This is a genomic window from Streptomyces sp. HB132 (genome assembly GCF_016909575.1).
GTDB lineage: Bacteria > Actinomycetota > Actinomycetes > Streptomycetales > Streptomycetaceae > Streptomyces.
The window spans coordinates 1-111,997 of record NZ_JAFBGA010000009.1 but is presented as its reverse complement, the minus strand read 5'-3'; the positions used below and the strand labels follow the sequence as shown (position 1 = coordinate 111,997).

Sequence of the window (111,997 nt, the reverse complement as noted above, 5' to 3'; positions counted from 1 at the left end):
CGGTGCTCCCCAGGCGGGCGCGCCCTGGGGCGGGATCTCGCCCAGCTGCGGGCCCGGCAGCATGGCCGCGTCCTCCGCCGGGACGTCGAAGTACTCAGGGCCGGTGGTCGGCGGTCCCGGGTGCCGGACGGGCATCGGGTTCTGCGGGCCGGCCGGTCCCCTGTCGGCGAGCGACCGGACCACTCCGCCGGTGGGCGAGCCTCCGTAGGAGGGCGCCTCGGTGGACGCGGGGCCGCGGTGGAGCGGGCGCCGGGCGGGCGCGGCGGCCACCGGGACCTGCACCGGCGTGTGTGCCGGGATCCGTACGCCGTTGACGTCGGCCACCCCGCGCCCGTGCGTGCCGTTCACGGCCTGGGCATGCGCGGGGAACTGCTCGGGCAGGCCCGTGGGCGCTGCCGGAGCGTCGCTCCACGCGCCCTGGGCCGCGGGCATCAGAAGGAGGTCGTCGTCCTCGGCGGTGTGCTCGGAGGGTTCGAGGTAGGTGTAGGCGTCCGGGGCGGGGACGCCCGGCTGCTCCACCATGCCTGCGTTCTCCGGCAGTCCCTCGCCCGGGATCTGGCCGGTGTCAGTCATGCGTACCCCTCGCCCATCGTCAGTGCTCCTTCGCCCTTCGCCCGGTATGCCCGAACCACGGGACGCCGGTGCTCGTCAACAAGAACGAGCGGGCTCCCCGCGCGGCACGAAACGCGCGCGGAGGTATACATTCTCGCGGCCGTTCGCCGCCGCGGCAGACAGTTCTGCCCCGGCTCGCTGTGGACTGCGCCACGTTGCGCGTCCCCCGGTTGTGCCGTACCACATCGCGGACCAAAACGGTCCACTTTTCCGGACATTGACGAACGAACCGCCGAACAGCCGGGCGCGGTACAACAATCGGTCAGCTTACCTCGCGCCCCCCGCGAAGGGTTCAGGGGGCGAGGTCCGAACGCACCGCGGAGAGCAGGAACACGACGGAGCGCTCGCGCTCCGCCCAGACCGCGGTGTCCAGTTCCACGGACTGGAGCAGCGCGCACTCGACCTTGTATCCGTTCTCCAGGAGCGCCGCGCCCAGCGCCTCCGCCTCGTCACGGTTCGAGGCATGGGTGACGATGCGTTCCGGCCGCCGGTCGGCGACCGCCGTGACCACGCGGACCCCGCCCCCGCCGATCCGCACGACATCGGGCTCGGGCAGGCGTTCCAGAACGTGCGGCGCCGTACCCCTGACGACCTGGACGCCCACCTGGAAGGTGCGGGCGGCGGCCGTCGTGCGCGCGCAGGCGTCGGGGTCGCTGTCCACGGCGAGCACCGCGGCACCGAAGCGGGCCGCCTCCACTGCGAGTGCGCCGCTGCCGCAGCCGATGTCCCAGACCAGGTCACCGGTACGGGGCCCCAGCCGGGCCAGTTGCGCGGCGCGCAGGCCGGGCGACTCCCCTTCGCCGCCCTCACCCGCGCCGCCGTACGACCCGGCGGGCAGGGCCCAGCCGCGGACGCCTTCGGGGTGAGCGGGGCGGCGGCCCGAGATCCAGGCACCGTTGCCGGAGGTCTCGGGGCCTCCGCCGATGACGATGACGACATTGGGGTCGCGCCAGGTGTGGTCGGCCGTCTTGTCGGAGGTGAGGACGGTGACCCGCTCGCGTACGGTGCCGAGCTCCTCGCAGATCACGAAGGTGCGGTGGACGCCTTCGAGCAGCAGGGCGAGCTCGGCGGGGCCCGCTCCGGGGGAGGTGAGTACGGCCACCTTGTGGTGGGCGCGGATGGCGTTGACGGCGCGGCGCAGGGTGCGTGGCTGGGCAACGACGACCTGCGCGTCGTCCCACGGCATCCCGGCGCGCGCGAAGGCGGTGGCGACGGACGAAACAGCGGGTACGACCTCGACCTCGAGACCGTGTTCGGGCTTGTGCAGGGTGCGCACGACGCCGAAGAAGCCGGGGTCGCCGTCCGCGAGGACGACGGCGCTCCCGCGGTGGCCGGCGATCCTGCGGGCGGCCAGGTCGACGCTGCCGAGGCGGATGCGCTCGGCGCGCTCGGGCACTTCGGGGAGCTCGAGGTGGTGTGCGGCACCGGCGACGAGCGTGGCGGCCGAGAGCGCGGCCGTGGCCGCCCTGGTCAGTGGCGAGCCGTCCCAGCCGATCACCGTGACCCGGTCGGCCATCTCGTCAGTCTCCTGGTGTGTGAGCAGGCGGGGCCTCCGCGCGAGGGGGCGGAGCAAGGGTGAGCGTATCCGGTCCGTACCAACGCACCGCCGGGGGCTCCCGCAGCGTGGCGTGGAGGGTCAGTTCCAGTCGTTGTACGTGCCGTAGCCGCCCGCGTCGGCCAGTTGCTCGGCGACGCCCTCCAGGTCCTCGGGAAGGAGCCCCCACACGATGAGGTCGGTCCGGATGTCGGTCCAGCCTCCGTCCTCGGTGGCGGTCCTGGCTATGCGGGCGTTGCGCAGGACCCCTTCACTGATGCAGCCCAGCTTCTGGGCGACCTGCTGCGAGGCGGTGTTCCCCGCGGGGGTGCGCAGTTCGATCCGCTCGAAGCCCTGGTCCCGGAAGAGCCACTCGGCGAGTGCCAGCACGCACTCGGTGGCGTATCCCTCCCCCCGTGCCCAGGGCGCGGTGATGTAGCGGACCTCGGTGGCCAGGGTGCGCCGGTCGGTGTTGAGGAGCCGCACCGAACCGACGAGGCGCTGGGTGAGGAACTCGGTGACGGCGAAGACGATGCCGTTGCCCTGGGAGCGTTCGGCGGGCGCGATCCTGCGGACCCACCGTTCGGCGTCGACCTGGGTGTAGGGATGTGGCGCGTCGGTCCAGGCGGTGACCAGCTCGTCGTTCATCATCTCGATGTACGCCGGTACGTCCGCCATGTCGAAGGGGCGCAGCACCAACCTGTCCGTGCTGATGGAGATGGACGGGAAGGTGGTAGTCATGCGCAGCTCCATGCCGAAGACCGTGTAAAGCCACCAGCATGCAGCATCGGACGGTGGACGCGCATGGCCGGGTCCGCACGGCGGAGCCCCGCACACCCTGGTGCGGGTGTGCGGGGCTCGTGCGGCAACTGGTGCGCGGGGGTCAGGACTTGGCGGGCTCCCCGAAGGCGGGGATGATCGAGCCCTTGTAGGTGTCCTCGATGAACTTCTTGACCTCGTCGGAGTTCAGGAGCTTCGCGAGCTTCTGGACCCGGGGGTCGTCCTCGTTGCCGTCCTTGACGGCCAGGAAGTTGGCGTACGGGTTGCCGTCGGCCTTCTCCAGCACCAGGGAGTCCTGGCCCGGCTTCAGGTCGGCCTCGATGGCGTAGTTGCCGTTGATGACCGCGGCGTCGACGTCGTCCAGGGCGCGGGGCACGGTGGCGGCCTCGATCTCCTTGAACTCCAGGCCCTTCTTGTCCGTGATGTCGCTGAGCTTGGCGTTGGTGCCGACGCCGTCCTTGACGGTGATCAGCCCGTTCTCGGCGAGCAGCTGGAGCGCACGGCCCTCGTTGGTGGTGTCGTTCGGGACGGCGACCGTCTGGCCGGCCTTGATGTCCTTGACGTCCTTGATCTTCTTGGAGTAGAGGCCGAGGGGCTCGAGGTGTACGTCGACCACCGGGACGATGTGGGTCTTGTTCTTCTTGTTGAAGTCGTCCAGGTAGGGCTTGTGCTGGAAGAAGTTGGCGTCGACCTGGCCGTTCTCGGTGGCGGTGTTCGGCAGGACGTAGTCCGTGAACTCCTTGACCTCCAGCTTGAGGCCGGCCTTCTCCGCCAGGTTCTTCTTGACGAAGTTCAGGATGTCGGCGTGCGGCGTCGGGGACGCGGCGACGACGAGCGCCTTGGAGGTGTCCGCCTCGGCGCCGGTCTCACCCTTGGAGGCCGGGTCGGAGTCCGTACCGCAGGCGCTGAGCCCGATGGCGAGCGCGGCGGTGGCTGCGGCGACGGCGGTGATCTTGATGTTCCTACGCACGAAGAGTGCCTCTTTCCGGTGGTGAAGGTGGTGCGCCCGGACAAGGAGTTCGGGCTTCGGGGGGAGGGAAGGTCAGGAGGTGGTGCGGCCCCGGCGGGCGAGCAGGCGCACGGCCCCGTCACCTATCAGCTGGACCACGGTCACGATGACGATGAGCAGCACGACGGTGATGAGCATGAACTGGTTGTCGAAGCGCTGGAATCCGTAGGTGACGGCCTTGGAGCCGAGCCCTTCGCCGCCGACCGCGCCGGCCATCGCGGAGTAGCCGATGAGCACGATGACGGTGGTGGTCACGCCGGAGACGAGCGAGGGAAGCGCCTGCGGCAGCAGGACCTTGCGGACGATCGTCGGGATCGATCCGCCCATGGACTGGACGGCCTCGACGAGCCCGTGGTCGACCTCGCGCACCGCTGTCTCGACGAGCCGCGCGAAGAAGGGGATGGCACCGATGGCGAGCGGGACGATCATCGCGGACGGGCCGATGAAGGTGCCGACGACCCAGGTGGTGAAGGGGATCAGGGCGATCAGCAGGATGATGAACGGCAGGGAGCGGCCGATGTTCACGATGACGCCGATGACCTTGTTCACCACCGTGTTCTGCAGCAGTCCGCCCTTGTCGGTGAGGACGAGCAGAATGCCGAGCGGCAGCCCGCCGACGACGGTGACGAGGGTGGACCAGAGCACCATGTAGAGGGTGTCGATGGTTCCCTGCGAGAGCAGTGGCTGCATTTCGGACCAGGTCACTTCGCCACCTCCTTGGTGATCGTGGCGGGGGTCTGGGAGGGGATGCCGGCGGTGCTGTCGGTGCTGTCGGTGCTGTCGGTGCTGTCGGTGCTGTCGGTCACGGTCTCGGCCTGGAGTCCCTGCTCGCGCAGGAAGCCGATCGGTACGACGTTCTCCTCGAAGCCGCCGGGCAGCTCGATGCGCATGCGGCCGATCTGCTTGCCGCCGACGGTGTCCATCGCGGCACCGAGGATCGAGATGTCGATGTTGTACGTCCGGGAGAGCTGCGAGATCACCGGCTGGGCCGCGGCCTCGCCGTGGAACGTGACGTCGACGACGGTGGAGCCGGGGCCGGAGGCGGTCCCGCCGACCGGGAACAGTTCGTGGGCGAGTTCGGAGCCGGGTGTGGCCAGCAGCGAGCCGACGGTGCCCGACTCGACGATGCGCCCCTTCTTCATCAGCGCCGCGGAGTCGCAGACGGTCTTGACGACGTCCATCTCGTGCGTGATGAGCAGGACGGTGAGGCCGAGCTCCTGGTTGAGGTCGCGCAGCAGTTGCAGGATGGAGCGGGTGGTCTCGGGGTCGAGCGCGGAGGTCGCCTCGTCGGAGAGGAGCACCTCCGGGTCGCCGGCAAGGGCGCGGGCGATGCCGACGCGCTGCTTCTGGCCTCCGGACAGCTGACCCGGGTACGCCTTCGCCTTGTCGGAGAGACCCACGAGGTCGAGGAGTTCGAGCGCCTTGCGGGTGCGCGCCTGTCCGGAGAGCCCGAGGATCTCCAGGGGAAGTTCGACGTTGTCCCGTACGGTGCGCGAGTCCAGCAGGTTGAAGTGCTGGAAGACCATGCCGATACGGCTGCGCGCCCGGCGGAGGTCCTTGCCGGCGCGGCGGCCCCGGCCGGCGAGGGCCGTGAGGTCCTGGCCGGCCACCGTCACGGTGCCCGAGGTGGGGCGTTCGAGGAGGTTGACGCAGCGGATGAGGGAGGACTTGCCGGCGCCGCTCTGTCCGACGACGCCGTAGACCTCGCCCTCGCGGACGTGCAGGTCCACGCCGTCCAGGGCGGTGACCTCACGGCCGCGTGACTGGTAGACCTTCGTGAGGCCCGAAGTGGTGATCACAGGGTTTCCGTCACTGTCGAGTGCACGGCGCGGTGTCCGCCGGGCACGGGGCATTCGGCTGGTGAGACTTCTGCCGGTGGCTGACCGGTGGGAGTCTCGGCATGGACCGGCCCTCGGCGGAACCGTTGGGCGGGGCATGGCCGGGGCCGGCTCGGTCCGCCGGGTGCGGACGGCGCGGGCTCGGTCTCGCTTCGGGGCGCGAGGCTCGGGCGGGGCCCTCAGAAGGCGCGCATTCGACACATACAACGAGCACCGGGCGTCGTGATCGCCTCGGTCGCAGGGCTGCGGTAGCTCGTCGTGGTCATGGGCCAAGTAAAACAGACGTAACGTTCCCGCGACCCACCGCGTCCGTATAGCGGACAGTCGTGGACGCGCCTTGCCGGGAGTCCCCGCCCCTACGCACACCACTTTGACCTGCGAAGACGCGACCCGGTCCGAGCACCGCACCACCGGCGGCCCGATCATGCTGTGCTCGCCCTGTGGCAAAGGCCACGATCCCTGGCCGCCCTCCCGCGCCCACCCGTCGCCCGGGGCCGCACGCGGCGGAGCCGCCGGCCCGTAATACCCTCGCCTCATGCTTGATGCCCTGACGATCGCGGTCGCCGTGACCGCGCTCGCCCTCGCCGCCTGGTGCGGAATCGCCGCCTACCGGGACCAGCCCACCAAGGACTGGCACTTCATCGGCATGGCGGTCGTCTCCGTGCTGGCCCTGGCGCAGCTGCTCGTGGGAATCGTTCAGCTGGCGCGCGGCGAACGGCCCGACCAGGGCATGACGATCTTCATCGCCTATCTGATCGGCGCCTTCGCGTCGGTGCCCGCGGCGGGCTTCCTGTCACTGTCGGAGCGGACCCGCTGGGGTTCGGTGACGGTGTCGGCCGGCGCGGTCGTGCTCGCCGTGCTCGAAGTGCGGCTCTACGACATCTGGGGAGACTGACCTTGAGCGACACCGACCGCACGGAGACCCACGCCTCCCCGGCCCCCGAGCACGACGCCCCGCGACAGACCCGGCGGTTCGAACTCGGCACCGGGCCGGGCCGGGTACTGGTCTGGTTCTACGGGGTGTTCACCGTGGCCGCCGCGTCCCGCTCGATCGTCGAGATGGTCATGGACTTCGGCAAGGCGCCACTGGCGTACGTCCTCTCGGCCGTCGCCGCCGTCGTGTACGGCTTCATCACGTACTCGCTGGTGCGGGGCGGGGAGAAGGCGCGCAGGGCGGCTCTGGTGTGCTGTGCCGCCGAGCTCGCGGGGGTGCTGGTCGTCGGCACCTGGACGCGACTGGAGCCGTCCGCCTTCCCGGACAGCACGGTGTGGTCGGGGTTCGGCATGGGCTACCTGTTCATCCCGGTGATCCTTCCGGTCACCGGGATGATCTGGCTGCGCCGCGCACGGAACGCCTGACACCGGGCGTCGCGGGAGTCGTTCAGGCGCTCGCCGCGTAGGCCGACGCGGTGGCGTCCTTCTCGAGCAGGACCAGCCGCACACCGTCGTCTCCGGTGGCGTCGCCCACCCGGGCGTAGCCGGCCTTGCGGTAGAGCCGCAGATTGCCTTCGCTGCGCTCCCCCGTGTGCAGCCGGAATCGGGTGGCCGAACGCCCGTCCGCCAGCCCGGATTCCGCGGCGCGCAGGAGACGCGTGCCCAGGCCGTGGTTGCGGAGCCGGGGGTGGACGCAGAGCTTGCCGATCCGGCCGGTGCCGTCCGTGTCGGTGAAGCCGCGTACCGAGCCGACGACTTCGTCGCCGAGCCGCGCCACGAACACCAGGTCCGTGCCGACTTCGTCCCGTACGGAGTCGAGGGTCTGGACGAGCGGGCCGATCCGGTAGTTGCCGTAGAGCTCCGCCTCACTCTGGAAACAGAGGTACTGGAGTCTGAAGATCTGCTCGACGTCCTGTGCCGTCGCCGCCGAGATGGTCACACTCATGCCCATGTGTGCATGCCTCCCGCTCACCTGATCCGCCGGTTGTCTACCGCTCCATTCCCCACGGTTCAGGAGCTACAACCTCCGCCGCGAGCATTCTGCGCAGACATCCGAGGCATCGGGAACGCATGGGGCCCAAACTGCCCTGTGACATACCCAACTCCCCCGCGATCTCACGGTATGTCGGATCGTGGGCGGCCAGCATCGCCTCGAGTAACCGTGGGCATCTCCCGGGCAGCCGGCCCACCGCGGCCCGCAGCGCCCGGCGTTCGTCGGCTCCCACCGTGATCCGTTCGGGGCAGCCGGCCCAGTCCCCCGGGGGCTCACCGCCGGCGTAGGCACGCTCGCGCCGGGTCCTCCGGCGGGCCACGCGCGCCTCCGCCCGCACGGCCGCGCGGACCCAGCGGGCAGGATCAGGGGGCGTCTCCGGGCCGGTCCGGCGCTCCAGCAGCCGCAGCCACACCGCTTGTTCGAGGTCCGCGGCTTCGACCCCGGCTGCCTGTGCCTCGGCCGCCGCCTCCGCGCGCACCAGCGCGTACAGGGCGTGGACGATCTCGCGTCCCCTGCCGCCCTCCCCGTCGGCCCGGGCCGCGGGGACATGATCAAGAAGAGTCATGCCCCGTCAACGCTCCCTGCGTGCGGCGGGTTGCCGCACACAGGGAGCTCCACCCGACCGGGGCATGCGGACCGGAACGCTGACGCTCCCGGTCCGGGGCGAGCCCCCGGCCTCGCCCGCGTGAGGGGACCTCGGCCCCGGAGAGCCGGTCCCTATGCCTCAGCTCCTGGCGAAGTCGGCGGCGGCGAGCAGCGCGGTGTCGGGGTTGTCGGAGAAGATCCCGTCGATGCCCGCCTCGAAGTACACCCGGAGAGCGCCGAACACGTCGCCGTACGCGTTGGGGTCCGTGCCGCGCCGGAAGTCCGCGGGCAGGAAGGTGTTCTCGTTGCGCATCGTGTAGGGGTGCAGGACCAGGCCCCGTGCGTGCGCGTCCGCGACCAGGGCCGTCGGGGTGGTCAGCCGGCCGGCGCCGTCCCTGGGGATGACCAGGTCCAGCGTGGGGCCGATGCCCTGGGCGAAGGACGCGATCCACTTCAGCCCTGCGGGCTCGACCAGGTCGGCGACGGTGCGGGGGTCACCGGACTCCACGAAGTCCCAGGGCCGTTCCTTCGGTCCGGACAGCAGGACGACACGGGGGGTGGCGACGAGTTTCGACAGTCGCTGCATCGAGGTCGGCTCGAAGGACTGGAGGATGAGCGCGGAGTCCGCCCGGTGCCGGCCGTGGCGGCGCAGCAGCTTGGCGAGCGGCTCCTCCAGGCCGAGTCCGAGGCCCCTGAAGTAGGAGGGGTGCTTGGTCTCGACGTACAGCCATACGGGCCTGCCGCGCCTGCGGCCCTCCTTCTCCGCCCAGCGCAGGACCTCCTCGAAGGTGGGGATCTCCCAGCGGCCGTCGTACAGCGTGTTCTCCTGGCGGTTGCCGGGGATGCGCTCCTTCGCCCGGAGGGTCTTCAGCTCGGCGAGGGTGAAGTCCTCGGTGAACCAGCCCGTGAGCGAGACCCCGTCCACCTTCTTCGTGGTCCGGCGGCTCGCGAACTCGGGGTGCTCGGCGACGTCGGTGGTGCCGGTGATGTCGTTCTCGTGACGGCAGACCAGGTGGCCGTCCTTGGTGGGCACGAGGTCCTGCTCGACGATGTGCGCACCCATGTCCAGGGCGAGCTGGTAGGAGCCGAGGGTGTGCTCGGGGCGGTAACCGCTGGCGCCCCGGTGGCCGATGACGGTGGGCACGGGCAGGTCCCGGTACGAGCCGTGCCCGCCGCTGCGCGCGTCGGGCGCGCCACGCCCGGCGGCTTCGGCCGTGCCGGACAGTCCGAGGGCGGCCGTGCCGAGGACGGCCGCCCCCAGGAGGGTCCGCCGACCGGGTGCAGTCTGCGCGCGCTCTGTCATGAATGCTCCTCGCATGTGATGTCCGGCACCTTCGGGGGAGGCTTGATCGTAGGCAGCTACGCCATCGGTGGGGCAGCCCGTGGACGAACATGGCGGAAACACACGTCAACACTGCGTATCCGCTCGGTGAACCCGATGTGCGCGGAGGCGGTACCCGCGAGTATCGTCCTCACCTGCACAGACCCTCGCGATTTCCCGCCACGGCCGCCCGGCCACGACACCGGAGGATGCGTTGTCCCGACTCACGGTCATCAAGGCAGTGCTCGGACCGATCCTGCGCCTGCTCTTCCGGCCCCAGGTGGAAGGCGTCGAGAACATCCCGGGGACCGGTCCGGTGATCCTCGCGGGCAACCACCTGACGTTCATCGACTCGATGATCATGCCGATCTGCTGCGACCGGCCCGTCTTCTACATCGGCAAGGACGAGTACGTCACCGGCAAGGGCCTCAAGGGCCGGCTGATGGCCTGGTTCTTCACCGGCTGCGGGATGATCCCGGTGGACCGGGACGGTGGCCGCGGCGGCGTCGCGGCGCTGATGACGGGCCGTCGGGTGCTGGAGGAGGGCAACGCCTTCGCCATCTACCCCGAGGGCACCCGCTCCCCCGACGGCCGCCTCTACCGCGGGCGGACGGGTATCGCGCGGCTCACCCTGATGACCGGCGCTCCGGTCGTGCCCTTCGCGATGATCGGCACGGACAAGCTGCAGCCGGGTGGCGCCGGCCTGCCCCGCCCGGGCAAGGTCACGGTCCGCTTCGGCGAGCCGATGGAGTTCTCCCGCTACGAGGGCATGGACCGCGACCGCTACGTCCTGCGGGCGGTGACGGACTCCGTCATGGCCGAGGTGATGCGGCTCTCCGGCCAGGAGTACGTCGACATGTACGCCACGAAGGCGAAGGCGGCCTGAGCCCGGACGGGTGGAGCCGGGTGCGGCGCGCCCTTCGCCGCACCACTCACTCGTCGGGGATGATCCCCTCCTCCAGCTTCTGGTCACGCAGCAGGAACCACGCGGCGAACGCGGTCGCGAGCAGCACGACGGCGCCGACCGCGGCCGAGACCCGCAGCCCGTTGACGAATGCCTCCTGGGCGGCGGTGACCAGTTCGTCCGCCTGCTGCGCCGGGAGGTGCGCGGCCGTCTCCACGGCTCCCCCCAGCGACTCGTGGGCAGCCGTCTCGGCCGCGGCCGGGATGCCCTCGGGGGTCCCGAAGCCCTTGTAGACACCGGTGACGATGGACCCGAGCAGCGCGATGCCGAGGGCGGCGCCGAGCTCGTACGCCGTCTCGGACACCGCTGACGCCGAGCCCGCCTGTTCCTTCGGGACGCTGGAGAGGATGACGTCGGAGGTGACGGTGAAGGCGAATCCCGCGCCGACGCCCACCACCAGGAGCAGCACCCCGATCAGCGGGTAGGCGGTCTCCTTGTGGATCACCGTGACCACGGCGAGCGACACACCGATGGCTCCGAGCCCGACGGCGACCACGGAGCGCACGGAGTAGCGGCGCGCCACCCTTCCCGCCAGGAGCCCGGCCGTCACCGCGCCGACGGCCGCGGGCAGTTCGGCGAGGCCGGCCTCGAGCGGGCCACGCCCCTGGACCAGTTGCAGGAACTGGGAGAGGAAGAAGACGATCCCGGACAGGCCGAGGATGGTCAGCAGGTCGGCGAGGACCGCGCCGGAGAAGCCCCGGTGGTGGAAGAGCCGCATGTCCAGCAGTGGTGCGGGAAGCTTCAGCTGACGGCGCACGAACCAGGTGAGCGCCAGCACGCCGCCTAGGGCAGCCGCACCGTTCTCCCAGCTCAGGCCATGTGAGGCCGCCTCCTTGATCGCGTACACGATGCCGATCATGCCGATCAGCGAGAGCCCCACACTGAGCAGGTCCCAGGGGCCCGGTGCCGGGTTCTTCGATTCCGGGATCATCTTGATCCCCACGACGACGAGGACCGCCATCACGGGCAGGTTGATCAGGAAGACCGAGCCCCACCAGAAGTGCTCCAGCAGGAGCCCGCCGACGACCGGGCCGACGGCGGCTCCCGCCGCTGCCATCGCGCCCCAGATGCCGACGGCGAGGCTGCGTTCACGCGGGTCGTGGAAGAGGTTGCGGATCAGGGCGAGCGTGGACGGCATCAGGGTGGCACCGGCGACACCGAGCAGGGCCCGGGCCACGATCATCATCTCGGGGCTCGACGCGTAGGCGTTCAGCACGGAGACCGCCCCGAAGGCCGAGGCGCCGGTGAGCAGCAGCTTCTTGCGTCCGATGCGGTCGCCGAGGCTGCCCATGGAGACCAGGAGGCCGGCGATGACGAACGAGTAGACGTCGCCGATCCAGAGCAGCTGGGTGCCGGTCGGTTCGAGATCCTCACTGAGGAACGGGGTGGCCAGGCCGAGGACGGTGGCGTCCACGGCGACCAGCAGCACGGCCAGGACAAGGACGGTGAGGGCGACCCACCGGCCCGGATGGTGCTGTTCGCCCGTGACGCCCGCCCTCGAAAAGGTGCTACTCATTTCTCCACGCTCCGGCGTGCTCCGCCCAGGAGCAACTCGACGATCATGTACGGGAAGTCCTGCGAAGCGACCCGGCCCGCCTGCACGGACCAGGCGCAGCTGCCGATCAGGCCGTACAGGGCCTCGGTCAGCCAGGCCGGGGTGAGGTCGATCCGGAACTCTCCGCGCTCCTGGCCGCGACGGAAGAAGGCCGACACCCGGGCGTCGAGACGGCTCCAGCCCTCGTTGACGTGGTCGCCCTCGAACAGCTGGTTCTCGGTGACGAGGAAGGACAGCAGTCCCGCACCGGGCTGAACGGCCGTGATCAGCCGCCGCAGCCCCTCCTCGGCGCCGCCCTCCTCGAGTCGGGCCGCGTCCAGAGCGGCTTCGAACTCCTGGATGCCGAGGTTCTCCAGCGCCCCGACCAGGGCATCGCGCCCCGCGAAGTGCCGGTGCAGGGTGGCGCGGCCGATGCCGGCCGCTCGTGCGACCTCGTCCATGGTCGCCGTGGACTTGCGGGTCAGCAGGGCGGCGGCGCTCCGCAGCACCTGCTCACGATCAAGAGTCATGAGACGAAACTAGCCCATTTGAGACATGAACGTATCATTGCGCAGGCCGTGTCCAGCCGCTTCGAGCTCGGACGCGTCGGCCGCCGCGTCCGCGGCCGGTGCGTCGTCGCGCGGGTCGCCAGGGGTCCGGCGGGGCACCATGGCGCCATGAAGCCGCTGCTGCTGATCGACATCGACGGTCCGCTCAACCCCTATGCGGCGCTGTCCCTCCCCACCGCCCCCGAGGGCTACACGCGCCACCTGATGCGGCCGACGGGGTGGACGACCGGGGTGCCCCTGCCCGTACTGCTCAGCCCGGGCCACGGCGGTGAGTTGCTGGCTCTCGCCGACCGGTACGAACTCGTCTGGGCGACCACCTGGAAGGACGAGGCGAACGAGTGGGTCGGCCCCCGCATCGGGCTGCCCCCGCTGCCGTACATCGACTGGCCCGCGATGCACGCGGTGACGGTGGACGGGACGTACTGGAAGACGCGGTACGTCGTCGACTACGCGGACGGACGTCCGTTCGCCTGGGTGGACGACGAGATCACGGACCTCGACACGGCCTGGGTCGCCGCCCACCACCCGGGGCGGGCCCTGCTGAGGCGGATCGACCCTTGGGTGGGGCTGGTGCGGGCGGACTTCGAGGTGCTCGCCGACTGGGCGTGAGCGGACGGAGCAGTCCGGCGGCTCGAGCGTGAACGGGCGCAGCCGGGCGGGCGGGCAGGTGCGGCGGCTCGGGCCTGGGCGGGCGCCCGGGTCCCGCCCCGCGCGGGCCTGCCGGCTCAGGTCCAGGGCAGCGAGGCGCGGTGGCGCCAGTAGGCCTCCGGCTCCTCCACCAGGGCGGCGAGCCTGTCCAGCCGGTCCGGGTCCAGGTCGAGCAGCGGCGCGTGCAGATTGGCCGCCAGCTGGGTGACGGTGACCGCGCCGGACAGGACGACTCCGGCCCACGGCTGGTGGAGCACCAGCGCCAGGGCGACGGCGTCCGCGTCCAGCCCGGCGTCGGCGCCGATCTCCCGTACGACTGCGGGCGCCTCGGTCCCGGCGAGCCGCCCGTTGGCCATGACCTCCTTCACGATCACGGTGAGTCCCGCGTCGTGCGCCTCGGCGAGTGCCGCTCCGGCGGAGGTCTCCAGGGCGTTGTAGGTGGCCTGGACGGTCCGGAAGAGGGGCTCACCGTCCACGGTCACGGCGAGGGCTGCCCGGATGGCGTCGGCCTGTCCGGGGCCGCTCGCGGAGAAGCCGACCGTGGTGCCTCCGGCCGCCAGCTCGGCGAGGCGCGCGTGCAGGCCCTTGTCGGTCAGCGCGGGGCTGTCGGCGGTCACCGAATGGATCTGGTAGAGATCGAGCCGGTCGCCGAGCAGTGCGGCCGTCTCGTCGCGCTGCCGTTCGAAGGCGGCGAGTCCGTGGTCCTTCACCTCGTGCGTCTCGGCGTCCACGCGCCAGTCGCCGGTGTAGGTGTAGCCCCACTTGCTCCCGATGACCACATCCGTGACGTCGGGACGGATGGTCAGCCACTCGGCGAGGAACTCCTCGGCGCGACCGTAGGAGCGCGCGGCGTCGAAATAGCGCACGCCCTGGGCGTAGGCGGCGTCCAGGAGTTCGTGGGTGCGGGCGCGAAGCACGTCGACGCCGCGGTCGCCGGGCAGATCGCGGTCACGGTGCGGGGTGATGTAACCGGGCCTGCCGACGGCGGCCAGGCCGAGCCCGATGTGGGAGGTCGGGGTGGTCGCTCGGTTCAGGCGGGCGAAGGGCATCGCGGGCTCCTCTGGGTCGGTTCCGAACGCCTTCCCGTCAACGTAGCCCGCGATGCGTGCGAATCATCCGCGCGCGGTGGCCCAGGCGTGCTGTGTCACCAGGTCGGCCTTCACCTCGGCCAGCTGCACGGCGACGGCCGAGGGTGCCGTCCCACCGCGCCCGTCACGGGAGGCGAGTGCGCCGGGCACGTTCAGGACGGTGCGCACCTCCGGGGTGAGGTGCTCGGAGATCTTCGCGAACTGCTCGTCCGTCAGCTCGTCGAGCTCGATGCCCTGCTGTTCGCAGACCTTCACGCACTCGCCCGCGACCTCGTGCGCCACCCGGAAGGGGACGCCCTGCTTGACGAGCCACTCGGCGATGTCCGTGGCGAGCGAGAAGCCGGCCGGGGCCAGTTCCTCCATGCGCTCCCGGTTGACGGTGAGCGTGGCCATCATGCCGGTGAAGGCGGGGAGCAGGACCTCGAGCTGGTCGCAGGAGTCGAAGACCGGCTCCTTGTCCTCCTGGAGGTCGCGGTTGTACGCGAGCGGAAGGGCCTTCAGGGTCGCCATCAACCCTGTCAGGTTGCCGATGAGGCGGCCCGACTTGCCCCGGGCGAGCTCGGCGATGTCGGGGTTCTTCTTCTGCGGCATGATCGACGAGCCGGTGGAGAAGGCGTCGTGGAGGGTGACGAAGGAGAACTCCTTCGTGTTCCAGATGATGATCTCCTCGGCGATCCGGGAGAGGTTGACGCCGATCATCGCGGTGATGAACGCGAACTCGGCGACGAAGTCCCGGGACGCGGTGCCGTCGATGGAGTTGGCTACGGAGCCGTGCTCGAAGCCGAGGTCGGACGCGACGGCCTCCGGATCGAGCCCGAGGGAGGACCCGGCCAGCGCACCGGAGCCGTACGGGGACACCGCGGTCCGCTCGTCCCACTGCCGCAGTCGCTCGGCGTCCCGGATCAGGGGCTGCACATGGGCCAGGAGGTGGTGGGCGAGGAGTACGGGCTGCGCGTGCTGGAGGTGCGTACGGCCGGGCATGGCAACGTCCTGGTGCGCCTCGGCCAGCCCCACCAGGGCGTCCTGGAGTTCGGCGATCAGGCCGCCGATGATCCGGGCGTGGTCGCGCAGGTACATGCGGAAGAGCGTGGCGACCTGGTCGTTACGGGACCGGCCCGCGCGCAGCTTCCCGCCGAGGTCCGGGCCCAGGCGCTCCAGGAGCCCGCGTTCCAGGGCGGTGTGGACGTCCTCGTCCGCGATGGTGCCGGTGAACGAGCCGTCGGCGACGGCGGCTTCGAGCGAGTCGAGGCCCTCGGCCATCCGGGTCAGCTCGTCCTCGGTGAGCAGCCCCGCCTTGTTGAGCACCCGCGCGTGGGCGCGGGAGCCCGCGATGTCGTACGGCGCGAGCCGCCAGTCGAAGTGGACGGAGGCGGACAGCTTGGCCAGCGCCTCGGCGGGGCCGTCGGCGAAACGGCCGCCCCAGAGGCGTACGTCGCTGTTGCCGGTGCCGTTGCTCACTGCGTGCTCCTCGGTGGTGCAAGGGGTGGGTGTGCGACCGCCGCCCCGCGCGCACGGTGGGGAGGCGGTGGTGCCGCCGTGGATCGGACGAGGCCGCGCGCCAGGCCGCGCCCTCGAGGACAGAGCATAACTATGCAATGCTCCGTATGCTTTGTCAAAGCTGCTGGTGGGAGGTACGAACGATCCCTATGCTGCGCTCATGCGGCACCTGATTCCCCTGTCCGCCACGCGGTACCTCACGCCGGCGGACCGGCTTCTGCTCGGCAAGCCCCTGGCACAGGCCATGGACACCGCCGATCCGCAGGCGTGGGACGGCCTCGACCGGGAGATGGCGTCGGCGACCGCGCGCCGGGGGCGCGTCCGGCCTCCGCTCCACGAGCGACGTACGGGCCGTCGCGGATCCGTCGACCGGGCCGCCGCACCCCAATGGGACGAGGAGGCCCACGACGTCACCTGGTCACGGTTCCCGCCCGGCGAGGCGGAGACCGTGATCGCGCTGTGCAGCTACCGGTGGCAGGTGCGCGGGGCCGCGCTGGCCTTCGCCGCCGGGAGGCCCGCACTGCTGCCCCTGCTCCTGGTCCGCTGCGCCGACCGTCACATACGGGTACGGGAACGGGCCCGCCGCATCGTGGACGCGGCCCTGCGCACGCAGGAGGCGGATCCCTCGGCTCTGCTGCCCCTGGCCCTGCGCATGAGCCTGCGCCCGCACGGCGGCTGGGCCCTGGAACGGGTTCTGGCCGCCGCCGGGCCCCGGCCGGCCGGACTGGCGGGCCGGCTCCGCGCGAGCCATGTGCCCCGCGTCCGGATCCTCGGCACGCAGATGTCCCTGGAGCAGGGACTGCTCACGCCCGCCGGACTCACGGAACTCGTCCTCACCGCTCCGGACCGGGACGTCCGGCACCTGTGCGCCGGCGCCCTGCTGGCCCGGGTCACCGCAGGTGACCCGGAGCGTCTCCTCGATCCGCTGCTCACCGCTTCCTCCGCCGTGGCGCGGTCCTCCGCGGTGACGGCACTGCACCGGGCGGGCCGTGGCCCGGAGGCTGTCCCCCGCCTGGCCGATCCGTCGGCCCGCGTGCGCTCCGCCGCCCGTCTGGTCCTGCGACTGGAGGGCCGGGACCCGCAGGAGATCTACCGCGCGCTGTGCGCCGACCCCACCGCGCCCGGCCTGTCTCCGGGAGCGCTGTTCGGCCTGACCGAGTCCGGAGCCTCCGACGCGACGGCCCTGCTGCGGCCGCTGACGGCCCATCCGGAGGGCCGGGTGCGCGCAGCGGCTCTCGCCTCGCTGCTCATGCTGGGCGCGGTCTCCCCCGACGAGCTGATGGCCGTCATGAACGACCCGCATCCGCCGGTGGTGCGCACCGCCCGGAAGGCGCTCGTCCCGTACGTCCTGCTGGTCCCCGAGGCGTGGCTGGCCGATCTGTTGGCCCCCGGCCGCCCCCGGCACGTGCGGCGGTCCGGCCTCCGCCTGCTCTGCGCCCACAGCCTCGCTCTGCGTAAGCGCGTGCTGGCCACGCTGGAGGACGACGACGACCCCGAGGTCGCCCACGAGGCACAGCGCGCCCGGTACGAGCCGCTGCCACCCTCGGGTGGTTGAAACCGCTGCCCCCAGGGCGCGGGGAGGCAGATAATCCGACCCATGGGAAAAACGCATGATCGCATCGAGGGACGGCTGCGCACCTTCATCGAGGAGCAGCACATCTTCTTCACCGCCACCTCGCCCCTGGACGGCGACGGCACGGTCAACCTGTCGCCCAAGGGCATGAGCGGGTCGTTCGCCGTCGTGGACGAACAGACGGTGGCTTACCTCGACTTCGCCGGCAGTACCGCCGAGACCATCGCGCACCTGCGGGAGAACGGGCGCATCACGCTGATGTGGTGCGCCTTCCAGGGCCCTCCGAACATCGTCCGCGTCCACGGGCGCGGGGAGCCGGTCTTCCGTGACGACCCACGCTTCCCCGCCCTGCTCGCCCATTTCCCCGGGATCGACCCGACCCCCCACGGTCTGCGCGCGGTCATCGTGGTGACGGCCGAACTCATCCGGGACAGCTGCGGCTACGCGGTGCCCTTCATGTCGTACGACGAGGACCGCTCCCTGCACGCCGACCGTTTCCGGCGCGAGGACGACGAGAGCCTGAGCCGGTACTTCGAGAAGAAGCAGGACATCGCCACCAGCATCGACGGACTGCCGGGACTCCCCCTGCCGCTGCCCGTGATGCCCGCGCCCGCCGCGGGGTGAGTCACTGAGCCGTACGGAGCAGGCGCGGTGGGGCCGGGCCGCCATGAGCCGTACGGTCCGGAGCATGCGCAGACTCGTGGTGACCGCGTCGGTCCTCCTGGCCCTGGCCGGCTCGCTCGCGGCGCTCCCCGCCGGGCCACCGCCCCTGCCGGAGCGGCTGGCGGACACGGGCGGGGGTACGCAGCTGATCACCGCCGAGGCCGCCGGCACCGACTCCACGACGGGCACGGTCACCTGGTGGGACCGGCGCGGGCGCGGCTGGGTGGCGGCCGGTTCGGCGCCCGGCCGTTTCGGGGCGAACGGCCTGGCCGACGGCGCCACCCGTACCCAGGGCACGAACACCACGCCCACCGGTCTGTACGACCTGCCGTACGCCTTCGGTACCGGGGCCGCCCCGCCCGGGACCCGGTACCCGTACCGCCGGGTCGCCGAGAGCTCGTGGTGGTGCCAGGACAACGCGTCCCGGTCCTACAACCGCTGGGTGGACCCGCGGCCCGAGGACTGCCGCGCGGAGGAGGCCGAACACCTCGTCGGCTACCCCACCCAGTACGCCCGTGCGCTCGTCATCGGCTTCAACTACCACCGGCCGGTACGGGGCAGGGGCGCCGGGATCTTCCTCCACGTCGACGGGAAGGGTGCGACCGCCGGCTGCGTGTCCGTGCCGGCGGCCGCCATGGACCGGATCCTGGCCTGGGCCGACCCGGTCCGCCGGCCGCACATCGCGGTCGGGACGGCGTCCGGACCGACCGCGATCACCCGCTACTGACGGCCGCTCAGCGGTCGTTCTGGGCGAGCCGCAGGAGGTGGTCGGCCAGCGCCTGGCCACCCTTCGGGTCACGGCTGATCAGCATCAGCGTGTCGTCCCCGGCGATCGTGCCGAGGATCGCCTGGAGCTCGGCCTGGTCGATGGCCGAGGCGAGGAACTGCGCGGCGCCCGGAGGCGTGCGCAGCACCACGAGGTTGGCCGAGGCCTCCGCCGAGATGAGCAGCTCGGCCGAGAGCCTGCGCATCCGCTCCTCCTTGGCGGACCCGCCGAGCGGCGCCTGCGGGGTGCGGAAACCGCCCTCGCTCGGCACCGCGTAGATCAGCTCGCCGCCGGTGTTGCGGATCTTCACCGCGCCCAGCTCGTCCAGGTCGCGGGAGAGCGTCGCCTGGGTGACGCTCAGCCCGTCGTCGGACAGCAGCCTGGCCAGCTGGCTCTGGGAGCGCACCGGCTGGCGGTTCAGGATGTCCACGATCCTGCGGTGGCGTGCCGTGCGGGTCTGCGGCACCGACGGCCCGCCGTGGTCGGTTTCCTGCGCCTCGGTCATCGTCGTCGCCTCATTCTCCGGATCGTCACTCCCCGGATCGTCCGTCCCCGTAAGCCGCGTCGAGAGCGCCCGGCAGAATCCGCAGGAACGCGTCCACCTCGGCGTCACCGATGATCAGCGGCGGCATGAGCCGTACGACGTCGGGGGCGGGTGCGTTCACCAGGAGTCCGGCTCCCTGGGCCGCCTGCTGCACCTTCGGTGCGAGGGGCCCGGTGAGCACGATACCCAGCAGCAGTCCCGAGCCGCGGACGTGGGAGACCAACGGGTGCCCGAGACCCTCGACGCCCTCCCGGATCCGCTCACCGAGCCGCTTCACCTCGTCCAGCGCACCGTCGGCCGCCAGGGTGTCCAGCACGGCGAGGCCGGCTGCGCAGGCGACGGGGTTGCCGCCGAACGTCGTGCCGTGCTGACCTGGCTTCAGGAGGTCGGCCGCGTCCCCGAAGGCGACGGCGGCTCCGATCGGCAGTCCGCCTCCGAGCCCCTTGGCCAGGGTGACCACGTCGGGCTCGACGCCCTGGTGTGCCTGGTGCTCGAACCAGTGGCCGCAGCGGCCGATCCCGGTCTGCACCTCGTCCAGGACGAGCAGCGTGCCGGTGGCACGCGTGATCTCCCTCGCCGCCTCCAGATAGCCCTTGGGCGGCACGACCACGCCGTTCTCTCCCTGGACGGGCTCGACGACCAGCAGGGCCGTGTCGGTCGTCACCGCGGCCCGGAGGGCCTCGACATCGCCGTACGGCACGTGTGTGACGTCGCCGGGCAGCGGCAGGAAGGGCGCGCGCTTCCCGGGCTGGCCGGTCAGGGCGAGGCTGCCCATGGTCCGGCCGTGGAAGCCGCCGTCGGTGGCCACCATGTGCGTGCGCCCGGTCAGCCGGCCGATCTTGAAGGCCGCTTCGTTGGCCTCCGCGCCGGAGTTGCAGAAGAAGACCCTGCCCGTGCGGCCGAAGAGCTGCAGCAGCCGCTCGGCGAGCGCGATGGGGGGCTCGGCGGTGTAGAGGTTGGAGACGTGGCCGAGGGACGCGATCTGGGTGGAGACGGCCGCGACCACCGCGGGATGGGCGTGACCGAGCGCGTTGACCGCGATCCCTCCGACGAAGTCGAGGTACTCGTTCCCGTCCGCGTCCCACACCAGGGCGCCCGCGCCGCGCACCAGGGGCAGCTGCGGGGTTCCGTAGTTGTCCATCAGCGCGCCCTGCCAGCGCTGTGCGAACTCCTCGTTGCTCATGACTCCCCCTCTGCGTCGGGCTGTGCGACGGAGACCGCGTCGGGCACGACCATCGTGCCGATCCCCTCGTCGGTGAAGATCTCCAGCAGGATCGAGTGCTGGACCCGGCCGTCGATGACACGGGCGGTCTCGACACCGTTGCGTACGGCGTGGAGGCAGCCCTGCATCTTGGGCACCATGCCGCTGGAGAGGTCGGGCAGCAGCTTCTCCAGCTCGGTGGCGGTGAGACGGCTGATGACGTCGTCGCTGTGCGGCCAGTCCTCGTAGAGGCCCTCGACGTCGGTGAGGACCATCAGCGTCTCGGCGTTCAGCGCGGCGGCGAGTGCGGCGGCCGCGGTGTCGGCGTTGACGTTGTAGACGTGGTTGTCCTCCGCCGAGCGCGCGATGGAGGAGATGACCGGGATCCGGCCGTCGTCCAGCAGTGCCTGGATCGCTCCGGTGTCGATGGCGGTGATCTCACCGACCCGGCCGATGTCGACGGCCTCGCCGTCGATCATGGGGCGGTGCCGGGTGGCGGTGATCGTGTGGGCGTCCTCGCCGGTCATGCCGACGGCGAGCGGGCCGTGCTGGTTCAGCAGCCCGACGAGCTCACGCTGGACCTGCCCGGCCAGCACCATGCGCACGACGTCCATGGCCTCGGGCGTGGTGACGCGCAGCCCGGCCTTGAACTCGCTGACCAGGCCCTGCTTGTCGAGCTGTGCGCTGATCTGCGGGCCGCCGCCGTGCACCACGACGGGCTTGAGACCTGCGTGCCGCAGGAACACGACGTCCTGGGCGAAGGCGGCCTTGAGATCCTCGTCGATCATGGCGTTGCCGCCGAACTTGATGACGACGGTCTTGCCGTTGTGCCGGGTGAGCCAGGGCAGTGCCTCGATGAGGATCTGCGCCTTGGGCAGCGCGGTGTGCTTCCTCGCGGCGCTCATGAGCTGTACGCGCTGTTCTCGTGGACGTACTCGGCGGTCAGGTCGTTGGCCCAGATGACGGCGGACTCGTCCCCCGCCGCGAGGTCCGCGGTGATCCTGACCTCCCGGTAGCGCATGTCGACCAGGTCGCGGTCCTCGCCGACGCTGCCGTTCCTGCACACCCAGACGTCGTTGATCGCGACGTTCAGCCGGTCGGGCTCGAAGGCGGCCTTCGTGGTGCCGATCGCGGAGAGGACGCGGCCCCAGTTGGGGTCCTCGCCGTGGATGGCGCACTTGAGGAGGTTGTTACGGGCGATGCTGCGGCCCACCTCGACCGCGTCGTCCTCGGTGGCCGCGTTGACCACCTCGATCCGGATGTCCTTGGAGGCGCCCTCGGCGTCGCCGATCAACTGCCGGGCCAGGTCGGCGCAGACACTCTGCACGGCCTGGTCGAACTCGGCCCCCTCGGGGGTGACTCCGCTCGCCCCGGAGGCGAGCAGCAGCACGGTGTCGTTGGTCGACATGCAGCCGTCGGAGTCGACCCGGTCGAAGGTGGTGCGGGTGGCGGCGCGCAGCGACGTGTCGAGCGCGGACGCTTCGACGTCGGCGTCGGTGGTGAGGACGACCAGCATGGTGGCGAGTCCGGGGGCGAGCATCCCCGCGCCCTTGGCCATGCCGCCGACGGTCCAGCCCTCGCCGCCCGCGACGGCGGTCTTGTGGACCGTGTCCGTGGTCTTGATGGCGATGGCGGCCTTCTCGCCACCGTGATCGCTGAGGGCGGCGGCCGCCGTCCCGATACCGGGCAGCAGTTTGTCCATCGGGAGTGTCAGGCCGATGAGCCCGGTCGACGCGACCGCGATCTCGCCCGCGCTGTGGCCACCGAGGACCTCGGCGGCCTTCTCCGCGGTGGCGTGGGTGTCCTGGAAGCCCTGGGGGCCCGTACAGGCGTTGGCACCACCGGAGTTGAGGACGACGGCGGTCACTTCGCCGCCCCTGAGGACCTGTTCCGACCAGAGGACGGGGGCGGCCTTGACGCGGTTGGAGGTGAAGACGCCCGCGGCGGCGCGGCGGGGGCCGTTGTTGACCACGAGGGCCAGGTCCGGTCCGCCGCTCTCCTTGATTCCGGCGGCGATGCCCGCCGCCGTGAATCCCTTGGCTGCCGTGACGCTCACTGCATCTCCTCGTTCGTTTCTCCGCACGCACGGCAGAGCCGCACGGCATTCCTCATGGCCCGCGGCCCGACGGCCGCATGGGCGTCGCTCACGGTGCGACGCCGATCGTGGAAAGACCTGTGTCCTCGGGAATCCCGAGAGCGATGTTCATGCTCTGCAGGGCGCCTCCGGCGGTGCCCTTCGCAAGGTTGTCGATGGCGCTGATCACGATGATCCGGCCGGCCGCCTCGTCGTGCGCGACCTGGATCTGCGCCGCGTTCGATCCGTACACGGCCGCGGTGGCCGGCCACTGCCCCTCGGGCAGCAGGTCGACGAACGGCTCGTCGGCGAAGGCCTTCTCGTACGCCGCGCGCAGCGACTCGGCGCTCACCCCGGGCTTCGCCTTGGCGCTGCACGTGGCGAGGATGCCCCGCGGCATGGGCGCGAGGGTCGGTGTGAAGGACACGGTGACCGGCTCGCCCGCCGCGGCGCCGAGGTTCTGGATCATCTCGGGGGTGTGCCGGTGGACGCCGCCGACGCCGTACGGGGTCATGTTGCCCATCACCTCGGAGCCGAGCAGGTGCGGCTTAGCCGCCTTGCCCGCGCCGGAGGTTCCGGATGCCGCGACGACCACGGCCTCGGGCTCGGCGAGGCCGGCCTCGTACGCCGGGAAGAGAGCGAGGGAGACGGCCGTCGGGTAGCAGCCGGGGACGGCGATGCGCTTGGTCCCCGCCAGTGCGGCGCGGGCCCCGGGCAGTTCGGGCAGGCCGTAGGGCCACGTGCCGGCGTGCGGCGATCCGTAGAACTTCTCCCAGTCGGCGGGGTCTTCGAGCCGGAAGTCGGCACCCATGTCGACCACGAGCACCTCGTCACCGAGCTGTTCGGCCACCGCGGCGGACTGGCCGTGCGGGAGGGCCAGGAAGACGACGTCGTGTCCACTGAGCACCTCGGCCGTGGTCGGCCGGAGGACGCGGTCCGCGAGCGGCCTCAGGTGCGGCTGCAGAGCGCCGAGCCGCTCCCCTGCGTTGGAGTGGGCGGTGAGGGCCCCGATCTCGACCTGTGGGTGGGTGAGGAGCAGGCGGAGCAGTTCCCCGCCGGCGTATCCGCTCGCCCCAGCCACTGCCGCACGTACCACCATCGGAATTCCTCCTCATCGATGGCATGACTATACGCAAGCCTGCACTTTTATGCAAAAGTGTTTAGGGGTAGCGTCGGGCTGCCGATCAGCTATACCTTCGAACGCATGGCTGACGAGATCTTCGAGCATCCGCGACTGGCAGCGATCTACGACCCGCTCGATCCGGACCGCAGCGACCTCGACGCCTACCTGGACATCGCCCGGCGTCTCGACGCGAGGCGCGTTCTGGACATCGGCTGTGGCACCGGCGTCTTCGCACTCCTCCTGGCCGATCGCGGGATCGAGGTCGTCGGCGTCGATCCCGCCCGGGCCTCCATCGAGGTGGCCCGCGGCAAGCCGGGCAGTGACCGGGTCCGCTGGATCTGCGGGGACGCGACAGCTCTTCCGCCCATGCGGGTCGACCTGGTCACCATGACGGCGAACGTCGCCCAGGAGATCGCCGCTCCGCGTACGTGGCGGCAAACGCTCCAGGGGGCTCACGACGCCCTGCGACCCGGCGGGCGGCTGGTGTTCGAGACCCGCGACCCGGCCGGGCGGGCCTGGGAGACGTGGAACCGCGCCGCGTCGCACAGGGTCACGGAGATCCAGGGCGTCGGCGCGGTCGAGAGCTGGGTCGAGTTGGTCGAGGTGGACGGGCCCCTGGTGACCTTTCGCTGGACCTACGTGTTCGCCGCGGACGGGCAGCGGTTCACGTCCGATTCGACCCTGCGATTCCGGGAGCGCCGGGAGATCGGGACGGACCTGGTCGCGCAGGGATTCGTGCTGGAGGAGGTCCGGGACGCACCCGACCGCCCGGGCAAGGAGTGGGTATTCGTCGCCCGCCGGCCTGACCGCCGTGACGCTGCCGCCGTCCGCTGAGCGCGGCACGGCATTCACCGCTCGTCACTCCCGGCAGCCGAGAGGAACCCGCTTGCTCCGGCCGGGCCGGCGTCTGCTGCCGCTCAGCCGGAACGCGGAGGCGGGCGCCCTGTCCCGTCGTCCGGCCAGATACCGATGTGGTCGGGTTCCAGCTCCAGCATCACCCGTTCACGCATGCCCAGGGCGTCGGTGTACTCCGCGGGCAGCTGGAGGCGGCCCGCGCGGTCCAGCATCGCGTACTCCCTGGCCACCACCGATTCCTGGCCCGTCGCCGCGTCGATCTCCGTACGCTTCAGGGTTTCCGTGGAGGTGCGGCCGTCGCGGATGGCCACCGTGCGGCGGACCTCGTCGGCCACCGACTGGTCGTGGGTGACGATGAGGGTCGTCGTGCCGAGTTCCTCGTTCGCCGTACGCAGCGCGGCGAAGACCTGCTCCGCCGTCCGGGAGTCCAGCTCGCCCGTCGGCTCGTCGGCGAGCAGCACCGACGGCTCGTTGGCCAGCGCCACCGCGATGGCCACGCGCTGCTGCTGACCGCCGGACATCTGGTCGGGGCGGCGGTCGCGGCAGTCGGCGACGTCCAGCAGGGAGAGCAGCGACTCGGCCCGCTCGGCCTTCTTCTTCGTACGGCCGCGCAGCTGCATGGGCAGCGTCACGTTCTGCACTGCGCTCAGATACGGCAGCAGGTTGCGCGCCGTCTGCTGCCAGACGAAGCCCACCACCTCGCGCCGGTAGCGCAGCCGGTCCTTCGCTCCCATGGTCAGCAGATCGCAGCCGGCCACCTTCGCGGCGCCGGCCGTCGGTTCGTCCAGGCCCGCCAGGATGTTCATCAGGGTCGACTTGCCGCTGCCCGACGCTCCGACCAGGGCCATCAGCTCACCCTCGCGGACCAGCAGATCGAGCCCCTGCAGCGCTTGCACCTCGACTCCGTCCGCCGAGAAGATGCGGACCAGACGGTCGCAGCTGATCAGCGCGTCGTGGCCGTACTCGGGCCGGTCGCGCCGGGCAGCGGCCCGGCGCTCCAGCTCGCCGAGGGTGATCCCCGCGGACGGCTCGGTCGTGGAGGACTCGGTCATCGCATGTCTCCTGCCCTGAGTTCGGTCGTTGCCGTACGCCGGGTGGCCACCCGGGCCTGTGCCGCGGCCACCGCCGACGCGATCACCACCACGGCAAGCGAAGGCAGCAGCAGACTCACCGGGTCGGCACGCAGCTGTACGGGGCCGAGCGAGGTGGATCCTCCCTGCGTGGCCAGTGCGAGGTGGCCGAGATCGATTCCGGGAGCGAGCAGCCGGATCGCCGTCCAGCCGACCAGGGCACCACCCACGGCGGCCAGCAGCGCCTGCGGAAGGTTCTCCAGGATCAGCAGGCGGCGCCCCTGGCGGCGGGTCAGACCCATCGTGCGCAGCCGGCTCAGCAGCGCGGACCGCTCGGGGGCGGTCCGGAGCAGTGAGAGCAACAGCGCGAGGACGGCGTATCCGGCGCCTGCCACCGCGGCCACCACGTAGATCCGTTCGGCGCCGCTCTGCACGGGCGACTCCGTGAAGCCGTCCCGTTCGGCGGAACGCAGCGTCACGGTGGCGGAGCCCGCCGTGCGGGTGGCTGCCTCGAGACCGGCGCCGGCGACCGAAGGGCCGGAGATCAGCAGTGTGGTGGCGCGGTGGCTGCCCGGCAGGCCTCCAGCGTCGACCACCAGGAAGTCGCCTTCGGCCACGGCAGGGGTGGCGCTGCGCACGACGTCGACGCGGACCGTGAAGAGGCCGCCCGCCGGCCCGATCGCGTTCGTCCGGCCACGCAGCCGCTCGGCGACGGCCGGGGAGGCGAGCGCGGGCAGCACTCCGGAGGACTTCCGCAGTTCGTCGGCCCGGAAGGCGCCGAGGCCGGTGCTGCGGGCGAGACGCGCATACGAGTCGGGGTCGACGGCGAGCAGCGTGACGCTCTCGGTGCGGGCGTCCCGCAGGTCCAGGTCGTACTCGCTCCGGACGGGCACGACATCGCGCACCCCGGCCACCTTCCGTATCTTCCCGGCCAGCGTGTCCGGCAGCGCCCCGGCCGAATCGATCCGGGCATCGGCGCCCACCGCGGCCAGGGACGCCCGGTCCCGGGCGTCGGCGACACCGGCGAGTACCGAGCCGCCGAACGCCGCGGTCGTCAGGGCGACGAGCAGCGCCAGCAGCGGAAGCGCGGTGGCGGCGGGAGAACGGCCGGCACGGGCCAGTGACAGGAAGCCGATCGCACCGCGCCGTCGTACGACCGGCAGCGCCGCGAGCCGCAGTGGCAGCGGATACAGCCGTACGAGCACCAGTGCGGCGATCACACTGACTAGTACCGGTGCGGCGCTGACCAGTTCGTCCACGTCGCCGTCCGAGGTACCCCGGCGGCGCAGTGCGGCGACCGCTGCCACGGTCAGCACCAGCAGCGTCAGTTCGGCCACGGTCCGGCGGCGCGACGGTCTGGCCCGTACGACGTCGTCCCGTTCTCCGTGCAGCCGGGGCCGCCGGTGCAGGAACACGACCCTCAGCGGCAGTGCGGCACAGGCGACCAGTGCGACCGCCGCCGAGGCGAGCAGCGACGGCGGCATCCGGCCCTCGGGAACGACGACGAGCGCGAGAGCGCAGCCGACGGCCGCGGCGGGCAGAACGGGAACGGCGACCTCGGCGAGCAGTCTCCCCGCTGTGCCGCGGACCGATCCGCCGCGCGAGCGCAGCAGGGACAGCTCGGCGTGCCTCCGCGCGGCGGCCAGACCGCCGGCCATCAGCAGGACGACACCGGCGACGCTGCCGACACCGAAGGCCGCGACCGCGACCACCGGGCCGATGGCGGAGAGGATGACGTCGAAGTCGACGAGGACGCCGTCCAGGCCGGACTCCGTCTGCAGCTGGGGCGAGACCGCGGTGCGCAACGTGCTCTGCAGCGGGCCGTGTTCGAGGGAGGCGATCGCTTGCGTGATTCGGGGCAGATCAGCGATGCCGACCCCGGCCGGGTCGGGAGCGATGCGCCAGTATGCCTCGGTCTCCGCGGCCACCGACAGCAGAGCCGGTGCCGCTTCGGGTGCCAGCAGCAGTGCGCCGTGCCAGTACGGCTGAGGAATGGTCTGCGCCGTGTAGAGCCGCGTCGGTGTACGCAGGACGGGTTCGACGGACCAGTAGCTCAGCGTCGGCCGGAGAGGTTCGACGACGCCGGTGACGCGCACGGCGAGGGCCGCGCCGTCGGGGCGCGGCACATGAATGGTCGAACCGACCTTTATGTGCAGGGACTTGGCAGTGGCCGAGGTGACCGCGGCCTCCACGGCATCGGCGTCCGGGATGGCGGAGCCCGCGGGGGCTCCGGGCAGCCGCCCCGAAGCGAGTGTGGAGTGCTCGGCGATTCCGGCCTGGGCGACGAGCGTGAACACCGTTTCCCCGCCGTCCAGTCGGGGCAGCCATTCGTCGGTGGCCGCCACCGGCTTGAGGATGCGTGCTCCGTAGGCGGACTGTCCGGTGTCGGCGCGCAGCGGTTTCGGCAGGGCGGCCAGGATCTCGCGGTGGTGCTCGGTCAGCTGACGGGACTGCAGAGAATCGGCCCAGTCGCGCGGGCCGCTGTCCTCGTGCTGCATCGGCTGGTCGGTCAGCTGGATGGCGCTTCGCTCCGGCGAGGCGCTGCTGATCTCATGGCGCAGGCCCTGGCCCTCGTACGTGTCCACCGCGCGCGGGAAGGCCGCGGCGAGGAACGAGGTGACCAGGACGAGCAGCGACAGCGCGACGGCGGACCCGGGCGCTGTGCGAAGCCGGGTGCGGACCCAGGGGGCGGCGGCCTTCATGTCACTCTCCTCCCTGGACGCGCAGCGCCGTCGCGGGATCGCCGCGGCGCAGTGCCAGCGCCGCCACGATGAGGAGGGGCGCGGCGGCGACTCCGGCGACCAGCAGGGCGACACGGCCGGCCGGCAGCTCTACCAGCACGCTTGGAACGGGCTGTGTTGCCTGTCCGGTCAGCACGATCAGCGGTACGACGGCACGGGTGAGCACCGCGCCGAGGGCGATCCCGATCAGCAGCGCCAGCCCGATCAGCAGCGACTGCTCGGCGGCAAGCAGCCGGGCCGGCCGGCGCCGCGGGGCACCGAGCGCCCGGAGCACCGCGAACTCCGCCGAGCGTTCCCGCAGGGCTCCCACCGTGCCCACCGCGAAGCCGACCGCGGCCAGCGCCGCGGCGACGAGAGCCACCGCGAGCAGCACCGACTGCGGGCCCGCGCCGAGCGGATCGTCGTGCAGGTCCTGGGCGATCTCGTCACGCACCTGGATCTGGCTCGGGTCGATCTCGGCCCTGTCCCGCAGGGTGGCCGCGACCCGGTCCGCCGTGCCGGGCTCGGTGAACAGCCACCATTCGGTGGGCGGGAACGCCGAGTCGGGACGGGCGGCGAGCACCCGGTTGACGGCCCGCAGATCGAGCAGCAGCGCGCCGCCGTCGGTCGCGGGGTCGGCGGCCGCATCGGGGCCGCCCGCACCGGGCCCGGTGGTCGGGATGCCACGGAGAACTCCCGCGATCTTCACCTTGACGGGTCCGCCGGGCATCGGGATCTCGATCACCGATCCGGGCTTCGCCGCGCTGGACTCGAGGAACCGATCGGTGGCCAGCGCGGCCGGCACGGCGGCTTCGGCACGACGGACCACGGCCCGGACACCGACCGTGCGCTCGGCACCCCACTCGTCGTCGAGCGCTCTTCCCGTGTGGTACGAGAGGTCGAGCGGCGTCCGGACCGACGAGTCCACGGTGATGATCGCGGGCGGACGCTCGTTCAAGGACGGGTTGGGCTCGGGGCTCACCGTTGCCTCCGCCTCCCAGACCAGCCCCTCCGCCGCGGTGACCACCCGGGTGGCGCCATCGGCGGTGATCGAGCGCATCCCGCCTATCGTGAGCCGCTTGGACGCGATCCGGTCCGGGTGGCCCACCTCGTCGAATTCCAGCGCGGTCAGCGCGAGAGGACCCGCCGGCCTCCCCGCAGGGGCGTCGGCCGCCCGGGCGAGGTCCACAGTTGTTGCATGCGGCTTGCCGTCCGGCTTGAGTGTGTCCAACTCCAGCCGGTAGGGCACTCCGTAGCGGTCCTCGACCGTCAGGGTGATGATCGTGCCCGCTTCGTCGTGCGGGCCGTCCTCGGCGGCGCGGAGGGTGAGGTCGAGAACAAGACGCGCGGTGTCGTCGGGCAGCAGAACCCCGGTGCGTGCGGTCCTGCGTGGGTGCAGGGCCTCCAGCAGCCCCTCGGGGCCGGCGTCCGCCAGATCGTCCCTCAGCCGCAGTTCCGTGCCGGCGAGTTCGGTGTCGAGCGCCAGCACGGTGGCCTGGCGTCCGCCCGAGAGACCGAGACCGGTACGGCCGGCCGGTACCGCTGCCCGTACGTCCGGCATCCCGTCGTACACCCCGCCCTGTCCGAACTGGACGGTGCCGCTGCCCAGTACGCGTACCGGGGCACCGGCGTGGAAGTCCGCCTGGTCGTCCTGCGAGTGGTCCCAGGACGCGCCCTGGCCGATCGCCAGCACGCCCATCGCGACCGCGAGCACCAGCAGCAGCACCGGGCCCGCGCCGCGCAGAGGTCTGCGGCTGAGCTGCCAGCCGACGAGCGAGGCGCTCAGACCCCGGCCGGCGGACGCGCGCCTCTCGGCGAGCTTCGCGGCCGGCGGCAGCAGCCGCAGGGTGAGTACGGTCCCGGCCAGCAGCGCCAGCGCGGGCGCCACGACGAGCAGCGGATCGATGCCCAGCTGACCTTCGCGGTCACCGCTGAGCGCACCGCTGCCCGAAGTGCGCCGGTCCAGCTGCCAGTACGCGACCGCGGCGACGACGAGGAGTCCGACATCGGCGCCGGCCCGCAGCGGGGCGGGCAGCGCACGGGCGCGGCCGCGTGCCGCCGTGCCCGCGGTGAGCGCCGGGGCCGCCACGGCGGCGGCGCAGGCCAGCGCCGCCGCCGCGCCGACCAGCCAGACCTCCGCGGTCGGACCGGTGTCGATGTGCAGCCCGATCCTGGCCAGCGGTCCCTGCCCGGCCAGCAGCCGGGTGAGCGGACCGGCGAGCAGCGGTGCGCACACGGCGGCAGGCAACGCGAGCAGCAGCGCCTCCGTGGCGGAGAGCGCGGCGAGACGGCCACGCGAGGCGCCGCGGGCCAGCAGCACCCGGGTCTCGCGCGCGCGTTCCGTGCTCAGCAGCCGGGCCACCAGCAGCAGCGCGTACGCCGCGAGCAGCACCAGTTGCAACGAGACGATCAGCAGCGTCGCTCCGGACACCAGCAGCGCCCGCTCCAACTGGCCGAGGACATCGGGCAGCGAGGTGCGGGCCATGACGCCGCCCTTCAGCCCGGGCTGCGCGGCGAGGAATTTCTGGCTGTTCTTCGCGGCCGTGCGCAGAGGCTCGATCCGGTCGGCGCCGAACGAGCTGAAGTCGGCGGTCGCCAGCCACGACGGGCCGTCCTGGGTGATACGGCCGGACCCGAGGGCCGCGGTGTCGGTGAGCAGCGGCCCGTACGTCGTGAACGAGTCCTTGCGCACACCGCGCCCGCCCAGCTCGTCCAACTGCCAGTACGGATCGTTCCGGTCGACGGGCCGGTAGGTGCCGGTGACGCGTATCCGCACCGCGGGTCCGCCGAGCCGGTCGGTGAGAGTCAGCACCCGCGGACCCGGGACGAGCTTCAGCTGTTTCGCGGCGGCCTCGGGAACGGCGACCCCGATCACGTCGTCCGGTCCTGCCGCGGGCCAGCCGCCCTTCGACAGGCGGACGCGTGAACGGTCCGCCACGGCGAACTCGGTGAGGTCCGGAACGCCCTTGCGGGCTGCCGGTGGCTGCAGACCGCGCGGCAGCGCGTACGGACCCGAGTGGTCGAACTGCCGCAGAGTCACCGGCAGTCCGTCGAAGGACTGCTCAGCACCGCGCCTGGCGGCCCGCAGTGCCCCGGCACGGTCCGCGCCGGGACCTTCCGCGGTGATGACCAGCGAGGCGGCAGCCGCGTCCCGTGTCTGCAGAGCGTGGCGCAGCGCGGCGTCCCCCACGGAGCCCGCGAAGGCGGCGAGGGTGGTCAGTACGGCGGTGGTCAGCAGGACGGCGAGCAGTGCGGCCGTGAGCAGCAACCGGTGCCCGCGCGCACGGAGGAACACGAAGCCCGTCACCGGTCTCCCCCCGAAGCACCCTGTGTGTACGTCCCCCTGAAAGCCTTTCGGCACGGATGCTTTCAGAGGCGGCGCACGGAAACACCGTTCTCACAGAGGACTTGATCGGATCGTGACCGGAATCCGGCACGCCAACACCGGAATGCGGCCCTTTGGCCGGTGGGTCAGACCTGTTCGACGATGCGACCGTCATTGAGTTCGAGAACCCGGTCGGCCAGGTCCAGCAGCTGGGCGTCGTGTGTGGCGACCAGTGCTGTCACACCCTCGCCCCGCACCACGGCGCGCAGGAGCTCCATCACCGCGAGCCCGGTCTCCGCGTCCAGCTGGCCCGTCGGTTCGTCGGCGATCAGCAGGGCGGGCCGGTTGGCGAGCGCGCGGGCTATGGCGACACGCTGCTGCTGGCCGCCGGAGAGCTCACCCGGCCGTTGCGCCGCGTGGTCGGCGAGTCCGACCATGGCGAGGAGCAGCTCGACCCGCTTCTCGCGCTCCTTCGGGTCGGTTCTGCGCAGGCGCATCGGCACGCCGACGTTCTCCGCGGCCGTCAGGATCGGGATCAGACCGAAGGACTGGAAGATGAAGCCGATCCGGTCGCGACGCAGCTCCAGCAGGCCGTCCTCGCCGAGGCCGGCCAGATCGGTGCCGCCGACGGTGACGCGGCCCTCGTCGGGGGAGTCGAGCCCGCCGACCAGGTTGAGCAGTGTCGTCTTCCCGGAGCCCGATCTGCCCTTGAGGGCGACCAGTTCACCGTGCGGGACGTCCAAGGAGACGCCGCGCAGCGCGTGGACGGCGGCGGCCCCGGAACCGTAGGAACGGTGCAGGTTCTCCACCCGCACCATCGGTTCCCCGTCCCGGTTTGCCGCGACGGTCGTGCCGGAGTGCGAGCTGATGCTCTCGGTCATGAAGAGTCCCCCGTACGGAATCGGTCCGGCTCAGTATGTGCAGGGGCCCGCGGCCGGGCAATGGCCGGTCGCCGGGAGTCCCGTGCCGGGCGTGGGCGGGGCGGGGAGGGATTCATGGCGGTCCGGCGGACACGGCGCTAGCGTGGGGCCCCATGATCGTATGGCTCAACGGCACGCACGGCGCAGGCAAGACGACCACCGGTGCACTCGTGCAGCAGCTGATCCCGGATTCACGGGTGTTCGACGCCGAGAAGGTCGGCGAGACGCTCATGGACGTCAAGCCGGGGCTGCCCTGGACGGGCAATTTCCAGGACTGGGCGCCTTGGCGGCCGCTCGTGGTCGAGACCGCCCGCCACATCCTCGGCTTCACCGGCGGCACTCTGGTGATGCCCATGACCGTCCTGGTCGAGCAGTACTGGCGCGAGATCAGCGCTGGCCTCGCGCACCACGACATTCCGGTCAGGCACTTCGTCCTCCACGCCGACCAGGACACCCTCCGCGGGCGCATCGAGGGGGACACCGTCCTCGGTCCCTCCGCCTTCCGCCGCGCCCACCTCGAGCCCTACGCCGAGGCGGTCCGCACGTGGCTGCACGCCGAGGCAGAGGTCGTCGACACCACACACCTCACGCCCGACCAGGCCGCCCGGCGGATCGCGGAGGCCGTCAAGGGTTGAGTCGCGCGGCGCCCGCACAGGCGGGTGCGGCGGATATTCGGTTACATGGCCTGGAGGGCCGACGAAATGCGGCGCGAGCGCGGACACGCGGAAGTGGGATGAGCGGGCATGAGCGAGATCATCGAGGAGATCGGCCGGGTGCACCGGGAGGTCGGCACGCGCCGGGTGGCGACCGAGGACGCCGGCACGGTGCTGTTGCGTCGCACCTTCGACGCCGGTGCCGCCGAGGTCTGGAGCGCGGTGACCTCGCCGGAACGGATCGCCCGGTGGTTCCTCCCGGTGACCGGCGACTTCCGGGCCGGCGGGAATTACCAGCTGGAGGGGAACGCCGGGGGCGAGATCCTGGAGTGCGTGCCCGCGGAGCGGCTCCGTGTGTCCTGGCTGGCCGGGCCCGACCCCGGCTTCAGCGAGGTCGAGGTGCGGCTCGCACCGGAGGCCACCGGCGGGACGGTGTTCGAGCTCGAGCACGTGTCCGTGGTTCCGGAGGAGTTCCGGAGCCAGTACGGTCCGGGCGCGGTCGGAATCGGCTGGGACCTGGCGCTGCTGGGGCTCGGCTGGCACCTGACGGGCGGCGGGATCAGCCCGGGGGACGCCGTGGAGTGGCAGACCTCCCCCGAGGCGAAGGCCTTCGTGGCACGCTCGGGAGAGGAGTGGGGACGCGCGTTCGCCGCTTCCGGCGCGGACCCGGAGACCGTGACCGCTACGACGGTGGCGACGATCGCGTTCTACACGGGCGAATAGAGCGGCCGTCACCGGTCGCCCGCCCGGTTCCGTCCGAGCACCACCGGGTCCTTCTCCCCGGAGGCCCGGGAAGGAAGATCTCCAGCGCCCGCCGCTCGTGCGGCCAGGCCCCGGCGAACGCAGCCGGAGCCGATCGCCCTCAGCAGCGTCGTGGGCCCCGTCGGGCAACCTGCGGCGGTACGGAGTGGCTCCCGCGGCCCCCAGGGCCGCTGCCACGGGTACGCCGTACGAGGCGACGGCCGCGCAGAGCACCGGCGGTCCGTCCTCGCCGGGTGTGCCCGGATCGGCGCCGGTGGCCAAAAGCGCCTCCACCGCCCGGGGCCGCCCCCGCTGCCACTGCGAACCGGCCGTCGCCGGCGGGCACGTCAGTCGCGGTCGGTCCGCTCGGCGGCCCGGGCCGCGTCGCGCTCCTTGATGCGCACCGCTTCCTTGCGGACCTCGGCCTGGGTGGCACGCTCCTTCTGCAGCCACTCGGGGGCGTCCTGCTTCAGGGCGTCGATCTGCTCGGTGGTGAGGGCATCCGTGACACCGCCGCGCGCGAGACCGGCGATGGAGACGCCCAGCTTCGAGGCGACCACCGGCCGGGGGTGCGGGCCGTTGCGGCGCAGCTCCTGCAGCCACTCGGGCGGGTCGGTCTGCAGCGCGTTCAGCTCGGCGCGCGAGACGACGCCCTCCTGGAACTCGGCGGGGGTGGCTTCGAGGTACACACCCAGCTTCTTCGCCGCGGTGGCGGGCTTCATCGTCTGGGTGGTCTGGTGCGACGTCATGGTGTCCAGGGTATCGAGCATGTGCGGCGCCTCCGACCACGGCCGGTAACCTGGCGGGGTGACAGGCTCGGAAGTACCCCCTGCGTTCCGGCTCGCCTACGTCCCGGGCGTGACCCCGACCAAGTGGGTGCGGATCTGGAACGAGCGGCTGCCCGGCACCCCGCTGACCCTCGTCGGCGTACCCGCGGCCGACGCGGCCGCTCTGCTGCGCGACGGTGGTGCGGACGCCGGTTTCGTACGGCTGCCCGTCGACCGCACGGACCTCAGCGCGATCCCTCTCTACACGGAGACGACGGTCGTCGTGATCCCCAAGGACCACGCCGCGGTCGCCGTCGAGGAGATGTCGGTGGAGGATCTCGCCGACGAGATCGTGCTGCATCCCCTCGACGACACCCTCGATTGGGAACGTCCGCCGGGCCGTCCCGCCTTCGAGCGGCCCGCGACGACCGAGGACGCCGTCGAACTGGTGGCGGCAGGGGTGGGGCTGCTCGTCGTCCCGCAGTCGCTGGCCCGCCTGTACCACCGCAAGGACCTCACCTACCGCCCGCTGACCGGCGTCCCCGAGTCGCGGATCGCCCTGTCGTGGCCGGAGGAGGAGACCACCGACCTGGTGGAGGAGTTCATCGGGATCGTCCGCGGGCGGACGGTCAACAGCACCCGCGGCCGTCCGCCGACGCCGCCGCAGCCCAAGGCGAAGCGCACCGACGGGAAGAGCGGTGCCCCGCGCAAGCCCGCGGCGGGCAAGACGTCCCGGGGCGGCTCCGGCGGTTCGGGCGGCGCGAAGAACCCCAAGGGCGGCGCCAAGCGCGGAAAGCCCCGCCGCCGGCCGTAGCGGGCCGGGGCCGCCCCTACCCGTAGTACTTCGGAGCTACGCGCCAGGTGCACTCCTGAGCGGGACGCCGACCGAACCACCGTTCTGACAGCTCGGCTGGTACGTGCCACCTATCCACCGCACGTCGCGGGCTGGTTCAGTCGTTCCCCTCGTCGTCCTCGACGGGATCCGGGCACCGGGAAGTGCTCAGTCCCTGACCGGGTCCGCCGGCCTTGATCTCGAACAGGTAGCGGCCAGAAAGTTGATCTGGCGGTCCTTCAGTGGGGAGAGGTGGGCGACGTCCTCTTCCCTGATGTCGTGGCCCTCGGCGTGGAGCTGAGTGACGCCCGCCGGGCGGGGCTGATCACCTGGAGCGGCTGCGCACACCGCCGGTGAAGACGACGGAGACAGAGATGGTGCGGTCAAGGGAGCGGGTCGAGGGCCCGCGCCACCGCCTTGTGTCTGGCGCCGCTCGGCCGCCGTACGGGCGTCCGCCTTCTTGTTTACCCCGCCTGGCGCGCCCAAGCCCGCAGACGTCCGGCAGCACTCAGGCGGCGTGACTGTCCTGACCCCACCGTGTAGTGCCGCTAAGAGATCGTCAATAATCGAACTCTGTACGACTGTCGCATTCGTCACCACGATCGCTGGGGGGGGACATGTCTTTCGAAGAGGAGTGGGCCGGTCTCAAGGCGGAGGCCGCCACACGAATGCAGCTCAACGGTGCGCCGACGAGGGATCCGGACGCGTCGCCCACCGGCGCGGATCTCGTCGTCCACGACGACGAACTGGGGAAAATCGGCCATTTCGCGTACCGGCTGCACAGCAACCTGAAAGCTGACGGCAAGCACGCCCGGACCACAAGCAAGGCCGCGGGCACGAGTCTGACGTCGGACGGGTTCGAGATGGGCAAGGCGCTGACTTCCGCATCCACGGCGTGGGCGAAACAGGTGGGAGCGCTCGTCGATGCCTGCGCACACATCTCCAATCATCTCGACTACACCAAGGCGTCGAAGAAGAAGGACGACGAGTGGGTCGCCACCCAGGTCAGCGCATCAAAGATCTCCGACTACTACGACGTTCCCGACGAGAGCTCAAGGCCTTCGGTGCCGGGGCCACAGGGCCCGGTCATGTGATCTGTTCCTGTCCTCCTTCTTCTTCATCCAGGCGAGGTGCCCGATGCTGGTTTTCCAGCATCTTCTGAATCTGCGAACGAAGCCGCTCGACTCGGCGATCGACGACTGGGTCGTCATGTCCAAGAAGCTGCGGGAACTCGCCAAGGACGCGGGGGACATGAGCGCCTATGCGCAAGGGACGGCCTGGAAGGGCGAGAACGCCGGCGTCACCAAGCCGTTCGTCACGAGGACAGCGGGCGAGTTCCAAGATGCGGTGCCCCAGGCCGAAAGCATCACCAACCTGCTCAAGGACGCCTGCAGCGAGTTGGCCAGGGCCAAGGCCGAGCTCGTCGAAATTTACGAGAACCCGCCCTACGGCCTCAAAATCGACCCGTACGGGGTCGTCATCCATCTGGAGAGCTCCGATCCCGGCAGAAGCGACGTCGACACACTCGTCAAACGGATGGAGGCCATACTCCAGCGCGCGGCGGACGCGGATGCCCTCTGCACCGGAGGGCTCGCGGCCCTCACCCAGGACCCGCACCAGTTCAGCTCCGTGCACTACGGCTCCTTGAAGGACGCGAAGACGCTCGAGGAGCAGGCCGCCCAGACGAAACTGGACGTAGCCGAGTATGTGCCCCCCGAAAAATGGGGCAGCGGCACCGTGAAGCCCGTCGCTGAATTTCTCAGCTACCGCTCCTGGATGGGCGGCGAGGCGCTCCTACGCGGAGACCTCAACGGCGCTGTACAGGGATTCCTCGGCGGCACACCCGCCTACGCTGCCGGTGAGGCAAGCAAGCACCTGGAGAAGGGTTCGCTGCTGAGTGACGTCAGGGGCAAGCACCACCGGCCCACAGCGCTGAACACGGTCGGCAGGTTCGGAGGGAAGATCTTCGGCGCGCCCGTCGCCGTGGTGGCGACAGTGGTCGACTTCGCCTACACCCCGTCGAAGAAGGGCCCTGAAGACACGTATGTGGATGCTCCTGCAGCACTGGGAAAGGTGAGGTATCGATGAAGAACCTTCCGGGCACACCGCCCTCCGGCCGCCGTCGCGCAGGTCCGCCGCAGCCCGGACGCCGACGTCCGAGCGCGGGACACCTGCTGCGCCCCCGGAGTTCGCGGGCGTTCGTCCTCGGTCTGTGCATGTCGGTCGGCGGGCTCGGCGGCGGAGTGCGTGCTGCGCTGGACGGGAAGGGGATCGGGACGACTCTCGGTATCTTCGGCATCGGGATTCTCGGGCTCGCTCTCGCCGTCGCGTGGGTCGTGACCTACGCGCGGGAGCACTGAGAATCACAGGACGCCTCCGCCGCCGAACTCGCACAGGCCGTGCGGGTGGTGGCGGCCTGTGACGCCCTGCTCGCCCCGAACATCACCAAGCGCCTGAAAGCCGAGTTCTCCCGGGTCAGCTCCGGTCCCCGCGCACCCGGCAGGGCGCGGACGGGCGATCTGACGGAACGCGAGACCGAAGTGCTCTCGCTGATCGCGCAGGGCCTGTCGAACGCGGAGATCGCGGACCGTCTGGTGGTGGCGGAGCAGACCGTGAAGACCCATGTGAGCCGGATTCTGGTGAAGCTGGGCCTGCGGGACCGGACCCAGGCAGCGGTGTACGCGTACGAGTCGGGTCTCGTGCGCCCGACCGGTTACTGAGCCGCCGGGAGAGCCCCGTACACCGCGTCGACCAGCGCCATCTTGCGTGGGTCGTCGGCGATGTCCGGGCCCATGCGGTTCATGACGTAGCCGAGCGCGATCCCGGCCTCCGGGTCCGCGAGGCCGCAGGAGCCGCCCGCCCCGTCGTGGCCGACGGCACGCGGGTTGGGGCCGTACGAGCCGTTCGCGCCGCTCAGCCAGAGGCCGAGACCCAGCTCGGTCTCATGGGCGAAGCCCGCTCCCAGTACCAGGTCGCGGCAGCTGCCCTGCCCCTCGCGGACCCGCTCGGCCGCCTCCTCGGACAGGATCCGCCTGCCGTCGAGCATGCCGCGCCCGGCGAGGATGCCGTACAGGGCGGCGACCGCGCGGGCGGTGCCGTGGCCGTTGGCGGCGGGGATCTCGGCGGCCCGCCATTCCGGGGTGTTCGCGGCGGCCGTGCCCGTGCCGGGGTTGAGCAGCGAGGCGATGGCCACCGGTTCCATCAGGGCGAAGAGCGCTGCCTGCTCGCGGGAGACGTCCTTCGGCTGGACGAGCTCGGCGACCCGGTCCACGTCCTTCTCCGGGAGGCCCACGCTGAAGTCGATGCCGAGCGGCCCGGTGATCTCCCGGCGAAGGAACTCCCCGGGCAGCAGGCCGGTGATCCGGCGGACGACCTCGCCGACCAGGAAGCCGTACGAGATCGCGTGGTAGCCGGAGCGGGTGCCCGGCTCCCACCAGGGCTCGGTGGCGGCGAGGCGGGCCGTGGTCACCTCCCAGTCGTAGAGTTCGGCCAGGGTGTGCGGATCGCGCAGGCCCGCGACTCCCGAGCGGTGCGAGAGCAGATGACGTACGCGCACGGACTCCTTGCCCGCCGCGGCGAATTCGGGCCAGTACGCCGCCACCGGGGCGTCGAGGTCCAGGAGGCCGCGGTCGACCAGGATGTGGGCGCAGAGGGCGGTGGGGCCCTTCGTCGTGGACCACACGTTGACCACGGTGTCCCGCTCCCAGGGCCGGGTCCGCTCCCCGTCGGCCCAGCCGCCCCAGAGATCCACCACGGGGCGGCCGTCGAGCAGGACAGTGACCGCCGCGCCCAGCTCGTCGCGCTCGGCGAAGTTCGCCGCGAACGCGTCGCGTACCGCGGCGAACCGGTCGTCACAGTGGCCTTGGATCTGCGGCACGGATCTCTCCTCGTCTCGGTGCCACGCACCATACCGACTGGTCGGACCGGCGGGAAGACGCTGTACGGCCCGTTCCTTCGACCGGGTGACCCCGTCAGTGCGGAGCGGATTCGAGGCTGACGCTCCACCGGCCGGGCCGGCCCGTGATCGTCACGGTGGACAGCGGGCGGACGTCGACGTTCCAGTACGACGACGGCGGGGCCTTGAGTGCGTACACCAGGGCCGCGCGGACGACCGCGGGTTCGGCGACGGCGACGACCGCGCCCTCACGGACCGGTCGGGTGTCGAGCCAGCCTCCCACCCGGGATATGAAGGCGAGCAGGGACTCGCCGCCGTGCGGCGCGGAGCGCGGATCGGCGAGCCAGGCGTCGACACCGGCCGGATCGCGGGCGGCGACCTCGGACAGGGTCAGCCCCCGCCAGCGGCCCATGTCGCAGTCCCGCAGGGCGAGCTGGACGAGCGGGGCGAAGCCGAGGGCGTCGCCCGTGGCGCGGCTGCGCGGCGTGGGCGAGCAGTAGCGCAGCTCGGCGGCGCCGAGCCGCACCAGGGCGTGGGAGGCGAGCTGGACCTCGCGCCGGCCGGCGTGGTCGAGCGGCCGGTCGTCGTCGAAACGCTCGGCGAGGAGGGCGGAGCTTCGTGCTGTGGCGACGAGAGACACCCGAACACTCATGCGCGCGATCGTGGGGCAGGGCGCCGCGCCGGTCAAGAGGGCGCCCGCCGGCCTCAGCCCTTCTGGAGGACCATCCACATGTCCGGTTCGGCGAGCGGGGTGAATCCGAGCTTCGCGTACACCCCGTGGGCGTCCTTGGTGGCGAGCAGGAACCTGCGGACGCCCAGCGGGGCCAGTTCGTCACGTACGGCCGTGACGAGCCGGGTGCCGAGGCCCTGCCCGCGGGCGGCCCGGTCGATGTAGACGTCGCACACCCACGCGAAGGTGGCCCGGTCGGTGACCACGCGCGCGTAGCCGGCCTGTTCACCCGAAACCACGTCGTAGGCGGCGAAGTTGTGTGAGCCCGCCATCGCCCGGTCCTGCTGTTCGCGGGTGCGCCCAAGGGCCCAGTAGGCGTCCGTGGACAGCCAGCGGTGAATGCGGGCCGCATCGAGCCGCGAGGGGTCGTCGGAGATCTCGTAGCGCTGCGCTTCGGTGTCGTTCGGGCTCATTCGGGGAGGCTAGCCGGGCGTCCGCAGCTCGTCGACCGCGATACGCAGCCTGCGCACCCCCTCAGCGATCTCGGCGGGGCCCGAGACGGCGGCGAAGCTCAACCGGACGTGTCCGGCGGGCGGTTCGGCGCAGTGGTAGGGACGGCCGGGTGCGACGGCCACGCCGGCGCGCAGTGCGGCGGACACGAGGACGGGCTCGTCCGCCCCCGGGCCGGGGAGCCGGAGCCAGATGCTTCCGCCGCCCGACGGCACGTGGGGCAGGGCGAGTTCGGGCAGCCGGTCGCGCACCGCCGCCGTCATGGCGGTGCGGCGGCCGCCGAGTTCGGCGGCCACGGTACGGAGGTGGCGTTCCCAGGCCGGGGAACCGACGAGTTCGAGGGCGGCCTCCTGGATCGGGCGGGGAACGAAGAAGCTGTCGACGACCTGGATGGCACGCAGCCGTTCCAGGACGGGTCCGCGTGCGGCCAGCGCGCCGACACGGAGGCTGGGTGAGGTGATCTTGGTGAGGGAGCGCACGTGGACGACGACACCGTCCGGGTCGTGGGCCGCGAGGGGTTCGGGCAACGGGCCGGCGTCCGCGTGGACGAGGCGGCGGGCGAAGTCGTCCTCGACGACGAAGGCGCCCGCCTGCCGGGCGGCGCGCACGATCCGTTCACGCCGGTCCTGGGCGAGGATCACGCCCGTCGGATTCTGGAAGAGCGGCTGGCAGACGAAGACCCTGGCCCCGGTGGCGCGGAAGGCGGCTTCCAGCAGGTCGGGCCGGACCCCGTCGGTGTCCACCGGTACGGGTACCGGTCGCAGGCCGGTGGCGCGGGCGGCGGCCAGCATGCCCGGGTAGGTGGGTGATTCGACGAGGACGGGGGCTCCCGGCGGGGCGAGCGCCCGCAGGGCGGTGGCCAGGGCGCTCTGCCCTCCCGCGGTGATCAGGACGTCGGAGCCGGTGAGCGTGCCGCCGATCTCGTGGGCGAACCAGGCGCGCAGCTCGGACAGCCCGTCGGTGGGCGGCCTGCCCCAGGCCCCCGGCCGGCGTCCGGCCCGTGCCAGGGCGGCGGCCATGGCGCGCTCGGGCTGGAGAGCGGGGTGGAGGTAGCCGCCGTTGAATTCGATCACCCCGGACGGCGGCGCGGCGAGCGTGACGAGGACGCCTGAGGCGTCGACGGTGCGCGGCACGACCTCGGGCCCGCCGTCCCCGCTGAGCGAGACCTCCTGCCAGGAGGTGTCGCCGGGAGCGGGAGCGGCGACGCGGGTCTCGGCCCGGAAGGCTCCGGCGCCGGGGCGGGTGACGACCAGGCCTTCGGCGGCGAGCTGCGCGACCGCCCGGGAGACGGTCACCGGACTGACCTTGAAACGCTCGACGAGTGCCCGACTGGACGGCAGCTTTCCACCCGGCGAGTAGCGGTTGAGCTCACCCCGCAGAGAATTCACCAGCTCGGACACACTGCTACGCTCATGCATGACAGCAGACAATAGCGCTACCGGACAGATGGCGATAGCGGTCGACCTCCACCGGCCCGTGGTACGCCGTGGCCCGTCCAGCGGGGTCGTGCTCGCCGGGCTCGGCGTCCTCGCCTTCTCGCTGACCTTTCCCTCGACGGTGTGGGGCCTGGAGAGCTTCGGCCCCTGGTCCCTGGTCGCGCTGCGGAGTCTCCTCGCGGCGCTGATCGCGGGATGCGCACTGCTGGCGGGCCGGGTCCCGGTGCCCGAGCGGCGCCACTGGGCCGGTCTCGCCGTGGTGGCGGGCGGCGTGGTGGTGGGATTCCCCCTGCTGACCTCACTGGCGCTCCAGACCTCCACGAGCTCGCACGCGGCCGTCGTGGTGGGACTGCTGCCGCTGACGACCGCGCTCCTCTCCGCCCTGCGCACCGGCTCCCGCCCACCCCGCGCCTTCTGGATCGCGGCGCTGACCGGGGCGGCCGTGGTCATCGTCTTCACCGTCCAGCAGAGCGGCGGACATCTCTCGGGCGGCGACCTGTACCTGTTCGGGGCCCTGGTGGTCTGCGCGGCGGGATACACCGAGGGCGGCAGGCTGGCCGGAGTGATGCCGGGCTGGCAGGTGATCGGCTGGGCCCTCGTCCTCACGCTGCCGCTCGCGGTGGCCGGCGCGGCGGCGGCCCTGCCCTTCGAACCGGTGCACCTCACGGCACGCGGGGTCGTCGGCCTGGTCTGGGTGGCCGTCGGCTCGACCTTCCTGGGGCTGTACGTGTGGTACCGGGGCATGGCTGAGATCGGGGTTCCGCGAGCAAGCCAGCTCCAGCTGGCCCAGCCGCTGCTGACCCTGGTCTGGTCGTTCCTCGCGCTCGGCGAGGAGGTGTCCGCCGCCGCCCCGGTGGCGGCGGTGGCCGTACTGGTGTGCATCGCCGTCACCCAGCGGGCCGGGCGGGGCGCGGGCCGCCGCACGGGAGCCGCCACGCCGGTCCGGTCATAGACTTGTCGACATGGACGCCATCCGTGAGGAGGTCACCCCGATGGAGGCACACACGGGCGACCGGCTGCTGACACACGGCAGGACCGTGGGACAGCACGACCGGGTAGCAGAGATCATCGAGGTGCTCGGCGACGGGGGCAGTCCCCCGTACCGTCTGCGCTTCGAGGACGGACACGAGTCGATCAGGTCGCCGGGCCCCGACAGCGTCGTCCAGCACACGGCCCCCGTGGACCGTGACCGCTAGAGCGCGTGTGCGCCGGGGGCACGAGTGGCCCCCGGCGCACACCTCCGGACGGCACGGAGGCGGAGGCCCGTGACCGGCGCGGGAAGGAGCGGTCAGCGGGGGGTGCGCGCCCGGACCTGATAGTGGTCGGCGACCACCCGCGCCATGGCTCCGACGGGGTCCGCCTTCACCTGTTTCGCCGAGAAGTAGACGTGTCCGCCCACCTCCGGGTGCCCGGCGGCGAAGTCGAGGTGCCGGGAGAGTTCGGCCGGGTCCTGCCAGGCTGCGGGCTGAGCCGGGTCTCCCGCCTTGTAGAGCGCCTCCCCGACGTACAGGCCGACACCGGTGCCCCGGACCGTCTCGGCCCACCACGGCAGCAGCTTCGCGTAGTCGGCGGCGGAGAAGCCGATGTTCCAGTAGATCTGCGGACAGATGTAGTCGATCCAGCCCTCCTTCACCCACTTCCGGGTGTCCGCGTGCAGGTCGTCGTACGTCTCCACGCCGGCCGCGGTGTCGGACCCCAGCGGATCGGTCGTGGCGTTGCGCCACACCGCGAAGGGGCTGATCCCGAAGCGGACGCCGCTGCGGACCTCCTTGATCCGCTCGGCCGTCTCACGGACCAGCCGGTCGGTGTTGTCGCGGCGCCAGGCCGCCTTGGTCGCGAAGTCCTCGCCGTAGCGCTCGTACGCCGCGTCGTCGTCGAAGACCTGGCCCGCCACCGGGTACGGGTAGAAGTAGTCGTCCCAGTGCACCGCGTCGACGGCGTAGCGGCTCACCGCGTCGAGCATCGCGTCCTGGACGAACTCCCTGACCTCGGGCAGACCGGGGTTGTAGTAGAGCTTCCCGCCGTACGGCAGTACCCATTCCGGGTGCTGCCGGGCGGGGTGGGAGGCGACGAGGCGTGAGGGGTCCGTGTGGTTCGCGACCCGGTACGGGTTGAACCACGCGTGCAGTTCCAGTCCACGGGCGTGCGCCTCCCGCACCGCCGTACCCAGCGGGTCCCATCCCGGGTCCTTGCCCTGCACGCCGGTCAGGCACTGGGCCCACGGCTCGTACGACGAGGGCCACAGGGCGTCGGCGCTCGGCCGGACCTGGAGGATCACGGCGTTCAGCCGCAGGGCGACCGCACGGTCGAGATGGGCGATCAGTTCCGCCTCCTGGGCCGCGGCGCTCAGTCCCGCCTTCGACGGCCAGTCCAGGTTGGCGACCGTGGCGATCCACACCCCGCGCAGTTCGCCCTTGTCAGCTCTGCGGCCCCGGTGACGACGGGGCTCCGGCCGGCGCGCGGCGACGGCGTCACCCGCTGTCATCAGGGCGGCCACCGTGCTCGCCGCTCCCATCACCAATGACCTCCGGCCCATACGACGCATCTGTGCACCTTTCGTTTTCCTGTTCCCGTTGTGTCACGTCGACAGTGCGTGACACAGATCATGCCCGCGCCCGGACCTTCCGACCCGCGGCTCACCGGAACCGGATCGCGGAGTAACGTCGGGGGGTCGAGGCGGGCACCGGAATCAAACGGGAACTGCCGCACGAGGATCAGCGAAAGGCACGAGGTGACGGACTCTATGGCCGACATTGCACGCGTCGGAGTGGTGGGCTGTGGCCAAATGGGCGCAGGTATCGCGGAGGTGTGCGCCCGCAGCGGCCTCGAGGTCAAGGTGGCCGAGACCACCGGCGAGGCACTGGAGATAGGGCGTACCCGGCTGCACAACTCCCTGTCCAAGGCCGCCGAACGCGGCAAGATCACCGCGGAGGAGCGCGACGAGACCCTCGCCCGCCTCAGCTTCACCACCGACCTCGGTGAGTTCGCCGACCGTGACCTCGTGATCGAGGCCGTCGTGGAGAACGAGCAGGTCAAGACCGAGATCTTCCAGGTGCTCGACCAGGTGGTGACCCGGCCGGACGCGATCCTCGCCTCGAACACCTCCTCCATCCCGCTGGTGAAGCTGGCCGTGGCGACGTCCCGGCCGGACCAGGTCATCGGCATCCACTTCTTCAATCCGGCCCCGGTGCAGCGGCTCGTCGAGCTGATCCCCGCGCTCACGACGTCCGACGAGACCATAAAGCGTGCCGAGGCCGTCGTGCAGAACGTGCTGGACAAGCACGCGATCCGCGCCCAGGACCGCTCGGGCTTCGTCGTCAACGCCCTGCTGATCCCGTACCTGCTCTCGGCGATCCGGATGTTCGAGTCGGGCATCGCCAGCCGCGAGGACATCGACAACGGCATGGAGATGGGCTGCGCCCACCCGATGGGTCCGCTCAAGCTCGCCGACCTGATCGGCCTGGACACCGTGGCATCGGTGGCCGATTCCATGTACGCGGAGTACAAGGAGCCCCTGTACGCCGCTCCCCCGCTGCTCCAGCGCATGGTCGACGCGGGGCGGCTGGGCCGGAAGACGGGCTCGGGCTTCTACCCGTACGGCTGACGCGCGACTGTGGGCCGTGAGCGGGCAGTTCAGCTCAGGGTCCACAGTTCCTGACCGGCCTGTGGCGCGTTCTCGTGCGGAAGTGGTCTCCGGAGAAGCGATTCCTCGGCGCGGACTTCCACTCCCACGGGTGAAGAATCCCCGTGCCGGGTGGGCCCGGCCCGCCCGGCACGGGGACATGGGCTGTCAGCCAAGCCGCATGTGATGGAGCATCAGCAGTCCGGCCGCCATGTTCGCCGCCGGTATCTCACCGCGCGCGACCATGTCCGGCACGAGCTTGAGCGGGACCCACTCGCGGCGCGAGGACTCGAAGCCGTCCGCCGGGGCACCGGTGTACGTCGCCTCCCCCGACCAGAAGAGATGGTGCCGGGCGTCGACGAGGCCGTTGGCCGGTTCCACGGTCATGAACGGGCGTAGCTCGCCGGGGCGCCAGCCGGTCTCCTCCTCCATCTCCCGGGCCGCCGCGGCGGCGATGTCCTCGCCGTCCTCGACCACCCCGGCCGCGAGCTCCCAGCCCCAACTGTCGGTGATGAACCGGTGCCGCCACAGGAGCAGGACCTCGTTGGCCTCGTTGACGACGGTCGCCGCGGCGACGGCCCGGAGCCGGATGAGGAAGTGGTCCAGGTGTCGGCCGTCGGGGAGAACGACATCCGCCAGGTTGACCCGGAACCAGCGATTCTCGTACACGGTCTGTTCGTTCAAGTTCGTCCACTGCACAGTTCTGCCACCTTCCGACTGGGCGATGGCAATATCGGAGCAGGGTCCGCTTCGCTGGGGAACGCGTGAACGCTCCTCGCGCGGGGCTCACAGGGGCACGCGCAGCGCCCCGTCGATGAGGCCCGCGGCCGCTCGGGCATCGGTGCTGCCGCTCACGGCCAGGTGCTCCCGTACGGAGCGCAGGCGTTCCCGGAGCCGCTGGGATTCCATGCCCCGAGCGCGTTCCGCCATCTCCGAGGCCGTGCGGGCGGCTCTGTCGGCCTCCCCCTGGAGCAGTTCGAGATGGGTGAGCATGGCGAGCCGGTGCACGGTCCCGCGATCGTGCGCCGGGGAGCGTACGGCCACCGCCGCGTGCTCCCGGGCACCGGGCAGATCCCCGAGACACAGCAGAGCCTCCGCCACCTGGACGTTGACGAGGCCAGGCTGCACATACCCCGTCTCGTCCGGTTCGCCGCCGCTCCGGATACGGCCGCCCTCGGCCTCGGCACGGCGGATGCACACCAGGGCGCTGCGGTGGTCACGGAGCCGGGCGTAGGCCTTGGCCTGCATCGCGTGCAGATCGGCCGCCAGCGCCGGGGTGATGTGCGGGCCCGCCGCGCGCAGTGCGGCCTCGGCGAAGGCGACGGAGCGCCTGTATTCGGCCAGGTACAGCGACTGGTTCACCAGCAGCGCGATCACGTATCCGCCGAGGCCCCGGTCCCCGCTGGCCTTGGCCAGGCGCAGGGCCTGGTGGAAGTAGCGCTGGGCGAGTCCGTGGGCGTCGGAGTCGTAGGCGCAGATCCCCGCGACTGCCACCAGCCCGGCGGCCGCACGGTGGAGGCGGCGGCCCGTGGCGTCGCTGTACCCGCCGCGCAGCAGCGGCGCGGTCTCGGCGTTGAGGAAGCCGACGATGCGGGATCTTGTCGCGATACCGCCCGCCTTGCGGTACATCTGCTCGTAGTGCGCGCGGGCCGCCCGGAGCATCGCTATGTCCGCCATGCTCACGCGGGACGGGCCGGGGCGGGAGACATCGGCGTCCTCGGGTGGGTTCTCCCACTCCCAGACCGGCATCACGGCTGTCGTGCCCGTGACGGCGGGCGCGGTGGCGAGGTGCGGGCGCTGCTGTTCGTCGGAGCGCCACAGGGCGGTCGCGTGCTCGACGAACCCGGAGAGGCCGGCACCCCGGGCGGCGGCCGGGTGCATCCCCTGGATCCCCATGCCGATGTCGTCGAGCGTGACGGGCCGGTCCAGGCGGCCCGCGAGGACCTCGCAGATCAGGTCGGGGACCTGCCCGCGCGGACGCTGGCCCTTGAGCCAGCGGCTGACCGCCGTGTGTTCGTAGCGCAGGCACAGCCCGCGGGCACGACCGGCCTGGTTGACATGACCGGCGAGCCCGGCGCGGGACACACCCGCCTCGTCGATCAGGGATTCGAGCAGGACGTTGGGCTCCATTGCCCCCCCATGTACGCGTCGCGATGAGCCTAGTGGAGCACGATTCACACGGGGTGTGAACGGAATGCCCGAACCGTCCTGCTGTGCGCTCTGCCGCGCCCGTGCGCCGCTCGCTTGAATGAGTGCCTCGCAAGAGGCGGCCGGGTCGTCGGCTCCCCCTCGTACAGTTCGACGACCCGCCCCGCGCCGTTCGTCCTGCCGGCCTGCCCGACACTCCGTGGCAGGGCGGGCGGCGCCGGACCGTACAGCCCGCTGTCCCGATGGCAGCAGGCCCGGTTGCGGCCCCAGGGCCGTCCGGCGAGACAGAAGGGGCGTATCCGTTCACCGGATACGCCCCTTCTCACCGCTTGTGCCGACTAAGCGCCGCGCAGCACCGCGCCCGTGCGCCCGGTGGCCAGAGCGACCGCGGTGTCGCGGGCGGCCGAGGCCTCCTCGACGGTCAGCGTGCGGTCCGGGGCGCGGAACCGCAGCGCGTAGGCCAGGGACTTCTTGCCCTCACCGATCTGCTCGCCGGTGAAGACGTCGAACAGCCGCAGCGATTCGAGCAGCTCGCCGGCCCCTTCGCGGAGCGCCTTCTCCACCGCGTCGGCGGGCACGTCCGAGTCGACGACGAGGGCGACGTCCTGGGTCGCCACCGGGTAGGTGGAGATCCGGGGCGCCTGGAGCGCACCGTCGACAGCCTGCTCCAGGACGTCGAGCTCGACCTCCATGGCGCAGCTGCGCTCCGGCAGGTGGAGGTCCTTGATGACGCGCGGGTGCAGCTCACCCGCGTGTCCGAAGAGGATCTCCTCGCCGTTCACCGTGACGTACAGCGCGGCGCAGCGGCCGGGGTGCCACGGCGCGTGCCGGTCGGCGCGGACCGTGACCTCGACGCCCGCCTCACGGGCGATGGCACGCGCCGCCTCGACGGAGTCCGCCCAGTCGGCTGGGCGGCCCTTGCCCCACCAGCCGGCCTGTTCGCGGGCGCCCGCGAGGACGACAGCGGCACGGCGCGGCTGACGCGGGAGCGCGGCGTCCAGACCGGCGATCTCCTCGTCGGTGGGACGGCGGTCGACGGGCAGCCGCACCGCCCTGGTCTCCTCACCGGTCGGCCGGAAGACGAGGCCGGTCTCGAAGAGCGCGAGGTCGTGGCTGCCGCGGCCGTCGTTGCGCCGCAGTGCGCCGAGCAGGCCCGGCAGCAGCGTGGTGCGCAGCGCGGGCTCCTCGTCGGAGAGCGGGTTGACGAGCTTCACCGTACGGCGGCGTGCGTCGTCCGCGTCCAGGCCGAGCTGGTCCAGGACGGCGTCGCCGATGAACGGGTAGCTGAGTGCCTCGACGTATCCGGCGCCGGCGAGTGCCCGGCCGATGCGGCGGTGCAGCCGCTGGCGGTCGGTGAGCCCGCGGCCGGACGGGGGCGTCGGCAGGGTGGAGGGGAGGTTCTCGTACCCCTCCAGCCGGATGACCTCCTCGGCCAGGTCGTTCGGCGCGGCGAGGTCCGGGCGCCAGGACGGCACCGTGACGATCAGCTCGTCCTGCCCGTAGACGTCGCAGCCGACCTGCTGGAGCCGGCGTACGACGGTCTCGCGTCCGTAGGAGACACCGGCCACCTTGTCCGGGTGGTCCGCGGGCATCGCGATGGTGTGGGGCGCGGACGGGGCGCTGAACTCGGTGACGCCCGCCTCCGCCGTGCCGCCCGCGAGGAGGACCAGCAGGTCGACGGTCCGCTGCGCGGCCGCGGCTGCGGCCTGCGGGTCGACGCCGCGCTCGAAGCGCCTGGACGCCTCGGAGGACAGCTTGTGGCGGCGTGCCGTCCGGGCGATCGAGATCGCGTCGAAGTGCGCGGCCTCGATGACGACCTCGGTGGTCCCGGCGTCCTCGGCCACGTCGGCGATCTCGGTGTGGGCACCGCCCATGACGCCCGCGAGGCCGATCGGCCCGCGGTCGTCGGTGATGACCAGGTCCTGAGCGTCCAGGACGCGCTTGACGCCGTCGAGCGTGACGAGCTTCTCGCCCTGCTCGGCGCGGCGCACCCCGATCGGCCCGTCGATCCGGGTGCGGTCGTAGGCGTGGAGCGGCTGGCCGAGCTCCAGCATCACGTAGTTGGTGATGTCGACGGCGAGCGAGACCGTGCGCATCCCGGCCTTCTGCAGCCTGCGCTGCATCCAGATCGGGGAGCGGGCCTCGGGCCGCAGGCCGGTGACGGTACGCGCGGTGAAGTTGCCGCATCCGACCGGGTCGGACACCTTCACCGGGTAGCCGTACGCGTTGGGTGCGGGCACGTCCAGGAGCGCCGGGTCGCGCAGGGGCAGACCGTAGGCGACGGCGGTCTCACGGGCGACCCCGCGCATCGACAGGGCGTAGCCGCGGTCCGGGGTGACGGCGATGTCGAGGACCTCGTCGACGAGTTCCAGGAGCTCGATCGCGTCGGTGCCGGGCTCGTACTCGGGCGGCAGCACGATGATGCCGTGCGTGCCGTCGTCGCCCATGCCGAGCTCGTCGGTGGAGCAGATCATGCCGTGCGAGGTCTTGCCGTACGTCTTGCGCGCGGCGATCGCGAAGTCACCGGGCAGGACGGCACCCGGGAGGACCACGACGACCTTGTCGCCGACGGAGAAGTTGCGGGCACCGCAGACGATCTCCTGCGGTTCGCCGGTGCCGTTGGCGGTGCCGACGTCGACCGTGCAGAAGCGGATGGGCTTCTTGAAGCCCTCCAGCTCCTCGATGGTCAGGACCTGTCCGACGGCCAGGGGGCCCTTGAGGCCGGCGCCGGTCTGCTCGACGGTCTCGACCTCGAGACCCACGGCGACAAGCTTGGCCTGTACGTCACGGCCGGTCTCCGTCGCCGGCAGGTCGACGTACTCCCGCAGCCAGGAAAGCGGGACGCGCATCAGATCTCCATCCCGAACGGCCGGGTGAACCGGACGTCACCCTCGACCATGTCTCGCATGTCTTCGACGTTGTGGCGGAACATCAGCATCCGCTCGATGCCGAACCCGAAGGCGAATCCGCTGTACTTCTCGGGGTCGACACCGCAGGCGACGAGCACCTTGGGGTTGACCATGCCGCAGCCGCCGAGCTCGATCCAGCCCTCGCTGCCGCAGGTGCGGCAGGGGCGGTCGGGGTTGCCGACGGACTCGCCGCGGCAGACGTAGCAGACCATGTCCATCTCGGCGGACGGCTCGGTGAACGGGAAGAAGTTCGGCCGGAGCCGGGTCTTCATGTCCGGGCCGAAGAGCGCCTGGACCATGTGGTCCAGGGTGCCCTTGAGGTCGGCCATGGTGAGGCCCTCGTCGACGGCGAGCAGCTCGATCTGGTGGAAGACCGGGGTGTGCGTGGCGTCGAGCTCGTCGGTGCGGTAGACCCGGCCGGGGCAGACCACGTAGACGGGGGGCTTGCGGCTGAGCAGGGAGCGGGCCTGGACCGGCGAGGTGTGCGTACGCAGCACGATGCCCGACTCGTCGCCTGTGGTGGGCTTCCCGTCGGGCGCGGTGCCCTGGACGAAGAAGGTGTCCTGCATCTGCCGCGCCGGGTGGTCGGGCACGAAGTTCAGGGCGTCGAAGTTGAACCACTCCGCCTCGGCCTCGGGGCCCTCGGCGATCTCGTAGCCCATGGCCACGAAGACGTCGGCGACGCGCTCCATGATGGTCGTCAGGGGGTGGCGCGCACCGGCCGGGGTGCGGTCGTAGGGCAGGGTGACGTCCACCGCCTCCTCGACCAGCACCTGGGCGTCACGCTCGGCCTCCAGCTCGGTCTGGCGTGCGGCCAGCGCCTTGGAGACGGCGCCGCGGGCCTGGCCCACGCGCTTGCCCGCCTCGGCCTTGGCCTGCGGCGGCAGGGCGCCGATCTCGCGGTTGGCGAGCGACAGGGGCGAGGTACCACCGGTGTGCGCGGTCTTCGCCTGGGCGAGCGCGTCGAGGTCGCCCGCGGCGGCGAAGGCGGCGAACGCCTCGTCCCGCAGGCGCTCGATCTCTTCCGGTTTCAGTGCCTCGACCTCGACTGGGTCGTACGACTTGTTCGGTGCCGACATCTCTTCCCGTGCTTCCGATTGGCTGGTGGCGACCCTGGTTGGACGACTGAGGACGCAAAGGTGCCAAAAGCCGAGTCTACGGGCCGCCGGGGGGCGAAGAAGCCCGTGGGCCGCTCAGGCCAGGTAGGCCGGCGCGCTCACGGGCAGGATAAATCGGAATTCCGCGCCGCCGCCGGGTGCGCGGTCGACCGTGATGGTGCCGCCGTGCGCCTCGACGATGCCCTTGACGATGTAAAGGCCCAGGCCGGTCCCCCCGCGCTTGCTGCCCCGCCAGAAGCGGGTGAAGACGCGGCGCATCGACTCCTCGGGGATGCCGGGACCTTCGTCGCTCACGGTGACTGCCGTTCCGTTCTCGTCGCTCTTCGCCGGTGCGGGCGCAGGGGCGATCTCGATTGTGACGGTTCCCTCGCCGTGGCGCACCGCGTTTTCGAGAAGGTTGCCGAGCACCTGGTCGACCTTGTCGGGGTCGGCCCAGAGCGCGGGCAGCGGCTGCCGGGTGTGCACCAGGAAGCGGCCGGGTGCCTGGCCGGTCGCGATGAGCGCCTGGACGTGGCGTTCGACGGCCGCGGAGACGTCCACGGGCTGGCGGCGCAGTTCCAGCCGCCCTGAGTCGATCCGGGAGATGTCGAGCAGCTCGGCGATGAGCCGGGTGACACGGTTGGCGTCCGCGTCGACGGTCTCCAGCATCAGCCGCTTCTGGTCGTCGGTGAACCGCTCCCATTTGGCCAGCAGCGTGGCGGTGAAGCCCTTGACGGAGGTCAGCGGCGAGCGCAGCTCGTGGGCGACCGTGGCGATCAGCTCGGCGTGACTGAGCTCGGTGCGCCGTCGCGCCTCGGTGCCGCGCAGCGACACGACGAGGCGGCGGACCGGCCCGGTCGGCGTCCCGCGTACGTACCGCGCGGAGACCAGGACCTCGCGGCCGCCGGGGAGCAGGAGATTGCGCTCGGGCTGGCCGACCCTGGTGGCGAGACCGCCGTACGGGTCGGTCAGGTCCCACCAGCGTCGTCCCTTGAGGTCCTCCAGTGGCAGGGCCTGGTCCAGGGGGAGGCCGAGCGCGGTGGCCGCGGGCGTGGCGGTGATCCTGGCAGCGGCCTCGTTGAAGCAGACGACCCTGCCGTTCTCGTCGGCGACGACGAGACCGTCGGGCAGGTCGTCCGGGTCGACGCCCGTCGCGGGGCCTTCGACGGCCTGGCTTCCTCCGGCCTCGTCGGGGAGGGCGCGCACGGCGGCCGTGTGTGTCACTCGCGGCCCGCTCATGCCGACAGCCATCTTCCCGTACCCCACCTCTCGAACCGGCGCAGTGGGCCCCCGAGTTCGTCACCCTACTAGGCGTCAGCGGCAGAGCGACACCCTCCGGATGGTCACCGGCGGGGTGTGGCCCGTATCGATCGGTGGGGCGCGGATGGGATCAGTCCGTGCGCCGGGGGCGCTGCGCCCGCGCGGAGGCGTAGAGGCACACGGCGGCGGCGGTGGCGAGGTTGAGGCTCTCGGCCTTTCCGTGGATCGGCACCCGGATCACGGCGTCGGCCAGGGCGCGCGTCTCCTCCGGGAGGCCCCATGCCTCGTTGCCGAACACCCAGGCGGTGGGCCCGCCCATGGTGCCCGCGTCGAGTTCGTCGTCGAGGTCGTCCTCACCGGCGCCGTCGGCGGCCAGGATGCGCACGCCGGCGTCCCGGAGTCCCCGCACGGCCTGCTCCACGGGTACGCCGACGGCCACCGGCAGGTGGAAGAGCGACCCGACGGAGGCACGGACCGACTTGGGGTTGTAGAGGTCCACGGAGGCGTCGGTGAGCACGACCGCGTCCGCGCCCGCGGCGTCCGCGCAGCGCAGCACCGTGCCCGCGTTACCGGGGTCGCGCACGTGGGCGAGGACCGCGACCAGCGTGGGCCTCGCCGCGAGGACGTCCTCGAAGGGCGAGTCCAGGAAACGGCAGACGCCGATCAGGCCCTGCGGGGTGACGGTCTGCGAGACGTCGGCGAGCACGTCGCCGTCCGCGAGGTGCACACGGGCGCCGGCGGCACGGGCGGCGTCGATGATGTCGGCGTACCGGTCGGCCGCCTCGACGGTGGCGAAGAGCTCGGTCAGCGTGGGTTCGCCGTCGCCGCCCCGGTGCGCGGCGGCCTCCCGCACGGCCTGCGGCCCCTCGGCGATGAACCTGCGCTCCTTGCCGCGGAAATTACGCCTGGCCAGCCGTCGTGCGGCGGCTACTCGCGGCGATCGCGCGGAGATCAGTTCGGGGGTGCCCATGGTCGGCGGCGAGCCTCTCTGCGTAAGTCAGCTTCTCTGCGTACGTTTCTCCGCGTACGGCTGACTGGGTACGCGACACGTGCTGCAACGCACCGGACCCGCAGACGGCGCGCGTCTGCGGGTCCGGCTCAAACGCTGGGACGACGGAAGTACTGCCTGGATCAGGCGGCCTTCGGGGCGTTGACGTCGCTCGGGAGGGCCTTCTGGGCAACCTCGACGAGGGCGGCGAACGCGTTGGCGTCGTTGACCGCGAGCTCGGCCAGGATCTTGCGGTCCACCTCGATGTTGGCGGCCTTCAGACCCTGGATGAGGCGGTTGTACGTCATGCCGTTCTGGCGCGCGGCCGCGTTGATGCGCTGGATCCAGAGCTGACGGAAGTCGCCCTTGCGCTTCTTGCGGTCGTTGTAGTTGTAGACCAGGGAGTGGGTGACCTGCTCCTTGGCCTTGCGGTACAGGCGCGAACGCTGACCGCGGTAACCGCTGGCGGCCTCGAGGATCGCCCGGCGCTTCTTGTGGGCGTTTACTGCCCGCTTGACGCGTGCCACTTTTAACTCCTTGCAGCGGGGTCAGGTGGTCTCTGTGCAGACCCACCCGACCCGGAAACGAATTGGTCCCGGTCGGATCGAGGTCGCGCCTCCGGGCTCACCGGAGGCCGCGCCTCACTTGCCGAGAAGCTTCTTGACCTTCTTGGCGTCGGCCGGAGCCACGACGACCGTGCCGGTCAGCGAGCGGGTCTTCTTCGACGACTTGTGCTCGAGCAGGTGGCGCTTGCCGGCCTTCTCGCGCAGCACCTTGCCGGAGCCCGTGATCTTGAAGCGCTTGCTGGCACCGCTGTGCGTCTTGTTCTTCGGCATCGCGCCGTTATCTCCTCGTCAGTGGCGCCCCTCTCGGTGCGGGCACCGGACTGCAGGGGCGTCAGATCTTTGGGTGGTTTCCGAGGGACCCGGGGGCGCCTGGGTGGCGGCCCCCGGAGGTCACGCCTCGGAAGGTGTCTCGGCCGGAGCCTCGGCCGCTGCGGCCGGGGCCTCAGCGGTGTCACCCTCGGACTCGGCGTCGGGGGTGACTCCCTGACGCTCCGCCTTGCGGGCGGCCTGGGCCTCACGGGCTTCGGCCATGGCTTCGGTCTTCTTCTTGTGCGGGCCCAGAACCATGATCATGTTCCGGCCGTCCTGCTTCGGGTTCGACTCGATGAAGCCGAGGTCCTCGACGTCCGAAGCGAGACGCTGGAGCAGTCGGAAACCCAGCTCCGGACGGGACTGCTCACGACCACGGAACATGATCGTGATCTTGACCTTGTCCCCCTGCTTGAGGAACCGGACGACGTGACCCTTCTTGGTGTCGTAGTCGTGCGGGTCGATCTTCGGCCGGAGCTTCATCTCCTTGATGACCGTGTGCGCCTGGTTCTTGCGCGCCTCACGGGCCTTCATGGCCGACTCGTACTTGAACTTCCCGTAGTCCATGAGCTTGCACACGGGGGGACGGGCTGTCGCCGCCACCTCGACCAGGTCGAGGTCGTACTCCTGTGCGAGCTCCAGGGCCTTGGCAAGCGGAACAATCCCGACCTGCTCGCCGCTGGGACCGACCAGTCGCACCTCGGGAACGCGAATCCGGTCGTTGATGCGGGGCTCGGCGCTGATGGATCCTCCTCGGTAGCACCACGCGACCGCCTGGCGGACAGCCGCGTAACGTCTTCTGTAAGACCAACCGACCCGGGAAAGCAGAAATGCCCCGGACGGGACACAGGCGGGGCTCCTGGAACTACCGGAACACCGTCGCGTGCAACCGCGGGGCGCAATCGGGCGGCCCCATCGTCCGTACGGAACGATGGCTGCCACCTGACCGGTGACCCGCCGTCCCGGAGGACGGTCAGGTGGGAGATCGGAGCCTCCACTTGTGGGCCGAGCACATAGGTGTCCGGCCGGTCGTTACACAAGGTTAGCAGCTCCCCGGGGGTACGGCGAACCCGCTGCCCGGGCGGCTCCCGCAGCAGGAGCCGCACCCGCGTGGCCTTATCGTGTGAGCATGAGCGACACGACCACTCCCAGCACCGAGAACCCCGGCTTCGACGACATGGCCCGCGACATCGCGGAGGTTCCCGCCGTCGAGGTGATCGTGACCGTCGCCGTCAATCTGATGAGCGCGGCGGCCGTGAAGCTCGGCCTGACCGAGGAGGGCGAGCAGCACAAGGACCTGGACGAGGCCCGCAAGCTGGTCCAGGCGCTGGCGGGGCTGCTCGACGCGAGCGCCACCGAGATCAGCACCTTCCACGCCTCGCCGCTGCGCGACGGCCTGAAGTCGCTCCAGCTCGCCTTCCGTGAGGCCTCGCTCGTGCCTGACGAGCCCGGCCAGGGCCCGGGCGAGAAGTACACCGGCCCGGTCTACGGCTGACCCTCCGGCCGGAACCACGGCCCGACGAGCCCGCCGCCTGTGACAGGTGGCGGGCTCGTGCGCGTCAGCGGCTGAAGAGGGGAGTGCCCGGAGCCTCGGAACCGGCCGGCAGCAGCGCCAGGTCGATCCCGCGGACCAGCCGGGCACGCAGCACCGCGCTGGCCGAGAGCGCGTCGGCGACCCTGCGTGCGGCCTCCGCGATCACGGCGTCCGGCGCGAGGACCAGCGCGAGGGTGCCGTCGGCCGTGCCGGGACCGAGGTGGGCACGCAGCACCGCGGGCTCGGCGGCGACCGCCTCCCGCACCGCGGCGACGACGGCTGGGTCGTCGAGAGGGTCGGCACTGTCGCGGTTCTCGGCGAGGGCCAGCAGCGCCGGGCCGGTCAGCTCGAAGGCGACGGGCCCGGCCAGGTCGAGCACCACCGTGTCCGCCTTCTCGTGCGCGGCGGCCTGCAGCGCCTGGTGCAGGGGTACGGCGACGGGGCGCGCCTGCGGGTCCCAGCGGGCCAGCGAGGCGGTGGAGGTGAAGGCGGGCAGGGCACGCCGGTCGCCGGCCTGGAGCGTCGGCACGGCCATGTCGCTGGTCTTCTCGCGGCGCAGCCCGCCCCCCCGTCGCCCGCCGGCACCGCTCCCAGGAGCTTCGCGCCCCTCCTCGACCTCGCCCAGCACGGCGACGACCGGCACGAGCAGCCGGGCGTCGCGCAGTGCCGCGAGGACGGGTCCGACGGCCGTCCGGTCCTCGGCCCAGGCGGCGAGGGCCGCCGTCAGTTCGGGCGAGGCGGTGCCGTCGTCGTCGGAGAAACCGGGGTCCGGGATGTTCTTGAGCGCCACAGGACGAGCGTAGTGGGTCGGTTCTCTCACCTGGGCGACAGGTCTGGCACAGGCTGCTGCCGGCCACGCTGCTCGGCCTCCGGACCATGCCCCGTCACAGAACGCGCGGGCCGGCGCTGTCCGGCCTCGTGACCGCCGCCGTCGTCCTGCCGGCCGGTTCCGCCGCGGGAGGTGCGTACCTGGTGGGTCGTCCGCCGGATGACGCGTCCGCGGCGGTCGCCGCCGTATCCTCCGCGTCGAGCCCGCCGGCCGAGGCGGGCCGGAGCGAGGAGCCCGAGGTGGATCTCGACGCGGAACTGGCCGACGCGCTGGCGCCCCTGGCGGACGGCGCCGACGTCTCGGTGGCCGTGCTGGACACCGGGAGCGGCGCGGGTGCCGCGTACGGCGACGGGTCGTACGACACGGCAAGCATCGTCAAGGTCGACATCCTGGCGGCGCTGCTGCTCCAGGCGCAGGACGAGGGCCGGGAGCTGAACGGCGCGGAGCACGCGTACGCGGAGGCCATGATCCGGCGCAGCGACAACACCTCCGCCACCGAGCTGCTCAAGGTGATCGGAGGGGAGGAAGGGCTCGACTCGGCCAACGAACGGCTCGGGCTGACCGCGACGGAGGCCGCGCGCGCATGGGGGCTGACCCGGACCACGGCGTCCGACCAGGTGCGGCTGCTGGAGGCGGTGTTCCGGGCGGACTCGGTGCTGTCGGCGGCCTCCCGCGCCTACGTGACGGAGCTGATGGGCCAGGTCGACGCGGACCAGCGGTGGGGGGTGTCCGCCGCGGGCGCCGACGCCGTGCTGAAGAACGGCTGGATGCCCCGGACGACGACGGGGCTGTGGGACGTCAACAGCATCGGGCGGGTGGAGAGCGGCGGGCGCACCCTGCTGGTTGCGGTGCTGTCGCGCGGTCACGCGACGAAGGAGGCGGGCGTCTCGCTCGTGGAGTCCGTCGCGAAGGCGGCCGTCGGCGTGGGCGGTGCGGCGGGCGCGTCGGGCTGAGGCGGGCCGGACGGCCGGTCAGCGGAGGGGGCCGGTGGGGAACGGGCTGTTGTAGCCGGGTACGGCGGTGTTCCTGCCGCCTGTGTTCCCGCCACCGCTGTTCCTGCCGCGCCACAGCACCACGGCCAGCGCGAGCAGCACGGCTCCGAGGCCGCCCGCCGAGGGGGCCAGCCAGCCGGCCGGGTCCCCGTCGTCCCCCTTCGGGGCCGGGCCCGAGCCGAAGTACTCGTCGCTGTGGCCCGCCTCGGCGGACCGCTCCCTCAGGTCGTCGGGACGCAGCTTCGCCCCGGCCTCGATCGCGGCGGCGGGGTCGACCAGTCCGTAGCCCCTGGCGTCGTCGCGGCCGCCCGAGGGGGCGTCGCGGGCGGTGTCCGCGAGCAGGGTCTTGATCTGCGCGGGCGAGAGTCCCGGGTGCGCGGCGCGCACGAGGGCGACGGCCCCGGAGACGAACGCGGACGCGGCGGAGGTGCCCCACTCGATGTAGTAGTGCCGGTCGGGGTTGGCCACCACGACGTCGACGCCGGGAGCACTGACGGTGGCGTACCAGCGGCGCGTCGAGAACGCCGCGTGGGTGCCGTACTTGTCGACCGCGGCGGCGGCGATCACGCCGGGGTAGGCGGCCGGGTAGGAGGTCCGGTCGCCCTTGTCGCCGCTGTTGCCCGCGGAGGCGACGACGGCGACGCCCTTTCCGAGGGCGTACTGCACGGCGGCGTCCTCGCCGGGTTCCGGGTGGGCCGACTCGCTGTCGTCGCCGAGGGAGAGGTTGATGACGTCGGCACCGTGGTCGGCCGCCCAGCGGATTCCGTCGGCGAGTGCGGTCCCACGGGACTCGCGGGCCTTGCTGCGCGACGGGTCACCGGACTCGAGGATCACCCGCACGGGAAGGATCTTCGCCTCGGGGGCGACACCGAGCACACCGTCCGCCCGGCCCGGCCCGTTTCCGCGGCCGGCGATGATCCCGGCCATCGCCGTGCCGTGCAGGGCCCAGGAGCGGTCGCCGCGTCCGGCGCCGAAGCCGATGAGGTCCTTGCCCGGGAGCACCTGGCCGGCGAGGTCGGGGTGTTCGTCGTCGACCCCGGTGTCCAGGACGGCGACCGTGATGCCCTTGCCCTTCGTGGTCTGCCACGCGGTGTCGGTGTGCAGGGCCTCCAGGCCCCACTGCTGGTCCCGGATGGCGTCCGCGTGCGCGGGCACGGCGGGCAGCAGCGCGAAGGCGGTGGCCGTGGCCACGGCCACGGGCGCCCGGAGCCGGCGGGGACGGGTCATTCCGGCGTCTCCGTGAGGTCGGTGACGGTCCTGCGCAGGGTGCGCTCCACCCGGTCGGCGACGCCTTTCGCCTCGTGCCCGAGTCCCGCCTGCGCGGTGGCCGTCGTGGCGCCGTCAGACATGGCCTCGGCCGCGGGCTGCGGCTCGGCGACGGTGCGGCCGTCGGCGAAGCCGGAGACGGAGAACACGACCACGGGAACCTCGGTCAGGACGTGCACCGTCCAGCTGGCGCGCTGTCGCTCGCCGAAGCCGGCGGCGACGGTGCCCTTGACCGGGTAGGTGCGGGGCATCAGGTCGGAGCGGGCGGCCAGGCGCTGGGTGGTGAAGCGGGTGCTGAGGGCGCTCATCCCCTCGGCGCCGGCCTCGGTGACGACCATGCCGACGGTGGTGACGCTGCTTCGGGTGGCATCGGTGTAGGTCGCGCGCAGCAGGCGTTCGCAGCCGACCGGGCGGAGCGTCTCGACCAGCAGGGGGTCCAGACCGGCCGCGCAGCCGCTGTCGCTCGCGACGGCGACCCTGGTCCAGCGCCGGTCGGTGGCTCCCGGGCCCGCGCCGTCGCCCTTGAGGGTGCGCGGGAAGAGGGTGTCGACGGGCACGCTGTGCCAGACGGAACGGCTCACCGTGTACGCGCTGTCGGCGTGGGGCTCGGCGGCGGAGTCGCCGGTGAGCCAGCTGCCGGTGACCGCTCCCCCGATGAGTCCGAGGCCGAGCACGGCACAGACGGCGGCCGCCGCGGTCCTCACGTGGCTCCGGGCCTTGACGGGTCGCAGCCGGGTGGTGGTCTCGGCGGGCGTCTCGGCGTACGCGTAGTAGGCGCCGGGCGGGGCCGGTGTGGCACCGGGGCGCGGGGTGAGGTCGACGGCGCCGACGGGCCTGCGCCTGGTCGCGGCGGGCGGTGGCGGCGGACCGGGCCGGGCCGGGGGCGCGGGGGGTACGGGGCGGAGCCGGGTGGTCGTCTCCACGGGCGGCGCGGGCTCGGCACCCGGGCCGGGCGGCGCGGGTGCGGAGCGAGGGGCCGGGGGCGCGGGATCGGCACGCGGTACGGGTGGGGCGGGGACGGCCGGTGGGGTGGTCGGGCGGGGCGGCACTGGAGCGCGCTGCGCCTCGGTACTCATCCGTCCCCCTGGTCCACGTCCCCGCACCGCCGACGGACCGCCGTACCGCACGAGCCCGCTGGTCGATCGTGTACCGGTCACTCTACGGGGTGGAGGGCGGCCCGTGGGAACGGGACAGGGGGTGCGGGATGATCTGCACCGAACGTCCCCTACCCCCGTCGTCCGGCTGTCTGGCAAGCTGCGGCCATGACTGTCCGCGCCACTGACCGGAGCCGTTACGACACGGCCACCGCCCATCTCGACGCGCCCGTCGCCGTCGTCGACCTGGAGGCCTTCGACGCCAACGCCGACGACCTGGTGCGCCGGGCGGGCGGGAAGCCGGTCCGGGTGGCCAGCAAGTCGGTGCGCTGCCGCGCGTTGCTCGAACGGGTGCTGGCGCGCCCCGGTTTCGCCGGGATCATGTCGTACACGCTGGCGGAGTCGCTCTGGCTGGCCCGCGCCGGATTCGACGACGTCCTGGTCGCCTATCCGTCGGCCGACCGGTCCTCGTACGCCGAACTGGCCGCCGATCCCGAGCTCGCGGCGGCCGTGACGGTGATGGTGGACGATCCCGCGCAACTGGAGCTGATCGACGCGGCGCGAGGCGGCGGCACCGAGGAGATCCGGGTCTGCCTGGAGCTGGACACCTCACTCCGGTTGCTGGGCGGCCGGGTCAGGATCGGCGCCCTGCGCTCCCCGCTCCGCTCCGCCGCCCAACTCGCCGAGCTGGCCCGCTCGGTGGAGCGCAGGCCGGGCTTCCGGCTGGTGGGGCTGATGGCGTACGAGGGGCACGTCGCCGGTGTGGGCGACTCCGTGGCCGGGCAGCCGTTCAGGTCCCGCGCGGTCCGGCTGATGCAGGCGGCGGCCCGCAGGGAACTGGCGGTCCGGCGCGCCGAGGTGGTGCGGGCGGTCCGCGCGGTGGCACCCGGCCTGGAGTTCGTGAACGGGGGCGGCACCGGCAGTGTGCAGCACACCGCAGCCGAGTCCGCGGTGACGGAGATCGCCGCGGGGTCCGGGCTCTACGTACCGAGGCTGTTCGACAACTACACCTCCTTCACGGGGCGTCCGGCGGCGCTCTTCGCCCAGCCCGTGGTGCGGCGGCCGGGTGTGGGTGTGGTGACGGTGCTCGGCGGGGGCTACCCGGCCTCCGGGGCGGCGGGCGCGGACCGGCTGCCGGTGCCGTATCTGCCCGAAGGGCTGCGCTACGACCCGCAGGAGGGCCCCGGCGAGGTCCAGACGCCGCTGCTCGGGGCCCCCGCGGACGACCTGCTGATCGGCGACAAGGTGTGGTTCCGGCACGCCAAGGCCGGTGAGCTCTGCGAACGCTTCGACGAACTGCGGCTGATCGAGGGTGAGCGGATCACCGCCACCGTGCCGACGTACCGCGGCGAGGGCCTCACCTTCCTCTAGGGCACCGGCGGGCGTCAGTCGAGCGGGGTCACGTACGCACCCGAGATCCCTCCGTCGACGAGGAAGTCGGTGGCGTTGACGAACGAGGAGTCGTCGCTCGCCAGGAAGGCGACCGCCGCCGCGATCTCCGTCGCCTCGGCGAACCGGCCGAGTGGGATGTGCACCAGCCTGCGGGCGGCACGCTCCGGGTCCGTGGCGAACAGCTCCCGGAGCAGCGGGGTGTTGACCGGCCCGGGGCACAGGGCGTTGACCCGGATCCCCTCGCGGGCGAACTGCACCCCGAGTTCGCGGGACAGGGCGAGGACCCCGCCCTTGGACGCGGTGTACGAGATCTGGGAGGTCGCGGCGCCCATCCGCGCCACGAAGGACGCGGTGTTGATGATCGAGCCGCGGCCCTGGCGCCGCATGTAGGGGAGGGCTGCCTTGCAGCAGAGGTAGACGGAGGTGAGGTTGACGTCCTGGACGCGCTTCCACGCCTCCAGCCCGGTCGTGAGGATGGAGTCGTCGTCGGGCGGTGAGATACCGGCGTTGTTGAAGGCGATGTCGACGGAGCCGTAGGTGTCGTCCGCCGCCGCGAAGAGGGCTTCGACCTGGTCGGGGTCGGTGACGTCGACGGGGACGAAGGTCCCTCGCACCTCCTCGGCGGCGGCCCTGCCGGCGGTCTCGTCGATGTCGCCGCAGACGACGTGGGCTCCTTCCGATGCCAGCCGGCGTGCGGCGGCGAGGCCGATGCCGCTGCCGGCGCCGGTGACGACGGCGGTACGGCCGGTCAGGCGGCGGCAGATGTTCTCGGAGTCGGTCATGTGCGCTCAGGCCTCCGTGCCGATGAAGACGTTCTTGGTTTCGGTGAAGGCCGCGAGGGCGTCGGGCCCCAGTTCACGGCCGAACCCGGACTGTTTGTACCCACCGAAAGGGGTCCAGTAGCGGACGGCGGAGTGGGAGTTGACGGAGAGGTTCCCGGCCCGCACCGCCTGGGAGACACGCAGGGCGCGGCCCACGTCGCGCGTCCAGATCGAGCCGGCCAGGCCGTGGTCGGTGGCGTCGGCCAGCCGGACGGCGTCGGCCTCGTCCTCGAAGGGCAGGACGACGGCGACGGGGCCGAAGACCTCCTCGGTGGCGACGGGTGCGTCGGGAGCGATGCCGGTGAGGACGGTCGGGGGGAACCAGAAGCCGGGGCCCGTGGGGGCACCGCCCCGGATGCCGTCCGCGCTCTCGGGGACGTATCCGCGGACGCGCTCCAGTTGCGCCCGGGAGATCAGCGGGCCCATCTGCGTCTTCTCGTCCGACGGGTCCCCCACGACGACGGAGGTGACGGCGGGGACGAGGAGTTCGAGGAAGCGCTCGTACACGGAGCGCTGGACCAGGATGCGGGTGCGGGCGCAGCAGTCCTGTCCGGCGTTGTCCAGGAAGGACATGGGGGCGGCTGCCGCAGCGGCCTCCACGTCGGCGTCGGCGAAGACGATGTTGGGGCTCTTGCCGCCGAGTTCGAGGGTGAGCCGCTTCACCCGGTCCGCGCACCTGGCCATGATCTGCTTGCCGACGCGGGTCGAACCGGTGAAGACGATCTTGGCCACGCCCGGGTGTTCGACGACCGCGGTGCCCGCCACGTCCCCAGCGCCGGGCAGCACCTGGAAGAGGTGCTGGGGGAGGCCTGCGTCGAGAGCGAGCCGGGCCAGGTACTGGGCGGTGAGCGGCGTGGTCTCGGCCGGTTTGAGGAGGACGGCGTTCCCGGCGGCGAGGGCGGGTGCGGTGCCCCAGGCGGCGATCGGCATGGGGAAGTTCCACGGGGCGATCACTCCGACGACGCCCAGCGGTTCGAGGAAGGTGAGGTCGATCCCGCCCGGTACGGGGATCTGGCGCCCCGTGAGTCGCTCCACTCCCCCGGCGGCGTAGTCCAGCAGGTCCCGGACGTTGGCCGCCTCCCAGCGGGCGTTGCCGAGGGTGTGTCCCGCCTCGGTGACCTCCAGCAGGGCCAGCCGCTCGGCGTGTTCGTCGACGAGGACGGCGAAGCGGCGCAGCAGCCGGGCGCGGTCGGCGGGGGCCAGGGCGGCCCAGGTGCGCTGCGCGGCCGTGGCTCGGGTGACGGCGGTGTCGACCTCGGCGGCGGTGGTGGCGGGGACGGTGGCGACCAGTTCTTCGGTCGCCGGGTTCAGCACGCGGTGTTCGTGGATCACGGGGCTCCTCACAGGCGTTCGAAGGATCGGCGGAGCTCCCAGTCGGTCACCGCGGCGTCGAAGGCCTCCAGTTCGACGCGCGCCGTGTTGCGGTAGTGCGCGACGACGTCGTCGCCGAAGGCGTTCCGGGCCACTTCGCTGTTCTCCCAGAGGTCGGCGGCTTCGCGGAGGGTGGTCGGGACCCTGTCGTATCCGGCGGTGTAGGCGTTGCCCTCGCAGGCGTCGGGGAGTTCCAGTTCGTTCTCGATGCCGTGCAGTCCGGCGGCGACGAGGCCGGCGACAGCGAGGTAGGGGTTGACGTCCCCGCCGGGCAGCCGGTTCTCGAAGCGCATCGAGCGGCCGTGGCCGACGACGCGCAGGGCGCAGGTGCGGTTGTCGTGCCCCCAGGCGACGGCGGTCGGGGCGAAGGAGCCGGGCTGAAACCTCTTGTAGGAGTTGATGTTCGGCGCGTAGAGCAGGGAGAAGTCGCGCAGGGCGGCGAGCTGGCCCGCGAGGAAGTGCCGCATCACGGGGGACATCGTGCCGTCCTCGCCCGCCATGACGCTGTGCCCGTCGGCGTCCTGGAGCGAGAGGTGTATGTGGCAGGAGTTGCCCTCGCGCTCGTTGAACTTGGCCATGAAGGTGAGCGCGACGCCTTCCTGGGCGGCGATCTCCTTGGACCCGGTCTTGTACACGGCGTGCTGGTCGCAGGTGACGAGCGCCTCGTCGTAGCGGAATACGATCTCGTGCTGACCCGGGTTGCACTCGCCCTTGGCCGACTCGACGGTGAGCCCGGCGGCCGCCATCTCGTTGCGGATGCGCCGCAGCAGGGGCTCGATGCGCCCGGTGCCGAGGACCGAGTAGTCGATGTTGTACTGGTTCGCCGGGGTGAGGCCCCTGTAGTTGCGGTCCCAGGCCTGCTCGTAGGTGTCCTTGAAGACGATGAACTCGAGCTCCGTGCCGACGTGCGCGGTCAGCCCGTGTGCGGCGAGCCGCTCCAGCTGCCGCCGGAGGATCTGGCGGGGCGCGGCGGCGACCGGTGCGCCGTCGTCCCAGGCGAGATCGGCCATGACCAGCGCCGTGCCCTCGTGCCAGGGGATGCGGCGCAGGGTCGTGAGGTCGGGGCGCATCGCGAAGTCGCCGTAGCCGTTGGACCAGGAGGACATGGCGAACCCGTCGACGGTGTTCATGTCGGTGTCGACGGCGAGCAGGTAGTTGCAGCCCTCCGTTCCGTGTTCCAGCACCTCGTCGAGGAAGAAGGACGCCGCGAACCGCTTGCCCTGCAGTCTGCCCTGCATGTCGGGGAAGGCCAGGACCACGGTGTCGATCTCACCGCTCTCCACGAGCGCGCGCAGCTCGTCGGTCCCCAGTGGGGGTGTTCGGTCTGCCACGGGATACTCCTCGTTCGGTCAGGCGGTCTAAGGTATGGGAGAAAACCATTGGGGGGAAGGGAATCGGGACGTGGCGGAAGAGACCGGGGAACCCGGGGCCTTCGACCGGCTCGTGCCCGCGCTGCGGCCGGTCCGCGCGGGCAACGGCTTCGAGGAGGCGCTGGAGCAGATCCTCCAGGTGGTCCGGCTCGGCCTGGTGCCCGGCGGAGGCCGGCTGCCGGCCGAGCGCGAACTGGCCGCGCTCCTGGGGATCAGCCGCGTCACCCTGCGCGAGGTGCTGAAGGTCCTCCAGGACCAGGACCTGATCGAGGCGAGGCGCGGCCGGTACGGCGGCACGTTCGTGCTCCCCCGCACCGGTCCGGCCGACGGTGACGAGCTGCGCCGCCGGATGGCGGACGTCGACATCGAGGACATCCTGCTGTTCCGCGAGGTCCTGGAGTCGGGGGCCGCCGGACTCTGCGCGTCGCGCGGCCTCGGCGACGAGGACGCGGAGCGGCTGCGGACGGCTCTGGCGGCGACACACGAGGCACCTCTGCCCGACTACCGCAGGATCGACACCCTTTTCCATCTGACGCTCGCCGAGCTCTCCGGCTCCCCTTCCCTCGCGGCCCGGTACGCGGCCGTGCGGGCGGACGTGAACGACCTCCTGGACTGCATCCCCCTGCTGGTGCGGAACCTGGAACATTCGCAGCTTCAGCACACGGCCCTCGTCGAAGCGGTGTTCGACGGCGACGAGGAGCGGGCGCGGGCGGTGGTGCGCGAGCACTGCGCGGGGACCGGCGCGCTGCTCCGGGGCTTCCTGGCTTGATCCGGCCTTTCCGGATCACTCCTCTTGCGCGGCGGGCCCGCACGAACAAAGGTATGACGCAACACCATTGCACCGGGCCGGCCCGCAGACCGGCCGCCGGAAGGACCGCACCATGCACGAACCGCTCATCGGCGTCACGACCTATCTGGAGCCGGCGGCTCGCTGGGGCGTCTGGGAACTCCCCGCGGCGGTCCTCCCCTCCGCCTACCCCCGGCTGGTCCAGCGGTCCGGCGGACTGGCCTCGCTGCTGCCTCCCGACGACCCGGCGAAGGCGGCGGCCGTCGTGGCGCGGGTGGACGGCCTGGTGATCGCGGGCGGCGCCGACGTCGACCCCGGGCTGTACGGAGCGGAGCGCGACTTCCGGACGGGCCCGCCGGCGCACGAGCGCGACACCTGGGAGGTGGCCCTGCTGCGCGCGGCGAGGGCCGCGGGCACCCCGGTGCTCGGGATCTGCCGCGGTATGCAGCTGCTCAACGTGGCGCTGGGCGGCACGCTGACCCAGCATCTGGACGGCCACGCCGGACCGTTCGGGAAGGCCGGGGTGCTCGGCGAGCACACGGTGACGCCGGTGCCGGAGACGCTGTACGCCTCGCTCGTGCCCGAGGAGGCGTCCGTACCCACCTACCACCACCAGGCCGTGGACCGGCTGGCGCCGGGCCTGGTGGCCTCCGCGTACGCGGCGGACGGCACCGTGGAGGCCGTCGAACTGCCGGGCCCCCCGTGGGTGCTCGGGGTCCAGTGGCACCCGGAGATGGGCGACGACCTCCGCATCATGCGGGCCCTGGTGGCGGCGGCCCGGGCCCGGGCGGCCGTGCCCTCGGCCTGAGGACTGCCCTGTGGCGGTGGGCCGGGGTGCGCGGGCCCGGCCCACCGCCCGGCCTCAGGACGCTTGCGGCTGCTGGGCGGTGAGGGAGAGCAGGTCACGGGCCGGCCCCGTGGGCCGGTGGCCGGCGGGCCAGACCGCGCGCAGCTGGCGGCGCAGCCGGACGCCCGCCACCGGGACCTTGACCAGGCGCCGCGCGGAGAGCTCCTCGCCGAGCGCCAGCTCGCTCAGCACACAGGGTCCGGCGCCGCTCTCCGCGGCGCCCTTCACCGCAGTGGTCGAGGAGAGTTCGAGCAGGGGGCGGGCCAGCCCGCCGTGCACGGCGAGCGCGGCGTCCAGCACCTGGCGGGTGCCTGAGCCGTGTTCCCGCAGGATCAGGGGCGTAGCGGCGAGTTCACCCGGGGTCAGCCGCCTCCGGCGCGCCCACGGGTGGGAGGGTGCGACCACGACGACGAGCCGGTCGTGCGCGATGACGGTGCCGTCGAGGCCCTCCGGTACGAAGAGGCCCTCGACGAACCCCAGATCCGCCTCCCCGGCCAGCAGCCGCAGGGCGACCGCCGCCGAGTTGCCCGCGAGCAGGGACACGGCGGTTCCCGGCCGGTCGGCCCGCAGGGCGATCAGCCAGCCCGGCAGCAGGTACTCCGCGATGGTCATGCTCGCGGCGACCCGCAGCCGGGAGTCGCGCCGGTCCCGCAACGCCTGGGCTCCCGCGTCGAACGCCTCGGCCGCATCGACGACCCTGCGCGCCCAGTCGGTGACGAGGGCGCCCGCGTCGGTCAGCCGGGAGCCGCGCGGCGAGCGGTCCACGAGCGCGACGCCCAACTGCCGCTCCATCGACCGGATGCGGCCGGAGGCCGCGGGCTGGCTGATGCCGACCTCCCGCGCCGCCCTGCCGAGGCTCCCGTGCCGGGCGACGGCGAGCAGCAGCACCATGGCTCCCAGGTCGGGAACGCGGTGGGACAGAGTGGCGGGCGGGGGCACCGTGCTGGACATAAGCCCAGCCTATGACCTCATAGCTCCGCGCTCCCTGGTGGACGGCCATCCGCCCCCCGAGAATCGTGGCATGGCCATCTTTCCCCGGACCAAGACAGTGTGGAGCAGGACCGGCCGGGCCGGTACCGCGGTCCCCGCCCCGCCCACCGGCACCCTCCGCCTCCCGTCGCTGCGGCACTTCGGCCCCAACTGGTACGCGACGGTGATGGGCACCGCCGTCGTCGCGACCGCGGGTGCCGCACTGCCCGTGGACGTGCCGGGCCTGCGGGCCGCCTGCGTCGTGGTCTGGGCCCTGTCCGCCGCACTGCTGGCCGCCGTGCTCACGGCCCGCGCGGGACACTGGGTCCTGCACCGGGACCAGGCCCGTACGCACCTCATGGATCCTGCTGTCGCCCCCTTCCACGGCTGCCTGTCCATGGCGCTGCTCGCCGTCGGCGCGGGCACCATGGTGGTCGGCCGGGACGCCATAGGGCATCCGGCCGCCGTGGCCGTGGACACGCTGCTGTTCACGGCCGGCACGGTCACCGGCCTCGTGGCGGCCGTGGCGATCCCGTACCTCATGGTCGTACGGCACCGGCCCGCCCCGGGCACCGCGTCGCCGGTCTGGCTGCTGCCGCTGGTGGCCCCGATGGTCTCGGCCGCGGTCGGACCGCTGCTGGTGCCCGAGCTGCCTCCCGGCCAGGGACGGGAGGCGCTCCTGCTCGCCTGCTACGCGTTGTTCGGGCTGTCCCTGCTGGCGACCCTGGTGATCGTGCCGCTGATCTTCGCGCGACTGGTCCACGGAGGCCCTCTGCCGCTCGCACTGACCCCGACGCTGTTCCTGGTGCTCGGGCCGCTGGGCCAGTCCACGACCGCCGTCAACCAGCTGGCCGACGTGGCGCCCGGCGCGATCGCGGCGCCGTACGCATCGGCCTTCGGCGCCTTCGCCGTCCTCTACGGGGTGCCGGTGATGGGGTTCGCCCTGCTGTGGCTGGCCCTGTCCGCCGCGATGGTGGTGCGTGCCGTGCGGCGCGGTATGCGGTTCACGATGACGTGGTGGGGGTTCACCTTCCCCGTCGGTACGTGTGTGACCGGCGCGGCGGGGCTGGCCCGGCACACGGGGCTGGACGCCTTCACCTGGCTGGCCGTGGCGCTCTACGCGCTGCTCGTGACCGCGTGGGCGGTCGCCGGGGTACGGACACTGGGCGGGCTGATCAGCGGAGTGCTGCTCGCAGCGCCCCGGCCGCTTCGGCCAGTGACGGTCCGTACCACGTGAGGTGACGCCCGTCGACGAACACGGCGGGCAGTCCGGGGAAGGCCTCGGGGCCGTCGTCGGCGGTGAAGCGGTACGGCTCGTCCGGAAGCACGACCAGCTCGGCTCCGGACGCGTTCAGCTCGGCCAGGGGGACGCGGGGGTAGCGGTCGCGGTGCCCGGCGTACACGTTCCGTATCCCCAGGCGGGCCAGCAGGTCACCGGCGAAGGTGTCGCGGCCCAGCACCATCCAGGGCCTGCGCCAGACCGGGACGACCGCGGGGCGCCCGGCGGGGACGGGCGGCAGCCCCGCCCAGGCCGACCGGGACTCCTCCAGCCAGGGCGGCGGGCCCTGCCCGCACGCGGCGAGGACGCGCTCCAGTTCGGCGAAGGCCTGGTCGAGGGTGCGGATCTCGGTGACCAGGACGTCCGTTCCGGCGTCCCGCAGAACGGCCAGGTCCGCCTCGCGGTTCTCCTCCTCGTTCGCGACGACGAGATCCGGTCGCAGGGACAGGACCGCGGCGGTGTCCGGGTTCTTCGTGCCACCGATCCGGGCGGCGGTGAGTCCGGCGGGACGGGTGCACCAGTCGGTGACACCGACGAGCAGACCGGGGTCGGTGACGGCGACCGCCTCGGTGAGTGACGGGACGAGGGAGACGACGCGCACCGGGCCGTCAGCGGCGCGAGTCGTAGGTCGCGTCGATGTGCTCGGCGACGGAGACGACCAGCAGACGGGTGCCCGGCACGGTCGCCCGCCACCGGTGCCTCACCCCGCCGGAGAGGAAGAGGGTGTCGCCCCGCCCCAGCCGGTGGGCCTGCCCTTCGGCCTCGACCTCCACGGCACCCTCCACGACGTACATCACCTCGTCGTTCCGGTGCTGGAACTCGCGTCCGAGGTCCGTCTCGCCGATGAACTCGAGCGCGCTGAGCTGGTGCCGCCCGCGCACCAGCCTGCGCACACCGTCCTCGCCGTCCGCCCGTACGACGTCCACGGCGCGTGCCGAGTCCGCCGCGGCGCGCAGGCGCTCGGTCGTGGTCTCCAGTGCCTCGGCCACCCGGTCCAGGGACCGGGGGCTGGGTCTGGCCCGTTCGTTCTCGATCTGGCTGAGGAACGGTACGGACAGGCCGCTGCGTCCGGCCACCGCGGCCAGGGTGAGTCCGAGGGTCCTGCGGCGTCGGCGAACCGCGGCCCCCACTCGAAGGGCTTCCTTCTCGTCCATGTCCGGCTCCCTCCCCGGATCGCCATCCTCCCGGTTGCCAGCACCATACGCATGTCGTCTGCGTGATGGAGCGGAAGCGGACAGGCGGGAAACCCTCGGGGACTCCTCAGACCAGCCTGAAGGGGACGGCCCCGGTTCGCTACCGGGACCGCCCCCTTCGGTGGTGACGGGATCGTGGATCAGCTGATCAGCTGCCGACGGGCGTCAGCTTCGCCACCACGTCCGGGTTGGCGTCCATCCAGCGGCGGGCGGACTCCTTCTCCTCGCCGGCGCCGCCCTTCTGGATCTCCACCTCGAGCGAGGCCAGCTGCGCCTCGCTGAGCTTGAAGTCCTTCAGCCAGCCGGTCAGCTCCGGGAAGTCCTTGGCGAAGTCCTTCTTGGCGACCGTGTGGATCTGCTCGCCCTCGCCCCAGGCACCCTTCGGGTCCTTGAGCTTCTTCAGGTCGTGCTGACCGTAGGCCCAGTGCGGCGACCACAGGGTCACCACGACCGGCTCCTTCTTCTTGATCGACCGGTTCAGCTCGGCCAGCATCGAGGAGGTGCTGGAGGAGACCACCTCGTACTCGCCCTCCAGGCCGTACTCCTTGAGCACCTTCTTGTTCAGCGTGCCCATCATCCCGGCGCTGGACTCGATGCCGATGATCTTGCCGTCGAACTTCTTGCCCTGGCCCTTGAGGTCCTCGAGCGAGTCGATGCCCTTGACGTACGAAGGAACCGTCAGCTCCAGCGACGTCGGCCCGTACCACGAGCCGAGATCGGTGAGGTTGTCCTTGTACCGGTTCCAGTAGTCCTTGTGCGTGGTGGGCAGCCAGGAGTCGAACTGGACGTCCAGCTGGCCCTGGGCGAGACCCGTGTAGAGGGGGCCCGGGTCGAGCTGCTTGACCGTGGTGCTGTAGCCGCGGTCCTCCAGCATGTTCTGCCAGAGGTAGGTGCTGGCGATGGCCTCGTCCCACGGGAAGTACCCCATGTTGACGGTCTTCCCGGCGTCCTTGCCCTGCTGGGAGCCGCCCGCGCCGCCCGGCACCGGGGCCAGCTTGTCGACGACACCGGAGTTCTTCTTCAGCCAGTTGCGGACGCCGTCCTGCTCCTTGCCCTGGCCGGCGTTCTGGATCTCGTTCTCGAGGCTCGTGAGCTGCTTCTCGGTGAGCTTGAAGTCCTTGAGCCACTTGGCGACGGCGGGGGCCTTCTTCGCGAAGCCCTTGTGGGCGACGGTGTGGACCTCTTCGCCCTTGCCCCAGGCACCCTTGGGGTCCTTGAGCTTCTTCAGGTCGTGCTTGCCGTAGGCCCAGTGCGGCGACCACAGGGTCACCACGACCGGCTCCTTCTTCTTGATCGACCGGTTCAGCTCGGCCAGCATCGAGGAGGTGCTGGAGGAGACCACCTCGTACTCGCCCTCCAGGCCGTACTCCTTGAGCACCTTCTTGTTCAGCGTGCCCATCATCCCGGCGCTGGACTCGATGCCGATGATCTTGCCGTTGAACTTCTTGCCCTGGCCCTTGAGGTCCTCGAGCGAGTCGATGCCCTTGACGTACGAAGGAACCGTCAGCTCCAGCGACGTCGGCCCGTACCACGAGCCCAGGTCGTCCAGCTGGTCGCTGTACTTGTCCCAGTAGTCCTTGTGCGTGGTGGGCAGCCAGGAGTCCGTCTGGAAGTCGATGTCGCCGCGGGCGACGCCGGAGTAGAGCGGACCGGCGTCGAGCTGGGTGATCCCGGTCTCGTAGCCGCGCTGCTCCAGGATCTCCTTCCACAGGTAGGTGGAGGCGATGCCCTCGTCCCAGGGGATGTACCCCAGGTTGATCTTCTGGCCCTTGCCGACGTCGGCGCTGCCGGCCTGGTCGGCCTTGGAGTCGGTGGAGCCGGCGATGTTGAGTCCGCCCGCGATGAGCGCGAGCACGACCACACCGGTCATCGCGACGGCGGTTCCCGGCTTGTAGTGGGCGAACTTGAGCCGCCGCGCACCGGCGGCGACCTTGGCGGCCGCCCGGCGGCCGAGCGGGGAGACCCGCTCGTTGAGCGCGCCGGTCATCCGGTCCAGGTACATGGCGAGGATGACGACGGCGATCCCGCTCTCGGCGGCGAGGCCGACCTGGAGCTGGGTGATCGCGGCGTACACCTTCTCGCCGAGGCCGCCGGCGCCGGCCATGCCGCCGATGACGACCATCGACAGGGCCAGCATGATGACCTGGTTGATTCCGGCCATGATCGTCGGCAGGGCGAGCGGCAGCTGCACCCGGGTGAGGGTGTGCTTGGGCGAGGTGCCGAAGGCCTCGGCGGCCTCGACCAGTTCGCTGTCGACCTGACGGATACCGAGCTCGGTCATCCGGACGCCGGGCGGCATCGCGAAGACGATGGTGGCGATCACGCCGGGGGTGACACCGACGCCGAAGAACATGACGCCGGGGATCAGGTAGACGAAGGCCGGCATCGTCTGCATGACGTCGAGCACCGGTCGCAGCGCGGCGCTGACCCTGCTGTTACGGGCCGCCCAGATACCCATGGGCACGGCGATCACGATCGTGATGACGGCTGCCACGACGACCAGCGAGAGGGTCGCCATCGCCTCGTCCCAGAGGGCGAGGGAGTCGATGAGCGCGAAGCCCGCGAAGGTGGCGACGGCGGGGATCACCCCGCGCAGCCAGAACGCGATGACGGCGAAGATCCCGGCCATCAGCAGGGGCTCACCACCGCCCAGCACGGCGTTGACGCCGTCGTACATGCCGCCGAGGACGGTCTTGATGAAATCGAAGATCCAGGTGAGGTTCGACTGGAGCCAGTCGACCGCGTCCTCGACCCAGCTGCCGAAGGAGAGCCTAGGCACCGGCGATCACCTTCTTGGCCTCGTCCCGGGGAGCCGGCACCTGAGTGTCGGCCCGGGGCTCCACCTGGGGTTCCTCGCCGAGCGCGGCGAGCAGCCTCTCGCGCGGGACGACGCCTATGACGTCGCCCTCCTCACCGGTGACGGCGACGGCCGCCCCGCTGGTGGAGAAGGGGACGAAGAGCTCGGCTATGGGAGTCTCCGACTTCACCGTCGCGGGTGCCTCGGCCAGCAGCTCCTTGTGGGAGCGGCCCGCCTCGGGCGCCTCCATGATCGAACCCGCCGTCAGCACCCGGGAGCGGTCGACGTCCTGGATGAAGGACGCGACGTAGTCGTTGGAGGGCCGGACGAGGATGTCCTCGGCGGTGCCCTGCTGGACGATCTCGCCGTCCCGCATCACTGCGATGCGGTCACCGAGGCGCATGGCCTCGTTGAGGTCGTGGGTGATGAAGACGATCGTCTTCTTCAGACGCTTCTGCAGTTCGAGCAGCTGGTCCTGCATGTCGCGGCGGATCAGCGGGTCGAGCGCGCTGAAGGACTCGTCCATCAGCAGGAGATCGGCGTCGGTGGCGAGCGCGCGGGCCAGGCCCACACGCTGCTGCATGCCTCCGGACAGCTCGTCGGGCCAGGACTTCTCCCAGCCGGCGAGACCGGTCAGCTCAAGTGCCTGGGCGGCACGTGCCTCCCGTGCGGCCCGCGGGACGCCCTGGACCTCCAGGCCGTACGCGGCGTTCTCCAGCACGCTCCGGTGAGGGAAGAGCGCGAAGTGCTGGAAGACCATGCTGATCTTGGTGGAGCGGACCGAGCGCAGGTCACGGGGGCTGAGCGCGGTCAGGTCCTGACCGTCGAACAGCACCCGGCCGGCGGTGGGCTCCAGCAGACCGTTGAGCATCCGCAGCAATGTGGACTTCCCTGAGCCGGAAAGCCCCATGACGACGAAGATCTGGCCCGGCTCCACGGTGAAGGAGGCGTCGATCACCGCTGCGGTCGTTCCGTCGGCGCGCAGCTCGTCGCGGTGGGTACCGCCTTCGAGCTTCTGCACGGCTTGATCTGGTCGTCTGCCGAACACCTTGTACAGGTGCTCCGCTTGCAGCCTTGACACATACACCTCACGCGTTGAACCGAATCGGTCTGCCACCCCCTCCGGCAGACCGTGGAGCGGTGCGGGTCGGTCCGCAGAGCACGGGCACTTGTTGAAAAATGGACGTGGTCCGCTCCGATGCCGCGCCTGCCCGCGCTTACGCGAACCAAACACTTGTGTGACCCAGTTCACTTCGGAGGTCGGGGATCGCGGGAACCGCACGCCCACCCGGCCCGCCGTGTCGGTGGGGTGCGGCATGATCGGTGGTGTGACGCGACGCCTGATGCTCCTCGACACCGCCTCCCTCTACTTCCGCGCGTATTTCGGCGTCCCGGACTCGGTGCGCGCACCGGACGGAACCCCGGTGAACGCCGTGCGCGGCCTGCTCGACTTCATCGCCCGTCTCGTGCAGGACCACCGGCCGGACGACCTGGTGGCCTGCATGGACGCCGACTGGCGCCCGCAGTGGCGGGTCGACCTGATCCCGACCTACAAGGCCCACCGGGTGGCCGCCGAGACCACCGCGGGCCTTCCCGACGAGGAGGAGGTCCCCGACACCCTCTCCCCGCAGGTCCCGGTCATCGAGGCCGTGCTGGACGCGCTGGGCATCGCCCGGGTGGGCGTCAGCGCGTACGAGGCCGACGACGTGATCGGCACACTGGCCGGCCGCGCCACCGGTCCCGTGGACATCGTGACCGGTGACCGCGACCTCTACCAGCTGGTCGACGACGCCCGACAGGTGCGGGTGCTCTACCCGCTGAAGGGCGTGGGGACGCTCCAGGTCACGGACGAGGCCTGGCTGCGCGGGAAGTACGGCGTGGACGGCGCCGGGTACGTCGACCTGGCCCTGCTCCGCGGCGATCCGAGCGACGGGCTGCCGGGCGTACCCGGTATCGGCGAGAAGACGGCGGCGAAACTGCTGGACGCCTTCGGCGACCTGGCCGGCATCATGGCCGCGGTGGACGATCCCGCGGCACGGCTCACCCCCTCGCAGCGCAAGCGGCTCGACGAGGCCCGGGACTACGTGGCGGTCGCCCCGAAGGTCGTCCGTGTCGCGGGCGACGTCCCCCTGCCCGCATTCGATCCCGCACTCCCCCGGGAACCGCGCGACCCGGCGGCCCTGGAGGCACTCGCGGCGCGGTGGGGTCTGGGGAACGCCCTGCAGCGCCTGCTTCTCACGCTCCAGGCGTAGAGTGCTAGCTTAGGCAAGCCTAACTACGTAGAACCTCGTATGTCGCCCAGAGCAGGGAGAACCTCGTGGCAGAGCGGCCGCAACGCCGGACACCGAAGGCGCAGGGGGCGCAGGTTCTGCGCACCGAGCAGATCACCCCGCACATGGTGCGTGTGGTCCTCGGTGGCGAAGGCCTGGCCGATTTCGCCCTGGCGGGCTTCACCGACCACTACATCAAGCTGTGCTTCGCACCCGAGGGCGCGGACTACGCCCACCCCTTCGACATGGCCGCGATCCGGGAGGGCTACCCGCGCGAGCTGTGGCCGACGACCCGGACGTACACGGTGCGCTCCTGGGACCCCGTCGCCCGGGAGATGGCGGTCGACTTCGTGGTGCACGGCGACGAGGGCCTCGCGGGCCCCTGGGCGGCCCGGGCACTCCCCGGCGACCAGGTGACCTTCCTGGGACCCGGCGGCGGTTACGTCCCGAAGGCCACGGCCGACTGGCACCTGCTGGTGGGCGACGAGAGCGCCCTGCCCGCGATCGCCGCGGCACTGGAGCACATGCCCGAGGGCGCGTCGGTCCACGCGTTCGTGGAGGTGGCGGACCCCTCGGAGGAGCAGAAGCTCGCGGCGCCCGAGGGCGTCTCGGTCACCTGGCTGCACCGCGGCGGCCGCCCGGTCGGAGAGGCGCTCGTCGCGGCGGTGAGGGGTCTGGAGTTCCCCGACGGCGAGGTGCAGGCGTTCGTCCACGGCGAGGCGGGCTTCGTGAAGGAGATCCGGCGACACCTCCGCCTGGAGCGGGGCATCCCGCTCGGACAGCTGTCGATCTCGGGATACTGGCGCCTCGGCCAGAACGACGACGCGTGGCGTGCGGTCAAGCGCGAGTGGAACGAGCAGGTGGAGCGCGAGCAGGAGAACGCCGCCTGAGGGTCCTCCCCCTTCGTCGCGAGCCCGGTCGCCGTCCCGACGGCGACCGGGCTCCGCGCGTTTCCGGGGCGACCGGGGCCACCGGGGCGACCGGGGCGACCGCCCACGCTCGTCCCCCGTTCGGGCGGGGCAGCGCAACCCGTTGCCGTACGCGTGTTCGAGGGCGAGGCGTGCGAAGATGTCCGACCGCGCACCAATCCGCAGGGCCGCCGGCTCCGAATCACCCAGGAAACCGATGCGTGCTCCGGGAGGAACGTCCGCGTGAGAGAAGCCGTACACATCAGCGGGATCCCCTCAGCAGGGCCCGACCTTCAGGAGCTGCTCGTCCAGGTCGCCCGGGGTGACCAGGATGCCTTCACCCGGGTGTACGACCAGGTCAGCGGCCCGGTTCTCGGCCTGGTACGGAGTGTTCTCCGCGATCCGGCCCAGTCGGAGGAGGTGGCGCAGGAAGTGCTCGTCGAGGTCTGGCGCACCGCTCCCCGCTTCCAGCCGTCCCGCGGCAGCGCCATGAACTGGGTACTGACGCTCGCCCATCACCGGGCCGTGGACCGGGTCCGTTCCGCCGAGGCGACGTCCGCGCGGGAGCACAAGGCCGCGTTGCTCGACCGCACGCCGGAGTTCGACGAGGTGTCCGAGCAGGTCGAGAGCCGGCTGGAGAGGGAACAGGTCCGGCGCTGCCTGCGGACGCTGTCCGAGCTGCAGCGGGAGTCGGTGACGCTGGCGTACTACCGCGGACTCACCTACCGCGAGGTCGGCGAGCTGCTGTCCGTTCCGCTGGGAACCATCAAGACACGCCTGCGCGACGGGCTCATCCGCCTGCGCGACTGCCTGGGGGTGAGCGCATGAGCACGGCCGAGCTCCACACACTGACCGGGGCCTACGCCCTGCACGCGCTGCCGGAGGACGAACGCCTCGCGTTCGAGCGGCATCTGGGTGCCTGCGAGGCCTGCGCCCAGGAGGTGCGCGAGCTGTCCGCCACCGCTGCCCGGCTCGGGCTCGCGGTCTCGGCGGTCCCGCCGCCCGCTCTCCGGGACCGGGTGCTGCGGGAGATCACGACCGTGCGGCAGGAGGCGCCCTCCCACCCGCGGGGTTCCCGCGCCGCGGCGTCCCGCGGACGCGCCGGCCGCTGGTCGACGTATGCGCTGGCCGCCTGTGTCGCCGCCGCCGCCGCTTTCGGCGGGGTCGCCGTGTGGCAGAACCAGGTCGCCCAGGACGCCCGGCAGGAGGCGGCCCGGGCCCAGCTGCACAACGAGCGGGTGGCCCAGGTGCTGACGGCGTCGGACGCCACGACCAGCGCGTCGGACCTGGCGGGCGGGGCCCGGGGCACGGTCGTGGTCTCGAAGAGCGTGAACAGGGCGGTGTTCCTGGCCTCGGACATGGCGCCTCCGCCCGGCGGCAAGGTGTACCAGCTGTGGTTCGACGACGAGGGCACCATGCGCTCCGCTGGTCTGATGAACCCGTCGGCCTCGGACGACACGGTGCTGCTGGACGGGCCGGTGGACGGTGCGTCCGGCATGGGCATCACGGTCGAACCGACGGGCGGATCCGAACAGCCGACCTCTGATCCGGTCGCGCTGATGGACTTCCAGGACGCCTGAGCGGCCCCCGGAGACGGGTGTGCCCCCGGCCTCGTGTTCGAGGCCGGGGGCACACCCGTCTCCGGCTTGGTTCAGCTCCGGCGGAGCGTGCCGGGCGGCAGGGGGAAGAAGCCGCTGGTGCGGGCGACGTACTCCGCGTACCCGGGCCGTCCCTCCATGTGCCGCTCCAGCAGGGCCTTGCCGCTGCCCATCGTGAGCAGGAGGCTCATGACGACGGGCGAGACGAGGGTGGCGGCCGCCACCACGGGGTCGGCGCAGACGACGAGGAAGAGCCCCCACCAGACGCAGAAGTCACCGAAGTAGTTCGGGTGCCGGGTCCAGGACCACAGCCCCCGGTCCATGATCCGGCCCTTGTTCGCCGGGTCCCGCTTGAACCGGGCCAGCTGGGCGTCGCCCACCGCCTCGAATCCGAGCCCCACGGCCCACAGCGCCGCGCCCGCCCAGGCCCATCCGTCCAGCGGCCCCGGCAGGTAGTGACCCGCCTGCACGGGAAGGGAGATGAGCCAGACCAGCGCGCCCTGCAGCAGGTACACCTTGCGCAGGGCGTACAGGTCCGGATCGCCCGGTGCCTTCGCGAGCATGGCCTCGTAGCGCGGGTCCTCCCCGTGGCCGCGGCCCCGCCGGCCGATGTGCACGGCCAGCCGCAGTCCCCAGGCGGCGGTGAGCGCGGTCATCAGGAGCCGTCGTCCGTCGTCCCCGTCACCGGCCGACGTCGCGTACGAGGCGAGGGCGACGGCCGCGAAGCCGAGGCCCCACGCCACGTCGACGATCCGGTGCATGCGCTTGCGCAGGGCGATCACGAACGTGACGAGCATGACGGCGAGGGCGGCGCCCGCGGCCGCCGCCAGGTTCAGCGCGAACGCGTGCCAGGCGAAGCCGTTCACCGGACGGCCCCCGGACGCTGCCCGGCCATCGCCGGTTCGGCGGGGCCCTGACCGGCTACGGCGCCGAGTCCCGCGTACCAGCCGTGCCGGGTGGCGGGCATATCCACCGCCCCCGTCTCGTCGGGCCGCACCGAGAGGATCTGGTCGACGCCCATACGCCGCTCCTCGAAGGCGAGGGCGCCGCCCACCAGGTAGAGGCGCCACACCCGGGCGGTCTCCTCACCGACCAGGGCGACGAACTCGGACCAGCGCTCCTCCAGGGTCCGGTGCCAGGCCTCGACGGTCAGTACGTAGTGCTCGCGCATCGACTCCACGTCACGGACCTCCAGCCCCGCCCCTTCGAGGAGCCCGACGGTCTCACCGAGCGGGCGCATGTGCATGTCCGGCGCGATGTACGACTCGATGAAGGCTCCGCCGCCGGGGGCGGTCGAGCCGCGCGACATCTGCTGGACCAGGGCCCGCCCCCGCGGCCGGAGCACGGAGTGGAGCAGCGCCGTGAAGGCCGGGTACTCGGCGTCCCCGACGTGCTCCCCCATCTCGACGGTGGAGACCGCGTCGTACGCGCCCTGGAAGCCGGGCAGGCCGGCGACGTCGCGGTAGTCGCAGGTGTGCACCTCGACGAGATCCTGCAGACCGCGCTCCTCCACCTGTGCGCGTACGTACGCCGCCTGCTCCTTGGCCAGGGTGACGGCGGTGACGCGGACGCCGTGCCTGCCCGCCGCGTGGAGGGTCAGGGACCCCCAGCCGCAGCCGATGTCGAGCAGTCGCGCGCCGGCCGTCAGCCCGAGCTTGCGGCAGATCAGTTCGAGCTTGTCCCGCTGGGCGTCGGCCGGCCCGTAACCGGGGCCGAAACCGGTCCAGTAACCGCAGGAGTAGGCCATGGTCTCGTCGAGCAGCAGGGAGTAGAAGGCGTTGGACAGGTCGTAGTGGTGACTGATGGCGGCCCGGTCACGAGCCTTGCTGTGGAGCGCCCCGCTGAGCCCGGCGCGGGCGGCGGGGACGGGCGGGCGCGGGCCGACCGCTCCCAGGCGCAGGGCGGTGCCGGCCGCCCGGAGACGGTCGGCGAGCCCGGGGCGGGGAAGTCCCAGCCCCTGCTCCCGTGACGCGCGGCGCATCGCCCGCAGTCCGTCCGGGAGGTCGTCGGCGATGTCGATGTCACCGGTGATGTACGCCTCGGCCAGGCCGAGTTCGCCCGGCTGCCAGAGAAGTCGGCGCAGCGCCCGGCGGTTACGGATGTGCACCGTGGGAGCGTCCTTCGGGCCGGTCTCGCTTCCGTCCCACATCCTGAGCCGGACCGGCGGCGGACCGCCGAGGAACTGCTCGATGACCGGCGCGATCCGCTGCGCGGCTCCGGTGCCCGGGGTGTCGGTAAGGGTGTTCACGCGGTGTCCTCATGGGTCAGGAGCATCTGCTGCACATCGAGATAGCCGGACCGGAAGCCGGCCTCGGAATAGGCGAGGTAGAAGGTCCACATACGGCGGAACGTCGCGTCGAAGCCGAGGGCGTCGACCTGGCCGGCCCGCTGCTCGAAGCGTTCCCGCCACAGCCTCAGGGTCTCGGCGTAGTGCATGCCGTACGTGCTGCGCTGTCTCATCCGCAGGCCGGTGTGCGCGGTGGTGACGCGCTCGACGGCCTCGGTGGAGGGGAGGATCCCGCCCGGGAAGATGTACTTCTGGATCCAGGTGTAGGTGCTGCGGCTGGCCAGCATCCGGTCGTCCGGCATGGTGATCGCCTGGAGCGCGATCCGGCCGCCGGGGGCGAGGCAGCGCTCCAGCGTCCTGAAGTACACCGGCCAGAAGTCCACACCGACCGCTTCGATCATCTCGACGCTGATGACCGCGTCGTATGTCCCGGTGACGTCCCGGTAGTCGCAGAGCCGCACGTCGACCCGGTCCTCGTGCCCGGCCTCGCGGATCCGGCCCCTTGCCAGCTCCTGCTGCTCCCTGGAGAGGGTGAGGGTGGTGACCCGGGCGCCCCGCGCGGCGGCGCGCAGCGCCAGTTCGCCCCAGCCCGTGCCGATCTCCAGCAGTTCGGTGCCGTGGCCCACGCCGGCCAGGTCGAGCAGGCGGTCGATCTTGCGGTGCTGGGCGGCGGGCAGCAGTTCCTGCTCGGCCGGGAACCCCCGGAAGACGGCGGACGAGTACGTCAGCGTGTCGTCGAGGAAGAGGGCGAAGAGGTCGTTCGACAGGTCGTAGTGGTGACTGATGTTGTCGCGGGAGCCCTCGGGGGTGTTGGCCTGCGCGGCGGGCTGCCGCAGCGCCCACAGGCTCCGCAGCCTCTGCAGCGGTGCGGGGACGAGCTCGGCCGCGTTCCCGGCGAGGACGGAAAGGACGCCGACGAGGTCGGGTGACTCCCACTCGCCGGCCATGTAGGACTCGCCGAAGCCGATGAGCCCGCTCGCGCCGATCCGCCGGAAGAACGCGTCGGGCCGGCGGATCTCCATGAGCGGTCCGCCCAGCCCGATGCTGTCGCGGCCGGCGAGCCGGGCGCGCAGCGGAAGCCTGGAGAGTGCGTTCCGGACGAGCCGTTCGGCCACGGCGGTCCTGAGCCCGGAGGCACGTGGCTGGGCGGCGACATCGGGCCACCGGCCCGGGTCCACGCCTCGGGATGGAGCTGCGACGGCCCGGGTCTGGGCCGGGACGGTGCCGCGACGGGCCCGGGCCACCGCCGAGGTGGGCGAGGTGGGAGGGGTGGGAGAGGTGGGCGAGGTGGGCACCTTCACTGCATGCCTTCCTGGGTGCGATGACGGGGACGGGGCTGCACGGGCAGCCGGCGGAGGAACAGCCGGATGCCGTGCAGCCGGATGGCGGCGGATACGACCGCGGTGGAGAAGGGGTGGCGCAGGAACAGCCGGAGGAGTTGGGCGGGCGTACCGGGACGCCTGGTGCCGCGTACGGTCGCGGTGAACGGGCGGGCGCCCTCGCGCTCCAGGTGGACCGTCAGGTCCAGCCGCGGACCGGGCTCGGGGAGCCGCATCCGGTAGCGGCCGTCCACCGGGAAGAACGGCGAGACGTAGAAGTCCTTCTCCGTCGTCGCACGCCCCGCCTCGTCCGTCCGCAGCAGGTAGCAGTGCCGCTCCCCGTACGTGTTGTGCACCTCGGCGACCACACAGAGCGGGCTGCCGTCCAACTTGCGGCACCAGTAGACGGTCAGGGGATTGAAGACGTGGCCGAGCACCCGGGCCTGGGTCAGCATGGTGACCGAGCCGCCGGCGAGATCGACGTCCCGGGTGCGCAGGAACTGTTCGAGTCCGGCACGCACGGTGGGCGCCGTACCGCCGAAGTGGTCGCGTGCGTCGAAGCCGGCCAGCGGACGCAGCGGGGCCGGGAGCCGCGGCGGGTCGTCCGGGTCCACGAGCCACAGGTAGGTGCGGTGCCTCAGGCCGTATCTGCGGGGCGCGGTCCGCACGTGGGTGATGGTGCACGGGTAGAGGGCGCTGCTCACCAGGCCACCCCCAGCGCGGCGGCGGCCTCGACCCCCGAACGGCAGCCGTCCTCGTGGAACCCCCAGCCGTGGTACGCCCCCGCGAACGCGGTGACCGGGCCCGAGAGAGCGGGCAGCCGTTTCTGGGCGGCGACCGATTCCGGAGTGAAGACGGGGTGTTCGTACACCATGCGGGCCCGCACGAGGCCGGGGTCGACGCGGTCGGCCCCGTTCAGCGTGACGACGAACCGCTCGGGGGCGTCGAGCCGCTGGAGTCTGTTCATGTCGTAGCTGACGGTGACCCGGTCGGCGTCGGCGGCGCAGGAGGGCATCAGGTAGTTCCAGGACGCGGCGGCCCCCCGGCTGCGCGGCAGCAGCGTGGTGTCGGTGTGCAGCAGCGTGGGGTTGTGGGAGTAGCGGAACGCCCCGAGGGTGCGCCTCTCCTCGTCGGTGGGGTCGGCGAGGAGCCGGAGCGCCTGGTCGGGGTGGGTGGCGACGACGACCGCGTCGTACTCCTCGGTGGTGCCGTCCTCGGTGACTATCTCCACGCCGTCGCTGTGCCGGCGCACCGTCCTGACCGGGGTGGCCGTCCGCACGGAGTGCACCTGCTTGGCGATGCGCTCGACGTAGGAGCGTGATCCACCGGTGACGGTCCGCCAGACCGGCGAGTCGCCGATCGAGAGCATCCCGTGGTGCTCCAGGAAGCGGAAGAGGTAGCGGGCCGGATAACGCAGGGCGGTCACCGGGTCGCAGGACCAGACCGCGGAGACCACGGGGGTCAGGAAGTGCGCGCGGAAGTACGGGGAGAAGCCGCCGCGCTCCGCGAACTCGCCCAGGGTCATCACCCCGGTGCCCTCGGGCATGGCGAGCAGTGCCCTGGCCGCGCGGTGGAACCGCACCACCTCGGTCAGCATGCGCAGGTACGGGCCCCGGAGCACGGACCCGGGCCGGGCGAACAGCCCGGCGGCGCCGCGCGCTCCCGCGTACTCGAGACCGCACCCCTCACAACGCACGGACATGCTCATCTCGGATTCCCGTGTGGCCACTTCGAGCTCGTCGAAGAGCCGCAGGAGATGCGGGTACGTCCGCCGGTTGTGCACGATGAACCCCGAGTCGACGCGGTGTGTCCGGCCGTCCGTCGAGCTCAGGTCGTGGGTGTGGGCGTGCCCACCGGCACGCGGGTCCGCTTCGAAGAGCGTCACGTCGTGCGCCCTTCCCAGGACGTACGCGGAGGTCAGTCCCGCCACCCCGCTGCCCACTACGGCTGTGCGCCGCCGCTCCCCTGCCATTCGCTTCCCTCCGGTGTCACCTGCCTGGCCGGGGCCCTACGGGAGTGCCCCTCAGAGGTCATTCGAGACAGAGACCGCCGCGGATTGGCCGATGATCGGACTTCCTTCTATCGAGTGAAGGACCAATCCGCCGGGAGATCAGCGTCGAACCCCCGGTGTGAGAACAGACCGAGACGTTTCGCAGAAGCAACGGGCCTCCGGGGCCCGGCGCTCCCGCTGGGCACGCGCCGCGTTCGCCGCGCTCAGCGGTCTGATCGCCGGGTTCACGGCCCTGTGCGTCGCCGAACTGGTCGCCGCCGCCGTACGTCCTGAGGCGGGTCCGGTCACGGCCGTGGGCGGGGCGGTCATCGACCGCACTCCCGCGGCCGTCAAGGACTTCGCCGTACGGAACTTCGGCACGGACGACAAGCTGGTGCTGCAGCTCGGGATCCTCGTCCTCCTGGCGCTCTTCGCCATGGCGGTGGGAATCCTCGCGCTGCGGCACCGGTGGACCGGCGCTGCGGCCGTACTGGTCTTCGGCGTGGTCGGGGCAGTGTCCGCGGCCGGGCGGCCCGAGGGCCGGCCGGGCGACGTACTGCCTTCGGTCGTGGGCGCGCTGGTGGCCGCGGGAGTGCTGTATCTCCTGGCAGGACGCCTCGCCCCGGTCCCCGTCCCGCCTCCCGCGGCTGGGGAGACGGACAGCGGGGAACGGGGCACCTTCGACCGCCGCGGCTTCGTCGTCGCGGCGACCGCCGCCGCGGCGGCCTCGGCCGGTGCGGGACTCCTGGGCCGCAGGCTCCAGGCGTCCCGACTGGCCGGGGTCTCCGCCTCACGCGGCGACGTCGTGCTCCCGGCTCCGGCGTCGCCCGCGCCCGCGATCCCGGGCGGAGCGGATCTGGGCATCCGGGGTCTGAGTTCCTTCACCACCCCGAACAAGGACTTCTACCGGGTGGACACCGCTCTCGTGGTCCCGCGCGTCGATGCGGACAAGTGGCGGCTGCGGATCCACGGCAAGGGGGTGGCGCGACCCGTCACCCTCAGCTTCCAGGACCTCCTGGGGCGCGAGCTCGTGGAGCGCGACATCACGCTGACCTGCGTGTCCAACCAGGTGGGTGGTCCCTACGCCGGCACAGCCCGGTGGATCGGCGTACGTCTGGCGGATCTGCTGAGCGAGGCCGGGGTGAAGCCCCCGTCGAAGGGCGGGCCCGCGGACCAGATCGTGGCGCGTTCCGTGGACGGGATGACGATCGGCACTCCGGTCGAGGAGGCCATGGACGGCCGCGACGCACTGCTCGCGGTGGGCATGAACGGCGAACCGCTGCCGTTCGACCACGGCTTCCCTGTCCGGATGGTCGTCCCCGGCCTGTACGGCTACGTCTCGGCGTGCAAGTGGATCCAGGACATCGAGCTCACGACCTTCGACGCGTACGACGCCTACTGGGTCAAGCGCGACTGGTCGCGGGAGGCGCCGATCAAGACCCAGTCGCGCATCGACACGCCCCGCCCCTTCGCCGCACCGCGAGCCGGGACGATACCCGTCGCCGGGGTCGCATGGGCCCAGCACCGGGGCATCGCCCGGGTCGAGGTCCGGGTCGACGGCGGCGAGTGGCACACCGCGCGACTGGCCGCGGAGGCCGGGCGCGACACCTGGCGCCAGTGGGTGTGGGAATGGCCGGCCACGACCGGCAACCACACCCTGGAGGTCCGTGCGACGGACCGCACCGGCGCCACACAGACCAGCGAACGGGTCGGCACCGTACCCGACGGTGCGACCGGGTGGCACTCGGTGGTGGTCGACGTGACCTGACTCCGCCCCGCCCGCCCAGTCCTCTCTTCCCTTTCCACAGTTGATCAACGATTCATTCAGGAGAACACCATGAACAACCGTCACCTTCGCCGCATCGCCGTCACCGCCGCCGCCGCCGCCATGCTGCCGCTCGCGCTGACCGCCTGCTCCAGCGACTCCGACAAGGCCTCGTCCGACTCCGGCGCGGACAAGGCGGCGTCGAGCGCGCCGGCCAAGGAGACCGAGAGCGCCGCGACCATGGACGAGCCGTTCGGACCGGGCTGTGCGTCGGTCCCGGCCGAGGGCGCCGGATCGTTCGACGGCATGGCCCAGGACCCGGTCGCCACGGCCGCCTCGAACAACAAGGACCTGTCCACCCTGGTCGCCGCGGTCAAGCAGGCCGGTCTTGTCGACACCCTGAACAGCGCCGAGAACATCACGGTGTTCGCCCCCACCAACGACGCCTTCGCCAAGATCCCGAAGGCCGACCTGGACAAGCTGCTCGCGGACAAGGCCGAGCTCACCAAGGTGCTCACCGCGCACGTGGTCGGCGAGAAGCTGACTCCGGCCCAGCTGGAGAAGGGCTCCTTCGACACCCTGGCCAAGACCAAGCTGACGACGGCGGGTTCGGGCGAGGAGTACACCGTGAACGACTCCTCGAAGGTCGTCTGCGGCAACGTCCCGACCGCCAACGCCACCGTCTACATCGTCGACACCGTTCTGATGCCGGCGAGCTGACCCACGGCCCGTCAGTGCGCTGACGGTCTGCCGGCGACGAGCCCCGAGGCCCCGTCCTCCGACCCCACGGTCGGAGGACGCGGGCCTCGGGGCTCGTGACGTCGTCGGGTGGCCGGCGCACGGACCGGCCGGAGACGGGGCGTACACCTTCTGCGCACCTCGACGAAAACGCAGGAATCCGCCACCGAGAAAACTACACATAAGGGGCACATAAGAGCACACTTGTCACGAGAGCACAGGGCCGCGTTCCTGACAGCGGTCGCTCCAGCAAGTGCGAAGGAGACCATCCTCATGAGTAACCTCTCACACACCGGAAGGGATGTGTCCGGTCGATCGGACACCGCCGGAAGGGACATCTCCAGGCACCCCGACGCGGATGAGATGCGGGCGCGCCACGACCGTGTGATGGGCGGCGGACGCACCACCGCGATGGCGGACGCACCGGTGTTCCTGCTCGGTCTGTACTGCGCGGTCTCGCCGTGGGTACTTCACTTCACCGCGAGCCAGCCCTCCCTGGTCACCCACAACCTCGTCATCGGTATCGCGATAGCCGTACTGGCACTCTGCTTCACCGCGATGCCCGAGCGGATGACCGGCATGGGCCTGGCCATCTGCGCGCTGGGCGCCTGGCTCATCGTGTCGGCCTGGGTCGTGGGCTCGAGCCCCGACATGGGCGTGATCCTCAACAACGTCATCGTCGGCGGACTGGCGGTCGTGCTGGGGGCTGTATGCGCGGGAGTCGCCGTGAAGAACAAGAAAACCTGAGGGGGTTCACGCACGAGCGGCCACAGGCGGAGAGGTCATCCGCCCGCGGCCGCTCATTCACGCTCAGGTCGACTCCGGTGCGCAGGACCACTCACCCCACGGAGCTGTAAGCCACCACACCCCGCAGCACCGCGTCGACGGCCTTGTGCGCGTTCTTCGCGACCGAACTCCCGTCACGGGGCGCGGCGGCCGCGATCTGGCCGAGTACGTCGATGACCTGCTTGCACCACCGCACGAAGTCACCGGCCGGCATCTCCGCCTCGCGGAGGACCTCGTCCAGCGTCCGCCCGGAGGCCCACATGTAGACCGCCCAGGCGAAACCGAGGTCGGGTTCGCGCTGGCCGACCCCTTCCGTCTGGCTGATCTTGAAGTCCTCCTCCAGGGCGTCGAGCCGGCCCCAGATGCGGATCATCTCGCCCATCGCGGCCTTGGCCGGTCCGGACGGCAGCTTGGGCGCGACCGCGTCGTCCGCCTGGCGCGCCTCGTAGACCAGCGCCGAGACGCACGCGGCGAGTTCGGCGGGGTTGAGCCCCTCCCAGACACCGTCCCGAAGGCACTCGCTGGCCAGCAGGTCGAGTTCGCCGTAGAGCCGGGCCAGTCGTCGGCCATTGTCGGTGACCTCGCTGCCCCGCAGATAGTCGAGCTCGGTCAGGAGCGCGACGATGCGGTCGAAGGTCCGGGCGATGGTGTTCGTCCGGCCCTCGATGCGGTGTTCCAACTGCCGCGTGTCGCGCTGCAGCCGGTGATAGCGCTCGGCCCAGCGGGCGTGGTCCTCACGCTCGTCGCACCCGTGGCAGGGGTGTGCGCGCAGCTCCGTGCGCAGCCGCGCGATCTCCCGGTCGTCGGCCGCGGCGGCCCGCTGCTTGCGGTGCCGTCCCGGGTCGATGTGGCCCGCCTTGCTGCGCAGAGCGGAGGCCAGGTCTCGGCGGGACTGCGGTGAGCGCGGATTGAACGACTTGGGCACCCTCATCCGCTCCAGCGCCTCGACCGGCACGGGAAAGTCGATGTGGGCCAGCCGCTTGACCTGCCGCTCGGCGGTGAGCACCAGGGGACGCGGTCCGTCGTTGTACTCCAGCCCGCGATGGCCGTTGGTCCGTCCGGCGGGCAGTCCCGGGTCGAGGACCAGGGCGAGTCCGGCGAACTTGCCGGTCGGGACGTGGATGACGTCTCCCGGCTTCAGCTTCTCCAGGGACGAGGCGGCGGCGGCTCGCCGCTGGGCCGCACCCTGCTTGGCCAGATCCGTCTCGCGGTCCTTGAGGTCACGGCGCAGCCGCGCGTACTCCTCGAAGTCTCCGAGGTGGCAGGTCATGCCCTCCTTGTAGCCCTCGAGGCCCTCCTCGTTGCGCTGGACCTGCCGGGAGATCCCGACGACGGACCGGTCGGCCTGGAACTGCGCGAACGAGGTCTCGAGCAGCTCGCGAGAGCGGTGCCGCCCGAACTGCTGCACGAGGTTGACGGCCATGTTGTACGAGGGCCGGAAGCTGGAGCGCAGCGGATACGTCCGTGTGCCGGCGAGGCCGGCGAGCGCGCCGGGGTCCATGCCCCGCTGCCACAGCACCACCGCGTGGCCCTCGACGTCGATGCCGCGACGCCCGGCGCGCCCGGTGAGCTGGGTGTACTCCCCGGGGGTGATGTCGGCGTGCTGCTCGCCGTTCCACTTCACCAGCTTCTCGAGCACCACGGAACGCGCGGGCATGTTGATGCCGAGTGCGAGCGTCTCCGTCGCGAAGACCGCCTTGACCAGGCCGCGGACGAACAGCTCCTCCACGACCTCCTTGAAGGTCGGCAGCATTCCGGCGTGGTGCGAGGCGATGCCCCGCTCCAGGCCCTCGAGCCACTCGTAGTAACCGAGGACGTGCAGGTCCTCGCCGGGGATGGACGCGGTCCGCTCCTCGACGATCTCCCGCACCAGCTGACGCTTGCTCTCGTCGTTGAGCCGGAGCCCCGCCTGCAGGCACTGCTGCACGGCCGCCTGGCAGCCCGCCCGGCTGAAGATGAAGGTGATCGCGGGCAGCAGCCCCTCGGCGTCCAGCCGGTCGATGACCTCGGGCCTGGACGGCGTCCAGATGCGGCTGCGCTGACGGCGCTCGCGTTCGCGGTCGGCCTCGCGCACCATCTTGCCGCGCCGGCGCTCGCGCGGGTTGTACCCCCGCTGGTTCTCCATCCGGGCGAGACGGACGAGGTCGGGGCTGACCTCGCGCCGTCCGGTGCCCCGGCCGCCGTGGTCGGTCTCCTCCTCGAAGAGGTCGTACATCCTGCGCCCGGCCATGACGTGCTGCCACAGCGGCACGGGCCGGTGTTCGGAGACGATCACCTGCGTGTCGCCGCGGACGGTGTCCAGCCAGTCGCCGAACTCCTCGGCGTTGGACACGGTCGCAGACAGGGACACCAGGGTCACGGACTCCGGCAGGTGGATGATCACTTCCTCCCACACGGCGCCCCGGAAGCGGTCGGAGAGGTAGTGCACCTCGTCCATGACCACGTAGCCGAGGCCGGTGAGCGCCTGGGAGCCCGCGTACAGCATGTTGCGCAGGACCTCGGTCGTCATGACGACCACGGGTGCGTCCGCGTTGACGCTGTTGTCACCGGTCAGCAGACCGACCTTGTCCGCGCCGTAGCGCCGGGCGAGATCGGTGAACTTCTGGTTGGACAGGGCTTTGATCGGCGTGGTGTAGAAGCACTTGCGGCCCTGCAGCAGGGCCAGGTGAACGGCGAATTCACCGACGATCGTCTTGCCCGACCCGGTGGGGGCCGCGACCAGCACCCCCTTGCCGGCCTCGAGGGCCTGGCATGCCTCGATCTGGAACGGGTCCAGTCCGAATTCGTACATCTCGCGGAAGGGCCCGAGGGCGGTGGCCTGCTCGGCCGCACGGACCCGGGACGCCTGGTATCGCTCAGCTGGTGAGAGGTCCTCTGTCATCTTGATACGAGCCTACCCGCCCCGTATGACAGTCAGCCCGATCTTTGTTTCACGGTGCGAGGACCCTGACCGCACCGGGTACGCAGGTCGCCCTGAGCGGCAGCGCGCCCAGCGGCTCGCCGTCCGCGTACGCCGTGACACCGGCCGAGGCCAGCTCTATCGAGGAGACCCGGTGCACGGTGACCTTCGGGTGTCCGAGGTGCGTCCCCCTGTACACCTTCGGGAACACCTTGAGCAGGGTGGTCCGGCTGCAGTCACCGACCACGGTCACGTCGAAGAGCCCGTCGTCCATGACGGCGTCGGCGCAGATCCGCATGCCGCCGCCGTACGTGCTCCCGTTGCCCACCGCGATCAGAGTCGCCTCGACCTCGGTCTCCGGGCCGCCGTCCAGCCTGACGCGGTAGGGGATCGGGCGGAAGGCCGCCAGCTCGGCGAGGATCGCCAGGTCGTACTTGAAGCGCCCGCCGGCCCAGCGCATCCGGTTCCCCCGGTCGTTGACCCGTGAGTCGAAGCCCGAGGCGAGCACGGAGCCGAACCAGCGTTCACCGACACGGCCCAGGTCGATCGTGCGCATCGTCCCGGCCTTGAGCGCCTCGGCGGCCAGCCGGCCGGCGGCGGCCGGATCGCGGACCGGCAGCCCGAGGGCGCGGGCGAAGTCGTTGCCGGTGCCCACGGCCACGGCGCCGAGCGGCGTCGTGGTGCCGGCGACGGCCTGCAGGGCGAGGGACATCATGCCGTCCCCGCCCACGGCTATCAGCGCTCCGGTCCCGAGTGCCACGGCCTCACGGGCCCGCCGCAGCGCGTCGTCGGCGTCCTCGCCGAGAACCGTCCGCACGGAGAAGCCCGCGTCCCGCAGAGCCGAAGCGGCCGGCTGCGCGGCACGCGCGCCCCGGCCGCTTCCCGCGGTGGGATTGACGAAGAGGGTGATCTCGCTGGTCACCCGCGGGACCTTACAAGGTCAGGTGATGTCGTCGTAACCGTTGAGCCTGCGGGACCGGCCACCGTCGGCTTCACCGTCGGCCTGCTCGGGCAGGGCGGCACGGGTGGACACGGGCTCGATCGCGCCGACGGCCTCGGGGGTGAGGTCCAGCGTCGACGCCTCGTCGTCGTCGAGCTCGGCGTCGGGGTTGTTGCGGCGCTTGCGCTTGTCGTTGAGGAGGGAGAACCCTGTGGCCATGAAGTAGAAGGCTGCGAGCGGCCCCGCCAGGATGAGCATGGACAGCGGCTCACCACCGGGCGTCGCGATCGCCGCGAACGCGGTGAGACCGACGATCATGCCTCGCCACCAGCCCAGCATCCTCTTGCCCGACACGACACCGGTCAGGTTCAGCGCGACGAGGAGCAGCGGCAGCTCGAAGGCGAGACCGAAGACGATGACCATCCTGGTCAGCAGGTCGAGGTAGCTGTCGAGGGCGATCTGGTTCTGGACGTTCGCCGGGCTGAACCCGAGCATGATCTCCGCGGTCTGCGGAAGGATCGCGTAGGCGAGGTACCCGCCCGACAGGAACAGCGGAGCGCCGAGTACCACGAAGCCGTACGCGTAGCGCTTCTCGCTTTTGTGCAGCCCGGGCGCCACGAAGGCCCAGAGCTGGAAGAGCCATACCGGGGAGGCGAGCAGCACACCCGACATGAGGCCGACCTTGAGGGCGTTCGTGAAGGGGCCCATGAGGGTGTCCGTCTTCACGACGGCGCAGGGCTTGCCGTCCACGGCCACGACCACGCCGTCCTCGCAGCCCACCGAGGTGAGAAGCGGGCTCAGAAGGAAGTCGTAGATCTCCTTCTGGTAGAAGGCGGCGACGATCGTCACCACGCCGATGGCCAGGACCGACTTCAGCAGCCGGTTGCGCAGCTCACGCAGGTGATCGAGGAGGGGCATCCGCCCCTCGTCGTCCTTCTCCTGCTTGCGGGCAGACTTGAGCAACCCACTTCCCTCGTCTCGATCGGCAGCTGCCGGATTTGCGGAGCTGTCAGCTCTGGGTGGTGGGCTTGGGCTCGCTGACCGGACGGGCGCTGGTGACGTCTCCCGGAGCGGCCTGGATCGTGCGCGCGGTGGCCGCGGGCGGGGTGGTGTCCGCAACGGTCTCGGTGGTGGGCGCCGCCGGCTCCGTGTCGTCCTTCTTCATGGCCTTGGCCTCGCTCTTGAGGATGCGGGCCGACTTGCCGAGCGAACGCGCCATGTCGGGAAGCTTCTTGGCGCCGAAGAGCAGCAGGATGACAGCGATGATCAGAATGATCTCGAGGGGCTTCAGATTCCCGATCGACATGTGCGCTTCCTTCTCACTGAGGCGTCTGGAGGGTGGGCTCGCCACCCGTTCGACCGGACGCATGTCCGGTTCGCGCTGGCAGCGATCGTAACCCGCAGGGGTAAACGCGAGGCAATGCCCGTGCGTACTCCCGCTTGCGGCCCACACCTCCCTGCCTGAGCCGCTCCAGCAGCGTACCCCCCGAACCGGTGAATCAGGAGGCCGCGCCCGTCGTCACAGGGCCTCTCCAGTATCGGCGAGCGTGCCGGCCGCTCGTTCGAGATCCTCCGCCGCCCGGTTGATCCGCCGCGTGGTCTCGGCGACCTGTCCGGCCAGCCGCTGTGCCTCGACGAAGACCTTGACGGCCAGCACGCCGAGCACGGCCAGACCGGCGAATCCCAGGGCGATGGCGAGCATGGGCCAGAACATGGGTGGATCTCCGGTGTCTCTCGTTACCGCAGGGCGGTGTGCAGGCGCAGCGTCCGCACCCCGCCGCCGCTGAGCAGCTCGATGATGCGCTCTCCGGCGGGCTTGCGGACCGCGGAACCGCACGCGGGGCAGGTGAAGGAGTAGAAGGTCGTACGGCGGCTGGCGCCTATCGCCAGCCGCAGCGCTCCCGCCCCGAGCTCGAACCGTTCACGGCAGTCCGGGCAGGCCGCCCGGAAGCGCATGGCGTCGTGCACCGGGAGCGGAACCGGTCCGGTCCGCGTGCTCGGTATCGGGGTCATACGGTTTCTTCCTCCTCGCTGCACCGGTGGCCGCCGCTCAGAGCGCGCCGTCGTAGGCGGCCAGCGCCTCACGCGCCGCCAGCCGGGCACTCTCGGCCAGGTCCGGGGGCGATGTGATGCGTCCCTCCCCGCCCAGCCGCAGGGCGAGTCTGCGCAGGGAGGCCGGATCGGGGGTGCGGAGCGTGATCCGCAGACCGCCGTCGGGCAGTTCCTCCGCGCTGTCGTGGGGGTAGTACTCGGCGACCCACCGGCCGCCGGGGCCGACCTCGATCACGACCTCCGGATCCTCGGCGGCGGGCTGCACCAGCCCCTCGGAGAGGTCACGCAGCTCCAGCTCCGGCGGGGCGGAGGGGGCGTCGAGGAGCCTGATCTCGGCGACCCGGTCGAGCCGGAACGTGCGCCGGGCCTCGGTGAGCCGGCACCAGCCCTCCATGTAGGTGCGGCCGACGGCGAACAGCCGGATCGGGTCCACCTCGCGCTCGGTCAGCTCGTCGCGCGCGGGCGAGTAGTAGCGCAGCCAGAGCCTGCGCCGCTCGGAGATCGCCCGGTCCACGTCTGCGAAGACGCCGCCCTCGGACTCGAAGGTGACCGAGAGCCTGGAGCTGGCCGCCCCCACCTCACCGGCCGCCGTCTCCAGTTTCGCGGTCGCGCGCACCAGCGCCTGCCGGTCGCTCTCCCGCAGGCCGGGGAGCGTGGCGACTGCACGGGCCGCGACGAGCAGGGCGGTCGCCTCGTCGGCGGCCAGCCGCAGCGGCTCGGCGACGTCGTCCGGGTTGTGCCACCAGATCCGGTCGCCGTCGGTGTCGATGTCCAGCAGGTCGCCCCCGCGGAAGCTGGTCCCGCACATGGGAAGCACGTCGAGGTCGGAGATCAGCTCGTCCTCGGTGATCCCGAAGGCCCGTGCCACGTCCTGGACGTGCGCGCCGGGGCGCTCGCGCAGGTAGGTGACGAGGGAGAGCATCCGCCGGGTCTGGTCGATCGCGTTCGTGGCCACGAGTACGGGTCCCCCTCAGTCCTTGGCCACGGCGCGCAGCCGGTCCATCACGTCGGCCCGCAGATCGTCGGGTCGGCTCACGATCACGTCGGGCCCGAACTCCACGAGCCAGGCATCCAGCCCGTGTCCGTACGGAATCTCCAACTCGTCCCAGCCGTCACCGAGTTCCCGTACGGATATGGCGCGGGAGCGCAGCGGATAGCCGGACCCGGCGCGCAGCCTGATCCGGGCGGTCCGGGTGGCGGTCTCCCCGGCCCAGCTCTCCACGGTCTCGCGGACGGTGACGGCGTCGGGGACCGGGGCGGTGAAGGCGGCGGCGCGGGAGCGGACCCGGCCCGAGATCCGGGACAGCCTGAAGACCCGCTCGGCGCCCCGGTCACGGTCCCAGCCGGCCAGGTACCAGTGGCCGCGCCAGCACTCGAGCGTCCAGGGCTCGACCTGGCGCTGCTCGGGACGGGCGGCGTTGCCCTTGCGGTAGTCGAAGGTGACCGGGCGGCGGTCACGGCAGGCGAGCATCAGCGGCTCGAAGGCGGCCTCGTGAACCGGGATACGGGGCTCGAGGGCGCTGTGCACCTCGTAGGTGTCCTCGGCCTCCGGCATGCCGGCGGCCCGCAGCTTCTGCAGGGCGCCGCTGGCGGCGCCGGCGAGGCGGGCCTGCTGCCACACCTTGGCCGCGAGCCCGAGGGCCGCGGCCTCCTCGGCGTCCAGGGTGATGGGGGGCAGCCGGTTGCTGTCGCGGCGCGCGAGATATCCGGTGTCGCCGTCCAGGTTCTCGACGGTCTCGATGATCAGGCCGAGTTCGCGGAGGTCGTCCTTGTCCCGCTCGAACATCCGGTTGAAGGACTCGTCGGAGCCCGCCTCCAGGTAGGCCTCGATGGACCCGCGGAGCTCACGCTTGCTGAGCGGACGCCGGGTACCCAGCAGACACAGTGCCAGGTTCATCAGCCGTTCGGCTTTGGCAATCGCCATCGACGCCCTTTCTCGACGTGCTCTCCGACCGTCGACCGTACCGCCCCGGGGTGTCCGGGCCAAAGCGAGGGCCCGTGCCTCGCGGCACGGGCCCTGACTGCTGTGGACGGACGGATCAGACGCCGACGAGGTCGCAGACGAAGATCAGCGTCTCGCCCGGGGCGATGGCGCCGCCACCCGCGCCGCGGTCGCCGTAGGCGAGGTGCGCGGGGATGGTCAGCTGGCGACGGCCGCCGACCTTCATGCCCTGGACACCCTTGTCCCAGCCGGCGATGACCTGGCCGGCACCGAGCTGGAACTGAAGCGGCGTGCCGCGGTTCCACGAGGCGTCGAACTCCTCGCCGGTGGAGAAGGCCACACCGACGTAGTGCACGGAGACGGTCTGACCCGCCTGGGCCACAGGTCCGTCGCCCTCCCAGATCTCCTTGATCTCGAGGTCGGCCGGCGGCTCGCCACCCGGGAAGTCGATCTCGGGCTTCTCGATGCTCACTGAATCGCTCCTAAAAAAATCTTGGGGACAACCGCACGAGTCTCGCACGGCTCACGCCACCGCTCAGACAGCGCCGAGGATGTCGACGACGAAGACCAGGTTGTTCTTGGCCAGCTCGTTCGACGGATCGGCACCGTAGGCCTGGCCCGGCGGAATGGTCAGCAGGACGCGGTCGCCGACGTGCTTGCCGACCAGTCCCTTGTCCCAGCCGGAGATGACTCCGCCGACGCCGATCGGGAAGGCGCTCGCGCCACCGTGGTCCCAGGAGGAGTCGAACTTCTTGCCGTCCTCCCACTTCACACCCGTGTACTGGACGACCAGGCCCTGTCCGGCCTTGACCTCGGCGCCGTCGCCCTTGATCAGCACCTGCTCCTGAAGGTCCTTCGGCGCCTTCTCACCCTTGGGAACGGTGATCGTCGCGGCCTTCTGCGGCTGGGCCTTCACCTCGGGCGTGCCGGGCTCGCTCGCGGCCTGCGTGCCCTTCGCCTCGGCCTTCTTGTCGACCTTCTTGGCGTTCACGATGTCGACGACCCAGATCAGCGGATCGGTGGGCTTGATCCCGGACTGCGGGTTCAGCTGGTCGCCGACGATCGTCTCGGCCGTGCCCTCGACCTGGACACGGCTGCCGACCTTGTGGCCGGTCAACGCGTCAGCGACCTTGGTCGGCAGCATCTGCCCCTGCTGGCCGATCTCCTGCACGACCTGCGCACGGGGGGCCTTCGGGTCGGCGCCCTGACGCTCGGCCCAGGTGGAACCGAGCGCCTCGATGTTGCCGGCGAAGTCCAGGCGGACGATGTCGCCCTTCTTCACCTCGGCACCGTCACCTGCGGAGACGTCGTCCACGGCGACCTTGTCGGACACCTTGGCGCCCTTGGGCACCTCGATCTTGGGCTCGGCGCCGAACTTCCCGGACACCTTGGCGACGGTCCCCGACTTCGGTGCGTCGTCGTCCTTGGCGTCGGACCCGCAGGCGGCGGTGAACAGCAGAGCGGGCACAACCAGTACGGCGGCGGCTCGCCGGGCAGTTTTCGTGGGGTTCATCAGTCCAACTCGCGAGTAGGGGGCTCCGGGCACTCCCGCCACTCTACGACTTCGTCCCAGCGGCATCACGAGTACCGACACAGCTGTACGCCGGGACAGGTTCACCCCGGCGTACAGTGAGCCCCTTTTCGCAGGCGGGCCCGCTTCCCTCAGTGGCCGCACCAGGAGTCGGGAGATCGAAAGGACACCGTTTCGGCCCCCTCGGCGGAAATCGGCTGCCGAGGTGGCTTCCCGGCACTCACATGCCCGCGATCAGCTTCTCCACCCGCTCGTCCACGGAACGGAAGGGGTCCTTGCAGAGCACGGTGCGCTGCGCCTGGTCGTTGAGCTTGAGGTGGACCCAGTCGACGGTGAAGTCCCGCCGCTGTTCCTGCGCCCGGCGGATGAAATCGCCGCGCAGCCGCGCCCTGGTCGTCTGCGGGGGCACCGATTTGCCCTCGAAGATCTTGAGGTCGTTGCAGATGCGGGCGGCCTGCCCCTTGCGCTCCAGGAGGTAGTAGAGCCCGCGGCGCCGGTGGATGTCGTGGTAGGCGAGGTCTATCTGGGCGACTCGCGGATTCGACATGGTCATGTTGTTCTTGGCCCGGTACCGCTCGATGAGCTTGTACTTCATGACCCAGTCGATCTCGGTGCCGATGCGGTCGAGGTCCTCGGCCTCGATCGCGTCCAGCGTGCGGCCCCACAGCTCGAGGACCTGGTCGACGGTGCCGGTGCGGATGCCACGGCGCTCGACGAAGTCGACGGCCTTCTCGTAGTACTCGCGCTGCACCTCGATGGCCGATGCCTCACGGCCGCTGGCCAGACGCACCTTCCGCTGTCCGGTGATGTCGTGGCTGACCTCGCGGATGGCCCGGATCGGGTTCTCCAGGGTCAGGTCGCGCATCACCGTGCCCGCCTCGATCATGCGCAGCACGAGGTCGGTGGCGCCGACCTTGAGGAGCATGGTCGTCTCGGACATGTTGGAGTCACCGACGATGACGTGGAGCCGGCGGTACCGCTCCGCGTCGGCGTGCGGTTCGTCCCGGGTGTTGATGATCGGACGCGAGCGCGTCGTCGCGGAACTGACGCCCTCCCAGATGTGTTCGGCCCGCTGGCTCACGCAGTAGACGGCTCCGCGCGGCGTCTGCAGCACCTTGCCGGCACCGCAGATCAGCTGACGGGTGACGAGGAACGGAATGAGGATGTCCGCGAGCCGGGAGAATTCTCCGTGCCGGGCCACGAGGTAGTTCTCGTGACATCCGTAGGAGTTTCCAGCCGAGTCGGTGTTGTTCTTGAAGAGATAGACGTCGCCTGCGATTCCCTCCTCGTGCAGGCGGCGTTCGGCGTCGACGAGCAGGCCTTCGAGAATGCGCTCGCCCGCCTTGTCGTGCGTGACCAGTTCGGTCACGTTGTCGCATTCGGGTGTCGCGTATTCCGGATGCGATCCCACGTCGAGGTAGAGGCGGGCGCCGTTCCGCAGGAAGACATTGCTGCTGCGGCCCCATGACACAACACGGCGGAAGAGGTAGCGCGCCACTTCGTCAGGTGACAGTCGGCGCTGTCCCCTGAACGTGCACGTGACGCCGTACTCGTTCTCCAGCCCGAAAATGCGGCGGTCCATGACTGAACATTACGCCTTATGGCCTGAGCTGAAACCGGGTTCGGCAGCACCGTTTCGATCATTTTCAAAACCGGCCACAACTGCGGGCGTACGCCCGGGAGCTGCGAGGACCCTTCCGGTGGCCAGCAGGACCAGCAACGCGGCCACTCCCCCGGCCCCGGCGACGGCGAAACTCCACGCCGTGCCGCCGATCTCGACGGCCGGGCCCGCCACCGCCGTTCCTGCCGCCGCACCCACCCCGAAGGTCGTCACGAGCCAGGAGAACGCCTCGGTCACCGTGCCCCGCGGCGCGTGCCGGTCCACGACGATGAACGAGCAGGCGATCGCCGGTGCCAGGAACACTCCGGCCAGTGCCGCCAGCGCGGTCATCGCGGGCACACCGGGCGTCAGCATCAGCGGCAGGTAGCCCAGGGCCAGCAGGGCGACGATGACCCGCAGCCTGCGCTCGGGTGCCCCGGCCCACTCCCGTGCGCCGTACACCCCGCCGCCGATGAGTGCGCCGAGTCCGAGGGCGGCCATCAGCCAGCCGTACACGGACTCCTGACCGTGGTCGTCGGCGTACGCCACACCGGCCACGGTGATCGAGCCGAGCGCGAGCCCGACGAAGAAGAAGGCGCCGAGCAGCGCGAGCAGCCCCGGGGAGCGCAGGGCGCCGAGCCAGTGGGCTTCACGGGGCGCCGAACGCCACGCCCTGGAGGGCTCGGACAGGACGACGGACAGGGCTCCCAGGACGCCGATGGCGTTGATGACCAGGAGGGCGGCGGCCGGCGACCGGAGCGACACCAGGACCGTCACCAGGAGCGGCCCCACCGTGAACATGATCTCCTGGGCCACCGCGTCCATGGCGTACGCCCGGTGCACCCGGTCCTCCCGGCCGAGGACCGTCGGCCACAGGGCACGCAGACCACCCTCCAGCGGGGGCGTGGACACGCCTGCCACGACGACCGCCGCGTACGCGACCGGGAGCGAACCGAGGCCCGCCAGGGCGAGTGCGGCCATGCCCAGCGCGGACACGACCGCCGCGGGGAGTTGGACACGCGGCTGCCCGTACAGGTCCACGGCCCGGCCCAGCAGCGGCTGTCCCACCGCCGTGGCGAGGCCGTAGGCCGCCGCGAGGGCACCGGCCAGCGTGTAGCTGCCGCCCTCCGCCCGGGTGAACAGGACGATCGCGATGTGGGCGGTTCCGTTCGGCAGTCGCCCCACCAGTGTTCCCGCCAGCAGCCGGGCGGCATGCCGCGCCCGGAGGATGTCCATATATCCCGCGGCCATGTCCGCCCCTCTCCCCCGACGGTGCAGCAGTCCCGGGGTTTTACGTATAACGTCAGTGTTCATACGTACCATGTGGGCATCCCGGCAGTCCATCCCGCCGCGTCCGACCGGTCCAGCAACGGAGGCACGAGTGAGCAGCGCCCGGCAGCCCGCCCCACCCCGGCCCACCAGCCGTGACGTGGCACGGTCCGCGGGCGTGTCGCAGGCCACGGTGTCGCTCGTGCTCGGCGACAAATGGCGTGGGCGGGTGTCGGCGGGGACCGCCGAGCGGGTCCGTGACAGCGCCCGTGACCTCGGCTACCGGCCGAATCTCGCCGCCCGCAGTCTCCGGCTGGGCCGCACCCGCACCGCCCTGCTCGTCGTCCCCGCGCTCACCAACGAGTTCTTCGCCCGCGTGTACACGGGCGCCGCGGCCGTCGCCGCCGAGCACGACTTCGGAGTGGTCCTCTACCCCTCCCCCGACGGCACCGGCCCCGCGAGGGACCCGTTCGCCTCGGCACGCGCGGCGCTCGACGGCGTCATCGCCTCGTCGATGGCGGCGGACGCCCTGGGCGCGCTGCGGGGCGCGGACCTGCCACTGGTGATGCTGGACAGCGACCCCGAGGGCCACGGGGCCGCGGCACGCGTGAACCTCGACATCGCGGACGGCATGCGCCAGGTTACGGACCATCTGCTGGGCCTTGGCCATCGCCGGATCGTGCACCTCGCGTCCGCCGTGGACACCTGGACCTTCGCGGTGCGCGCCCGGGCTCTGCGGGAGGCCGTACGGGACGTCCCCGGCACCGCCCTGCGCACCGTGAGGGCCCCGCTGGACGTGCGGGCCGGGCGCGAGGCGGCGGAGAAGGCCCTCGCCTCGGGCCCACCGCCCACGGCCATCGTCTGTGACGACGACATCCTGGCAGCCGGTGCCTGCAAGGCGGTGCGCAGGCGGGGTCTCCGGGTTCCCGACGACATCTCCGTGACGGGCTTCGACGACCTGGCGCTCGCCACGGCGGTGGAACCGGAACTGACCACGGTGCGGCTCCCGGCCGAACAGGTCGGCGAGAGGGGCATGGCGGCCCTGCTCGACGTCCTGGAGGGCCGCCCCGCCGAGCACCCCGATCTCCCCGTCCACCTGGTGGTGCGGGGTTCCACCGCGCCCCCGCCCACCGCATGAGGGTGCCCCCGGCCGCTTGGCCGGGGGCACCCTGACAGCACTGCCGGAGTCCGCTACTCCTTCGTTGCCCCGCCCGCGCCCTCGTCAGGAGCGTCGGCATCCTTCGCGGGCGTATCGGTACCGGCGGCCGGCTTGCTGCCGCCTTCGGGCTCCTCGGCGTCGGAGGGAGCGTCCGTCGGGGTCGCCCCGGCGCCGTCCGCGTCCAGCAGCCTGCTCAGCTGCCGGCCGACGATCCGCTTGAACTTGCGCTGCTGCGGCCTCGTCCGGTCGAGGACCGCGACCTCGAGCCGCTCGGCGGGGATCTCCCGCTCGTTTCCGTTGGCCTCGCGGGACAGCGCCTGTACAGCCAGCTTCAGCGCCTCGGCGAGCGACATCCCGTCACGGTGGCGCTGGTCCAGGAAGGTGCTGATCTGCTCGGCGTTCCCGCCGACCGCGACCGAGCCGTGCTCGTCCACGATCGACCCGTCGTGCGGCAGCCGGTAGATCTGGTCGCCCTCGGGCCCGGCGCCGACCTCGGCCACCACCAGCTCCACCTCGTACGGCTTCTCGGCCGCGCTGGAGAAGATGGTGCCCAGCGTCTGCGCGTAGACGTTGGCCAGCCCACGTGCCGTCACATCGTCACGGTCGTAGGTGTATCCACGCAGATCCGCGTAGCGGACACCGCCGATGCGGAGGTTCTCGTACTCGTTGTACTTGCCGGCGGCGGCGAAGCCGATCCGGTCGTAGATCTCGCTGAACTTGTGCAGCGCACGGGACGGGTTCTCGCCGACGAACACAATGCCGTCGGCGAACTGCAGCACAACCAGGCTGCGACCACGGGCGATGCCCTTCCGGGCGTATTCCGCCCGGTCGGCCATGGCCTGCTGAGGTGAGACATAGAACGGCGTCGACACCGGCTATCCGTCCCTTTCTGTCAGTGACGAGTGCATCGGAGAAGCATCGGGCCGGTCAGAGCAGCGCGGCGCGGGGGCCGTCGGGCTGCTCGAGCCGGCGCTCCAGGATCGCGCGTGCGATCTCCGAGGATTCCGTGTCGTCCAGCTTGCGGAAGCCCTCATCGGTGATGACGGTGACGATCGGATAGATCCGGCGGGCCACGTCCGGGCCACCGGTCGCCGAGTCGTCGTCCGCCGCGTCGTACAGCGCCTGCACGACCAGGGTGAGTGTCTGCTCCTCCGTCAGGTCGCCGCGGTACAGCTTCTTCATCGACCCCCGCGCGAAGACGGAGCCCGAGCCGGTGGCCGCGTAACCGTGTTCCTCGGAACGCCCGCCCGTGACGTCGTAGGAGAAGATCCGGCCCTTCTCGCGGTCGACGTCGTACCCGGCGAAGAGCGGGACGACCGCCAGACCCTGCATGGCCATCGCCAGGTTGCTGCGGATCATCGTCGAGAGCCGGTTGGCCTTGCCCTCCAGGGAGAGCGTGGCACCCTCGACCTTCTCGAAGTGCTCCAGCTCGAGCTGGAACAGCTTGACCATCTCCACGGCGAGCCCCGCCGTGCCGGCGATCCCCACGGCCGAGTACTCGTCGGCCGGGAACACCTTCTCGATGTCGCGCTGCGCGATCATGTTTCCCATGGTCGCCCGCCGGTCACCGGCGAGCACGACCCCGCCGGGGAACGAGGCCGCGACGATCGTGGTGCCGTGCGGCGCCTCGATGGCGCCCTGCAACGGCGGCAGGCTGCGGTTGCCGGGAAGGATCTCGGGTGAGTGGTCGGACAGGAAGTCCATGAACGATGACGAACCCGGCGTCAGGAAAGCAGCTGGTAGACGCCCGGTGCTACGAGTGTTGGCTTCCACGCGTTTCCCTCCAGGTATGCGATGGCCCTGCGCAAGGAGTCAGGATCATCCCCAACTTGCCGATGGCCGAATTGCAGTTGAAGCACTACGCCACGGACCCTACCCGCACTGTGACGGTGATCAACATGATCCCGGCTGCGGAAGCGCCCTCCGCGGGACGCCCGTGTACGGACGAAGGCATCCCCCGGAGGGCGCCGACCGACGGCACCGGCCGACGGCCGGCGGTCCCGGTCGCCGACCGCTACTCGCCACCCTTTTGGACGAACGAGCGTACGAAATCCTCGGCATTGGACTCGAGTACGTCGTCGATCTCGTCGAGGACGTCGTCGACGTCGTCGCTGAGCTTCTCCTGCCGCTCCTGCAGGTCCTCGGACGCCTGCGCGTCCTGCGCCTGCTCCTCGGTCTCCTCGGTGGAGCGTGTCGCCTTCTGCTGTCCGCCGCCGGTGTCCTTGGTCGCCATCTAGCTCACCCCGCTCGGTTCGAAGCACTTGATCAGACCCTACCCACGGGGTCCGACATTGGCCCGGTACTTTCCTCAACGTCCGGAGGTCATCTGATTGATTCCCAGCCGGGGCCCCTTTCAGGCCCCCGTGAGCGTCCGGACCAGCTCTTCCGCCGTGCGGCAGCGGTCCAGGAGCTCCTTGACGTGAGCGCGTGTGCCCCGCAGCGGTTCCATGGTGGGCACCCGCTGCAGGGAGTCACGGTCGGGCAGGTCGAAGATGACCGAGTCCCAGGAGGCCGCGGCGACGTCGTCCGCGTACTGCTCCAGGCAGCGGCCCCGGAAATAGGCCCTGGTGTCCTCCGGAGGCTTCGTGCGGGCCCGCTCGACGTCGGCCTCGTCCAGCAGCCGCTTGATCTTCCCGCGGGCTGCCAGCCGGTTGTACAGGCCCTTGTCGGCCCGGACGTCTGCGTACTGGAGGTCCACCAGGTGCAGGCGCGGGGCGTCCCAGTCCAGGTTGTCGCGGCGCCGGTAGCCCTCCATGAGCTCCCGCTTGGCGATCCAGTCCAGCTCGCCCGAAAGGCTCATCGGGTCGCTCTCCAGGCGGTTCAGGGTGTCCTCCCAGCGGGCCAGGACATCCTTGGTCTGCTCGTCGGCGTCCGCCCCGTACCGCTCCTCGACGTATTTGCGGCCCAGCTCGAAGTACTCCATCTGGAGCTGCACAGCGGTGAGTGTCCGACCGCTGCGGAGCGTGACGAGCTGCTTGAGCGTCGGGTCGTGCGAGACCTGGTGCAGGGTGCGGACCGGCTGGTCCACCGCCAGGTCGACGTTGATGAAGCCGTCCTCGATCATCGCGAGGACCAGCGAGGTGGTGCCGAGCTTCAGATAGGTCGAGATCTCGGAAAGGTTGGCGTCACCGATGATCACGTGCAGCCGGCGGTACTTCTCCGCGTCGGAGTGTGGTTCGTCGCGGGTGTTGATGATGGGGCGCTTGAGCGTGGTCTCGAGGCCGACCTCGACCTCGAAGTAGTCGGCGCGCTGACTGATCTGGAAGCCGTGCTCGTGGCCGTCCTGGCCGATCCCGACCCGGCCCGCGCCGGTGACGACCTGCCGGGAGACGAAGAACGGCGTCAGATGGCGCACGATGTCCGAGAAGGGGGTTTCCCTCTTCATCAGGTAGTTCTCGTGTGTGCCGTAGGACGCGCCCTTGTTGTCGGTGTTGTTCTTGTAGAGGTGGATCGGCTGGGCCCCGGGGATCGCGGCGGCCCGCTCGGCCGCTTCCGCCATCACCCGCTCCCCGGCCTTGTCCCAGAGCACCGCGTCCAGCGGATTGGTGATCTCGGGTGAGCTGTACTCAGGGTGCGCGTGGTCGACGTACAGCCGCGCACCGTTGGTGAGGATGACATTGGCCAGGCCGATGTCCTCGTCGGTGAGCTGACTGGAGTCGGCGGTCTCACGGGCGAGGTCGAAGCCTCGCGCGTCGCGCAGCGGATTCTCCTCCTCGAAATCCCAGCGGGCGCGGCGCGCCCGGTGCATCGCCGCCGCGTAGGCGTTGACGATCTGGGACGAGGTGAGCATGGCATTGGCGTTGGGCTGACCGGGGACGGAGATCCCGTACTCCGTCTCGATGCCCATCACTCGCCGTACGGTCATGCGGCCCTCCTTGCCCGGCGGCGCTCCCCTCCGGGAGCGGCGCTCAAGTACCGCTGCTGGTCCGCGGTGCCCGTCCCCGCACTGCGCGACTCGGCGGTAATGCAGAGCCTAGAGCGCCGCTGCGCCGGTGGGGAGATCAATTGCGTCATTGTTCGGGTGTGGCCGGACCTGCCGGGGAAAACGGCCGGCTGCGGATACCCTGCCGGGCATCCGCAGCCGGTCTGCGTTTTACAGGTACTGTCCGGTATTTGCCACCGTGTCGATGGACCGACCGGTGTCTGCGCCCTGCTTTCCGGTGACGAGTGTGCGGATGAACACGATCCGCTCACCCTTCTTCCCGGAAATCCTGGCCCAGTCGTCCGGGTTGGTGGTGTTGGGCAGGTCCTCGTTCTCCTTGAACTCGTCCACGCAGGCCTGGAGGAGGTGGGAGACGCGCAGGCCCTTCTGGCCCTGCTCGAGGAATGCCTTGATGGCCATTTTCTTTGCCCGGTCCACGATGTTCTGAATCATCGCTCCGGAGTTGAAGTCCTTGAAGTACAGGACTTCCTTGTCGCCGTTCGCGTAGGTGACCTCGAGGAAGCGGTTCTCCTCGGATTCCGTGTACATCCGCTCCACGACGGACTGGATCATCGCGTGGGCGGCGGCCTCCTTCGAGCCGGTGTGCTCGGCCAGGTCGTCCGAGTGCAGCGGCAGCGACGGCGTGAGGTACTTCGCGAAGATGTCCTTCGCGGCCTCCGCGTCCGGACGCTCGATCTTGATCTTCACGTCGAGACGGCCGGGTCGCAGGATCGCGGGGTCGATCATGTCCTCACGGTTGGAGGCACCGATGACGATGACGTTCTCCAGCCCCTCCACGCCGTCGATCTCGGCGAGCAGCTGCGGAACGATGGTGTTCTCCACGTCCGAGCTGACACCGGAACCACGGGTGCGGAAGAGGGATTCCATCTCGTCGAAGAAGACGATGACGGGGGTACCCTCGCTCGCCTTCTCCCGGGCGCGCTGGAAGACGAGGCGGATGTGCCGCTCGGTCTCACCGACGTACTTGTTGAGGAGCTCGGGACCCTTGATGTTGAGGAAGTAGCTCTTCCCCGCGGGCTGCCCGGTGACCTCGGCGACCTTCTTGGCGAGCGAGTTGGCGACGGCCTTGGCGATGAGTGTCTTGCCGCAGCCCGGAGGGCCGTAGAGCAGGATGCCCTTAGGTGGCCGGAGTTCGTGTTCCCTGAAGAGGTCCGGGTGGAGGTACGGGAGCTCGACCGCGTCGCGGATCAGTTCGATCTGGTCGCCCAGACCACCGATCTTGTTGTAGTCGATGTCCGGGACCTCTTCGAGGACGAGCTCCTCGACCTCGCTCTTGGGAACCACTTCGTAGACGTAGCCGGACCTGGGTTCCAGCAGCAGGGCGTCGCCGGGACGGATGGTGATGTCCAGCAGGGGCTCGGCGAGCCTCACCACCCGTTCCTCGTCGGTGTGCCCGACGACCAGGGCGCGCTCGCCGTCCTCGAGGATCTCCTTGAGGGTGACGATGTCCCCGGCCCGCTCGAATTCCATGGCCTCGACCACGTTGAGCGCTTCGTTGAGCATGACTTCCTGGCCTCGCCGCAGGCCTTCGAGCTCGACGCTGGGGCTGACGTTCACCCGGAGCTTGCGGCCCCCGGTGAAGATGTCACAGGTGTCGTCCTCGTTCGCCTGCAGGAAGACTCCGAAGCCTGCCGGTGGCTGGGCCAGCCGGTCGACCTCCTCCTTGAGGGCCACGATCTGGTCGCGGGCCTCGCGGAGTGTGTTGGCGAGCCGCTCGTTCTGTGCGGACACACCTGCCAGGTTGGTCTGCAACTCGACGATCCGCTCTTCGAGAATCCTCGAATGGCGCGGAGAGTCGGCGAGCTTACGTCGCAGGACGGCGATTTCCTGCTCGAGATAGGCGACCTGGCCGGCTGGGTCTTCTGACCCCCGCCCGGGCCGGTTGCCGCGGTTGATGTCGTCGTCGTGGGCTGCCACGGTCCTCACCTCCTCCAAGGGGAGCTGGACGCTTCCTGACCCTACCTGGGTGGGTGATGATTGAAACCCCTAGATCACAAAGACCCGGGAGTCTGTCCGATCTTCACCCTTGCGCTCTCCCTCACGCCAAAGGAATACCCACCCTTCGGCACCGGAAAGCAGCCGGTTGTATCGTCGAAGTGTTCAACACCCGTCAGGGCTGGCTTCAATTGGTGCAGATACGCAGGGAACGGCAGGACACATGACCGTGCAGCAGGACGCTCCGGGCGACCGTGACACGCAGGATCTCGAGGTCTGGATCGACCAGGACCTCTGTACGGGCGACGGCATCTGCGTGCAGTACGCACCCGAGGTGTTCGAGCTGGACATCGACGGTCTCGCCTACGTGAAGAGCGACGAGGACGAGCTCCTCCAGGACAAGGGCGCCACCACCCCGGTGCCGCTGCCCCTGCTCCAGGACGTCGTGGACTCGGCCAAGGAGTGCCCGGGCGACTGTATTCACGTACGTCGCGTCTCGGACAACGTGGAGGTCTTCGGGCCGGACGCGGAGTAACGGCTCAGGCGTCCCGGGCGGTGCTCCCGGCGGGGCCGGCGGACTTGATGAACGCGTTGCCCCTCCACTCCCAGGTGGCGCTCTCCTGCTCGTCGGGGCAGCAGCGCGGCACGTCCGCGGAGGAGTAGCCGAGCAGGGTGGCCGAGATCCGGCCGTCGCGTACGCCGAAGTCGGTGACGTTGAGCTTCTGAGCGGGGTCCACCAGGGTCGCCACGACCCGGGGCGCGGCCCCGCTCGGCTGTGTCAGGACGTAGATGCCGCTGGGCGGGGTGCCGGAGCCGGCGGCACAGCGGACGACGGCCACGGTCTCCGGCCCGCCGTCCCCGTCCAGGTCCCCGGCCGCGCTGTCCGCCACCGCCTGCCCGGCTGCGCCGCAGTCGAGCGGGAAGGCGACTCCGGCCGGGTCGGGCGCCTTGGCGGCGGGCGCGCTGCCGTGTTGTGCGGTGACGCGGTGTTCGGACGCCGAGGCGGTGGCGGTGGTCGCCTCGGGCTGGAGCAGTCCCGCGGCGGCGACGACCGCGGCCATCGCGGTCGCCGTGGCGAGCCAGTGCACCGGTTTGGCGTCGGTGTGCGCGAGGTCCGGGAGCGCGGAGGTCTGCACGCGGTATGTCTCCTGTGGTTCCTGGTGGCCTGGATAGGCGGTGCCGAACGGACGTCGGCGGGCGGGGGTGGCCAGCATCGTGCCACACCTCACACCGGAGGGGAACGGCGGGGTCGTGGCCACCGACGGAGAAGGCGCCGCCGCCGGGCCCGGGTCGGTCCGGGAACTCGGCGGCGGCGCCTGCGCGTTGTGCGGGGTCAGTCGCGGCCGGCGGAGCCGCTCCGGCTGCCGGGGCCGCTGTAGTCCTCGCCGTAGGCGCCCTTGGAGGGGCGACGGCGTCGCAGCGGCGGCTCGACGCCGTCCGCGAGACGGCGGGCGGTGACGAGGAAGCCGGTGTGGCCGATCATCCGGTGGTCGGGCCGGACGGCCAGGCCCTCGACGTGCCAGTTGCGGATCATCGACTCCCAGGGCTGCGGTTCGGCGAAGCAGCCGATCTCGCGGATGGACTCGACGGTCCGCGAGAGCTGGGTCGTGGTCGCCACGTACGCGCAGAGGATGCCGCCGGGCACCAGGGCCTTGGAGACGGCCTCGAGGCACTCCCACGGGGCGAGCATGTCGAGGACGACGCGGTCGACGTCGGTGTCCGAGAGGTTGTCCTGGAGGTCGCCCACGGTGAGCTGCCAGGCCGGGTGCGGGGAGCCGAAGTAGCGCTCGACGTTCTGCTGGGCGATCTCGGCGAAGTCCTCGCGGCGCTCGTAGGAGTGCAGCATGCCCTGCTCGCCGATGGCGCGCAGCAGGAAGGTGCTGAGCGCACCCGAGCCGACGCCGGCTTCGACGACGCGCGCGCCGGGGAAGATGTCGCCGAAGGCGAGGATCTGGCCCGCGTCCTTCGGATAGACCACGGCGGCACCGCGGGGCATGGACAGGACGTAGTCGGGGAGCAGGGGGCGCAGCGCGAGATAGGCGACGTTTCCCGTGGTACGGACAACACTGCCCTCGGGAGCACCGATCAGCTCGTCGTGCGGGAAAGAACCCTTGTGGGTGTGGAAGTTCTTTCCGGCCTCGAGCGTGAAGGTGTAGTGGCGTCCCTTGGGGTCGGTGAGCTGGACCTGGTCCCCGACTTTGAATGGGCCGCGACGGCGGGCGGCACCGGTCGGTTCGGACATGTGACCAGCCTACCGGTGTTTCGGGGGGCCTCTTCCCGGGGCGTCAGCCCGAGGGGCGGGCCATGGCCTTGACGAAGGCGCGCTCGACGTCGGCGGTGGAGAGGACGCCGTAGATCTCGCCGGTGTCCTCGACGACCAGGTACTCGGTGGCCGGGGTGGCCTTCAGGCGGTCCAGGAGGGCCTCACCCGCGAGTTCGGCGGGGATCTTCATGCCGTCGGTGAGGTCCTGGGCGAGGCCGCTGACGGCGACCCAGGGGCGGCGGTGTTCGGGGACGCCCGCGATGGCGGCCTCCCGGACGACGCCCTTGGGGCTGCCCTGCCCGTCTACGACGACCAGGGCCCGGGCGCCGGCCTCGTTGGCGCGGCGGAGTGCCTCCGAGAGCGGGGTCGCGGACTCGACGGGCACGGCGCGCCGGGTGAGGGTGCGGGCCCGCAGGTCGGGGAGGTGTTCGCGGAGGCGGGCCACGCGCAGGCTGTTGCCGGCGCCGGTCCAGATGATGCCGGCGAGGATCGCGGCCAGGAGTGCGTCGGTGACGGTCTCCATGCCGCTGATCTCGCTGGTGGCGTTGCCGAGGGCCCCGGTGTGGGTGAGGAGGGGCAGGCCGATGAGGACGGTCACGGCCAGGCCCCGGCCGACCCACGCCGCGGCGACGGTGCCGCTCATCGGCTTGCCCGTGATCTTCCAGACGACGGCCCGGAGCATGCGTCCGCCGTCCAGGGGCAGGCCGGGCAGCAGGTTGAACGCGGCGACGATGAGGTTGGAGATCATGAGCCCGGCGAGCAGCACACTGGGCACGGTGCCCGCTTCGACGAACTGGAGCGGGACGTAGAACACCCCGCCGAGGACGAGGGAGAGCAGGGGCCCCACGAAGGCGAGGACGAACTCGCGCCCCGGGGTCTCCGTCTCCTTCTCGATCTCGGAGACGCCGCCGAAGAACTGGAGCTGGATGCGGCGCACCGGCAGCTTGTAGCTCAGGGCGACGACGGTGTGGGCGAGCTCGTGGACGAGCACGGAGGCGTAGAACGCGATCGCGAAGAAGAGCGCGACCAGGTAGCGGGCTCCGCCGAGTTCCGGCAGGACGCGGTCGAGCTGGCCGCCGAAGACCCAGGTGATCAGGGCCGCGACGACGAACCAGCTGGGGGCCACGTACACCGGCACGCCGAAGGGACGGCCCATCAGGAGGCCGCCGCCCGGTTCTGCCGGACGCCGCGGCCTGCCCTTGTCCGGTCCGGTGCCGGGGCTGTCGCCCCCTGCGCCGGGCTGGGGGCGCCCGCCGTCGCCGCTCTCGTCCACGGGGTCCCTTCGGTCGGTGGCTTGTACCACGATCATGCTGTGTGCGAGCTCTGCCTCGATGGTATGCCGCCGGGTGTCGGTGGCGGGCCGTAGGGTCTGCGACATGACGTCCGTACCGCGCCCGCCTCAGCCACCCTCGTCCCTGTCGCCGTCGCGCGCGAGCGATTTCATGCAGTGCCCCCTGCTGTATCGCTTCCGGGTCATCGACAAGCTGCCGGAGAAGCCCAGTGAGGCGGCTACCCGGGGCACGCTGGTGCATGCGGTGCTGGAGCGCCTGTTCGACGCCCCGGCGGTGGACCGGACGCCACCGCGGGCCAAGGCACTGATCCCCGGCCAGTGGGACCGGCTGCTGGAGTCGAAGCCCGAGCTGACCGAGCTGTTCGAGGGGGATCCGGGTGGAGAGCGCCTCGCGGGGTGGCTGGGCGAGGCGGAGCGGCTCGTCGAACGGTGGTTCTCGCTGGAGGACCCGACCCGGCTGGAGCCCGCCGAGCGGGAGCTGTTCGTCGAGACGGAGCTGGAGTCGGGGCTGCGTCTGCGCGGGGTGATCGACCGCGTCGACGTGACCCCGACGGGCGATGTGCGCATCGTGGACTACAAGACCGGCAAGGCTCCGCGGCCGGAGTACGCGGAGGGCGCGCTGTTCCAGATGAAGTTCTACGCCTTGGTGGTGTGGCGCCTGAGGAACGTGGTGCCCCGGCGGCTTCAGCTGGTCTATCTGGGCAGCGGCGACGTGCTGACGTACGACCCCGTCGTCGCCGACCTCGAGCGGGTGGAGCGCAAGCTGCTGGCACTGTGGGAGGCGATCCGGCTGGCCACCGAGACGGGCGAGTGGCGGCCGAGGCCGACGAAGCTGTGCGGCTGGTGCGACCACCGGGCGGTCTGCCCGGAATTCGGAGGGACTCCCCCGGTCTATCCGCTGTCCGTGCGCCCGCCCGGAGCGGTGGAGGCTGTGCAGGGCAGAATGGAGCCGGTCCGGCCCGGGACCGGTCAGCCCGTGGCCCTCGAAGGCCCTTGAAGGAGATTACGTGGCGATCCGCGTCCTGCTCGTCGATGATCAACCCCTGCTGCGCACCGGTTTCCGGATGATCCTGGAGGCGGAGGGCGATCTGGCGGTGGTCGGTGAGGCCGGGGACGGCCTGCAGGCCATCGATCAGGTGCGGGCGTTGCAGCCCGACGTCGTGCTCATGGACATCCGGATGCCGCGGATGGACGGGGTCGAGGCGACCCGCCAGATCACGGGCCCCGGGCGGGACGGCCCGGCGAAGGTCCTGGTGCTGACGACGTTCGATCTCGACGAGTACGTGGTGGAGGCGCTGCGCGCGGGCGCCAGCGGGTTCCTGCTGAAGGACGCACCGGCCAACGAGCTGGTGCAGGCCATCCGGGTGGTGGCCTCGGGAGAGGCGATGCTGGCTCCGAGCATCACCCGTCGGCTGCTCGACAAGTACGCCGACCATCTGCCCTCGGGCGAGGAACCCGTCCCGGACGCCCTGCACACCCTCACCGAGCGTGAGGTGGAGGTGCTGAAGCTGGTGGCGCGCGGTCTGTCCAACGCGGAGATCGCCGCCGACCTGTTCGTGAGCGAGACGACGGTCAAGACGCACGTGGGCCACGTGCTGACGAAACTGAGCCTGCGCGACCGCGTGCAGGCCGCCGTCTACGCGTACGAGAGCGGCCTGGTGCGTCCCGGCGCCCAGTGAGACGGGGCCGGACGTGAGACCGGCGTGGGGGGGGGGGGGGGGGGCCCCGCCCCCCCCCCCCCCCCCCCCCGGGGGCCCGGCGGGCCCCCCGGCCCCCCCCCCCCCCCCCCGCCCGCCCCCCCCCGGCCCCCCCCCCCCCCCCCCCCCCC

The 111,997-nt window shown here is 71.4% G+C and carries 107 protein-coding genes and 2 pseudogenes (1 of these 109 cut by a window edge); 35 read left to right on the top strand and 74 right to left on the bottom strand.

Going from position 1 to position 111,997, the window contains the following annotated elements; translation table 11 throughout:
• From cobT to JOC24_RS20925, 6 genes are all read right to left on the bottom strand, one after another.
• Positions 1-573 carry the beginning of a nicotinate-nucleotide--dimethylbenzimidazole phosphoribosyltransferase gene (gene cobT / locus JOC24_RS20950; protein ID WP_205021887.1) on the bottom strand. Its footprint begins 3,009 nt before the window's first position, so the window shows 573 of its 3,582 coding nt (coding positions 1-573); its start codon is at positions 571-573; its stop codon lies beyond the left edge, outside the window.
• 331 nt (positions 574-904) lie between these two features.
• Entirely contained in the window at positions 905-2,128 is a 1,224-nt protein-coding gene (gene cbiE, locus JOC24_RS20945; protein WP_205021886.1) for a precorrin-6y C5,15-methyltransferase (decarboxylating) subunit CbiE, read from the bottom strand.
• A gap of 120 nt (positions 2,129-2,248) precedes the next feature.
• Positions 2,249-2,887, bottom strand: a complete 639-nt coding sequence (locus JOC24_RS20940) for a GNAT family N-acetyltransferase (RefSeq protein WP_205021885.1) — start codon at positions 2,885-2,887, stop codon at positions 2,249-2,251.
• A 142-nt stretch (positions 2,888-3,029) separates the two neighbouring features.
• The gene (locus JOC24_RS20935; protein ID WP_205021884.1) at positions 3,030-3,896 is read right to left on the bottom strand and encodes a MetQ/NlpA family ABC transporter substrate-binding protein; all 867 of its coding nucleotides are present in this window, start codon (positions 3,894-3,896) and stop codon (positions 3,030-3,032) included.
• Between the two features lie 72 nt (positions 3,897-3,968).
• Complete coding sequence (locus tag JOC24_RS20930) at positions 3,969-4,640, bottom strand: methionine ABC transporter permease (RefSeq protein ID WP_205021883.1); 672 nt, start codon at positions 4,638-4,640, stop codon at positions 3,969-3,971.
• The gene (locus tag JOC24_RS20925) at positions 4,637-5,734 is read right to left on the bottom strand and encodes a methionine ABC transporter ATP-binding protein (RefSeq protein WP_205021882.1); all 1,098 of its coding nucleotides are present in this window, start codon (positions 5,732-5,734) and stop codon (positions 4,637-4,639) included. Before JOC24_RS20925 ends, JOC24_RS20930 begins: the two co-directional genes overlap by 4 nt.
• Before the next feature lie 574 nt (positions 5,735-6,308).
• Here JOC24_RS20925 and JOC24_RS20920 point away from each other — a divergent pair.
• A complete protein-coding gene (locus JOC24_RS20920) occupies positions 6,309-6,668 on the top strand; it encodes a hypothetical protein (protein WP_205021881.1) in 360 nt (119 codons plus the stop codon).
• Positions 6,669-6,670: 2 nt separating this feature from the next.
• The gene (locus tag JOC24_RS20915) at positions 6,671-7,132 is read left to right on the top strand and encodes a hypothetical protein (protein WP_205021880.1); all 462 of its coding nucleotides are present in this window, start codon (positions 6,671-6,673) and stop codon (positions 7,130-7,132) included.
• Positions 7,133-7,154: 22 nt separating this feature from the next.
• Here JOC24_RS20915 and JOC24_RS20910 read toward each other — a convergent pair whose 3' ends face one another.
• The 3 genes from JOC24_RS20910 to JOC24_RS20900 form a co-directional block, all read right to left on the bottom strand.
• Entirely contained in the window at positions 7,155-7,658 is a 504-nt protein-coding gene (locus JOC24_RS20910; protein ID WP_205021879.1) for a GNAT family N-acetyltransferase, read from the bottom strand.
• A gap of 37 nt (positions 7,659-7,695) precedes the next feature.
• Complete coding sequence (locus JOC24_RS20905) at positions 7,696-8,265, bottom strand: sigma-70 family RNA polymerase sigma factor (protein WP_205021878.1); 570 nt, start codon at positions 8,263-8,265, stop codon at positions 7,696-7,698.
• 159 nt (positions 8,266-8,424) lie between these two features.
• The gene (locus tag JOC24_RS20900) at positions 8,425-9,588 is read right to left on the bottom strand and encodes a glycerophosphodiester phosphodiesterase (protein WP_205021877.1); all 1,164 of its coding nucleotides are present in this window, start codon (positions 9,586-9,588) and stop codon (positions 8,425-8,427) included.
• Positions 9,589-9,820: 232 nt separating this feature from the next.
• On the opposite strand from JOC24_RS20900, the gene JOC24_RS20895 reads away from it, so the two are divergent.
• On the top strand, positions 9,821-10,492 hold the full coding sequence (locus JOC24_RS20895) for a lysophospholipid acyltransferase family protein (protein WP_031097601.1): 672 nt from the start codon (positions 9,821-9,823) through the stop codon (positions 10,490-10,492).
• 46 nt (positions 10,493-10,538) lie between these two features.
• Here the strand turns inward: JOC24_RS20895 and JOC24_RS20890 are convergent, their stop codons facing one another.
• Together JOC24_RS20890 and JOC24_RS20885 are read right to left on the bottom strand one after the other, a co-directional pair.
• The gene (locus tag JOC24_RS20890) at positions 10,539-12,086 is read right to left on the bottom strand and encodes an MFS transporter (RefSeq protein ID WP_205021876.1); all 1,548 of its coding nucleotides are present in this window, start codon (positions 12,084-12,086) and stop codon (positions 10,539-10,541) included.
• Positions 12,083-12,634: a TetR/AcrR family transcriptional regulator gene (locus JOC24_RS20885; protein ID WP_205021875.1), complete on the bottom strand. Its 552-nt coding sequence runs from the start codon at positions 12,632-12,634 to the stop codon at positions 12,083-12,085. Before JOC24_RS20885 ends, JOC24_RS20890 begins: the two co-directional genes overlap by 4 nt.
• A gap of 147 nt (positions 12,635-12,781) precedes the next feature.
• Here JOC24_RS20885 and JOC24_RS20880 point away from each other — a divergent pair, with 147 nt between their 5' ends.
• Positions 12,782-13,282 (top strand): HAD domain-containing protein, encoded by a 501-nt coding sequence (locus JOC24_RS20880; RefSeq protein WP_205021874.1) that lies wholly within the window; start codon positions 12,782-12,784, stop codon positions 13,280-13,282.
• A 116-nt stretch (positions 13,283-13,398) separates the two neighbouring features.
• On the opposite strand, the gene JOC24_RS20875 is transcribed toward JOC24_RS20880, so the two are convergent.
• Complete coding sequence (locus tag JOC24_RS20875; RefSeq protein WP_205021873.1) at positions 13,399-14,370, bottom strand: aldo/keto reductase; 972 nt, start codon at positions 14,368-14,370, stop codon at positions 13,399-13,401.
• A gap of 63 nt (positions 14,371-14,433) precedes the next feature.
• Positions 14,434-15,867, bottom strand: coding sequence for an argininosuccinate lyase (gene argH, locus JOC24_RS20870; protein WP_205021872.1), 1,434 nt, complete (start codon positions 15,865-15,867; stop codon positions 14,434-14,436).
• A 199-nt stretch (positions 15,868-16,066) separates the two neighbouring features.
• Here argH and JOC24_RS20865 point away from each other — a divergent pair, with 199 nt between their 5' ends.
• The 3 genes from JOC24_RS20865 (at position 16,067) to JOC24_RS20855 (ending at position 18,869) form a co-directional block, all read left to right on the top strand.
• Positions 16,067-17,461 carry a hypothetical protein gene (locus JOC24_RS20865; protein WP_205021871.1) on the top strand — a complete coding sequence of 465 codons (1,395 nt, stop codon included), beginning with the start codon at positions 16,067-16,069 and terminating at the stop codon, positions 17,459-17,461.
• Positions 17,462-17,503: 42 nt separating this feature from the next.
• Positions 17,504-18,103, top strand: a complete 600-nt coding sequence (locus JOC24_RS20860) for a pyridoxamine 5'-phosphate oxidase family protein (RefSeq protein ID WP_205021870.1) — start codon at positions 17,504-17,506, stop codon at positions 18,101-18,103.
• A 64-nt stretch (positions 18,104-18,167) separates the two neighbouring features.
• Complete coding sequence (locus JOC24_RS20855; protein ID WP_205021869.1) at positions 18,168-18,869, top strand: L,D-transpeptidase family protein; 702 nt, start codon at positions 18,168-18,170, stop codon at positions 18,867-18,869.
• A gap of 7 nt (positions 18,870-18,876) precedes the next feature.
• Here the strand turns inward: JOC24_RS20855 and JOC24_RS20850 are convergent, their stop codons facing one another.
• The 5 genes from JOC24_RS20850 to argC all read right to left on the bottom strand — a co-directional run bounded on the left by JOC24_RS20850 (position 18,877) and on the right by argC (position 23,826).
• Positions 18,877-19,413: an arginine repressor gene (locus tag JOC24_RS20850; RefSeq protein WP_205021868.1), complete on the bottom strand. Its 537-nt coding sequence runs from the start codon at positions 19,411-19,413 to the stop codon at positions 18,877-18,879.
• Positions 19,414-19,438: 25 nt separating this feature from the next.
• A complete protein-coding gene (locus JOC24_RS20845) occupies positions 19,439-20,635 on the bottom strand; it encodes an acetylornithine transaminase (protein WP_205021867.1) in 1,197 nt (398 codons plus the stop codon).
• Entirely contained in the window at positions 20,632-21,558 is a 927-nt protein-coding gene (gene argB / locus JOC24_RS20840; RefSeq protein WP_205021866.1) for an acetylglutamate kinase, read from the bottom strand. Before argB ends, JOC24_RS20845 begins: the two co-directional genes overlap by 4 nt.
• Positions 21,555-22,709 (bottom strand): bifunctional glutamate N-acetyltransferase/amino-acid acetyltransferase ArgJ, encoded by a 1,155-nt coding sequence (gene argJ / locus JOC24_RS20835; RefSeq protein WP_205021865.1) that lies wholly within the window; start codon positions 22,707-22,709, stop codon positions 21,555-21,557. The genes argB and argJ overlap by 4 nt, the downstream gene beginning before the upstream one ends.
• Positions 22,710-22,797: 88 nt before the next feature.
• Positions 22,798-23,826, bottom strand: coding sequence for an N-acetyl-gamma-glutamyl-phosphate reductase (gene argC / locus JOC24_RS20830; protein WP_205021864.1), 1,029 nt, complete (start codon positions 23,824-23,826; stop codon positions 22,798-22,800).
• Between the two features lie 105 nt (positions 23,827-23,931).
• Here argC and JOC24_RS20825 point away from each other — a divergent pair, with 105 nt between their 5' ends.
• Positions 23,932-24,684 carry a class I SAM-dependent methyltransferase gene (locus tag JOC24_RS20825; protein WP_205021863.1) on the top strand — a complete coding sequence of 251 codons (753 nt, stop codon included), beginning with the start codon at positions 23,932-23,934 and terminating at the stop codon, positions 24,682-24,684.
• Positions 24,685-24,767: 83 nt separating this feature from the next.
• On the opposite strand, the gene JOC24_RS20820 is transcribed toward JOC24_RS20825, so the two are convergent.
• The 4 genes from JOC24_RS20820 to JOC24_RS20805 form a co-directional block, all read right to left on the bottom strand.
• A complete protein-coding gene (locus JOC24_RS20820) occupies positions 24,768-25,757 on the bottom strand; it encodes an ABC transporter ATP-binding protein (RefSeq protein WP_205021862.1) in 990 nt (329 codons plus the stop codon).
• Positions 25,754-28,477, bottom strand: coding sequence for an FtsX-like permease family protein (locus JOC24_RS20815; protein WP_205021861.1), 2,724 nt, complete (start codon positions 28,475-28,477; stop codon positions 25,754-25,756). The genes JOC24_RS20820 and JOC24_RS20815 overlap by 4 nt, the downstream gene beginning before the upstream one ends.
• A 1-nt stretch (position 28,478) precedes the next feature.
• A complete protein-coding gene (locus JOC24_RS20810) occupies positions 28,479-31,802 on the bottom strand; it encodes an FtsX-like permease family protein (RefSeq protein WP_205021860.1) in 3,324 nt (1,107 codons plus the stop codon).
• Positions 31,803-31,966: 164 nt separating this feature from the next.
• Positions 31,967-32,701 (bottom strand): ABC transporter ATP-binding protein, encoded by a 735-nt coding sequence (locus tag JOC24_RS20805; RefSeq protein ID WP_205021859.1) that lies wholly within the window; start codon positions 32,699-32,701, stop codon positions 31,967-31,969.
• A gap of 152 nt (positions 32,702-32,853) precedes the next feature.
• Between JOC24_RS20805 and JOC24_RS20800 the strand changes: the two genes are divergently transcribed.
• Together JOC24_RS20800 and JOC24_RS20795 are read left to right on the top strand one after the other, a co-directional pair.
• Positions 32,854-33,375, top strand: a complete 522-nt coding sequence (locus tag JOC24_RS20800; protein ID WP_205021858.1) for a P-loop nucleotide/nucleoside kinase family protein — start codon at positions 32,854-32,856, stop codon at positions 33,373-33,375.
• Positions 33,376-33,483: 108 nt separating this feature from the next.
• The gene (locus JOC24_RS20795) at positions 33,484-34,116 is read left to right on the top strand and encodes an SRPBCC family protein (protein ID WP_205021857.1); all 633 of its coding nucleotides are present in this window, start codon (positions 33,484-33,486) and stop codon (positions 34,114-34,116) included.
• A gap of 365 nt (positions 34,117-34,481) precedes the next feature.
• On the opposite strand, the gene JOC24_RS20790 is transcribed toward JOC24_RS20795, so the two are convergent.
• Positions 34,482-34,883 (bottom strand): DUF5997 family protein, encoded by a 402-nt coding sequence (locus JOC24_RS20790; RefSeq protein WP_205021856.1) that lies wholly within the window; start codon positions 34,881-34,883, stop codon positions 34,482-34,484.
• Positions 34,884-34,941: 58 nt separating this feature from the next.
• On the opposite strand from JOC24_RS20790, the gene JOC24_RS20785 reads away from it, so the two are divergent.
• From JOC24_RS20785 to JOC24_RS33835, 5 genes and pseudogenes are all read left to right on the top strand, one after another.
• A complete protein-coding gene (locus JOC24_RS20785) occupies positions 34,942-35,715 on the top strand; it encodes a LysR family substrate-binding domain-containing protein (protein ID WP_205021855.1) in 774 nt (257 codons plus the stop codon).
• A gap of 635 nt (positions 35,716-36,350) precedes the next feature.
• A complete protein-coding gene (locus JOC24_RS20780; RefSeq protein ID WP_205021854.1) occupies positions 36,351-36,827 on the top strand; it encodes a hypothetical protein in 477 nt (158 codons plus the stop codon).
• A gap of 43 nt (positions 36,828-36,870) precedes the next feature.
• Complete coding sequence (locus tag JOC24_RS20775; protein ID WP_205021853.1) at positions 36,871-37,821, top strand: hypothetical protein; 951 nt, start codon at positions 36,871-36,873, stop codon at positions 37,819-37,821.
• A complete protein-coding gene (locus tag JOC24_RS20770) occupies positions 37,818-38,093 on the top strand; it encodes a hypothetical protein (protein WP_205021852.1) in 276 nt (91 codons plus the stop codon). Before JOC24_RS20775 ends, JOC24_RS20770 begins: the two co-directional genes overlap by 4 nt.
• Before the next feature lie 6 nt (positions 38,094-38,099).
• A pseudogene (locus JOC24_RS33835) lies at positions 38,100-38,453 on the top strand (response regulator transcription factor); the annotation flags it as partial.
• Here JOC24_RS33835 and JOC24_RS20760 read toward each other — a convergent pair.
• The 4 genes from JOC24_RS20760 to JOC24_RS20745 form a co-directional block, all read right to left on the bottom strand.
• On the bottom strand, positions 38,447-39,610 hold the full coding sequence (locus tag JOC24_RS20760) for a serine hydrolase domain-containing protein (RefSeq protein WP_205021851.1): 1,164 nt from the start codon (positions 39,608-39,610) through the stop codon (positions 38,447-38,449). The pseudogene JOC24_RS33835 and the gene JOC24_RS20760 overlap by 7 nt on opposite strands.
• A 94-nt stretch (positions 39,611-39,704) precedes the next feature.
• Complete coding sequence (locus tag JOC24_RS20755) at positions 39,705-40,280, bottom strand: histidine phosphatase family protein (protein WP_205021850.1); 576 nt, start codon at positions 40,278-40,280, stop codon at positions 39,705-39,707.
• Positions 40,281-40,333: 53 nt separating this feature from the next.
• Positions 40,334-40,771, bottom strand: a complete 438-nt coding sequence (locus JOC24_RS20750) for a GNAT family N-acetyltransferase (protein WP_205021849.1) — start codon at positions 40,769-40,771, stop codon at positions 40,334-40,336.
• Between the two features lie 9 nt (positions 40,772-40,780).
• Positions 40,781-42,226, bottom strand: a complete 1,446-nt coding sequence (locus JOC24_RS20745) for an aminotransferase-like domain-containing protein (protein WP_205021848.1) — start codon at positions 42,224-42,226, stop codon at positions 40,781-40,783.
• Between JOC24_RS20745 and JOC24_RS20740 the strand changes: the two genes are divergently transcribed.
• Positions 42,225-43,196, top strand: coding sequence for a DMT family transporter (locus tag JOC24_RS20740; protein ID WP_205021847.1), 972 nt, complete (start codon positions 42,225-42,227; stop codon positions 43,194-43,196). The two genes, JOC24_RS20745 and JOC24_RS20740, sit on opposite strands and share 2 nt — an antisense overlap.
• Positions 43,197-43,236: 40 nt before the next feature.
• The gene (locus JOC24_RS20735) at positions 43,237-43,440 is read left to right on the top strand and encodes a DUF1918 domain-containing protein (RefSeq protein ID WP_205022047.1); all 204 of its coding nucleotides are present in this window, start codon (positions 43,237-43,239) and stop codon (positions 43,438-43,440) included.
• Between the two features lie 92 nt (positions 43,441-43,532).
• Here the strand turns inward: JOC24_RS20735 and JOC24_RS20730 are convergent, their stop codons facing one another.
• Positions 43,533-44,789 (bottom strand): glycoside hydrolase family 10 protein, encoded by a 1,257-nt coding sequence (locus JOC24_RS20730; RefSeq protein ID WP_205021846.1) that lies wholly within the window; start codon positions 44,787-44,789, stop codon positions 43,533-43,535.
• A 198-nt stretch (positions 44,790-44,987) separates the two neighbouring features.
• Here JOC24_RS20730 and JOC24_RS20725 point away from each other — a divergent pair, with 198 nt between their 5' ends.
• Positions 44,988-45,848: a 3-hydroxybutyryl-CoA dehydrogenase gene (locus JOC24_RS20725; protein WP_205021845.1), complete on the top strand. Its 861-nt coding sequence runs from the start codon at positions 44,988-44,990 to the stop codon at positions 45,846-45,848.
• Between the two features lie 186 nt (positions 45,849-46,034).
• Here JOC24_RS20725 and JOC24_RS20720 read toward each other — a convergent pair whose 3' ends face one another.
• The 9 genes from JOC24_RS20720 to infC form a co-directional block, all read right to left on the bottom strand.
• Positions 46,035-46,565, bottom strand: a complete 531-nt coding sequence (locus JOC24_RS20720; protein WP_205021844.1) for an NUDIX domain-containing protein — start codon at positions 46,563-46,565, stop codon at positions 46,035-46,037.
• An 87-nt stretch (positions 46,566-46,652) separates the two neighbouring features.
• Positions 46,653-47,996, bottom strand: a complete 1,344-nt coding sequence (locus JOC24_RS20715; protein WP_205021843.1) for a transcriptional regulator — start codon at positions 47,994-47,996, stop codon at positions 46,653-46,655.
• A gap of 356 nt (positions 47,997-48,352) precedes the next feature.
• Complete coding sequence (gene pheT / locus JOC24_RS20710) at positions 48,353-50,863, bottom strand: phenylalanine--tRNA ligase subunit beta (protein WP_205021842.1); 2,511 nt, start codon at positions 50,861-50,863, stop codon at positions 48,353-48,355.
• Complete coding sequence (pheS, locus tag JOC24_RS20705; protein WP_205021841.1) at positions 50,863-52,002, bottom strand: phenylalanine--tRNA ligase subunit alpha; 1,140 nt, start codon at positions 52,000-52,002, stop codon at positions 50,863-50,865. The genes pheT and pheS overlap by 1 nt, the downstream gene beginning before the upstream one ends.
• A gap of 114 nt (positions 52,003-52,116) precedes the next feature.
• Entirely contained in the window at positions 52,117-53,271 is a 1,155-nt protein-coding gene (locus tag JOC24_RS20700) for a sensor histidine kinase (RefSeq protein WP_205021840.1), read from the bottom strand.
• A gap of 139 nt (positions 53,272-53,410) precedes the next feature.
• Complete coding sequence (locus tag JOC24_RS20695; RefSeq protein WP_205021839.1) at positions 53,411-54,250, bottom strand: TrmH family RNA methyltransferase; 840 nt, start codon at positions 54,248-54,250, stop codon at positions 53,411-53,413.
• Positions 54,251-54,411: 161 nt separating this feature from the next.
• Positions 54,412-54,795 (bottom strand): 50S ribosomal protein L20, encoded by a 384-nt coding sequence (rplT, locus tag JOC24_RS20690; RefSeq protein ID WP_003970214.1) that lies wholly within the window; start codon positions 54,793-54,795, stop codon positions 54,412-54,414.
• A 114-nt stretch (positions 54,796-54,909) separates the two neighbouring features.
• Positions 54,910-55,104, bottom strand: a complete 195-nt coding sequence (gene rpmI / locus JOC24_RS20685; protein ID WP_099176763.1) for a 50S ribosomal protein L35 — start codon at positions 55,102-55,104, stop codon at positions 54,910-54,912.
• Between the two features lie 120 nt (positions 55,105-55,224).
• Entirely contained in the window at positions 55,225-55,887 is a 663-nt protein-coding gene (infC, locus tag JOC24_RS20680; RefSeq protein ID WP_307792746.1) for a translation initiation factor IF-3, read from the bottom strand.
• A 385-nt stretch (positions 55,888-56,272) separates the two neighbouring features.
• On the opposite strand from infC, the gene JOC24_RS20675 reads away from it, so the two are divergent.
• Positions 56,273-56,638, top strand: coding sequence for a DUF1844 domain-containing protein (locus JOC24_RS20675; RefSeq protein ID WP_205021838.1), 366 nt, complete (start codon positions 56,273-56,275; stop codon positions 56,636-56,638).
• A 64-nt stretch (positions 56,639-56,702) separates the two neighbouring features.
• Here the strand turns inward: JOC24_RS20675 and JOC24_RS20670 are convergent, their stop codons facing one another.
• The gene (locus JOC24_RS20670) at positions 56,703-57,467 is read right to left on the bottom strand and encodes an SseB family protein (RefSeq protein ID WP_205021837.1); all 765 of its coding nucleotides are present in this window, start codon (positions 57,465-57,467) and stop codon (positions 56,703-56,705) included.
• Between the two features lie 86 nt (positions 57,468-57,553).
• Here JOC24_RS20670 and JOC24_RS20665 point away from each other — a divergent pair, with 86 nt between their 5' ends.
• Positions 57,554-58,459 (top strand): serine hydrolase, encoded by a 906-nt coding sequence (locus JOC24_RS20665; RefSeq protein ID WP_205021836.1) that lies wholly within the window; start codon positions 57,554-57,556, stop codon positions 58,457-58,459.
• Positions 58,460-58,477: 18 nt separating this feature from the next.
• Here JOC24_RS20665 and mycP read toward each other — a convergent pair whose 3' ends face one another.
• Both mycP and JOC24_RS20655 read right to left on the bottom strand, forming a co-directional pair.
• Positions 58,478-59,725: a type VII secretion-associated serine protease mycosin gene (mycP, locus tag JOC24_RS20660; RefSeq protein WP_205021835.1), complete on the bottom strand. Its 1,248-nt coding sequence runs from the start codon at positions 59,723-59,725 to the stop codon at positions 58,478-58,480.
• Entirely contained in the window at positions 59,722-60,687 is a 966-nt protein-coding gene (locus tag JOC24_RS20655) for a hypothetical protein (RefSeq protein ID WP_205021834.1), read from the bottom strand. The genes mycP and JOC24_RS20655 overlap by 4 nt, the downstream gene beginning before the upstream one ends.
• A gap of 339 nt (positions 60,688-61,026) precedes the next feature.
• Between JOC24_RS20655 and JOC24_RS20650 the strand changes: the two genes are divergently transcribed.
• Positions 61,027-62,229, top strand: a complete 1,203-nt coding sequence (locus tag JOC24_RS20650) for an amino acid deaminase/aldolase (RefSeq protein ID WP_205021833.1) — start codon at positions 61,027-61,029, stop codon at positions 62,227-62,229.
• Positions 62,230-62,243: 14 nt separating this feature from the next.
• Here the strand turns inward: JOC24_RS20650 and JOC24_RS20645 are convergent, their stop codons facing one another.
• Genes JOC24_RS20645 through JOC24_RS20635 form a run of 3 tightly spaced genes read right to left on the bottom strand, consistent with a single transcriptional unit; the run spans position 62,244 to position 65,773 of the window.
• The gene (locus JOC24_RS20645) at positions 62,244-63,032 is read right to left on the bottom strand and encodes a 3-oxoacyl-ACP reductase (protein WP_205021832.1); all 789 of its coding nucleotides are present in this window, start codon (positions 63,030-63,032) and stop codon (positions 62,244-62,246) included.
• A 6-nt stretch (positions 63,033-63,038) separates the two neighbouring features.
• Positions 63,039-64,403 carry an aldehyde dehydrogenase family protein gene (locus JOC24_RS20640; RefSeq protein WP_205021831.1) on the bottom strand — a complete coding sequence of 455 codons (1,365 nt, stop codon included), beginning with the start codon at positions 64,401-64,403 and terminating at the stop codon, positions 63,039-63,041.
• A gap of 8 nt (positions 64,404-64,411) precedes the next feature.
• The gene (locus JOC24_RS20635) at positions 64,412-65,773 is read right to left on the bottom strand and encodes a glutamine synthetase family protein (protein ID WP_205021830.1); all 1,362 of its coding nucleotides are present in this window, start codon (positions 65,771-65,773) and stop codon (positions 64,412-64,414) included.
• A 34-nt stretch (positions 65,774-65,807) separates the two neighbouring features.
• Between JOC24_RS20635 and JOC24_RS20630 the strand changes: the two genes are divergently transcribed.
• Positions 65,808-66,581, top strand: coding sequence for a FadR/GntR family transcriptional regulator (locus JOC24_RS20630; RefSeq protein WP_205021829.1), 774 nt, complete (start codon positions 65,808-65,810; stop codon positions 66,579-66,581).
• Positions 66,582-66,693: 112 nt separating this feature from the next.
• Positions 66,694-67,407, top strand: a complete 714-nt coding sequence (locus JOC24_RS20625; protein ID WP_205021828.1) for a gamma-glutamyl-gamma-aminobutyrate hydrolase family protein — start codon at positions 66,694-66,696, stop codon at positions 67,405-67,407.
• A gap of 54 nt (positions 67,408-67,461) precedes the next feature.
• On the opposite strand, the gene JOC24_RS20620 is transcribed toward JOC24_RS20625, so the two are convergent.
• Positions 67,462-68,397, bottom strand: coding sequence for a LysR family transcriptional regulator (locus JOC24_RS20620; RefSeq protein ID WP_205021827.1), 936 nt, complete (start codon positions 68,395-68,397; stop codon positions 67,462-67,464).
• A 70-nt stretch (positions 68,398-68,467) separates the two neighbouring features.
• Between JOC24_RS20620 and JOC24_RS20615 the strand changes: the two genes are divergently transcribed.
• Positions 68,468-69,652 carry a TDT family transporter gene (locus JOC24_RS20615; RefSeq protein ID WP_205021826.1) on the top strand — a complete coding sequence of 395 codons (1,185 nt, stop codon included), beginning with the start codon at positions 68,468-68,470 and terminating at the stop codon, positions 69,650-69,652.
• On the opposite strand, the gene JOC24_RS20610 is transcribed toward JOC24_RS20615, so the two are convergent.
• From JOC24_RS20610 to JOC24_RS20595, 4 genes are all read right to left on the bottom strand, one after another.
• On the bottom strand, positions 69,591-70,295 hold the full coding sequence (locus JOC24_RS20610; RefSeq protein ID WP_205021825.1) for a helical backbone metal receptor: 705 nt from the start codon (positions 70,293-70,295) through the stop codon (positions 69,591-69,593). The genes JOC24_RS20615 and JOC24_RS20610 overlap by 62 nt on opposite strands.
• A gap of 7 nt (positions 70,296-70,302) precedes the next feature.
• Complete coding sequence (locus JOC24_RS20605; protein ID WP_205021824.1) at positions 70,303-70,848, bottom strand: helix-turn-helix domain-containing protein; 546 nt, start codon at positions 70,846-70,848, stop codon at positions 70,303-70,305.
• Positions 70,849-71,035: 187 nt separating this feature from the next.
• Positions 71,036-73,666 (bottom strand): ABC transporter permease/substrate binding protein, encoded by a 2,631-nt coding sequence (locus JOC24_RS20600; protein ID WP_205021823.1) that lies wholly within the window; start codon positions 73,664-73,666, stop codon positions 71,036-71,038.
• Complete coding sequence (locus tag JOC24_RS20595; RefSeq protein ID WP_205021822.1) at positions 73,659-74,765, bottom strand: quaternary amine ABC transporter ATP-binding protein; 1,107 nt, start codon at positions 74,763-74,765, stop codon at positions 73,659-73,661. Before JOC24_RS20595 ends, JOC24_RS20600 begins: the two co-directional genes overlap by 8 nt.
• Positions 74,766-75,027: 262 nt before the next feature.
• Here JOC24_RS20595 and JOC24_RS20590 point away from each other — a divergent pair, with 262 nt between their 5' ends.
• The 4 genes from JOC24_RS20590 (at position 75,028) to JOC24_RS20575 (ending at position 78,442) form a co-directional block, all read left to right on the top strand.
• Positions 75,028-75,936 (top strand): 5'-3' exonuclease, encoded by a 909-nt coding sequence (locus tag JOC24_RS20590; RefSeq protein ID WP_205022045.1) that lies wholly within the window; start codon positions 75,028-75,030, stop codon positions 75,934-75,936.
• A 65-nt stretch (positions 75,937-76,001) separates the two neighbouring features.
• Positions 76,002-76,844 carry a siderophore-interacting protein gene (locus JOC24_RS20585; RefSeq protein WP_205021821.1) on the top strand — a complete coding sequence of 281 codons (843 nt, stop codon included), beginning with the start codon at positions 76,002-76,004 and terminating at the stop codon, positions 76,842-76,844.
• Positions 76,845-77,105: 261 nt separating this feature from the next.
• Positions 77,106-77,690 (top strand): sigma-70 family RNA polymerase sigma factor, encoded by a 585-nt coding sequence (locus tag JOC24_RS20580; protein WP_205021820.1) that lies wholly within the window; start codon positions 77,106-77,108, stop codon positions 77,688-77,690.
• Positions 77,687-78,442, top strand: coding sequence for an anti-sigma factor (locus JOC24_RS20575; protein WP_205021819.1), 756 nt, complete (start codon positions 77,687-77,689; stop codon positions 78,440-78,442). The genes JOC24_RS20580 and JOC24_RS20575 overlap by 4 nt, the downstream gene beginning before the upstream one ends.
• A gap of 71 nt (positions 78,443-78,513) precedes the next feature.
• On the opposite strand, the gene JOC24_RS20570 is transcribed toward JOC24_RS20575, so the two are convergent.
• Genes JOC24_RS20570 through JOC24_RS20550 form a run of 5 tightly spaced genes read right to left on the bottom strand, consistent with a single transcriptional unit; the run spans position 78,514 to position 84,038 of the window.
• Positions 78,514-79,326, bottom strand: a complete 813-nt coding sequence (locus JOC24_RS20570) for a DUF1295 domain-containing protein (RefSeq protein WP_205021818.1) — start codon at positions 79,324-79,326, stop codon at positions 78,514-78,516.
• Positions 79,323-80,708 carry an SAM-dependent methyltransferase gene (locus tag JOC24_RS20565; protein ID WP_205021817.1) on the bottom strand — a complete coding sequence of 462 codons (1,386 nt, stop codon included), beginning with the start codon at positions 80,706-80,708 and terminating at the stop codon, positions 79,323-79,325. Before JOC24_RS20565 ends, JOC24_RS20570 begins: the two co-directional genes overlap by 4 nt.
• Positions 80,705-81,991, bottom strand: coding sequence for a class I SAM-dependent methyltransferase (locus JOC24_RS20560; RefSeq protein WP_205022044.1), 1,287 nt, complete (start codon positions 81,989-81,991; stop codon positions 80,705-80,707). Before JOC24_RS20560 ends, JOC24_RS20565 begins: the two co-directional genes overlap by 4 nt.
• A gap of 53 nt (positions 81,992-82,044) precedes the next feature.
• A complete protein-coding gene (locus JOC24_RS20555; protein WP_205021816.1) occupies positions 82,045-82,770 on the bottom strand; it encodes a DUF1365 domain-containing protein in 726 nt (241 codons plus the stop codon).
• Positions 82,767-84,038 (bottom strand): NAD(P)/FAD-dependent oxidoreductase, encoded by a 1,272-nt coding sequence (locus tag JOC24_RS20550; RefSeq protein ID WP_205021815.1) that lies wholly within the window; start codon positions 84,036-84,038, stop codon positions 82,767-82,769. Before JOC24_RS20550 ends, JOC24_RS20555 begins: the two co-directional genes overlap by 4 nt.
• A gap of 157 nt (positions 84,039-84,195) precedes the next feature.
• Between JOC24_RS20550 and JOC24_RS20545 the strand changes: the two genes are divergently transcribed.
• The 3 genes from JOC24_RS20545 to JOC24_RS20535 all read left to right on the top strand — a co-directional run bounded on the left by JOC24_RS20545 (position 84,196) and on the right by JOC24_RS20535 (position 87,306).
• The gene (locus tag JOC24_RS20545) at positions 84,196-85,824 is read left to right on the top strand and encodes a molybdopterin-dependent oxidoreductase (protein WP_205021814.1); all 1,629 of its coding nucleotides are present in this window, start codon (positions 84,196-84,198) and stop codon (positions 85,822-85,824) included.
• Between the two features lie 69 nt (positions 85,825-85,893).
• Positions 85,894-86,541: a fasciclin domain-containing protein gene (locus JOC24_RS20540; protein WP_205021813.1), complete on the top strand. Its 648-nt coding sequence runs from the start codon at positions 85,894-85,896 to the stop codon at positions 86,539-86,541.
• A 291-nt stretch (positions 86,542-86,832) separates the two neighbouring features.
• Complete coding sequence (locus JOC24_RS20535; RefSeq protein WP_205021812.1) at positions 86,833-87,306, top strand: SPW repeat protein; 474 nt, start codon at positions 86,833-86,835, stop codon at positions 87,304-87,306.
• A gap of 91 nt (positions 87,307-87,397) precedes the next feature.
• Here JOC24_RS20535 and JOC24_RS20530 read toward each other — a convergent pair whose 3' ends face one another.
• The 12 genes from JOC24_RS20530 to JOC24_RS20475 all read right to left on the bottom strand — a co-directional run bounded on the left by JOC24_RS20530 (position 87,398) and on the right by JOC24_RS20475 (position 99,560).
• On the bottom strand, positions 87,398-90,226 hold the full coding sequence (locus tag JOC24_RS20530) for a DEAD/DEAH box helicase (RefSeq protein ID WP_205021811.1): 2,829 nt from the start codon (positions 90,224-90,226) through the stop codon (positions 87,398-87,400).
• A 49-nt stretch (positions 90,227-90,275) separates the two neighbouring features.
• On the bottom strand, positions 90,276-91,166 hold the full coding sequence (locus JOC24_RS20525; RefSeq protein ID WP_205021810.1) for a diacylglycerol kinase: 891 nt from the start codon (positions 91,164-91,166) through the stop codon (positions 90,276-90,278).
• Positions 91,167-91,184: 18 nt separating this feature from the next.
• Positions 91,185-92,147 carry a twin-arginine translocase subunit TatC gene (gene tatC, locus JOC24_RS20520; protein WP_205021809.1) on the bottom strand — a complete coding sequence of 321 codons (963 nt, stop codon included), beginning with the start codon at positions 92,145-92,147 and terminating at the stop codon, positions 91,185-91,187.
• Positions 92,148-92,193: 46 nt separating this feature from the next.
• Positions 92,194-92,490: a Sec-independent protein translocase subunit TatA gene (tatA, locus tag JOC24_RS20515; protein WP_205021808.1), complete on the bottom strand. Its 297-nt coding sequence runs from the start codon at positions 92,488-92,490 to the stop codon at positions 92,194-92,196.
• Between the two features lie 213 nt (positions 92,491-92,703).
• Positions 92,704-92,898, bottom strand: coding sequence for a hypothetical protein (locus tag JOC24_RS20510; RefSeq protein ID WP_205021807.1), 195 nt, complete (start codon positions 92,896-92,898; stop codon positions 92,704-92,706).
• 23 nt (positions 92,899-92,921) lie between these two features.
• Entirely contained in the window at positions 92,922-93,197 is a 276-nt protein-coding gene (locus tag JOC24_RS20505; RefSeq protein WP_205021806.1) for a hypothetical protein, read from the bottom strand.
• 37 nt (positions 93,198-93,234) lie between these two features.
• A complete protein-coding gene (locus JOC24_RS20500) occupies positions 93,235-94,191 on the bottom strand; it encodes a helix-turn-helix transcriptional regulator (RefSeq protein WP_205021805.1) in 957 nt (318 codons plus the stop codon).
• A gap of 15 nt (positions 94,192-94,206) precedes the next feature.
• Positions 94,207-95,160 (bottom strand): helix-turn-helix transcriptional regulator, encoded by a 954-nt coding sequence (locus JOC24_RS20495; protein ID WP_205021804.1) that lies wholly within the window; start codon positions 95,158-95,160, stop codon positions 94,207-94,209.
• 115 nt (positions 95,161-95,275) lie between these two features.
• The gene (locus JOC24_RS20490; protein WP_031099446.1) at positions 95,276-95,650 is read right to left on the bottom strand and encodes an FKBP-type peptidyl-prolyl cis-trans isomerase; all 375 of its coding nucleotides are present in this window, start codon (positions 95,648-95,650) and stop codon (positions 95,276-95,278) included.
• A 63-nt stretch (positions 95,651-95,713) separates the two neighbouring features.
• A complete protein-coding gene (locus JOC24_RS20485; RefSeq protein ID WP_205021803.1) occupies positions 95,714-96,691 on the bottom strand; it encodes an FKBP-type peptidyl-prolyl cis-trans isomerase in 978 nt (325 codons plus the stop codon).
• Positions 96,692-96,929: 238 nt separating this feature from the next.
• Positions 96,930-98,291 carry a Pup--protein ligase gene (gene pafA, locus JOC24_RS20480; RefSeq protein WP_205021802.1) on the bottom strand — a complete coding sequence of 454 codons (1,362 nt, stop codon included), beginning with the start codon at positions 98,289-98,291 and terminating at the stop codon, positions 96,930-96,932.
• 9 nt (positions 98,292-98,300) lie between these two features.
• Positions 98,301-99,560, bottom strand: coding sequence for an MFS transporter (locus JOC24_RS20475; RefSeq protein ID WP_205021801.1), 1,260 nt, complete (start codon positions 99,558-99,560; stop codon positions 98,301-98,303).
• A gap of 130 nt (positions 99,561-99,690) precedes the next feature.
• On the opposite strand from JOC24_RS20475, the gene JOC24_RS20470 reads away from it, so the two are divergent.
• Positions 99,691-100,716: a LacI family DNA-binding transcriptional regulator gene (locus JOC24_RS20470; protein WP_205021800.1), complete on the top strand. Its 1,026-nt coding sequence runs from the start codon at positions 99,691-99,693 to the stop codon at positions 100,714-100,716.
• Positions 100,717-100,769: 53 nt separating this feature from the next.
• Here the strand turns inward: JOC24_RS20470 and prcA are convergent, their stop codons facing one another.
• The 6 genes and pseudogenes from prcA to arc all read right to left on the bottom strand — a co-directional run bounded on the left by prcA (position 100,770) and on the right by arc (position 106,597).
• Positions 100,770-101,609 carry a proteasome subunit alpha gene (gene prcA / locus JOC24_RS20465; RefSeq protein ID WP_205021799.1) on the bottom strand — a complete coding sequence of 280 codons (840 nt, stop codon included), beginning with the start codon at positions 101,607-101,609 and terminating at the stop codon, positions 100,770-100,772.
• Positions 101,610-101,664: 55 nt separating this feature from the next.
• Entirely contained in the window at positions 101,665-102,510 is an 846-nt protein-coding gene (gene prcB / locus JOC24_RS20460) for a proteasome subunit beta (protein WP_205021798.1), read from the bottom strand.
• Positions 102,462-102,638: pseudogene (locus JOC24_RS34250) on the bottom strand (endonuclease domain-containing protein); the annotation flags it as partial. The pseudogene JOC24_RS34250 and the gene prcB, both read right to left, overlap by 49 nt.
• 113 nt (positions 102,639-102,751) lie before the next feature.
• Positions 102,752-102,970 (bottom strand): ubiquitin-like protein Pup, encoded by a 219-nt coding sequence (locus tag JOC24_RS20455; protein WP_205021797.1) that lies wholly within the window; start codon positions 102,968-102,970, stop codon positions 102,752-102,754.
• 120 nt (positions 102,971-103,090) lie between these two features.
• A complete protein-coding gene (dop, locus tag JOC24_RS20450; RefSeq protein ID WP_205021796.1) occupies positions 103,091-104,602 on the bottom strand; it encodes a depupylase/deamidase Dop in 1,512 nt (503 codons plus the stop codon).
• A 228-nt stretch (positions 104,603-104,830) separates the two neighbouring features.
• Positions 104,831-106,597 (bottom strand): proteasome ATPase, encoded by a 1,767-nt coding sequence (arc, locus tag JOC24_RS20445; protein ID WP_205021795.1) that lies wholly within the window; start codon positions 106,595-106,597, stop codon positions 104,831-104,833.
• A 241-nt stretch (positions 106,598-106,838) separates the two neighbouring features.
• Between arc and JOC24_RS20440 the strand changes: the two genes are divergently transcribed.
• Positions 106,839-107,150, top strand: coding sequence for a ferredoxin (locus tag JOC24_RS20440; RefSeq protein ID WP_205021794.1), 312 nt, complete (start codon positions 106,839-106,841; stop codon positions 107,148-107,150).
• Positions 107,151-107,154: 4 nt separating this feature from the next.
• Here JOC24_RS20440 and JOC24_RS20435 read toward each other — a convergent pair whose 3' ends face one another.
• The 3 genes from JOC24_RS20435 to JOC24_RS20425 form a co-directional block, all read right to left on the bottom strand.
• Complete coding sequence (locus tag JOC24_RS20435) at positions 107,155-107,751, bottom strand: hypothetical protein (protein WP_205022043.1); 597 nt, start codon at positions 107,749-107,751, stop codon at positions 107,155-107,157.
• 197 nt (positions 107,752-107,948) lie between these two features.
• Positions 107,949-108,857: a tRNA (adenine-N1)-methyltransferase gene (locus JOC24_RS20430; protein WP_205021793.1), complete on the bottom strand. Its 909-nt coding sequence runs from the start codon at positions 108,855-108,857 to the stop codon at positions 107,949-107,951.
• A 43-nt stretch (positions 108,858-108,900) separates the two neighbouring features.
• On the bottom strand, positions 108,901-110,151 hold the full coding sequence (locus JOC24_RS20425) for a site-2 protease family protein (protein ID WP_205022042.1): 1,251 nt from the start codon (positions 110,149-110,151) through the stop codon (positions 108,901-108,903).
• Positions 110,152-110,320: 169 nt separating this feature from the next.
• Here JOC24_RS20425 and JOC24_RS20420 point away from each other — a divergent pair, with 169 nt between their 5' ends.
• A complete protein-coding gene (locus JOC24_RS20420) occupies positions 110,321-111,166 on the top strand; it encodes a RecB family exonuclease (RefSeq protein ID WP_239580773.1) in 846 nt (281 codons plus the stop codon).
• Between the two features lie 10 nt (positions 111,167-111,176).
• Entirely contained in the window at positions 111,177-111,848 is a 672-nt protein-coding gene (locus JOC24_RS20415; RefSeq protein ID WP_205021791.1) for a response regulator, read from the top strand.
• Positions 111,849-111,997 lie beyond the last annotated feature (149 nt).

What these genes read in the sequence shown, in the direction of transcription:
- JOC24_RS20615 (WP_205021826.1), top strand. Translation starts at nt 68,468, where the DNA reads ATGGCCATCTTTCCCCGGACCAAGACAGTGTGGAGCAGGACCGGCCGG.
- tatA (WP_205021808.1), bottom strand. Translation starts at nt 92,490, where the DNA reads ATGTCGATCGGGAATCTGAAGCCCCTCGAGATCATTCTGATCATCGCT.
- JOC24_RS20880 (WP_205021874.1), top strand. Translation starts at nt 12,782, where the DNA reads ATGAAGCCGCTGCTGCTGATCGACATCGACGGTCCGCTCAACCCCTAT.
- JOC24_RS20920 (WP_205021881.1), top strand. Translation starts at nt 6,309, where the DNA reads ATGCTTGATGCCCTGACGATCGCGGTCGCCGTGACCGCGCTCGCCCTC.
- JOC24_RS20795 (WP_205021857.1), top strand. Translation starts at nt 33,484, where the DNA reads ATGAGCGAGATCATCGAGGAGATCGGCCGGGTGCACCGGGAGGTCGGC.
- pheS (WP_205021841.1), bottom strand. Translation starts at nt 52,002, where the DNA reads ATGTCGGCACCGAACAAGTCGTACGACCCAGTCGAGGTCGAGGCACTG.
- JOC24_RS20540 (WP_205021813.1), top strand. Translation starts at nt 85,894, where the DNA reads ATGAACAACCGTCACCTTCGCCGCATCGCCGTCACCGCCGCCGCCGCC.
- JOC24_RS20790 (WP_205021856.1), bottom strand. Translation starts at nt 34,883, where the DNA reads ATGACGTCGCACCAGACCACCCAGACGATGAAGCCCGCCACCGCGGCG.
- mycP (WP_205021835.1), bottom strand. Translation starts at nt 59,725, where the DNA reads ATGACCCGTCCCCGCCGGCTCCGGGCGCCCGTGGCCGTGGCCACGGCC.
- JOC24_RS20805 (WP_205021859.1), bottom strand. Translation starts at nt 32,701, where the DNA reads ATGACCGAGAGCATCAGCTCGCACTCCGGCACGACCGTCGCGGCAAAC.
- JOC24_RS20645 (WP_205021832.1), bottom strand. Translation starts at nt 63,032, where the DNA reads ATGACCGACTCCGAGAACATCTGCCGCCGCCTGACCGGCCGTACCGCC.
- JOC24_RS20735 (WP_205022047.1), top strand. Translation starts at nt 43,237, where the DNA reads ATGGAGGCACACACGGGCGACCGGCTGCTGACACACGGCAGGACCGTG.
- JOC24_RS20495 (WP_205021804.1), bottom strand. Translation starts at nt 95,160, where the DNA reads ATGGCGATTGCCAAAGCCGAACGGCTGATGAACCTGGCACTGTGTCTG.
- JOC24_RS20875 (WP_205021873.1), bottom strand. Translation starts at nt 14,370, where the DNA reads ATGCCCTTCGCCCGCCTGAACCGAGCGACCACCCCGACCTCCCACATC.
- JOC24_RS20605 (WP_205021824.1), bottom strand. Translation starts at nt 70,848, where the DNA reads ATGGACGAGAAGGAAGCCCTTCGAGTGGGGGCCGCGGTTCGCCGACGC.
- JOC24_RS20780 (WP_205021854.1), top strand. Translation starts at nt 36,351, where the DNA reads ATGTCTTTCGAAGAGGAGTGGGCCGGTCTCAAGGCGGAGGCCGCCACA.
- JOC24_RS20430 (WP_205021793.1), bottom strand. Translation starts at nt 108,857, where the DNA reads ATGTCCGAACCGACCGGTGCCGCCCGCCGTCGCGGCCCATTCAAAGTC.
- JOC24_RS20865 (WP_205021871.1), top strand. Translation starts at nt 16,067, where the DNA reads ATGCGGCACCTGATTCCCCTGTCCGCCACGCGGTACCTCACGCCGGCG.
- JOC24_RS20725 (WP_205021845.1), top strand. Translation starts at nt 44,988, where the DNA reads ATGGCCGACATTGCACGCGTCGGAGTGGTGGGCTGTGGCCAAATGGGC.
- JOC24_RS20620 (WP_205021827.1), bottom strand. Translation starts at nt 68,397, where the DNA reads ATGTCCAGCACGGTGCCCCCGCCCGCCACTCTGTCCCACCGCGTTCCC.
- JOC24_RS20440 (WP_205021794.1), top strand. Translation starts at nt 106,839, where the DNA reads ATGACCGTGCAGCAGGACGCTCCGGGCGACCGTGACACGCAGGATCTC.
- JOC24_RS20510 (WP_205021807.1), bottom strand. Translation starts at nt 92,898, where the DNA reads ATGTTCTGGCCCATGCTCGCCATCGCCCTGGGATTCGCCGGTCTGGCC.
- JOC24_RS20750 (WP_205021849.1), bottom strand. Translation starts at nt 40,771, where the DNA reads ATGAGCCCGAACGACACCGAAGCGCAGCGCTACGAGATCTCCGACGAC.
- JOC24_RS20650 (WP_205021833.1), top strand. Translation starts at nt 61,027, where the DNA reads ATGACTGTCCGCGCCACTGACCGGAGCCGTTACGACACGGCCACCGCC.
- JOC24_RS20845 (WP_205021867.1), bottom strand. Translation starts at nt 20,635, where the DNA reads ATGAGCAACGAGGAGTTCGCACAGCGCTGGCAGGGCGCGCTGATGGAC.
- JOC24_RS20775 (WP_205021853.1), top strand. Translation starts at nt 36,871, where the DNA reads ATGCTGGTTTTCCAGCATCTTCTGAATCTGCGAACGAAGCCGCTCGAC.
- argC (WP_205021864.1), bottom strand. Translation starts at nt 23,826, where the DNA reads ATGGTGGTACGTGCGGCAGTGGCTGGGGCGAGCGGATACGCCGGCGGG.
- JOC24_RS20905 (WP_205021878.1), bottom strand. Translation starts at nt 8,265, where the DNA reads ATGACTCTTCTTGATCATGTCCCCGCGGCCCGGGCCGACGGGGAGGGC.
- JOC24_RS20715 (WP_205021843.1), bottom strand. Translation starts at nt 47,996, where the DNA reads ATGGAGCCCAACGTCCTGCTCGAATCCCTGATCGACGAGGCGGGTGTG.
- dop (WP_205021796.1), bottom strand. Translation starts at nt 104,602, where the DNA reads ATGACCGTACGGCGAGTGATGGGCATCGAGACGGAGTACGGGATCTCC.
- JOC24_RS20420 (WP_239580773.1), top strand. Translation starts at nt 110,321, where the DNA reads ATGCAGTGCCCCCTGCTGTATCGCTTCCGGGTCATCGACAAGCTGCCG.
- JOC24_RS20575 (WP_205021819.1), top strand. Translation starts at nt 77,687, where the DNA reads ATGAGCACGGCCGAGCTCCACACACTGACCGGGGCCTACGCCCTGCAC.
- JOC24_RS20885 (WP_205021875.1), bottom strand. Translation starts at nt 12,634, where the DNA reads ATGACTCTTGATCGTGAGCAGGTGCTGCGGAGCGCCGCCGCCCTGCTG.
- JOC24_RS20900 (WP_205021877.1), bottom strand. Translation starts at nt 9,588, where the DNA reads ATGACAGAGCGCGCGCAGACTGCACCCGGTCGGCGGACCCTCCTGGGG.
- cbiE (WP_205021886.1), bottom strand. Translation starts at nt 2,128, where the DNA reads ATGGCCGACCGGGTCACGGTGATCGGCTGGGACGGCTCGCCACTGACC.
- JOC24_RS20815 (WP_205021861.1), bottom strand. Translation starts at nt 28,477, where the DNA reads ATGAAGGCCGCCGCCCCCTGGGTCCGCACCCGGCTTCGCACAGCGCCC.
- JOC24_RS20745 (WP_205021848.1), bottom strand. Translation starts at nt 42,226, where the DNA reads ATGCATGAGCGTAGCAGTGTGTCCGAGCTGGTGAATTCTCTGCGGGGT.
- argB (WP_205021866.1), bottom strand. Translation starts at nt 21,558, where the DNA reads ATGAGCGCCGCGAGGAAGCACACCGCGCTGCCCAAGGCGCAGATCCTC.
- JOC24_RS20850 (WP_205021868.1), bottom strand. Translation starts at nt 19,413, where the DNA reads ATGACCGAGGCGCAGGAAACCGACCACGGCGGGCCGTCGGTGCCGCAG.
- pheT (WP_205021842.1), bottom strand. Translation starts at nt 50,863, where the DNA reads ATGCGCGTCCCGCTTTCCTGGCTGCGGGAGTACGTCGACCTGCCGGCG.
- JOC24_RS20455 (WP_205021797.1), bottom strand. Translation starts at nt 102,970, where the DNA reads ATGGCGACCAAGGACACCGGCGGCGGACAGCAGAAGGCGACACGCTCC.
- pafA (WP_205021802.1), bottom strand. Translation starts at nt 98,291, where the DNA reads ATGGACCGCCGCATTTTCGGGCTGGAGAACGAGTACGGCGTCACGTGC.
- JOC24_RS20625 (WP_205021828.1), top strand. Translation starts at nt 66,694, where the DNA reads ATGCACGAACCGCTCATCGGCGTCACGACCTATCTGGAGCCGGCGGCT.
- JOC24_RS20505 (WP_205021806.1), bottom strand. Translation starts at nt 93,197, where the DNA reads ATGACCCCGATACCGAGCACGCGGACCGGACCGGTTCCGCTCCCGGTG.
- JOC24_RS20630 (WP_205021829.1), top strand. Translation starts at nt 65,808, where the DNA reads ATGGGAGAAAACCATTGGGGGGAAGGGAATCGGGACGTGGCGGAAGAG.
- JOC24_RS20475 (WP_205021801.1), bottom strand. Translation starts at nt 99,560, where the DNA reads ATGGCCGCGGGATATATGGACATCCTCCGGGCGCGGCATGCCGCCCGG.
- JOC24_RS20740 (WP_205021847.1), top strand. Translation starts at nt 42,225, where the DNA reads ATGACAGCAGACAATAGCGCTACCGGACAGATGGCGATAGCGGTCGAC.
- JOC24_RS20550 (WP_205021815.1), bottom strand. Translation starts at nt 84,038, where the DNA reads ATGGCAGGGGAGCGGCGGCGCACAGCCGTAGTGGGCAGCGGGGTGGCG.
- JOC24_RS20940 (WP_205021885.1), bottom strand. Translation starts at nt 2,887, where the DNA reads ATGACTACCACCTTCCCGTCCATCTCCATCAGCACGGACAGGTTGGTG.
- rpmI (WP_099176763.1), bottom strand. Translation starts at nt 55,104, where the DNA reads ATGCCGAAGAACAAGACGCACAGCGGTGCCAGCAAGCGCTTCAAGATC.
- JOC24_RS20860 (WP_205021870.1), top strand. Translation starts at nt 17,504, where the DNA reads ATGGGAAAAACGCATGATCGCATCGAGGGACGGCTGCGCACCTTCATC.
- JOC24_RS20910 (WP_205021879.1), bottom strand. Translation starts at nt 7,658, where the DNA reads ATGGGCATGAGTGTGACCATCTCGGCGGCGACGGCACAGGACGTCGAG.
- JOC24_RS20695 (WP_205021839.1), bottom strand. Translation starts at nt 54,250, where the DNA reads ATGGGCACCCCCGAACTGATCTCCGCGCGATCGCCGCGAGTAGCCGCC.
- JOC24_RS20800 (WP_205021858.1), top strand. Translation starts at nt 32,854, where the DNA reads ATGATCGTATGGCTCAACGGCACGCACGGCGCAGGCAAGACGACCACC.
- JOC24_RS20590 (WP_205022045.1), top strand. Translation starts at nt 75,028, where the DNA reads ATGCTCCTCGACACCGCCTCCCTCTACTTCCGCGCGTATTTCGGCGTC.
- JOC24_RS20755 (WP_205021850.1), bottom strand. Translation starts at nt 40,280, where the DNA reads ATGAGTGTTCGGGTGTCTCTCGTCGCCACAGCACGAAGCTCCGCCCTC.
- JOC24_RS20770 (WP_205021852.1), top strand. Translation starts at nt 37,818, where the DNA reads ATGAAGAACCTTCCGGGCACACCGCCCTCCGGCCGCCGTCGCGCAGGT.
- JOC24_RS20665 (WP_205021836.1), top strand. Translation starts at nt 57,554, where the DNA reads ATGCCCCGTCACAGAACGCGCGGGCCGGCGCTGTCCGGCCTCGTGACC.
- JOC24_RS20730 (WP_205021846.1), bottom strand. Translation starts at nt 44,789, where the DNA reads ATGCGTCGTATGGGCCGGAGGTCATTGGTGATGGGAGCGGCGAGCACG.
- JOC24_RS20820 (WP_205021862.1), bottom strand. Translation starts at nt 25,757, where the DNA reads ATGACCGAGTCCTCCACGACCGAGCCGTCCGCGGGGATCACCCTCGGC.
- JOC24_RS20675 (WP_205021838.1), top strand. Translation starts at nt 56,273, where the DNA reads ATGAGCGACACGACCACTCCCAGCACCGAGAACCCCGGCTTCGACGAC.
- JOC24_RS20485 (WP_205021803.1), bottom strand. Translation starts at nt 96,691, where the DNA reads ATGAACCCCACGAAAACTGCCCGGCGAGCCGCCGCCGTACTGGTTGTG.
- JOC24_RS20825 (WP_205021863.1), top strand. Translation starts at nt 23,932, where the DNA reads ATGGCTGACGAGATCTTCGAGCATCCGCGACTGGCAGCGATCTACGAC.
- JOC24_RS20890 (WP_205021876.1), bottom strand. Translation starts at nt 12,086, where the DNA reads ATGAGTAGCACCTTTTCGAGGGCGGGCGTCACGGGCGAACAGCACCAT.
- JOC24_RS20700 (WP_205021840.1), bottom strand. Translation starts at nt 53,271, where the DNA reads ATGGCTGTCGGCATGAGCGGGCCGCGAGTGACACACACGGCCGCCGTG.
- JOC24_RS20530 (WP_205021811.1), bottom strand. Translation starts at nt 90,226, where the DNA reads ATGACAGAGGACCTCTCACCAGCTGAGCGATACCAGGCGTCCCGGGTC.
- JOC24_RS20855 (WP_205021869.1), top strand. Translation starts at nt 18,168, where the DNA reads ATGCGCAGACTCGTGGTGACCGCGTCGGTCCTCCTGGCCCTGGCCGGC.
- JOC24_RS20535 (WP_205021812.1), top strand. Translation starts at nt 86,833, where the DNA reads ATGAGTAACCTCTCACACACCGGAAGGGATGTGTCCGGTCGATCGGAC.